At 70.1% G+C, this 112,383-nt stretch carries 110 protein-coding genes and 4 tRNA genes (2 of these 114 only partly in view); 66 read left to right on the forward strand and 48 right to left on the reverse strand.

What is annotated here, in order from left to right; genetic code table 11:
- Positions 1-245, reverse strand: the beginning of a protein-coding gene (locus tag HRF36_RS07395) for a uracil-xanthine permease family protein (protein ID WP_173208534.1). Its footprint begins 1,021 nt before the window's first position; only the first 245 of its 1,266 coding nucleotides appear in the window; it begins with the start codon at positions 243-245; its stop codon lies off the left edge, out of view.
- A gap of 41 nt (positions 246-286) precedes the next feature.
- Between HRF36_RS07395 and HRF36_RS07400 the strand changes: the two genes are divergently transcribed.
- Positions 287-2,251 carry a M13 family metallopeptidase gene (locus HRF36_RS07400; RefSeq protein ID WP_173208536.1) on the forward strand — a complete coding sequence of 655 codons (1,965 nt, stop codon included), beginning with the start codon at positions 287-289 and terminating at the stop codon, positions 2,249-2,251.
- Entirely contained in the window at positions 2,245-3,162 is a 918-nt protein-coding gene (locus HRF36_RS07405; protein WP_173208538.1) for a serine hydrolase, read from the forward strand. The genes HRF36_RS07400 and HRF36_RS07405 overlap by 7 nt, the downstream gene beginning before the upstream one ends.
- 29 nt (positions 3,163-3,191) lie before the next feature.
- Here the strand turns inward: HRF36_RS07405 and HRF36_RS07410 are convergent, their stop codons facing one another.
- Both HRF36_RS07410 and HRF36_RS07415 read right to left on the reverse strand, forming a co-directional pair.
- A complete protein-coding gene (locus HRF36_RS07410; protein WP_173208540.1) occupies positions 3,192-3,599 on the reverse strand; it encodes an NUDIX domain-containing protein in 408 nt (135 codons plus the stop codon).
- A gap of 56 nt (positions 3,600-3,655) precedes the next feature.
- The gene (locus tag HRF36_RS07415) at positions 3,656-4,942 is read right to left on the reverse strand and encodes a glutamyl-tRNA reductase (RefSeq protein WP_173208542.1); all 1,287 of its coding nucleotides are present in this window, start codon (positions 4,940-4,942) and stop codon (positions 3,656-3,658) included.
- A 153-nt stretch (positions 4,943-5,095) separates the two neighbouring features.
- On the opposite strand from HRF36_RS07415, the gene HRF36_RS07420 reads away from it, so the two are divergent.
- The 12 genes from HRF36_RS07420 (at position 5,096) to hemL (ending at position 15,950) form a co-directional block, all read left to right on the forward strand.
- Positions 5,096-6,109 carry an NADP-dependent oxidoreductase gene (locus HRF36_RS07420; protein WP_173208544.1) on the forward strand — a complete coding sequence of 338 codons (1,014 nt, stop codon included), beginning with the start codon at positions 5,096-5,098 and terminating at the stop codon, positions 6,107-6,109.
- 126 nt (positions 6,110-6,235) lie between these two features.
- The gene (hemE, locus tag HRF36_RS07425) at positions 6,236-7,303 is read left to right on the forward strand and encodes a uroporphyrinogen decarboxylase (protein ID WP_173208546.1); all 1,068 of its coding nucleotides are present in this window, start codon (positions 6,236-6,238) and stop codon (positions 7,301-7,303) included.
- Positions 7,300-8,661 carry an NAD(P)/FAD-dependent oxidoreductase gene (locus HRF36_RS07430; protein WP_371740071.1) on the forward strand — a complete coding sequence of 454 codons (1,362 nt, stop codon included), beginning with the start codon at positions 7,300-7,302 and terminating at the stop codon, positions 8,659-8,661. The genes hemE and HRF36_RS07430 overlap by 4 nt, the downstream gene beginning before the upstream one ends.
- 116 nt (positions 8,662-8,777) lie before the next feature.
- On the forward strand, positions 8,778-9,026 hold the full coding sequence (locus HRF36_RS07435) for a hypothetical protein (RefSeq protein ID WP_123519889.1): 249 nt from the start codon (positions 8,778-8,780) through the stop codon (positions 9,024-9,026).
- Complete coding sequence (locus tag HRF36_RS07440; RefSeq protein ID WP_173208548.1) at positions 9,023-9,472, forward strand: phage holin family protein; 450 nt, start codon at positions 9,023-9,025, stop codon at positions 9,470-9,472. Before HRF36_RS07435 ends, HRF36_RS07440 begins: the two co-directional genes overlap by 4 nt.
- Positions 9,473-9,517: 45 nt before the next feature.
- Entirely contained in the window at positions 9,518-9,745 is a 228-nt protein-coding gene (locus HRF36_RS07445) for a DUF3618 domain-containing protein (protein ID WP_173208550.1), read from the forward strand.
- Between the two features lie 100 nt (positions 9,746-9,845).
- The gene (hemQ, locus tag HRF36_RS07450; RefSeq protein WP_173208552.1) at positions 9,846-10,619 is read left to right on the forward strand and encodes a hydrogen peroxide-dependent heme synthase; all 774 of its coding nucleotides are present in this window, start codon (positions 9,846-9,848) and stop codon (positions 10,617-10,619) included.
- Positions 10,616-11,839 (forward strand): ferrochelatase, encoded by a 1,224-nt coding sequence (locus tag HRF36_RS07455; protein ID WP_173208554.1) that lies wholly within the window; start codon positions 10,616-10,618, stop codon positions 11,837-11,839. Before hemQ ends, HRF36_RS07455 begins: the two co-directional genes overlap by 4 nt.
- 4 nt (positions 11,840-11,843) lie before the next feature.
- Complete coding sequence (gene hemC, locus HRF36_RS07460) at positions 11,844-12,830, forward strand: hydroxymethylbilane synthase (protein WP_173208555.1); 987 nt, start codon at positions 11,844-11,846, stop codon at positions 12,828-12,830.
- Positions 12,827-13,618, forward strand: a complete 792-nt coding sequence (locus tag HRF36_RS07465) for a uroporphyrinogen-III synthase (protein ID WP_173208557.1) — start codon at positions 12,827-12,829, stop codon at positions 13,616-13,618. The genes hemC and HRF36_RS07465 overlap by 4 nt, the downstream gene beginning before the upstream one ends.
- Entirely contained in the window at positions 13,618-14,607 is a 990-nt protein-coding gene (gene hemB, locus HRF36_RS07470; protein WP_173208559.1) for a porphobilinogen synthase, read from the forward strand. Before HRF36_RS07465 ends, hemB begins: the two co-directional genes overlap by 1 nt.
- On the forward strand, positions 14,607-15,950 hold the full coding sequence (hemL, locus tag HRF36_RS07475; RefSeq protein WP_173208561.1) for a glutamate-1-semialdehyde 2,1-aminomutase: 1,344 nt from the start codon (positions 14,607-14,609) through the stop codon (positions 15,948-15,950). The genes hemB and hemL overlap by 1 nt, the downstream gene beginning before the upstream one ends.
- Before the next feature lie 10 nt (positions 15,951-15,960).
- Here hemL and HRF36_RS07480 read toward each other — a convergent pair whose 3' ends face one another.
- The 6 genes from HRF36_RS07480 to HRF36_RS07505 form a co-directional block, all read right to left on the reverse strand.
- Positions 15,961-16,776 (reverse strand): ABC transporter ATP-binding protein, encoded by an 816-nt coding sequence (locus HRF36_RS07480; protein WP_371740072.1) that lies wholly within the window; start codon positions 16,774-16,776, stop codon positions 15,961-15,963.
- Complete coding sequence (locus HRF36_RS07485; RefSeq protein ID WP_173208563.1) at positions 16,773-17,462, reverse strand: GntR family transcriptional regulator; 690 nt, start codon at positions 17,460-17,462, stop codon at positions 16,773-16,775. Before HRF36_RS07485 ends, HRF36_RS07480 begins: the two co-directional genes overlap by 4 nt.
- Before the next feature lie 150 nt (positions 17,463-17,612).
- Positions 17,613-18,593, reverse strand: a complete 981-nt coding sequence (locus HRF36_RS07490) for an MDR family oxidoreductase (RefSeq protein WP_173208565.1) — start codon at positions 18,591-18,593, stop codon at positions 17,613-17,615.
- A 24-nt stretch (positions 18,594-18,617) separates the two neighbouring features.
- Positions 18,618-20,015: an SPFH domain-containing protein gene (locus HRF36_RS07495; protein ID WP_173208567.1), complete on the reverse strand. Its 1,398-nt coding sequence runs from the start codon at positions 20,013-20,015 to the stop codon at positions 18,618-18,620.
- A gap of 11 nt (positions 20,016-20,026) precedes the next feature.
- Positions 20,027-20,536: a hypothetical protein gene (locus tag HRF36_RS07500; RefSeq protein WP_173208568.1), complete on the reverse strand. Its 510-nt coding sequence runs from the start codon at positions 20,534-20,536 to the stop codon at positions 20,027-20,029.
- A gap of 143 nt (positions 20,537-20,679) precedes the next feature.
- Positions 20,680-21,705, reverse strand: a complete 1,026-nt coding sequence (locus HRF36_RS07505; RefSeq protein ID WP_173208570.1) for a 6-phosphofructokinase — start codon at positions 21,703-21,705, stop codon at positions 20,680-20,682.
- Positions 21,706-21,848: 143 nt separating this feature from the next.
- Between HRF36_RS07505 and HRF36_RS07510 the strand changes: the two genes are divergently transcribed.
- The gene (locus HRF36_RS07510) at positions 21,849-22,520 is read left to right on the forward strand and encodes a DUF4190 domain-containing protein (protein WP_173208572.1); all 672 of its coding nucleotides are present in this window, start codon (positions 21,849-21,851) and stop codon (positions 22,518-22,520) included.
- 96 nt (positions 22,521-22,616) lie between these two features.
- On the opposite strand, the gene HRF36_RS07515 is transcribed toward HRF36_RS07510, so the two are convergent.
- Positions 22,617-23,102, reverse strand: coding sequence for a pyridoxamine 5'-phosphate oxidase family protein (locus HRF36_RS07515; protein ID WP_173208574.1), 486 nt, complete (start codon positions 23,100-23,102; stop codon positions 22,617-22,619).
- A 33-nt stretch (positions 23,103-23,135) separates the two neighbouring features.
- Positions 23,136-24,044 (reverse strand): rhodanese-related sulfurtransferase, encoded by a 909-nt coding sequence (locus HRF36_RS07520; RefSeq protein WP_173208575.1) that lies wholly within the window; start codon positions 24,042-24,044, stop codon positions 23,136-23,138.
- 96 nt (positions 24,045-24,140) lie between these two features.
- Here HRF36_RS07520 and HRF36_RS15795 point away from each other — a divergent pair, with 96 nt between their 5' ends.
- The gene (locus tag HRF36_RS15795; RefSeq protein ID WP_254281157.1) at positions 24,141-25,535 is read left to right on the forward strand and encodes a GntR family transcriptional regulator; all 1,395 of its coding nucleotides are present in this window, start codon (positions 24,141-24,143) and stop codon (positions 25,533-25,535) included.
- Here HRF36_RS15795 and HRF36_RS07535 read toward each other — a convergent pair.
- Together HRF36_RS07535 and HRF36_RS07540 are read right to left on the reverse strand one after the other, a co-directional pair.
- Positions 25,516-26,529, reverse strand: coding sequence for an LCP family protein (locus tag HRF36_RS07535; RefSeq protein WP_173208576.1), 1,014 nt, complete (start codon positions 26,527-26,529; stop codon positions 25,516-25,518). The two genes, HRF36_RS15795 and HRF36_RS07535, sit on opposite strands and share 20 nt — an antisense overlap.
- Before the next feature lie 43 nt (positions 26,530-26,572).
- Positions 26,573-27,310 (reverse strand): sugar transferase, encoded by a 738-nt coding sequence (locus HRF36_RS07540; protein WP_173208577.1) that lies wholly within the window; start codon positions 27,308-27,310, stop codon positions 26,573-26,575.
- A 68-nt stretch (positions 27,311-27,378) separates the two neighbouring features.
- Here HRF36_RS07540 and HRF36_RS07545 point away from each other — a divergent pair, with 68 nt between their 5' ends.
- The gene (locus HRF36_RS07545; protein WP_371740073.1) at positions 27,379-28,356 is read left to right on the forward strand and encodes a DNA-3-methyladenine glycosylase; all 978 of its coding nucleotides are present in this window, start codon (positions 27,379-27,381) and stop codon (positions 28,354-28,356) included.
- Between the two features lie 55 nt (positions 28,357-28,411).
- Here the strand turns inward: HRF36_RS07545 and HRF36_RS07550 are convergent, their stop codons facing one another.
- Positions 28,412-28,882, reverse strand: a complete 471-nt coding sequence (locus HRF36_RS07550) for a MarR family winged helix-turn-helix transcriptional regulator (RefSeq protein WP_173208579.1) — start codon at positions 28,880-28,882, stop codon at positions 28,412-28,414.
- 41 nt (positions 28,883-28,923) lie between these two features.
- Here HRF36_RS07550 and HRF36_RS07555 point away from each other — a divergent pair, with 41 nt between their 5' ends.
- Positions 28,924-32,529 carry a proline dehydrogenase family protein gene (locus tag HRF36_RS07555; protein ID WP_173208580.1) on the forward strand — a complete coding sequence of 1,202 codons (3,606 nt, stop codon included), beginning with the start codon at positions 28,924-28,926 and terminating at the stop codon, positions 32,527-32,529.
- A gap of 24 nt (positions 32,530-32,553) precedes the next feature.
- Here the strand turns inward: HRF36_RS07555 and HRF36_RS07560 are convergent, their stop codons facing one another.
- A complete protein-coding gene (locus tag HRF36_RS07560) occupies positions 32,554-32,991 on the reverse strand; it encodes an Lrp/AsnC family transcriptional regulator (RefSeq protein WP_043593232.1) in 438 nt (145 codons plus the stop codon).
- Between the two features lie 108 nt (positions 32,992-33,099).
- Here HRF36_RS07560 and ddaH point away from each other — a divergent pair, with 108 nt between their 5' ends.
- On the forward strand, positions 33,100-33,972 hold the full coding sequence (ddaH, locus tag HRF36_RS07565) for a dimethylargininase (RefSeq protein ID WP_371740136.1): 873 nt from the start codon (positions 33,100-33,102) through the stop codon (positions 33,970-33,972).
- A 3-nt stretch (positions 33,973-33,975) separates the two neighbouring features.
- Here the strand turns inward: ddaH and HRF36_RS07570 are convergent, their stop codons facing one another.
- From HRF36_RS07570 to HRF36_RS07585, 4 genes are all read right to left on the reverse strand, one after another.
- Positions 33,976-35,493, reverse strand: a complete 1,518-nt coding sequence (locus HRF36_RS07570; RefSeq protein WP_173208581.1) for a glycosyltransferase family 39 protein — start codon at positions 35,491-35,493, stop codon at positions 33,976-33,978.
- A gap of 49 nt (positions 35,494-35,542) precedes the next feature.
- A tRNA-Phe gene (locus HRF36_RS07575) sits at positions 35,543-35,615 on the reverse strand.
- A 36-nt stretch (positions 35,616-35,651) separates the two neighbouring features.
- A tRNA-Asp gene (locus tag HRF36_RS07580) sits at positions 35,652-35,728 on the reverse strand.
- An 83-nt stretch (positions 35,729-35,811) separates the two neighbouring features.
- Positions 35,812-35,887: transfer RNA gene (locus tag HRF36_RS07585), tRNA-Glu, on the reverse strand.
- 335 nt (positions 35,888-36,222) lie between these two features.
- Here HRF36_RS07585 and HRF36_RS07590 point away from each other — a divergent pair.
- Positions 36,223-37,509 (forward strand): M23 family metallopeptidase, encoded by a 1,287-nt coding sequence (locus HRF36_RS07590; protein WP_173208583.1) that lies wholly within the window; start codon positions 36,223-36,225, stop codon positions 37,507-37,509.
- A gap of 102 nt (positions 37,510-37,611) precedes the next feature.
- On the opposite strand, the gene ppa is transcribed toward HRF36_RS07590, so the two are convergent.
- Positions 37,612-38,103 (reverse strand): inorganic diphosphatase, encoded by a 492-nt coding sequence (gene ppa / locus HRF36_RS07595; RefSeq protein WP_123519909.1) that lies wholly within the window; start codon positions 38,101-38,103, stop codon positions 37,612-37,614.
- Between the two features lie 71 nt (positions 38,104-38,174).
- On the opposite strand from ppa, the gene tilS reads away from it, so the two are divergent.
- The 15 genes from tilS to HRF36_RS15800 all read left to right on the forward strand — a co-directional run bounded on the left by tilS (position 38,175) and on the right by HRF36_RS15800 (position 53,701).
- Positions 38,175-39,167 (forward strand): tRNA lysidine(34) synthetase TilS, encoded by a 993-nt coding sequence (tilS, locus tag HRF36_RS07600; RefSeq protein WP_173208592.1) that lies wholly within the window; start codon positions 38,175-38,177, stop codon positions 39,165-39,167.
- Between the two features lie 43 nt (positions 39,168-39,210).
- Positions 39,211-39,762, forward strand: a complete 552-nt coding sequence (gene hpt / locus HRF36_RS07605) for a hypoxanthine phosphoribosyltransferase (protein WP_173208594.1) — start codon at positions 39,211-39,213, stop codon at positions 39,760-39,762.
- Positions 39,763-39,887: 125 nt separating this feature from the next.
- The gene (ftsH, locus tag HRF36_RS07610; RefSeq protein WP_173208596.1) at positions 39,888-41,879 is read left to right on the forward strand and encodes an ATP-dependent zinc metalloprotease FtsH; all 1,992 of its coding nucleotides are present in this window, start codon (positions 39,888-39,890) and stop codon (positions 41,877-41,879) included.
- Between the two features lie 88 nt (positions 41,880-41,967).
- Positions 41,968-43,356 carry a dihydropteroate synthase gene (folP, locus tag HRF36_RS16265; protein WP_371740074.1) on the forward strand — a complete coding sequence of 463 codons (1,389 nt, stop codon included), beginning with the start codon at positions 41,968-41,970 and terminating at the stop codon, positions 43,354-43,356.
- A complete protein-coding gene (folB, locus tag HRF36_RS07620; RefSeq protein WP_371740075.1) occupies positions 43,353-43,802 on the forward strand; it encodes a dihydroneopterin aldolase in 450 nt (149 codons plus the stop codon). Before folP ends, folB begins: the two co-directional genes overlap by 4 nt.
- Positions 43,799-44,353: a 2-amino-4-hydroxy-6-hydroxymethyldihydropteridine diphosphokinase gene (gene folK / locus HRF36_RS07625; protein ID WP_173208597.1), complete on the forward strand. Its 555-nt coding sequence runs from the start codon at positions 43,799-43,801 to the stop codon at positions 44,351-44,353. Before folB ends, folK begins: the two co-directional genes overlap by 4 nt.
- Complete coding sequence (locus tag HRF36_RS07630) at positions 44,350-44,826, forward strand: DUF3180 domain-containing protein (protein ID WP_173208599.1); 477 nt, start codon at positions 44,350-44,352, stop codon at positions 44,824-44,826. Before folK ends, HRF36_RS07630 begins: the two co-directional genes overlap by 4 nt.
- Positions 44,827-44,868: 42 nt before the next feature.
- Positions 44,869-45,348 (forward strand): PH domain-containing protein, encoded by a 480-nt coding sequence (locus HRF36_RS07635; RefSeq protein WP_173208608.1) that lies wholly within the window; start codon positions 44,869-44,871, stop codon positions 45,346-45,348.
- The gene (locus HRF36_RS07640; RefSeq protein ID WP_173208617.1) at positions 45,345-47,117 is read left to right on the forward strand and encodes a PH domain-containing protein; all 1,773 of its coding nucleotides are present in this window, start codon (positions 45,345-45,347) and stop codon (positions 47,115-47,117) included. The genes HRF36_RS07635 and HRF36_RS07640 overlap by 4 nt, the downstream gene beginning before the upstream one ends.
- Positions 47,114-47,911, forward strand: a complete 798-nt coding sequence (locus tag HRF36_RS07645) for a Rossmann-like and DUF2520 domain-containing protein (protein ID WP_173208619.1) — start codon at positions 47,114-47,116, stop codon at positions 47,909-47,911. Before HRF36_RS07640 ends, HRF36_RS07645 begins: the two co-directional genes overlap by 4 nt.
- A 49-nt stretch (positions 47,912-47,960) precedes the next feature.
- The gene (lysS, locus tag HRF36_RS07650; protein ID WP_173208621.1) at positions 47,961-49,481 is read left to right on the forward strand and encodes a lysine--tRNA ligase; all 1,521 of its coding nucleotides are present in this window, start codon (positions 47,961-47,963) and stop codon (positions 49,479-49,481) included.
- Positions 49,482-49,627: 146 nt separating this feature from the next.
- Positions 49,628-49,861: a hypothetical protein gene (locus HRF36_RS07655; protein WP_173208056.1), complete on the forward strand. Its 234-nt coding sequence runs from the start codon at positions 49,628-49,630 to the stop codon at positions 49,859-49,861.
- Positions 49,862-50,250: 389 nt separating this feature from the next.
- A complete protein-coding gene (locus tag HRF36_RS07660) occupies positions 50,251-51,273 on the forward strand; it encodes a sigma-70 family RNA polymerase sigma factor (protein ID WP_173208624.1) in 1,023 nt (340 codons plus the stop codon).
- Positions 51,274-51,516: 243 nt separating this feature from the next.
- The gene (locus tag HRF36_RS07665) at positions 51,517-52,497 is read left to right on the forward strand and encodes a hypothetical protein (protein WP_173208625.1); all 981 of its coding nucleotides are present in this window, start codon (positions 51,517-51,519) and stop codon (positions 52,495-52,497) included.
- 376 nt (positions 52,498-52,873) lie between these two features.
- Entirely contained in the window at positions 52,874-53,701 is an 828-nt protein-coding gene (locus HRF36_RS15800; protein ID WP_371740077.1) for a serine protein kinase RIO, read from the forward strand.
- 80 nt (positions 53,702-53,781) lie between these two features.
- Here the strand turns inward: HRF36_RS15800 and HRF36_RS07675 are convergent, their stop codons facing one another.
- Positions 53,782-54,780 (reverse strand): NAD(+)/NADH kinase, encoded by a 999-nt coding sequence (locus HRF36_RS07675; RefSeq protein ID WP_173208629.1) that lies wholly within the window; start codon positions 54,778-54,780, stop codon positions 53,782-53,784.
- A gap of 195 nt (positions 54,781-54,975) precedes the next feature.
- Between HRF36_RS07675 and HRF36_RS07680 the strand changes: the two genes are divergently transcribed.
- Together HRF36_RS07680 and HRF36_RS07685 are read left to right on the forward strand one after the other, a co-directional pair.
- Positions 54,976-57,465: an ATP-dependent Clp protease ATP-binding subunit gene (locus HRF36_RS07680; protein WP_173208631.1), complete on the forward strand. Its 2,490-nt coding sequence runs from the start codon at positions 54,976-54,978 to the stop codon at positions 57,463-57,465.
- 191 nt (positions 57,466-57,656) lie between these two features.
- The gene (locus HRF36_RS07685; protein ID WP_173208633.1) at positions 57,657-58,226 is read left to right on the forward strand and encodes an amino-acid N-acetyltransferase; all 570 of its coding nucleotides are present in this window, start codon (positions 57,657-57,659) and stop codon (positions 58,224-58,226) included.
- 106 nt (positions 58,227-58,332) lie between these two features.
- Here the strand turns inward: HRF36_RS07685 and HRF36_RS07690 are convergent, their stop codons facing one another.
- The 4 genes from HRF36_RS07690 to HRF36_RS07705 all read right to left on the reverse strand — a co-directional run bounded on the left by HRF36_RS07690 (position 58,333) and on the right by HRF36_RS07705 (position 61,922).
- On the reverse strand, positions 58,333-58,824 hold the full coding sequence (locus HRF36_RS07690; RefSeq protein ID WP_217271084.1) for an SseB family protein: 492 nt from the start codon (positions 58,822-58,824) through the stop codon (positions 58,333-58,335).
- A gap of 13 nt (positions 58,825-58,837) precedes the next feature.
- Positions 58,838-59,518, reverse strand: a complete 681-nt coding sequence (locus tag HRF36_RS07695) for a hypothetical protein (protein ID WP_173208635.1) — start codon at positions 59,516-59,518, stop codon at positions 58,838-58,840.
- A 133-nt stretch (positions 59,519-59,651) separates the two neighbouring features.
- Positions 59,652-61,016 carry a DNA repair protein RadA gene (radA, locus tag HRF36_RS07700; protein ID WP_173208637.1) on the reverse strand — a complete coding sequence of 455 codons (1,365 nt, stop codon included), beginning with the start codon at positions 61,014-61,016 and terminating at the stop codon, positions 59,652-59,654.
- Between the two features lie 9 nt (positions 61,017-61,025).
- On the reverse strand, positions 61,026-61,922 hold the full coding sequence (locus tag HRF36_RS07705) for an SGNH/GDSL hydrolase family protein (protein ID WP_173208639.1): 897 nt from the start codon (positions 61,920-61,922) through the stop codon (positions 61,026-61,028).
- A gap of 137 nt (positions 61,923-62,059) precedes the next feature.
- On the opposite strand from HRF36_RS07705, the gene HRF36_RS07710 reads away from it, so the two are divergent.
- A tRNA-Ser gene (locus HRF36_RS07710) sits at positions 62,060-62,150 on the forward strand.
- Positions 62,151-62,333: 183 nt separating this feature from the next.
- On the forward strand, positions 62,334-62,633 hold the full coding sequence (locus HRF36_RS07715) for a hypothetical protein (protein ID WP_173208641.1): 300 nt from the start codon (positions 62,334-62,336) through the stop codon (positions 62,631-62,633).
- A gap of 256 nt (positions 62,634-62,889) precedes the next feature.
- Here the strand turns inward: HRF36_RS07715 and HRF36_RS07720 are convergent, their stop codons facing one another.
- On the reverse strand, positions 62,890-64,842 hold the full coding sequence (locus HRF36_RS07720; RefSeq protein WP_173208643.1) for a hypothetical protein: 1,953 nt from the start codon (positions 64,840-64,842) through the stop codon (positions 62,890-62,892).
- 835 nt (positions 64,843-65,677) lie between these two features.
- On the opposite strand from HRF36_RS07720, the gene HRF36_RS07725 reads away from it, so the two are divergent.
- Both HRF36_RS07725 and HRF36_RS07730 read left to right on the forward strand, forming a co-directional pair.
- On the forward strand, positions 65,678-66,865 hold the full coding sequence (locus HRF36_RS07725; protein ID WP_173208645.1) for an AAA family ATPase: 1,188 nt from the start codon (positions 65,678-65,680) through the stop codon (positions 66,863-66,865).
- A gap of 217 nt (positions 66,866-67,082) precedes the next feature.
- Complete coding sequence (locus HRF36_RS07730) at positions 67,083-69,386, forward strand: S8 family peptidase (protein WP_217271085.1); 2,304 nt, start codon at positions 67,083-67,085, stop codon at positions 69,384-69,386.
- A gap of 63 nt (positions 69,387-69,449) precedes the next feature.
- Here the strand turns inward: HRF36_RS07730 and HRF36_RS15505 are convergent, their stop codons facing one another.
- From HRF36_RS15505 to HRF36_RS07740, 3 genes are all read right to left on the reverse strand, one after another.
- Positions 69,450-69,614, reverse strand: coding sequence for a hypothetical protein (locus HRF36_RS15505; protein WP_217271086.1), 165 nt, complete (start codon positions 69,612-69,614; stop codon positions 69,450-69,452).
- Positions 69,615-69,639: 25 nt separating this feature from the next.
- Positions 69,640-70,746: an SIR2 family protein gene (locus HRF36_RS07735; protein WP_254281158.1), complete on the reverse strand. Its 1,107-nt coding sequence runs from the start codon at positions 70,744-70,746 to the stop codon at positions 69,640-69,642.
- A 389-nt stretch (positions 70,747-71,135) separates the two neighbouring features.
- The gene (locus HRF36_RS07740; protein WP_173208649.1) at positions 71,136-72,230 is read right to left on the reverse strand and encodes a CHAT domain-containing protein; all 1,095 of its coding nucleotides are present in this window, start codon (positions 72,228-72,230) and stop codon (positions 71,136-71,138) included.
- Positions 72,231-72,920: 690 nt separating this feature from the next.
- Between HRF36_RS07740 and HRF36_RS16270 the strand changes: the two genes are divergently transcribed.
- The 3 genes from HRF36_RS16270 to HRF36_RS07755 all read left to right on the forward strand — a co-directional run bounded on the left by HRF36_RS16270 (position 72,921) and on the right by HRF36_RS07755 (position 74,251).
- Complete coding sequence (locus HRF36_RS16270; protein ID WP_371740078.1) at positions 72,921-73,262, forward strand: ParA family protein; 342 nt, start codon at positions 72,921-72,923, stop codon at positions 73,260-73,262.
- 171 nt (positions 73,263-73,433) lie between these two features.
- Positions 73,434-73,985, forward strand: coding sequence for a hypothetical protein (locus HRF36_RS07750; protein ID WP_173208651.1), 552 nt, complete (start codon positions 73,434-73,436; stop codon positions 73,983-73,985).
- The gene (locus HRF36_RS07755) at positions 73,982-74,251 is read left to right on the forward strand and encodes a hypothetical protein (protein WP_173208653.1); all 270 of its coding nucleotides are present in this window, start codon (positions 73,982-73,984) and stop codon (positions 74,249-74,251) included. Before HRF36_RS07750 ends, HRF36_RS07755 begins: the two co-directional genes overlap by 4 nt.
- 423 nt (positions 74,252-74,674) lie before the next feature.
- Here HRF36_RS07755 and HRF36_RS07760 read toward each other — a convergent pair whose 3' ends face one another.
- Entirely contained in the window at positions 74,675-74,881 is a 207-nt protein-coding gene (locus tag HRF36_RS07760; protein ID WP_173208655.1) for a hypothetical protein, read from the reverse strand.
- Positions 74,882-75,433: 552 nt separating this feature from the next.
- Between HRF36_RS07760 and HRF36_RS07765 the strand changes: the two genes are divergently transcribed.
- The 3 genes from HRF36_RS07765 (at position 75,434) to HRF36_RS07775 (ending at position 76,898) form a co-directional block, all read left to right on the forward strand.
- The gene (locus HRF36_RS07765; protein ID WP_173208657.1) at positions 75,434-75,592 is read left to right on the forward strand and encodes a hypothetical protein; all 159 of its coding nucleotides are present in this window, start codon (positions 75,434-75,436) and stop codon (positions 75,590-75,592) included.
- A gap of 197 nt (positions 75,593-75,789) precedes the next feature.
- The gene (locus tag HRF36_RS07770; RefSeq protein WP_173208659.1) at positions 75,790-76,164 is read left to right on the forward strand and encodes a hypothetical protein; all 375 of its coding nucleotides are present in this window, start codon (positions 75,790-75,792) and stop codon (positions 76,162-76,164) included.
- Positions 76,165-76,187: 23 nt separating this feature from the next.
- The gene (locus HRF36_RS07775; protein ID WP_254281214.1) at positions 76,188-76,898 is read left to right on the forward strand and encodes an RES family NAD+ phosphorylase; all 711 of its coding nucleotides are present in this window, start codon (positions 76,188-76,190) and stop codon (positions 76,896-76,898) included.
- Positions 76,899-77,092: 194 nt separating this feature from the next.
- On the opposite strand, the gene HRF36_RS16275 is transcribed toward HRF36_RS07775, so the two are convergent.
- Together HRF36_RS16275 and HRF36_RS07785 are read right to left on the reverse strand one after the other, a co-directional pair.
- Positions 77,093-77,233, reverse strand: coding sequence for a TIR domain-containing protein (locus tag HRF36_RS16275; protein WP_173208663.1), 141 nt, complete (start codon positions 77,231-77,233; stop codon positions 77,093-77,095).
- Between the two features lie 119 nt (positions 77,234-77,352).
- On the reverse strand, positions 77,353-77,697 hold the full coding sequence (locus HRF36_RS07785) for a DUF2200 domain-containing protein (protein WP_173208665.1): 345 nt from the start codon (positions 77,695-77,697) through the stop codon (positions 77,353-77,355).
- Between the two features lie 71 nt (positions 77,698-77,768).
- Between HRF36_RS07785 and HRF36_RS07790 the strand changes: the two genes are divergently transcribed.
- Complete coding sequence (locus HRF36_RS07790) at positions 77,769-78,287, forward strand: MaoC family dehydratase (protein ID WP_173208667.1); 519 nt, start codon at positions 77,769-77,771, stop codon at positions 78,285-78,287.
- Between the two features lie 251 nt (positions 78,288-78,538).
- On the opposite strand, the gene HRF36_RS07795 is transcribed toward HRF36_RS07790, so the two are convergent.
- A complete protein-coding gene (locus HRF36_RS07795; RefSeq protein ID WP_173208669.1) occupies positions 78,539-79,249 on the reverse strand; it encodes an SDR family oxidoreductase in 711 nt (236 codons plus the stop codon).
- Positions 79,250-79,358: 109 nt separating this feature from the next.
- Between HRF36_RS07795 and HRF36_RS07800 the strand changes: the two genes are divergently transcribed.
- On the forward strand, positions 79,359-79,961 hold the full coding sequence (locus HRF36_RS07800; protein ID WP_173208671.1) for a TetR/AcrR family transcriptional regulator: 603 nt from the start codon (positions 79,359-79,361) through the stop codon (positions 79,959-79,961).
- A 37-nt stretch (positions 79,962-79,998) separates the two neighbouring features.
- Here HRF36_RS07800 and HRF36_RS07805 read toward each other — a convergent pair whose 3' ends face one another.
- Complete coding sequence (locus HRF36_RS07805) at positions 79,999-80,994, reverse strand: NADP-dependent oxidoreductase (protein ID WP_173208673.1); 996 nt, start codon at positions 80,992-80,994, stop codon at positions 79,999-80,001.
- Positions 80,995-81,735: 741 nt separating this feature from the next.
- Between HRF36_RS07805 and HRF36_RS07810 the strand changes: the two genes are divergently transcribed.
- Positions 81,736-81,963 carry a hypothetical protein gene (locus HRF36_RS07810; RefSeq protein ID WP_173208675.1) on the forward strand — a complete coding sequence of 76 codons (228 nt, stop codon included), beginning with the start codon at positions 81,736-81,738 and terminating at the stop codon, positions 81,961-81,963.
- Between the two features lie 60 nt (positions 81,964-82,023).
- Here HRF36_RS07810 and HRF36_RS07815 read toward each other — a convergent pair whose 3' ends face one another.
- Both HRF36_RS07815 and HRF36_RS07820 read right to left on the reverse strand, forming a co-directional pair.
- On the reverse strand, positions 82,024-82,638 hold the full coding sequence (locus HRF36_RS07815; RefSeq protein ID WP_173208677.1) for a histidine phosphatase family protein: 615 nt from the start codon (positions 82,636-82,638) through the stop codon (positions 82,024-82,026).
- A gap of 212 nt (positions 82,639-82,850) precedes the next feature.
- Positions 82,851-83,756 carry a LysR family transcriptional regulator gene (locus tag HRF36_RS07820; RefSeq protein WP_173208679.1) on the reverse strand — a complete coding sequence of 302 codons (906 nt, stop codon included), beginning with the start codon at positions 83,754-83,756 and terminating at the stop codon, positions 82,851-82,853.
- 70 nt (positions 83,757-83,826) lie between these two features.
- Here HRF36_RS07820 and HRF36_RS07825 point away from each other — a divergent pair, with 70 nt between their 5' ends.
- The gene (locus HRF36_RS07825) at positions 83,827-84,990 is read left to right on the forward strand and encodes a TDT family transporter (protein ID WP_173208680.1); all 1,164 of its coding nucleotides are present in this window, start codon (positions 83,827-83,829) and stop codon (positions 84,988-84,990) included.
- Between the two features lie 36 nt (positions 84,991-85,026).
- Here HRF36_RS07825 and HRF36_RS15515 read toward each other — a convergent pair whose 3' ends face one another.
- Positions 85,027-85,596: a GntR family transcriptional regulator gene (locus tag HRF36_RS15515; RefSeq protein ID WP_217271087.1), complete on the reverse strand. Its 570-nt coding sequence runs from the start codon at positions 85,594-85,596 to the stop codon at positions 85,027-85,029.
- Positions 85,597-85,629: 33 nt separating this feature from the next.
- Positions 85,630-86,214 (reverse strand): DUF1349 domain-containing protein, encoded by a 585-nt coding sequence (locus tag HRF36_RS07835; protein WP_173208682.1) that lies wholly within the window; start codon positions 86,212-86,214, stop codon positions 85,630-85,632.
- A 190-nt stretch (positions 86,215-86,404) separates the two neighbouring features.
- On the opposite strand from HRF36_RS07835, the gene HRF36_RS07840 reads away from it, so the two are divergent.
- On the forward strand, positions 86,405-87,451 hold the full coding sequence (locus HRF36_RS07840) for an NAD(P)-dependent alcohol dehydrogenase (protein WP_173208684.1): 1,047 nt from the start codon (positions 86,405-86,407) through the stop codon (positions 87,449-87,451).
- 303 nt (positions 87,452-87,754) lie between these two features.
- Positions 87,755-88,666, forward strand: a complete 912-nt coding sequence (locus HRF36_RS07845; protein ID WP_173208686.1) for an EamA family transporter — start codon at positions 87,755-87,757, stop codon at positions 88,664-88,666.
- 36 nt (positions 88,667-88,702) lie between these two features.
- On the opposite strand, the gene HRF36_RS07850 is transcribed toward HRF36_RS07845, so the two are convergent.
- On the reverse strand, positions 88,703-88,978 hold the full coding sequence (locus tag HRF36_RS07850; protein ID WP_173208688.1) for a hypothetical protein: 276 nt from the start codon (positions 88,976-88,978) through the stop codon (positions 88,703-88,705).
- A gap of 226 nt (positions 88,979-89,204) precedes the next feature.
- Between HRF36_RS07850 and HRF36_RS07855 the strand changes: the two genes are divergently transcribed.
- From HRF36_RS07855 to HRF36_RS07880, 6 genes are all read left to right on the forward strand, one after another.
- Positions 89,205-90,131 carry a phosphate/phosphite/phosphonate ABC transporter substrate-binding protein gene (locus HRF36_RS07855; protein WP_173208690.1) on the forward strand — a complete coding sequence of 309 codons (927 nt, stop codon included), beginning with the start codon at positions 89,205-89,207 and terminating at the stop codon, positions 90,129-90,131.
- Between the two features lie 107 nt (positions 90,132-90,238).
- Entirely contained in the window at positions 90,239-91,135 is an 897-nt protein-coding gene (gene phnC, locus HRF36_RS07860; protein ID WP_173208692.1) for a phosphonate ABC transporter ATP-binding protein, read from the forward strand.
- The gene (gene phnE, locus HRF36_RS07865; protein WP_173208694.1) at positions 91,132-92,862 is read left to right on the forward strand and encodes a phosphonate ABC transporter, permease protein PhnE; all 1,731 of its coding nucleotides are present in this window, start codon (positions 91,132-91,134) and stop codon (positions 92,860-92,862) included. Before phnC ends, phnE begins: the two co-directional genes overlap by 4 nt.
- Complete coding sequence (locus tag HRF36_RS07870; RefSeq protein WP_173208696.1) at positions 92,859-94,094, forward strand: TIGR03364 family FAD-dependent oxidoreductase; 1,236 nt, start codon at positions 92,859-92,861, stop codon at positions 94,092-94,094. Before phnE ends, HRF36_RS07870 begins: the two co-directional genes overlap by 4 nt.
- Entirely contained in the window at positions 94,091-94,852 is a 762-nt protein-coding gene (locus tag HRF36_RS07875; protein ID WP_173208698.1) for an HAD family hydrolase, read from the forward strand. Before HRF36_RS07870 ends, HRF36_RS07875 begins: the two co-directional genes overlap by 4 nt.
- The gene (locus HRF36_RS07880) at positions 94,849-96,066 is read left to right on the forward strand and encodes an alcohol dehydrogenase catalytic domain-containing protein (RefSeq protein WP_254281159.1); all 1,218 of its coding nucleotides are present in this window, start codon (positions 94,849-94,851) and stop codon (positions 96,064-96,066) included. The genes HRF36_RS07875 and HRF36_RS07880 overlap by 4 nt, the downstream gene beginning before the upstream one ends.
- Before the next feature lie 20 nt (positions 96,067-96,086).
- Here HRF36_RS07880 and HRF36_RS07885 read toward each other — a convergent pair whose 3' ends face one another.
- From HRF36_RS07885 to HRF36_RS07900, 4 genes are all read right to left on the reverse strand, one after another.
- Positions 96,087-96,836: a GntR family transcriptional regulator gene (locus tag HRF36_RS07885; RefSeq protein WP_173208700.1), complete on the reverse strand. Its 750-nt coding sequence runs from the start codon at positions 96,834-96,836 to the stop codon at positions 96,087-96,089.
- Between the two features lie 77 nt (positions 96,837-96,913).
- On the reverse strand, positions 96,914-97,657 hold the full coding sequence (locus HRF36_RS07890) for a thioredoxin domain-containing protein (RefSeq protein WP_173208702.1): 744 nt from the start codon (positions 97,655-97,657) through the stop codon (positions 96,914-96,916).
- Between the two features lie 64 nt (positions 97,658-97,721).
- On the reverse strand, positions 97,722-98,321 hold the full coding sequence (locus tag HRF36_RS07895) for a TetR/AcrR family transcriptional regulator (protein ID WP_173208704.1): 600 nt from the start codon (positions 98,319-98,321) through the stop codon (positions 97,722-97,724).
- Between the two features lie 60 nt (positions 98,322-98,381).
- Positions 98,382-99,407, reverse strand: a complete 1,026-nt coding sequence (locus HRF36_RS07900; protein WP_173208706.1) for an SDR family NAD(P)-dependent oxidoreductase — start codon at positions 99,405-99,407, stop codon at positions 98,382-98,384.
- Positions 99,408-99,581: 174 nt separating this feature from the next.
- Here HRF36_RS07900 and HRF36_RS07905 point away from each other — a divergent pair, with 174 nt between their 5' ends.
- From HRF36_RS07905 to nhaA, 6 genes are all read left to right on the forward strand, one after another.
- Positions 99,582-100,457, forward strand: coding sequence for an SDR family NAD(P)-dependent oxidoreductase (locus HRF36_RS07905; protein WP_173208708.1), 876 nt, complete (start codon positions 99,582-99,584; stop codon positions 100,455-100,457).
- 254 nt (positions 100,458-100,711) lie between these two features.
- On the forward strand, positions 100,712-101,398 hold the full coding sequence (locus tag HRF36_RS07910) for a TetR/AcrR family transcriptional regulator (RefSeq protein WP_173208709.1): 687 nt from the start codon (positions 100,712-100,714) through the stop codon (positions 101,396-101,398).
- A 111-nt stretch (positions 101,399-101,509) separates the two neighbouring features.
- The gene (locus tag HRF36_RS07915; RefSeq protein ID WP_173208711.1) at positions 101,510-104,143 is read left to right on the forward strand and encodes an MMPL family transporter; all 2,634 of its coding nucleotides are present in this window, start codon (positions 101,510-101,512) and stop codon (positions 104,141-104,143) included.
- Between the two features lie 414 nt (positions 104,144-104,557).
- Complete coding sequence (locus tag HRF36_RS07920) at positions 104,558-105,070, forward strand: FBP domain-containing protein (RefSeq protein ID WP_173208713.1); 513 nt, start codon at positions 104,558-104,560, stop codon at positions 105,068-105,070.
- 138 nt (positions 105,071-105,208) lie between these two features.
- Positions 105,209-105,382, forward strand: coding sequence for a hypothetical protein (locus HRF36_RS07925; protein WP_173208715.1), 174 nt, complete (start codon positions 105,209-105,211; stop codon positions 105,380-105,382).
- A gap of 72 nt (positions 105,383-105,454) precedes the next feature.
- Entirely contained in the window at positions 105,455-106,753 is a 1,299-nt protein-coding gene (nhaA, locus tag HRF36_RS07930) for a Na+/H+ antiporter NhaA (RefSeq protein WP_173208717.1), read from the forward strand.
- A gap of 28 nt (positions 106,754-106,781) precedes the next feature.
- Here the strand turns inward: nhaA and HRF36_RS15520 are convergent, their stop codons facing one another.
- Together HRF36_RS15520 and HRF36_RS07940 are read right to left on the reverse strand one after the other, a co-directional pair.
- Complete coding sequence (locus HRF36_RS15520) at positions 106,782-108,056, reverse strand: hypothetical protein (protein WP_217271088.1); 1,275 nt, start codon at positions 108,054-108,056, stop codon at positions 106,782-106,784.
- Positions 108,046-108,588, reverse strand: a complete 543-nt coding sequence (locus HRF36_RS07940) for a sigma-70 family RNA polymerase sigma factor (RefSeq protein ID WP_173208719.1) — start codon at positions 108,586-108,588, stop codon at positions 108,046-108,048. Before HRF36_RS07940 ends, HRF36_RS15520 begins: the two co-directional genes overlap by 11 nt.
- 137 nt (positions 108,589-108,725) lie before the next feature.
- Between HRF36_RS07940 and HRF36_RS07945 the strand changes: the two genes are divergently transcribed.
- The gene (locus tag HRF36_RS07945) at positions 108,726-109,133 is read left to right on the forward strand and encodes a low molecular weight phosphatase family protein (RefSeq protein ID WP_173208721.1); all 408 of its coding nucleotides are present in this window, start codon (positions 108,726-108,728) and stop codon (positions 109,131-109,133) included.
- Between the two features lie 132 nt (positions 109,134-109,265).
- Here the strand turns inward: HRF36_RS07945 and HRF36_RS07950 are convergent, their stop codons facing one another.
- The 3 genes in view from HRF36_RS07950 to HRF36_RS07960 are tightly spaced (at most 57 nt apart) and all read right to left on the reverse strand, a layout consistent with a single transcriptional unit that may run on beyond the window.
- Complete coding sequence (locus HRF36_RS07950) at positions 109,266-110,231, reverse strand: carbohydrate ABC transporter permease (protein ID WP_371740079.1); 966 nt, start codon at positions 110,229-110,231, stop codon at positions 109,266-109,268.
- Positions 110,228-111,187 carry a carbohydrate ABC transporter permease gene (locus HRF36_RS07955; RefSeq protein ID WP_123519463.1) on the reverse strand — a complete coding sequence of 320 codons (960 nt, stop codon included), beginning with the start codon at positions 111,185-111,187 and terminating at the stop codon, positions 110,228-110,230. Before HRF36_RS07955 ends, HRF36_RS07950 begins: the two co-directional genes overlap by 4 nt.
- A 57-nt stretch (positions 111,188-111,244) precedes the next feature.
- Positions 111,245-112,383: the 3' portion of an ABC transporter substrate-binding protein gene (locus HRF36_RS07960; protein ID WP_173208729.1), read on the reverse strand. The gene runs 214 nt beyond the window's last position; 1,139 of the gene's 1,353 nt are visible here — the last part of the coding sequence; the start codon falls outside the window, past its right edge — the gene reads right to left on this strand; it ends in the stop codon at positions 111,245-111,247.

Here is a 112,383-nt window from a genome sequence, read left to right on the forward strand (position 1 = left end):
TAGCTCGGCAATCGGTTCTTCGTGATGATCAGGAAGAGGAGCGTGCCGATGCCCGAGAACAGCAGGGTCGTGCTCGGCGGGAACCCGGTGATGATCGGCACGAGGAAGGTCGCGCCGAACATCGCGACGACGTGCTGGCCGCCCAGGCCGATGGTGCGTGGCCAGGTGAGTCGTTCTTCGGGGGCGACGATCTCGGTGGAGTCGACCGTGCGTCCGTCGCCGTGCAGCGACCAGGGAAGTGCCATGCCCAGAACTGTAGCGGCGGGGCCGCCGTAGGCTGGCGGGCATGACGAGCGACGCACTGAGCAGCGGAATCCAGACCGACGAACTCGACCCGGCGGTGCGCCCCCAGGACGACCTCTTCAGGCACGTCAACGGGACGTGGATCGACCGCACCGAGATCCCCGAGGACAAGGCGCGGTACGGCTCCTTCTACCTCCTCGCCGAAGAAGCCGAGAAGGCCGTCCGCGAGATCGTGGTCGAGTCGCAGTCCGCCGAGCCGGGCACCGAGGCCCGCAAGGTCGGCGACCTCTTCACCAGCTTCACCGACGAGGAGCGCATCGAGGCGCTCGGCGCCGCGCCCCTCGAACCGCTCCTGGCCGAGGTCGAGAAGGTGACCGACGTGACCTCGTTCACGCGCCTCCTGGGCTCGCTCGAGAAGCAGGGCATGCCGAGCTTCGTGCAGCTCTTCGTCGACAACGACCCGGGCGACCCCGAGCGCTACGTCGTGTTCGCCGAGCAGGGCGGGCTCGGCCTGCCCGACGAGTCGTACTACCGCGAAGAACGGTTCGAGTCGGTGCGGACGGCCTACCGCGCGTTCGTCGAGCAGCTGCTCGGCCTGGCCGGCCTCGAGGACGCCTCGGCCCGCGCCGACCGCGTGATCGCGCTCGAGACCGACCTCGCCTCGCACCACTGGAGCAACGTCGCCACGCGCGACAGCGAGAAGACCTACAACCTGCTGCCCTGGGCCGAGGTCGACGCGCTCGCCGAAGGGGTCGACCTGACCTCGTGGCGCGACGCCGTCGGCGGTCCGACCGGGGTCTTCGACGAGATCGTCGTGCGCGAACCCTCGTTCGTGACCGGCCTGGCCACGCTGTTGACCGACGATCGTCTCGACGCGTGGCGCGACTGGCTGCGGTGGCAGATCGTCCGCTCGACGGCCGCCTACCTGTCGACTCCCTTCGTCGAGGCGAACTTCGGCTTCTACGGTCGCACCCTGACCGGCACCCCCGTGCAGCGCGCCCGCTGGAAGCGCGGCGTCTCGCTCGTCGAGGGCGCGCTCGGCGAGGCCGTGGGCCGGATCTACGTCGAGCGACACTTCGCGCCCGCGGCCAAGACCGCGATGGACGTGCTCGTCAAGCACCTCGTCGAGGCCTACCGCCAGAGCATCTCGGGGCTCGAGTGGATGACCGACGAGACCCGTGCCCGGGCCCTCGACAAGCTCGAGAAGTTCACGCCCAAGATCGGTTTCCCCGCGACGTGGCGCGACTACTCGGCGCTGTCGATCGACCCGACGGACCTCGTCGGCAACGTGCGGGCCACGGCGGCGTTCGGCTTCGACCGGGAGCTGGGCAAGATCGGCAAGCCGCTCGATCGTGACGAGTGGTTCATGACTCCGCAGACGATCAACGCCTACTACAACCCCGGCATGAACGAGATCGTGTTCCCTGCGGCGATCCTGCAGTTCCCGTTCTTCGACGAGACCCGCGACGCCGCCGCGAACTACGGCGCGATCGGCGCCGTCATCGGCCACGAGATCGGCCACGGCTTCGACGACCAGGGCTCGAAGTACGATGGCGACGGCAAGTTGACCGACTGGTGGACCCCTGCCGACCGCGAGGCCTTCGAGAAGCTCACCTCGTCGCTGATCGCCCAGTACGACGCTCTCGCCCCGAAGCAGGTGCCCGACCACCACGTCAACGGCGCCCTGACGATCGGCGAGAACATCGGCGACCTCGGCGGGCTCTCGATCGCCTGGAAGGCCTACCTCATCTCGCTCGACGGCAGCGAACCGCCCGTGATCGACGGCCTGACCGGCGCCGAGCGGTTCTTCCTCAGTTGGGCGCAGGCCTGGCAGATCAAGCTCCGCGACGAAGAGGCCATCCGTCTGATCTCGATCGACCCGCACTCGCCGAACGAGTTCCGCTGCAACCAGATCGTGCGCAACATCGACGAGTTCTACGAGACGTTCGGCGTCACCGAGAGCGACGCGCTGTGGCTTCCCGTCGAGGAGCGCGTCACGATTTGGTAGGTCCGGGGCCCGGCCGCCGCGCCCGACGGGAGAACGCCGAGGGCGCGGACCACGAGCCGCGCCACGGCGGGGGTCGTGCGCTCGAGGCGTTCTCGTCGTCGTTCGCGGTGCTCGGCGACCTGGCGCTCGCGGGTGGCCGGGTCTCGGCCTCGGTCAGCGACCTGGACTCGGGTGACGATCTGCTGAGCGTCGACGAGCACCTGGCGTTGCCGGTCGGCCAGCTCGGGGCCGTCCTGTTGCTGATCGAGGTGTCGGCGCGCATCGAGGACGGCACCCTCGGGCCGCTCGACGAACTCGACCGTCCGGGCATCGCGGGCGACCGGGGGCCCGGCGGCATCTGGCCCTATCTGCGCCGGACGAGCCTGCCGCTGACCGATGCTGCGGTGCTCGTCGGGGCCTTCCGTGACGCGGCGGCGATCGACGCGCTCATCAGCCGGGTCGGCCTCGCGGCGGTGCGGGCCCGGGCCGAGTCGCTCGGTCTCATGAAGACGGCCCTTCTGGACGTGACGCGGGCGTCGCGCGGTCCCGACGACGCGCCCGCCCTCGCCGTCGGCACGGCTCACGAACTTCGCGGCCTCATGGTGTCGCTGGCCCGCGGTGAGATCGTCGACCGGGCCGTGTCGAACCGGGTGCTCGGCTGGTTGTCGCTGGGCGCCGACACGTCGCTCGTCGCCTCGCCGTTCGGCCTCGACCCGTTGGGGCACCGACGGCTCGACCACGACCTGCAGATCGTCCACGCGACGGGTGGTGACCCCGGGGTGCGGTCAGAGCTCGGGGTGTTGCGTGGGCCGCGCCGGAGCGTCGCGTACTGCGTGACCGTGACGTTCGACGACCTGACGTTGGCCCACCGCCTCCGCGCGCTCGAGGCCCTGCGGGCCGTCGGCACCGATGCCCTCGAGTACGTGCACTGACCGGCGGCTCGCGCCCGCCGCGTGCCGCCTCAGTCGACCAGGTCGAGTCCGCGCAGGCGCTCGAGCGTCGCGACCCCCGCCGGAGGGCACCGGTCGACGTCGGCCGAGGTGACCCAGTGCACGGCACCGACCTCGGCCGCGGGGGCCGGTTCGGGGCTCGACTCCGCGAGGTCGGCCGCGAAGACGGTCATGGCGACCTGACGGCCCTCGGGCTCGCCGTGCGCCTGCGTCACGACCGTGAACAGCTCGGCCACCGTCACGGGCTCCAGTTCGACGCCCACCTCTTCGCGCGATTCGCGGACCAGTGCCTCGGCCGCGGTCTCGCCGGGTTCGAGCTTGCCGCCCGGCAGGTACAGCACGTCGCGACCGCGCGCCGTGACCATCAGCATCCGTCGGTCACGGACCAGGGCGAGAGCACTGACGACGATGGTGTCCATCAGGCCATCTTCGGGTACGGCGGCGTCGGGTTGATCCACCGACCACCAGGGGGCGGTCAGCCCGCCGAGGCCTGACGTTCGTCGTCCACCGCTCGCAACGGCGAGGCCGAGGAGGCGCGGCGCGCCTCGGTCACACCGAACAGCGCTTCGAGGCCGTCACGGAACTCGTCGCCGCGGCCCTCGCGGGCCAGCTCGCGGGCCCGGACCGACGGCGTGTGCAGCAGGACGCCGGCGAGGTGGCGCAGGGCGGCCTCGGTCCGCTCGGACGAGTCACCACGCGATCGGGCGCGCTCGATCTCGGCGTCGAGCAGCTCGAACACGTGCTTGCGCAACGCGACGACCGAGGGGGTCAACGACTGCTCGGCGGCGACGGCCTGGAATTCGGCGGCCGCCGACGAGACGAGCGCCCGGGCGTCGTCGGCCGCGCTGAGCTGGGGCAGGGGGGCGTGCAGGCTGATGGTCTCGAGGTCGAGCAGCTCGACACCGTCGACGCTCGAGACGAGCGGGTCGACGTTGCGGGGCAGACCGAGGTCGATCACGAGGCGGCGGGCTCCCGGTCGCACGACGTCACGGGTGACGACGGGCTCGGTGGTCGACGTGCAGGTGATCAGCACGTCGCTCCAGGCGACGGCGGTGGCGAGGTCGTCGTAGGGCGTCGCGGCGTGCTTGAGGCCGAACCACTCGGCGCGGCCGGAGCCCGAGTAGACGGCGAGCTGGTCGGCGCCGCGGTCGCGGAGGGCCGCCACGGTGGTGGCCGCGTACTGGCCGGTGCCCACGATGAGGACGCGTGCCTCGGACCAGTCGGTCACTCGTGAGGAGGCGAGCTCGAGGGCGAGGCGCACGAGCGAACGACCCGCGCCTCCGACGTTCGTGCGGTTCTTGATGCCGCGCGAGGTCTGCGACGCCTTCTGGAAGAGGCGCTCGAGGTCGCGCGAGGTGGTGCCGTCGCGGCGCGCGCGTTCGAGGGAGCGACGCACCTGGCCCGAGATCTCGTCCTCGCCGACGACCACGGACTCGAGGCCCGAGCTGACGGCGAACAGGTGCTCGACGACCTCGTCACCGGTGATCACCCGGACGCTGTCGCGCAGGTCGTCGGGCTCGACACCGCTGGCGGTGCTCATCGTCTCGATCGTGGCCTCGACGGCGAGGGCGCTGCCTGCGGTGAGGGGCTCGTCGACGTCGAGGTAGGCCTCGAACCGGTTGCAGGTCGCGAGCACGACCGCGCCGCTGACGAAGTCGCTGCCGTCGACCAGGGTGCCCGCCGCCGAGGGTGCGCCGATGCTCAGCCTCTCGAGGAGGTCGAAGCTGGCGTTCTGGTGGGACGCCGTGAGGCAGATGAGCACTGAGTGATCCTAACTCTGATCGGCGTTTTCGGCTGGGCGTTGACTCGATGTCGAGCGGCCGGGAATGCCGCTCGATGGTTGCAGCTTGCAACAACGGAGCCGGCGTCCGCATTCCGGCCGTCGACCCGCACCGCATCGAACCAAGGAGACACCATGACCTCGACCACCAGCATCCAGTGGCAGCTCGTCGCCCGCCCGCACGGTGAGCCCACCCCCGACGACGTCGCCCGCGTCGAGGTGACCCTGCCCGAACTGGGCGACGGCGAGGTGCGCGTGACGAACGAGTTCCTCTCGGTCGACCCCTACATGCGAGGTCGCATGAACGACGTGAAGTCGTACGTGCCGCCCTTCGCGCTCGGCGAGACCATGACCGGCGGGGCCGTCGGCCGCGTCGTCGAGTCCCGCTCGGACGACCTGCCCGTCGGCACCGTCGTGCTGCACGAGCAGGGCTGGCGCGACGTCGCCCAGGGAGGCGCGGCCACGTTCCGTGCCGTCCAGCCCGTCGACGGCGTGCCCCTCTCGGCGTACCTGGGCGTGCTCGGCCTCACGGGCCTCACGGCGTACGTCGGTCTCACCGAGATCGCCGGCATCCGTGAGGGCGACGTCGTCTTCGTGTCGGGCGCCGCCGGGGCCGTCGGCACCATGGTCGGCCAGATCGCCCGCCTCAAGGGAGCCTCACGCGTGATCGGCAGCGCCGGATCGGCCGAGAAGGTCGAGCTGCTGACCTCGAAGTACGGCTTCGACGCCGCGTTCAACTACAAGGACGGCGACGTCTCCGAGCTGCTCGCCGAGGCCGCGCCCGACGGCATCGACCTCTACTTCGACAACGTCGGTGGTGACCACCTGTCGGCCGCCCTCGCCTCGTTCCGCACCGGCGGCCGCGCCGCACTCTGCGGTTCGATCGCGAACTACAACTCCACCGGTGCCCCGGTCGGCATCACGGGCCTGACCAACATGGTCACCCGCGGACTCACGATGAAGGGCTTCACCCTCGGTGACTACCGTCACCTCGCCCCCGCGTTCCAGGCCGAGATGGGCCCCTGGCTCTCCGCCGGCGACGTCGTGTACGACGAGACCGTCGTCGACGGGATCGACTCGGCGTTCGAGGCCTTCACCGGGCTGATGCGCGGCGACAACGTCGGGAAGATGGTCGTCGCGGTCTCCTGACCCGCGCCTCCTCGGTTCCAGGGCTTTTCGCGATCGCGAGCGGACCCGACGGGTGGCCCCGGTGTCCCGGGCCCCCGGCGGGTCGTCTCGACGCGACGTCCAGCGGGCGATGGGACAATCGATCACGTGACCCAGACCTCCGCCCTGCCCGAGCAGCACCCCCTGGCCGCCGGCCTCACGACGCGTTCACCGCTGGTCCGGGCGTTGCGGGGCGACCGACCAGAGACGCTGCCGGTGTGGTTCATGCGCCAGGCCGGTCGTTCGCTGCCCGAGTACCGCGAGCTGCGCGTCGGCACCAAGATGCTCGACGCCTGCCTCACGCCCGACCTCGCGAGCGAGATCACCCTGCAGCCGGTGCGTCGTCACGGCGTGGACGCAGGCATCTTCTTCAGCGACATCGTCGTGCCGATCAAGCTCGCCGGCGTCGCGGTCGACATCGTCCCGGGTCGCGGGCCGGTGCTCGAGACGCCGATCCGCACGGCCGCCGACGTGGCGGCCCTGCGGCCGATCGACCCGGAGGCGCTGGCCCCGATCACCGCGGGCGTCGCCCAGACCGTCGCACAGCTCGGCAGCACGCCGCTGATCGGCTTCGCGGGTGCGCCCTTCACCCTCGCCGCCTACCTCGTCGAGGGCGGGCCGTCGAAGGACCACATCCGTGCCCGCGCCCTCATGCACAGCGACCCCGAGACCTGGGACGCCCTGCTCACCTGGGCCGCCGACGTGACCGGCGCCTTCCTGCGCGCCCAGGTGCTCGCCGGGGCGAGCGCCGCCCAGCTCTTCGACTCGTGGGTCGGCTCGTTGTCGCTCACCGACTACACCGCGCACGTCGCCCGCCACTCGGCGCGAGCGCTCTCTCACGTCGCCGACCTCGACGTGCCGCGCATCCACTTCGGTGTCGGCAGCGGTGAGGTGCTGGCCGCCATGCGCGACGTCGGCACCGACGCCGTCGGGGTCGACTGGCGCATCCCGCTCGACGAGGCCTCGCGCCGGCTCGGCGGGTCGACGCCGGTGCAGGGCAACGTCGACCCCGCCCTGCTGCAGGCGCCGTGGCCCGTGCTCGAGGCCCACGTCCGCGACGTCGTCGAGCGCGGTCGGGCGGCCCCCGCGCACGTGCTCAACCTCGGCCACGGCGTCAGCCCCGACACCGACCCCGACGTGCTGACCCGCATCGTCGAGCTCGCCCACACGCTGTGACCCCGCCCGTCGTCACCCCGGGCGTCGTCGACGTCGCCGTGGTGGGCGGCGGCATGGGCGGCATCGTGCTCGCCCGCGATCTGGCCGCCGCGGGTCTGCGCGTGGTCCTGTTCGAGGCGTCCGACCGGCTCGGTGGCGAGGTCTCGCGACACGTGGTCGCCGGCATCGCGCTCGACGCCGGGGCCGAGAGCTTCGCGACCCGTGGCGGCACGGTCGCCGGTTTCGCCACCGAGCTCGGCCTCGGCGACGACATCGTCCTGCCCGACCCGCGAGGTGCCTGGCTGCACGAGGCCGACGGCAAGTCCTTCCCGATCCCGCGCACCGGGTTGCTCGGCATCCCCGGCGATCCCGCCGCCGCCGACGTGCGGGCCGTCGTCGGGGCGGACGGGGTGCGGCGTGCGCTCGCCGACGCCGAGCTACCGGCCGAGGTTGGCGCCGAAGAAACCACCCTGGGGGGTCTCGTCCGCTCGCGCATGGGCGACGCCGTCGTCGACCGACTGGTCAGCCCCATCGTCTCGGGAGTCCACTCGCTCCACCCCGACCTGCTCGCCGTCGACCGCGTCGCCCCCGGACTGCGCTCCGCGTTGCAGCGCGAGGGCAGTCTCGCCGGTGCCGTGCTCGGGCTGCGTGCCCTGGCCCCGGCCGGTTCTGCGGTGGCGGGCATCCGCGGCGGCCTCGCCCGCCTCGTCGACCCCATCGTCGCCGACCTCGAGCGGCACGGCGTCGACGTCCGGCTCGGCACGCGCGTCCGCTCGATCGACGAGACGGGCGTCGAGACCGCGAGCGGAGCGCGGGTCCGGGCGCGTCAGGTCGTGCTGGCCGTGGGCGATCACGACGCGGTGGCCCTGACGACCCGCGCCTCCTCGGTGCCGCCCGGGGTCATCACACTCGCGACGCTCGTCGTCGACCGGCCCGAACTCGATGCGGCTCCTCGGGGCACGGGAGTCCTCGTCGCCCCCGGCTCGACCGGACTGCGCGCGAAGGCCCTCACCCACGCGACCGTGAAGTGGAGCTGGCTGGCCGAGCTCACCGGGGGACGCCACGTGCTGCGACTCAGTTTCGACTCGCCCGTCGTGGATCGCGACACCCCCGACGACGCGGTTCGTGACGCGGCGCTCGCCGACGCCTCGACTCTGCTCGGCGTCGACCTCACCGAGCGCCACCTGGTCGGCTTCGGACGCGCCACCTGGGACGCCCCACGCCGGGCCGAGGCGGTGGCGGTCACCGGGCCCGTGGTCGAGGTCGTCCAGGCAGGAGGCGCGGTGGCGGGTCGCGGGCTCGCGGCGATCGTCGCCCACTCGCGACGTCAGGCGGCCACCCTCGTGGCGACGCTCTCGTCGCCGGCGCCCCGCGACTGAGCGCACGGGGTCGGTCGGCTTCGGTCCGGCGCGGGCGACGGGCAGCCCGCTCGGGCTACATTGGACGGACGTGTGCGGCACATGCCGTCGCGCGTACGACCACGAATGGAGTCCCCGTGCGAGGCAAACTGATCTTCGTCGCCGGAGCCGCTGTCGGATTCGTGCTCGGCGCCCGCGCCGGTCACGACCGGTACGAGCAGATCACCGAGAGGGCGTCCAAGGTGTGGAACAGCCGGGCCGTCCAGCGTCAGGTCGCCAAGGGCCAGGACTTCGCCGGTGCCAAGACGGCCGACGGAGTCGACGCACTCGTGACGGGCATCACCCGCGGCATCGCCAAGCTCTTCGGCGGCGGCCGCAAGAAATGACCGACTCGACCCGCAGCGACAAGGTGCGCCACAAGACGAAGTCGCGATCGCTCTTCGCCCTCGTGCAAGACGTGCCGACCCTGGTCACCGACCTCGTCAAGGGCGAGCTCGCCCTCCTCAAGTACGAGGTCATCGGCACGCTCAAGGCGTTCGGCATCGGCGCCGGGTTCCTCGTCGGCGCGCTCGTGCTCGTCTTCGCCATGCTCGGCGTCCTGCTGACCGGCATCGTCCTGTTGCTCGCCATCTGGCTGCCGGGCTGGGCCTCGGCCCTCATCGTCGCCGGCGTCCTGCTGCTCGTGGCCGCCCTGCTGGCGTTCCTCGGGTACAAGGCGATCAAGAAGGGACTGCCCGCGGTCCCCGAGAAGACCATCGCCAGCCTCAAGGCCGATCTCAGGGCCGTCAAGGGCGTGGGTTCGATCCCCGGCGCCCGCGTCGACCAGCGCTGACGCGCCTCCTTGACACCCATCCTTCCCGTTCCCGACAGGAGCACCGTGAGCGACAGCAGCGACATCCAGGCCAACATCGACCGCACGCGCGCCGAGCTCGCCGCGACCCTCAACGAGCTCGAGGACAAGCTCAACGTGCCCAAGCAACTGGGCGTGGCGGGGCACCGCGCCAAAGCCTCGTTCGACCGCGACAAGACCCCGTGGCTCGCCGCCGCCGGGGCGGCTGCGGTGGCCGTGGCGGGCGTCGTCGTCGCGGTGGTCAAGCGCCGCTGACCGTTCGCTCGGCTCGTCCCCCGGTGGGCCGGCGCGCGCGTTCGCTCGACCGAGAGCAACCTGGTTGGGTTCCCAGCGTGCCGAGAGAGAGAATGGACCCATGAGTTCCAGCGCCGACGCGGCAGCGCCCGTACTGCCGACGTCCGAATCACCCGAGGCACACGCTCGAACCGAGGCGGTCGACGCCGCGACGAGCACTCCGCCGCCCGCCGAACGCCTCGGCTACACGCTCTGGGCCGTCCTGCGCCGTGACCCCCAGAACCCCTACGCCCCCGAGCTCGACGACGTCCCGCAACTCGACGCCGTCGTCGACGCCCTGGCCGGTCTCGGCGTGACCGTGCGCGGCTTCTACGACGTCAGCGCCCTGCGTGCCGACGCCGACATCATGATCTGGCTGCACGGCGAGGTGCCCGAGGCGGTCCAGTCCGCCTACCGCCAGCTGTTGCGCACCGACGTCCTGGGTGGCCTGCTGCCGACCTGGAACGCCATGGGCATGCACCGCGAGGCCGAGTTCTCGCGCAATCACAGCCCGGCCTTCATGCGTGGCAAGGCACCCGAGACCTGGCTCACGGTGTACCCGTTCGTGCGCAGCTACGAGTGGTACCTGCTGCCCGAGGCCGAGCGTCGGCAGATGCTGGCCGACCACGGCAAGCAGGGTTCCGAGCACCGCGCGGTGCTGACCAACACGGTCGCCAGCTTCTCGCTCGGCGACTACGAGTGGATCCTCGCCCTCGAGGCACCCGAGCTCGTGCAGCTCGTCGACCTCATGCGCGATCTGCGCTACACCGAGGCCCGCCGTCACGTCCGCGAAGAGATCCCGTTCTACACGGGCCGCCGCATCCCCACCACCGACATCATCGAGGTCTTGTCGTGACCGACACCAGCCACATCTCCAACGGGCGGCTCGTCCGCAACGCCACCCCCGCCGCGTCCTCGGGCCCCGAGCACGTCTCCGAGCCGACGGACTACGACGCCATCCTGCTGGCCGGCTTCGGCGGGCCCGAGGGGCAGGACGACGTCATCCCCTTCCTGCGGAACGTCACGCGGGGACGCGGCATCCCTGAAGAGCGCCTCGAAGAGGTCGCGACCCATTACCGCCACTTCGGCGGCGTCAGCCCGATCAACGAGCACAACCGAGAGCTCAAGGCCGCCCTCGAGGCCGAGCTCGAGCGCCGGGGCATCGACCTGCCCGTGATCTGGGGCAACCGCAACTGGCAGCCCTACATGGCCGACGCCGTGCGCGAGGCCGACGAGCGCGGGTTCCGCAAGCTCATCGCCATCGCGACCAGCGCCTACTCGTCCTACAGTTCCTGCCGCCAGTACCGCGAGGACTTCGCGATGGCGCTCGACGCCACCGGGCTCGGCGACACCATGCAGATCGACAAGGTGCGGCAGTTCTTCGACCACCCCGGGTTCGTGCAGCCGTTCATCGACGGCGTGCGGGACGCCCTCGTCAAGGCTCGCGCCGAGAACGAGGGCCTCGACCTGGCCACCGAGGTGCAGGTGCTCTTCGCCACGCACTCGATCCCGTCGACCGACGCGGCCAAGAGCGGACCCGAGGCACGCGGCTTCGACGCCGACGGTGCCTACGCCGCCCAGCACAAGGCCGTGGCCGAGGTCGTCATGGCCGCCGCCGAGGGTGAGCTCGGGATCGACGCGCCCGAAGGGGGTGGCACGACCGTCCCCTGGCAGCTCGTCTACCAGTCGCGCAGCGGCCCGCCCTCGATGCCGTGGCTCGAGCCCGACATCAACGACGCCATCGACGATCTGGCCGGCGGCCCGACCCGCGCCGTCGTCATCGTGCCGCTCGGCTTCGTCAGCGACCACATGGAGGTCATGTGGGACCTCGACAACGAGGCGATGGAGACCAGCGAGAAGAACGGCTTCTGGGCCACGCGTACCCCGACGCCGGGCATCGACCCCGCCTACGTCACCGGGCTCGTCGACCTCGTGCTCGAGCGGAGGGACGGCGTGCCGGCCGAGGACCGTCCGCACGTGACCGACCTCGGCCCCTGGTACGACGTGTGTCGCCCCGGCTGCTGCGAGAACGTACGGCTCGGTTTCAAACCCGCCCTGTCCGGCCTGGTGCCCTGACCCCGTGGCGACCATCCGCATCGGCACCCGAGGCAGCGCGCTGGCCGTCGCCCAGTCGACCACCGTCGCCGACCGCATCGCGGCCGCCACGGGACACGACGTCGAACTCGTCCGCATCAAGACCGAAGGCGACCGGTCGCAGGGCACCGGCGAGTCGCTGGCGTCGCTCGGTGGCACCGGGGTCTTCGCCAGTGCCCTGCGCGAGGCGCTCCTCGCCGACGAGTGCGACGCGCTCGTGCACTCCCTGAAGGACTTGCCCACTGCCACGCACCCCGGTCTCGTCATCGGGGCGACCCCCGATCGCGCGGACGCCCGCGACGCCCTCTGCGCCCGCGACGGACTGACCCTCGAGGGGCTGCCCGAGGGCGCTCGTGTCGGCACGGGGTCACCGCGTCGTGCCGCTCAGCTGCTCTCGAGACGCCCCGACCTCGAGGTCGTCGACATCCGCGGCAACGTCGACACGCGGCTCGGCCGGGTGGGCGACGACCTCGACGCCGTGCTGCTCAGTGCGGCCGGTCTCGGGCGTCTCGGTCGGCTCGACGCCGCGACCGAACTGCTGGGGCTCGGCTTCTGGCCCAGCGCGCCGGGCCAGGGCTCGCTGGCGGTCGAGGTCCGCGAGGGCGACCACGACGAGGCGCTCGCTCGCGGGCTGGCCGCGATCGAAGACGAAGAGACCCGCCTCGTGGTCACGGCCGAGCGCGCCGTGCTCGCCGGTCTCGAGGCCGGCTGCGCCGCCCCCGTGGGTGCCAGCGCGGTCGTCGACGCCGGCTTGTTGCTTCTCAGCGCGACCGTCTACAGCTCCGACGGCAGCCGACGGCTCAGCTCGTCACACGCCGTCTCGCTCGAGGACGGCCCGCTCGTCGCCCGCCTCGCCGACGTCCACGAGGTCGCCGGTCGGGTGGTCGACGAACTGCTCGACTCGGGTGCGGCCGAGTTCGCCCCCTTGGGTGGCGGACCGTCCGGCGGCGACCCCCTGGGCAGCGCCTCGTGACGGCCGACAAGCCGCTCAAGGGAGTCCGCGTCCTCGTCCCGCGAGGCGGCAAATGGGGCGACGGGGTCGCGGCTTCACTGCGGTCGCGCGGTGCCGCGCCGGTGATCGCGCCCCTGATCAACTTCGCCCCGGCCGAGACGCCCGAACTGCTCGCCGCGGCACTCGCCCGGCTCGAGTCCGGGGTCTACGAGTGGCTCGTCGTCACGAGTGCCACGACGGTCGACGTCCTGGTCGGCAACGGCATCCGTCCACCCGCGTCCACCCGGGTCGCGGCGGTGGGCGAGACCACCGCGGCTGCCCTGAGCCTGGCGGGCATCCGCGTCGATTTCCTGCCCGAGGGCGACAACTCCGCCCGCGGCCTCGTCAAAGAATGGCCGGCCGACGAGGTCACCGGCCGGGTGCTCGTGCCCCAGTCCGACCTCGCCGAGCCGACCCTCGTGGCCGGGTTGTCGGCCCGCGGCTTCGACGCCGAGTTCGTCTCGGCCTACCGGACGGTCGGCGTGCCCGTGTCGGCCGAGGTGCACGACGGCGTCGCCGACGGATCGATCAGCGTGCTCCTCGTCACCTCGGGCAGCGTGGCTCGTCAGATCGCCGCGCAACTGGCGCCCCTGCCCGAGGCGACCCTCGTCGCGTGCATCGGCCCGCGCACCGCCTTCGACGCCCGTGCCGCGGGACTGCCCGTGCACCTGATCGCCGAGACCCGATCGGCGGCCGCCCTCGTCGAGGCCGTGGTGGACCACGCCCTCGACGGCCCGTCCGCCGGAACACCCCCCACCGAGAAGGACTGATGTCTGAGTTCCCCCGCGTGCGGCCTCGCCGCCTGCGCGCCACCCCTGCCCTGCGACGCCTGACCGCCGAGACCCGGCTGCACCCCGCCGACCTCGTCCTGCCGATGTTCGTCCGCGAGGGCATCGACGAACCGTCCCCGATCTCGTCCATGCCGGGCGTCGTGCACCACAGCCTGTCGAGCCTCCCCCGAGCGGTCGAGCAGGCGGCCGAAGCAGGCGTCGGCGGCGTCATGCTGTTCGGCGTCCCCCTCGAGAAGGACGCCGTCGGCTCGGGCGCGACCGACCCCGAGGGCATCCTCAACGTCGCCACCCGCGTGGCGGTCGACGCCGCGCAGGGTGCGCTCGTCGTGCAGACCGACCTCTGCCTCGACGAGTTCACCGACCACGGCCACTGCGGCGTGCTCGCCGCCGACGGCTCGGTCGACAACGACGCCACCCTCGTCCGCTACGACGAGATGGCGGTCGTCCAGGCCGAGGCCGGCTCGCAGCTGATCGGCATGAGCGGCATGATGGACGGTCAGATCGGCTCGGCACGCGATGCCCTCGACGAGGCCGGCTTCGGCGGCACGGCATTGCTCGCCTACGCCGCCAAGTACGCGTCGGCCTTCTACGGTCCCTTCCGGGAGGCCGTCCAGTCGACGCTCGTCGGTGACCGTCGCACGTACCAGATGGATGCGGCCAACGGCCGTGAGGGCCTCCGCGAGGTCGACCTCGACATCGCCGAGGGTGCCGACGTCGTGATGGTCAAGCCGGCCATGAGCTACCTCGACGTCCTCGCCGAGACCGCCGCGACCAGCACGGTGCCGGTCTGGGCCTACCAGATCAGCGGCGAGTACGCGATGATCCAGGCCGCCGCGGCCAACGGATGGATCGACCTCGACGCCGCGTCCTACGAGAGCGTCCTGTCGATCAAGCGCGCAGGTGCCGACGCGATCCTGACGTACTGGGCCACCGAACTGGCCACGCGCCTCCAGAAAGAGCGGTTCTGATGACCGAGCAGAGCAACGACACCTACTTCACCCGAGCCAAGCGGTCGATTCCGGGCGGTGTGAACTCACCCGTCCGGGCGTACGGTTCGGTCGGTGGGACGCCGCGCTTCCTGGTGGGTGCCAAGGGTGCCTACGTCACGGACGCCGAGGGCCGAGACTACGTCGATCTCGTCGCTTCGTGGGGGCCGGCCATCCTCGGGCACACGCACCCCGAGGTCCTCGAGGCCGTGCAGCAGGCGGCCGCGCGTGGTCTGTCGTTCGGGGCGTCGACCCCGGCCGAGACCGAGCTCGCCGAGCTGGTCCGCGAACGCGTCGCCGTCGGCGACCAGCGTCCGATCGGCAAGTTGCGCATGGTGTCCACCGGCACCGAGGCGACCATGACGGCCATCCGTCTCGCCCGCGGTTACACCGGTCGCGACCTGCTCGTGAAGTTCGCCGGGCACTACCACGGGCACTCCGACTCGCTGCTGGCCGAGGCCGGCTCGGGCGTCGCCACCCTGTCGATGCCCGGTTCGGCAGGCATCACCGCCGAGACCGCGGCCCAGACCCTCGTGCTGCCGTACAACGACCTCGACGCCGTCCGGGCGGCCTTCGACGAGCACGGCCCGCGTATCGCGGCGGTCATCGTCGAGGCGGCGGCCGCCAACATGGGTGTGCTCGCCCCGCAGCGCGGCTTCAACCGCAGCCTCTCCGAGATCACGCGACGCCACGGGTCGCTCTTGATCGTCGACGAGGTGCTCACCGGCTTCCGGGTCGGCCGCGCCGGCTGGTGGGGCCTCGAGGCGTCGCAGGTGGTGCCCGACGGCGCCGGCTGGGAGCCCGACCTGATCACCTTCGGCAAGGTCATCGGTGGGGGCATGCCGCTCGCAGCCTTGGGTGGACGTGCCGAGGTGATGGACTTCCTCGCCCCTCTGGGGCCGGTCTACCAGGCGGGCACTCTCAGCGGCAATCCCGTGGCCGTCGCCGCCGGCATCGCCACGCTGAGGCTCGCGACACCCGAGGTCTACGCCCGGCTCGACACCGTGGCCGATCAGCTGTCGGCCGGTGTCTCGGCTGCCCTGTCGGCCGAAGGGGTCGAGCACAGCGTCCAGCGAGCCGGCTCCCTCTTCTCGTTCTGCTTCACACCGACGGCTCCGAAGGACTACGACGACGTCCGGGCCCAGCAGGCCTGGCGTTACCCGCCGTTCTTCCACGCCATGCTCGACGCCGGGGTCAACCTGCCGCCGTCGGTGTTCGAGGCCTGGTTCGTCACGGCCGCCCACGACGACGACGTGGTGTCGCGCATCCTCGACGCCGTGCCGGCGGCGGCGAAGGCCGCTGCGGCCGCCGAGGCACCGCACTAGACGGCGTCGGTCAGCGGCGGCGGGCCCGGGCCGTCCAGCGACCCTCGACACGGTCGATGACGAGCGGGTGGTCGAAGGCACCCGACACGAGCTCGGAGGTCAGCACCTCGTCGGCGGTCCCGGTCGCGACGACTCCGCCGTCGCGGAGCAGCAGGGCGTGCGACGTGCTGCTCGGGAGGTCCTCGAGGTGATGGGTCACGGTCACCGAGGCCATCTCGGGGTGCACCGCCCGCAGGTCGTCGACCGTGTCGAGCAGATGCTCCCGGGCCGCGAGGTCGAGCCCGGTCGCCGGTTCGTCGAGCAGCAGCAGCGCCGGCTGTGCGACGAGGGCACGGGCGATCAGTGCCCGACCACGTTCGCCCTGTGACAGCACGCTCCATCGCGCCGACAGGCGGGACGAGAGGCCGACGTCGGCGACGAGGTCGACGACCCGCGCCTCCTGCTCGTCGGAGGGTGACCAGCGGGGCACCGGATCGCTGCTGCCCGTCAACCCCGTGAGCACGACCTCGCGAACGCTGTTGTCACCGGCCGTGCGGTGGCGCGGGTCCACGTGGCCGATGTGACGGCGCAGCGCGCTCAGCTCGACGCGACCGAGTCGGTGGCCGAGCACGTCCACCGTGCCCGCCGTCGGGTGGCCGAGCGCCCCGCACAGCGTGAGCAGGGTGGTCTTGCCGGCCCCGTTGGGCCCGATCAGCGCCCAGTGCTCACCGGCACCGACTCGCAGCGACACGTCGTGCAACACGACACGACCGCCCCGGGTCACCCGGGCATCGACCACGTCGAGCACGGGCGGCACCGGGGCGGCCGCCGGAGAAGCAGAGGTCACGCGCGGTAGATGCCCGCCTCGCGCACCTGGTCGAACAGGCCCTGCAGGCGTGCGGGCTGCTCTCGGACCGCTGCGGCAGCGGCCTCGGCGTCGTTCGCCTTCACGGCGTCACGCAAGGCCACCGAGAAGGTGTGAGCCTCGTTGTGGCCGACGATGCCGTTCGTCGACGGACGGCGGATGAGCAGCATGACGCGGGGGCCGGTGTTCGACCACAGTCGCGTGAGCGAGTCGCTGCCGGCCGCGGCCAGCAGGATCTCGTTGACCCGCAGGAGACCACCGGCGTCTTCGTCTTTCTTGGCCTTGTAGGCCTTGGCTCGTGCGTCGAGGATGCCGACGATCTCGGCACGCTGAGCCTTGTCGAGCTTGGGCACGGCCCGCTCGACGAAGAGCGACCAGACCGCGTAACCGACGTCGATGGTGTCGACGAACTCGTCGAAGGACGGGTCGACGATCCGTGTGTAGCGGTTCGCCTCGATGTCGACCAGCGCCTGGTCGGCGAGCTTGGCGATCGCCTCGCGGACGGGCGTGCGCGAGACACCGAGCCACGCGACGAGCTGATCGTCGTTGAGACGCTCGCCGAACTCGAGGGTGCCGTCGAGGATGGCCTCGAACATCTTGTCGTAGACGACGTCACGCAACAGTCGGCGGGGTGCGGGCGTCAGGTCGTGGTTCTGGGGGATCGGCATCGGGGGCCTCCGTCGTGGGTTCGGTCAGGTGCCGACGGTCGACGGTGCGGGGCACCGTGGCCGGTCGGGCTCGTCGACGCGGCCCTGAACCGCTCGCCGACATGTCGAGCATAAACCGGAAGGCTGAGTACGTATGCGCGATCCGGAGTTCTAGATTCGCGGTTCGCCGACCCGCACGACCGTCCGGCCCCGTGTCCTGCCCGCCAGAATCGCCTCTCCGGCACCCACGACGTCGGCCAAGGCCACCTCGTCGGTCAGTGAATCGAGCAGGTCGAGGTCGAGATCTCGGGCCAGCCGGCCCCAGGCGTGGCGACGAAGCTCGAGGGGTGCCTCGACCGAGTCCACGCCGGCAAGGGTCACCCCCCGCAGGATGAACGGCAACACGGTCGTCGGGAGGTCGGAGCCCTGGGCGAGCCCGCAGGCCGTCACCGTGCCGCCCCAGCGGGTCTGCGCCAGGACCGTGGCGAGGGTGTGGCTGCCCACCGAGTCGACACCACCGGCCCAGCGGGCCCGCTGCATCGGCTTGCCCTCACCGGACAACTCGCCACGGTCGATCAGGGTCGACGCTCCGAGCGAGCGCAGGTAGTCGCCCTGCTCGGCGACGCGACCCGAGGAGGCGGTGACCGAGTAGCCGAGGCGGCTCAAGAGTGCGATCGCCACGGATCCGACGCCTCCGGCCGCCCCGGTCACCACGACGTCGCCGTCCTCGGGGTCGACGTCGCGCTCGAGCCGGAGGACGCTGAGCATGGCCGTGAAACCCGCTGTGCCGACGGCGGCGGCGCGCCGCCCGTCGATGCCCGGGGGAAGCACCACGGCGTTGGCCGGATCGACCACGACACGCTCGGCGAAGCCACCTTGCCTCGTCTCGCCGTGGCCGGCACCGGTGACGATCACCTCGTCACCGGGTGCGAAGCGAGGCGACCCCGAGGACGCCACGACGCCGACCAGGTCGATGCCGGGCACGAGCGGGTCGACCCGGGCCACCCCGGCATCACCGCGCAGGGCGAGCCCGTCCTTGTAGTTGACGCCGGACCAGGTGACGTCGACGACCACGTCACCTGGCCCACCGACCGGCTCGTCGATCTCTCTCAGCTCGGCGGCTCTGCCCTTCTCGACCACGATCGCACGCATGCGACCGAGGCTACGCGGGGTCGGTCAGGCGCGATCGCCGGGGCCGGACGCCCCGGCCTTGCCCCCGAGGAAACCACCCAGTGCGCTGACGAGGTCGAGGCCCGTCGTCGCCTTCACGACGTCCTGCAGCTGCGTCATGTTGTTGGCGACGGACTTCGTCAGCTCGTTGGCGCCGTCGGTCGAGACCACGGTCAGGGCATCGATGTTGCCCATCGGGGCCGCCATCTCGCGGGCGATCTCGGGCAGGCGCGAGATGACCTGCGACGCGAGCGCCGCCTGGCCGAACTTGCCCTGCGCTTCGGCCAGGGCGTCGACCGCCTCGGCCTCGGCGAGACCCTTGGCCTTGATCGCCGCGGCCTCGGCCCGGCCGGCGGCCTCGACCGCCGCGGCCTCGTTCTCGGCCGCGTTGCGGGCGGCGTCGGCGAGCTGGGTGCGGCGGAACGCCTCGGCCTCGACGGCGGCGTTCGCTGCGTCGCGCTCGGCCTCGGCGTTCTGCACGGACGCGTAGGCCGCGGCTTCGGCGGGCTGACGCACCTCGATGTTGAGTCGCTCCTGGTTGACCTTGGCCTGCTCGGCCACCGCGATGCTCTCTTGCTCGGCGACGAGTTTGTCTTGCATGGCCCGGGCGAGCTCACCGGCGGCTGCGGCCTCGGCCTGCGCCCGGTCTGTCTCGGCCTTGATCTGCGCCTGGCGCACGTCGAGCTGCAGCTGGCGTTCGGCCGTCTGCTGGGTGTTGCCGATGCGCGCGAGGGCGGCGATGCGCTCTGCCTCGGCCTCGGCGACGTCGGCGTTCTGCTTGGCGACGGCGGCCTCGGCACGGCCACGGTCGGCGAGGTAGGTGCTGCCAGGGGTCTCGATCTCGCGGATGTTCATCGTCTCGATCTGCAGACCGAGCTCGGCGAGCTCACCCTTCGTCTCGTTCACGGCGTCGGCCGCGAGGCGCGAGAAGTTCTTGACGAGGTCGTCGACCGGCTGGCCGCCGATGAGACCGCGGATCGAGCCCTCGAGCGACTGCTGCACGATGACGGGGAGCTGCTGCTGCTGCAGCAGGTAGCGCTGGGCGGCGCGACGCACACCGTCCTCGGTGCCCGTCACCTTGAAGTTGACGGTCGCCTTCACGGCCGTGCGGATGTAGTTGGCGTCGATCGCCTGCACCTCGACCGGGGTCTGGTACTGCTCGAGCGAGAGCTTGAAGCCCTCTTGGAAGATCGGCCAGACGAACGTCCGTCCGCCGATGATGACCTTCTGCGGGCTCGAGATACCCCCGCCCTCGGAACGTTCGGCGCCACGGCCGACCACGATCAGTGCCTCGTTCGGCGGGACGCGACGGACGCGGCTGGCGACGAACGACAACAGGGCGAGCACGATGACGACGGCGACGACGATGGCGACGACGCTGACGTTGGAGGAGATGAAGTCCACGGAGCTTCCTTTCAGTTGGTCTGGGAATCACGCGAGGCGTGCGCGTCGCCGGCGTCGAGTGCCTCGATCTGCACGCGCGGGCCGTTCTCGGCCACGACGCGGATGCGGACACCGCGTTCGATGCGTGCGGCGCTGGTCGCGAGTCGCCGCTCGAGTTCGCGGACGTCGTCGAGTCGCACCTCGCCGCCGCTCGGGCCGGTGGCCTCGGTCGTGACGCCGACGAACCCGACGGGCGACCAGTGGCCGCCGCTCTCGCGACGCGTCACGCGGCGGACGACGAGCTGGATCAGCACGAGCGCGACGAGGGCCATGCCGACGGCGACGGCGTACGTCCAGCCCGGCGCGAGGTCGGTCTGCGAGGTGACGATCCCGGCGAGCCCGAAGATGGCCAACGCGGCACCCAGGGCGACACCCGAGACGAGGCCGTCGCCGACGTCGAAGACGTCGAGCAGGTCGCCCACGACGATGCTGACGAGAAGGAGCAGGAGTCCGATCGCCCCCACCACGATGAACGTGATCATGTGTCGAGCCTGTCAGAGTCCGGCGGGATGCACATCGCCTGTGCGACGGAGCCGGGGGTGCCGACGGGGCGGCGACGCCTGGGGAGGAACCGTCGACCGAGACACGGTCCGCTCACGACGGCGGGTGCGCCCGCGGCCCCTTGTCACCCGAAGAGGATCGCGGCTTCGTCGTACCGGTGCTGCGGAACGACCTTGAGGCTGTCGAGGGCCTCCTCGAACGACACGTGCACGATCTCGGTGCCGCGCAGGGCGACCATGCGCCCCCAGCGTCCCTCGACCACCGCGTCGCTCGCCGCCATGCCGAGACGCGTCGCGAGCACGCGGTCGTACGAGGTGGGCGTTCCACCGCGCTGGATGTGGCCGAGGGTCGTGGCGCGGGTCTCGATGCCCGTGCGCTCCTCGATGACGGGGGCGAGGCGCTCGCCGATGCCGCCGAGTCGGGGTCGGCCGAAGGCGTCCAGGCCGCGTTCCGAGTGGACGTCGCTCTCGTGGTCGGGCACGAACCCCTCGGCGACGACCACCAACGGTGCGCGCCCCCTGTCGTAGGCCGATTGCACCCACTCGACGATCTGGTCCATGCTCGTGGCCTGCTCGGGGATGAGGATCGCGTGGGCACCCGCGGCCATGCCCGAGTGCAAAGCGATCCAGCCCACGTGGCGACCCATGACCTCGGCGACCATGCAGCGGCTGTGCGAGTCGCCCGTCGTGCGCAGGCGGTCCATCGCGTCGGTGGCGATCTGCACGGCGGTGTCGAAGCCGAAGGTGTAGTCGGTCGCCCCGAGGTCGTTGTCGACGGTCTTGGGCACGCCGACGATCTTGAGCCCCGCGTCGGTGAGCCGCTTCGCCGCGGCCAGGGTGCCCTCGCCGCCGATGGCGATCATCGCGTCGATGCCGAAGCGTTCCATGTTGTCGGCGATGCGGTCGACGCCGCCGTCGCCCTCGAACGGGTTCGTCCGGCTCGTTCCGAGGATCGTTCCGCCCTGCTTGGCGATGCCCTGGATCTCTTTCCGCGTGAGCGGCATCACGTCGCCGTCGACGACGCCTCGCCACCCGTCACGGAATCCGACGAACTCCTGCCCGTGGATCTGCGTGCCCTTCAGCACTGCTCCGCGGATGACCGCGTTGAGGCCGGGGCAGTCGCCGCCGCTGGTGAGGATTCCGATTCGCATCGAGGGGCTCCATCGCATCGAAGGGCCCGATCGACGGGCCGAGGTCGAGACCCATCATGGACCACGAGGAGGCGCGGCACCTGTCCGCGACGCCGGTCGGCACCCGGCCCGGTCGCGCAGGCGGCCGTACTACCCTCGCCTGCATGAGCAACGAGCAGCCGGGGCGCCCGCCGTCGCCGTGGGCACGCTTCGCCCGGCCCGCGCCGACCGAGCCCGACCGGGGCGAGTTCCCGTTCGGCCCGCCCCGGCCGGTGCGCCCCAAGGCGGTCCCGGCCGACCACGGCTGGCCCCTCGATCCGTCCGGTGCCTCGCAGCGGCCGGTCGCCGAGCGGCCGTTCTTCCCGCAGGCATCCGAGCAGCAGGCCTCCGCGCCCACCTGGAACACCGACGGTCGTCAGGTCTGGGCGCCGACGCCCGAGTCCGTCCCCGGCTCAGACGGGGCCACGACCGAGGCCCACACCGAGAACGCGGGACTCGGCTCGTACTTCTTCCCCGCCGACGACGACTGGTCGTCCCGTCCCGCACGCACGGATGACGAGGGACGCGGCCTCGCGATCGCGTCGGTCGTCTTCGGTCTCTTCTTCGCGCCGCTGGGACTGGTCTTCGGCATCGTCGCCGCCCGGCGCGCGCGTACTGCGGGCCGACCGGCCACGCTCGCCCTGACCGGCATCGTCGTCGCGTCGATCGTCATCGTCCTGAGCCTCGTGTACGCGATCTCGGCGCTGGACTACTTCTCACAGTTGGCGACGACCTGTGCCCAACTCGGTCCGGGCGACTACGTGAACGGCGACGGACAGACCGTCAGCTGCGGGTGATCCCGGCGACAGACGTCGCCAGCGGAGGCGGGTCGCCCGGGACGCGTGTCGCCGGGGCGCGGGTCGCCGTTCACGACCCGCGCCGCGCCTCCTCGGTCAGAGCGAGACGGTGCCGGTGTCGGCGACGTTCTTCGGGTGCCCGCCCGTCACGGCGGCCTTGGCGTACTTGAAGAGGGTGACGGCCTTGGGCTCGTTGCTGACCCAGTACTCGGCCGTGTCGACGTCGACCTCGAGCAGGGCGACGCTGGGGTCGTCGCGGCCCTGGTCGAACCAGGCCTCGGCGCCGGTCGTCCACAGCTCGTCGATCAGCGCGGCGTCCTTGACCACCGACGCCGTCCCGGCGAGCGACAGGTAGCCCTTGCCGGTCTCGACGGCGACGTTCACCTGCGGGTGCGCCTTGACGTCGTCCACCTTGGGGGAGGGGTCGCGGGTGAAGAAGTACACCTTGCCGTCGAAGTCGCGGTCGACGAGAGCGAGGGGGCGGCTCACCAGGTGGCCGTGGCTGCTCTGGGTGGTGAGGATGCCGATGCGGCCCGCGTCGAGGACCTCGCCGATCTTGCTGCTGTCGTTGGTCTCAGTCATGCCGGGGACCCTACGCCGCAGGCTCGACCACGGTCACAGCGCCGGGGGTCCGCCGACGGTCACAGGGCCGGAGGCGCGGTGCCGGTCGCAGGTCACGTCGCCTCGTGCGCCGCAGCCCTCGCAGGCGACCAGTTGCTCTCGGCACTGCACCTCGACGCAGTTCTGCATGCGACTGGTCGCGGTGCCGCAGGTCTCGCAGTGGCCGATCACGGCCGCGTGGTCACTGAACTCGACCGAGCCGCGTCCGTCGAAGACGTAGAGCGAACCGTCCCACAGGCCGTCGTCGCCGAAGCGCTCGCCGTACCGCACGACACCCCCGTCGAGTTGATAGACCCGCGAGAAGCCGCGTGCCGTCATGAGGGAGGAGAGCACCTCGCAGCGCACACCACCCGTGCAGTAGGTGACGACGGGCTCGTCCTTGAGGTGGTCGTAGCGGCCGCTGTCGAGTTCGGCCACGAAGTCGCGGGTGGTCGCCACGTCGGGCACCACGGCGTCTCGGAACCGGCCTATCCGTGACTCGTACTCGTTGCGCCCGTCGAAGAAGGTGACCTGCTCGCGATCGACGAGCTCGTGCAGTTCGTCGGGGGACAGGCGCTCGCCCGTGCCCACGACTCCGGACTCGTCGACCTCGAGCTCGTCGGGTGCGCCGAACGTCACGATCTCGTCGCGCACCTTGACCGACAACCGGGGGAAGTCGCTGCCGGTGCCTTCGCTCCACTTGACGTCGAGCTGGGCCAGCGCGGGGTGCTGCCGTGTCTTCTTGAGCCACCGTTTGACGTCGGGCAGGTCGCCACCGAGCGTGCCGTTGACGCCCTGCGTCGAGACGAGCACGCGGCCCGTCAGGTCGAGCGATTCGGCCAGGTCGCGCTGCCAGAGGCGGATGGCCTCGGGATCGGCCAGGGGCGTGAACACGTAGAAGAGCACGATCTTCGGGGTGGCCATCCACGGAGTCTAGTTTCTCGGTCCACTGCTCGACGCACAGGGCATGAATGCCTTATGCTTTCGACCAGAATATCGCACATCAACAGAGAGGCGCCGATGCCCGTCCCGTCCCCCACCCGCCCGGCCATCCCTCGTCGCCTGCACAAGGACGCCGTGTTCGACCACCTCGCCGCGGCCATCCTCGACGGCACCCTGCGGCCGGGCGAACGCCTCCGTGATGCCGACTGCGAGGCGTGGTTGGGTGTCTCGCGGACGCCGATCCGGGTCGCCATCGCGAAGCTCGAACACATCGGCCTCGTCGACTCGACGGCGGGTCGAGCGATCCGCGTGGTCGTCCCACGTCGCGGGCTCGCCGTCGACCTGCTCGAGGCCGCGTGCGCACTGCTCTGCGCGGTGGTCCCGTCGAGACTCGCCGGGCAAGACGAGGGCGAGCGTGCCGAGATCGATCGGCGACTCGGAGTCCTGGCCGATGCCTGCGCGGCGGCACCGCGGTCGTCCCGACCACCTGTCGACGAGATGGTCGAGGCCGGACGAGCGGTGTGGGCGATGCTGATCGCACCCGCACCGGACGGTCTCGCCGTCCGGTGCGCCGAGCGTCTGGCGCTGCCCTTGCGGCATCACCTGCGCGACGTCTCGACGGACGATCTCGGCATCCTCGCGGACCTGATCGACGAGGTCCGTCGCCGCATGGCCACCGAGCGCCGTAGTGAGGGGCGAGCTGTCGAGGACGTGCTGGCACGGGGTCTCCGGCGTCTGGGGGCCGGTGGCCCCGTCGGGGCCGGGTCGGCCGTCGCCGCCGATCGCGGGCCCCTCCCTGGCCGCCCGGGCTCGGCCCCCGGGGCACGGTCCGGTGTCGAGTCCCCTCTCGGCCGTCGACGTCTGAGCGACGACGTCCACGACCTCGTGCTCACGGCCGTCCTGGACGGCACCCTGGCCCCCGACGAGCGCCTCGTCGACGACGAGCTCATCGCGTGGCTCGGGGTGTCGCGCACACCGATCCGCTCCGCGCTCGAGCGGCTCGACGAGGCCGGGCTCGTCGAGCTGGCGCCGAACCGGTACACCCGGGTGGCGCGCCCTCGATCGGGCGATGTCGTCGCCGCCCGCGACCTGTACGCGTCCCTCGTGTCGTGGTCGGCCAACCGGGTCGGGTCGCCGATCGGTGAGCGGAGCGACGAGCTCGCGTCGATGCTCACCCGTCTCGACCCGGTCATGCGACGCGCCGAGGGGCACCGGACGACCATGACGACCCTCTCGTGCGTCCACCCGGTGGTGCGGTGGCTCGCATCCGCCGAGGCGTCGCCGTCGCTCGCCCGCGAACTCGACCTGCTCGAGCCCCGACTCGCCCACGGCCTCGTCGCCTGCGGCTTCACTCTGCCGGCCGGGGCCTGGAGCTCGTTCTCGTCCACCGTCACCGCGATCCGGGTCGCTGGTGGGGGAGTCGGGCCGGCCGTCGCCGACTTGGTCCGCTCGCTCAGCGACCCTGCCGGCTGATCGCCGTGAGGTCGTCGTCGGCGAAAGCGCGACGGACCTCGGCCAGGGAGGCCTCGTCGACCGTGACGATCGACTGCCCGTCGGGTGAGGTGGCCGTTCCCGTGACCGGCATCGTGAACGACGTCACGTCGGCCGGGCGGAGATGGCGCAGCGAGACGGCCAAGCCGATCATGTCGCCGGTGGTCCACGAGTCGTCGACGCCGACGTGGCCGGCCGCCTCCTGGACGACAGCGGCCACCCGGGCTGGATCGGTCAGCGACTGGGTGCTCAGCAGGCGATCCGCGATGCCTGCCACGAGGGCCTGCTGGTTGCGCATCCGCTGGAAGTCTCCGTCAGCGAAGGCGTGACGCTCGCGGACGTAGTCGAGGGCGCTCGGCCCGTCGAGCGTGAGCGGCCCCTCGGCGAAGACGCGTCCGTTCCGGGTGAAGGCCACCTCGTTCTCGACCCTCACGGCCCCGAGGGTCGCCACGATGGACTGCACCCCGGAGAAGTCGACGACGGCGACGTGATCGACACGGGCTCCTGTCAGCCCCTCGATCGTCCGTGCCTCGAGGGCGGCGCCGCCCCAGGCGAGAGCCGCGTTGACCTTCGCCGGCCCGTGACCGGGCACGTCGACCCACGTGTCGCGGGGGATCGACATGAGGTCGACCGAGCGACGGTCGGCGGCCACGTGGGCGACCATGATCGTGTCGGCGCGCTGGGGCCCCGCGTCGGTGAGTTCGTCGACGTCGAGCGGTCGGCGGGAGTCCGATCCGAGCAGCAGGAGGTTGACCGAACCGTCGGCCGGCGCGGCGGGCCGGCCCGCGTAGTCCGGCAGTTCGCCGAGGTCGTCCATCGCGGTCTCTGCGGACCGGATCGTCGACCAGGCGAAGGCCGCGACGACGACGACGACACCGACCAGCACGAGCCCGGTCGACGCCATCAGGGCCCGCACGATGACGCGACGGCGGTGCCTGGCGCTGCGGAGCTGTCGACGTGGCTGGGTGTCGGTCATCGGGGCTCCGGATCGTGTTCGAGGTCGGGCATAGGGCAGGGGCTCAGTAGGCGCCGGACGGCTTGAGGACCGCGCCGATCGTCTTGACGAGCAAGCGACCGTCGGTCGTCGGGGTCCACGCGTGGACGTAGTCGAGGTCGAGGTCGAGCCCGGCGTCCCAGTCGAGGTCGGAGCGTCCGCCGACCTGCCACGGGCCGGTCAATCCCGGCAGCACCCGCAACCTCTCTCGGGCGCGGCTGCAGTACTGCGCGACCTCGCCCGGGAGGGCCGGGCGAGGACCGACCAGGCTCATCTCGCCTCGCAGCACGTTGACCAGCTGGGGCAGTTCGTCGAGCGAGTGCTTGCGGAGGAAGCGACCGGTCCGGGTCACCCGGGGGTCGGCGCGGAGCTTGAAGAGCGGCCCGTCGGCGTCGTTCGCCTCAGGGAGGAGCGTGTCTCCCCTGCCGTCTTCGCGCATGGAGCGGAACTTGAGCATCTCGAAGGTGCGCCCGTGGAGGCCACAGCGCACCTGGCGGTAGAGGACCGGGCCTCGGCTGTCGAGCCGGACGGCGATGGTGACGAGGGCCAGGATCGGAGCCAGCACGGTCAGGGCGGCGAGGGCCCCGACGACGTCGATCGCGCGCTTCGTCCGACGGGCGGAGGGGCGTCGGACCGGTGGAGTCGCCGGGGCGACGCCCGGTTCGTGGGCATCGCCCCGGTGGCGGCGGTCGGGCCTGACGGGTACGGAGGGGGTGTTTCTCGAGGGCGCGGAGGCGGAGACAGGTCTCGTCGTGATCGTCATCGGGGTGCTGAGCGTCTTTCGTCTGGTCCACGGCCGGAGGAGCGTGATGCGCAAAATATCACACAGACATGAACAATGACAAAAGGACTGTCGGCGGCACCGTCTACCATCGCGACATGGACCAGGTCGAGCACGTCGGCACCGTCTACTCGTCGACGCAGCCCGTCGACGTCCGAGCCACCCTGAGGCCCTTGAGCCGCGGCTCAGGCGATCCCTCGTTCCGTGTCGACGGCGATCGCACGTGGCTCGCTCTGCGGACCCCGGCGGGTGAGGCGACGCTCTGTGTGTCGGCGAGCCGCGCCTCCTCGTCCGTCCGCGCGGATGCCTGGGGCCCGGGGGCCGCCTGGTCGGTCGACCACGTGCCCGAACTGCTCGGCCGCGGCGACGACTGGTCCGGGCTCGACGTCACGGCGAACGCGTTCCTCGCCGACGCCCGTCGGCGTCAGCCGGGGTTGCGGCTCACGCGCACCAACCTCGTGCTGCAGGCCGTCGTCCCGGCGATCCTCGAGCAGAAGGTGACGAGCGTCGAGGCCTGGCGTGCCTGGCGGCAGCTCGTGCGCCGTCACGGTACGCCGGCCCCTGGCCCGTCACCCGAGGGGCTCGTCGTTCCGCCCGACGCCCTGGGCTGGCGTCGCGTGCCGAGCTGGGAGTGGCACCGGGCGGGCGTGGGGCCGCAGCGGTCCGCGACCGTCATGAGGGTCTGTGCCGTGGCACCCGCCCTCGAGCGCACCCTGTCGGTCGGTCGTGGCGGCGACGAGGTGGCGCGGCGCCTGCGCTCGATCGCCGGTGTGGGTGTCTGGACCGCGGCCGAGACGACCCAGCGGGCGCACGGCGACCCCGACAGCCCCAGTGTCGGCGACTACCACCTGCCCGCCGTCGTCGGGTGGGCGCTCATCGGCCGACCCGTCGACGACGACGGCATGCTCGAGTTGCTCGAGCCGTGGCGTGGCCACCGCGAACACGTCATGCGACTCATCACCGGCAGCGGTTTCTCGAAGCCGAGGTTCGGCCCTCGCATGACGATCCAGGACCACCGCTTCCACTGACGCGTGCTGCGACCGTGCCCTCGACGCCGGACCCGGAGCGACGCGGCGGCTCGGGTCAGCCCCGGGCGTCGGGTGACGCGTCCGTGCCGATCGCCTCGAGGACGCGGCCCGAGAACGCCTGGACGACCTGGGCGTCCGTGCCGAGGACGTCGGCGAAGTACCTCTTGATCGCGGCGGTGTGCCCCCGGGTCGCGGCGAGCATGGCCCGACGGCCGTCCGGGGTCAACTCGACCCAGGTGCCGCGCGCGTCGGACGCGCACTCGGTGCGACGGACCAGCCCGCGGCGCTCCATGCGCGTGACCTGGTGACTGACCCGGCTCTTCTCCCAGCCGATCTGCTCGGCGATGTCACGGACGCGCGAGCGTCGGTCGCTGCTGCGACCCAAGCCGACGAGGATCTCGTACTCCGGGGCGGAGACGCCCGAATCGCTCTGCAGGTGGAGTTCGAGGGCGCGGTCGAGTCGTCGTCTCATGGCGTAGAAGGAGTCCCAGACGACCCACTCCTCGTCGGTGAGTTCGTCGGCCATTCGCCCAGTGTAGGGACGGTGGCGCGGCATATCCTCGACCCATGTCCGATGTGCACGCCGACGAAGTCACGCAGCAGACCATCGAGACAGCCCGCCGCTGGTGGGACGCCGCTCGTGCCGTCCCGGTGCAGGGTCCGGCCGCTCGGCTGGCCGAGGTGCTGCGCGACCCCCGAGGGCTCGAGTTCGCCCGCGACTTCGCCGATCGCGTCGTCCGTCCCGAAGACGACCGGGCGGCGGCGTCCGCGCTCGACTCCCTCAGCCGACGCACGCCCGCCCTGCTGCCCTGGCACCTCCGGGCGGCGATCTCGTTCGGTGGGGGATTCGGCCCCATCGCCCCCAAGCCGATCATGCCCGTCGCCAGGCGGACCCTGCGCCACATGGTCGGGCACCTGCTCGTGGACGCCCCGCCCGAGAAGCTCGGTCAGACCCTCGCCGGGCTCCGCGGCGACGGCGTCCGGCTCGACCTGACCGCCTGGGGGCCGGTGGTGTCGGGTCCGACCCAGGCCGAGCGGCGAGTCGCCGCGGTCCGGGCACTGATCGAGCGGCCCGACGTCGAGCGCGTCACGACCACGGTGCGCGAACTCGTCGGCCCGACCTCGCCGTGGGCCTTCGACGAGACGAGCGACCTTGCCGTGTCGCGGCTCGAGCCCCTGTTCGAGCTCGCCGCGTCGACGGGCACCCTCGTCACCCTGGGCGTCGACCGGCACGCCGACGTCGACCTCACGATCGACGTCTTCACGCGGCTGCTCGACCGACCCGGGCTCGAGTCGGTCACGGCGGGCATGGTCATCCAGTCGTACGTCCCCGAGGCGCTCGACTCGCTGCGGCTGCTCACCGACTGGGCCCGGGCCCGGGTCGACCGGGGTGGGGCGCCGATCTCGGTCAGGCTGGTGAAGGGTGGGTCGCGTCGTGCCGAGGTCGTCGACGCTCGCCTCCACGACTGGCCCGTCGTCACGTTCGAGGCGAAGCACGAGACCGACGCCAGCCACCTCCGGCTGGTCGACTTCGCGCTGCGGCCCGAGAACGCCGCTGTCGTCCGGGTCGGACTCGCGGGGCACGACGTCTTCGACCTGGCCCGTGCCGTCACCGTCGCCCGTCGACACGCCACCGACCACCTCCTCGACGTCGAGATGTGGCTGGGATCGGCGCCCGGTCTGGCCGAGGCCGTCCGCTCCGATCTGGGGTCCCTCGTCCTCCAGGTGCCGGTGATCCACCCCGGCGAGTTCGACTCCGCCGTGCGACACCTGGTGGGCCGACTCGACGCGCTCGCCGACCCCGAGGGATTCCTCTCGAGCACCCTCGACGTCGACCACGAGGCGGCATTCGCCCGAGAGGCACGTCGACACGACCGCGCCGTCGCGACCGTGAACGAGCTGTCCTCCCTCCCTCGACGTCGGCAGGACCGATCGGGCCCGCTCGACGAAGGCCCCGACCACGTCGTCGACTTCGTGGCCGAGGGCGACACCGATCCGTCTCTCGACGGCAACAGGAGGTGGGCCCGAGGAGTCCTCGGACGCGCCCGCCGGTCGGTCGCCGGCGTCGAGACCGCGGACGCGGCCCCCTCCCTCGCAGCCGGTGCCCTCGAGGACGGTGCCCTCGAGACGATCATGACCCGCGCCTCCGCTGCCGGGGCGGCCTGGGCCGGCCGAGATCCCGAGACCCGTGCCGAACTGCTCGACCTCGCGGGCCGCGAGCTCGCCCTCCGGCGGTCGCGACTCGTCGAGGTGTCGATCAGCGAGTCCGGCTCGACCCTGTCCGAGGCCGACCACGAGGTCGGTGCGGCCGTCGACTCGGCGCATCGATCGGCGGTCCTCACCCGTGCCCTCGCGTCCGTCGACACGGCCGTGCACCGACCGCCGCGACTGACGGTCGTCGTGCCCGACCTCGTGACGCCCGCCGCGAGCACGGTCGAGTCCGTGCTCGCGGCGTTCGGAGCGGGCAGTGCCGTCGTCGTCCAGCTGCCGCGACGCCGGCGGCGGACGGTCGCCGTCGTCGCCGAAGCGCTCTGGGCCGTCGGCGTGCCCGACTCGCTCCTGGCCCTGGTCGCCGCCGACGAGCCCGACGACGAACTGTCCCTGCTGACGCACCCGGCGGTCGACCGGGTCGTCGCGCACCGGCCGATCGAGGCAGCTGTCAGCCTTCGCAGCGCCCGCACCGACCTCGACCTCGCCGTCCGGACCCCGGGGGTCACCTCGCTCGTCGTCACCCCCTCGGCCGATCTCGAGCTCGCGGCCGCCGACGTCGTGGCGAGCGTCGTCGATCACGCCGGCCGAGGTCACGGTGCTCTCGACCTCGTGCTGGCCGTCGGCTCCGTCGGTCACGGTGAGACGTTCCGCCGCCTGCTGCGCGAAGCCTTCGAAGCGGTCGTCGTCGGTCCCGCCGACGCCGTGGCCACCGTGATGGGTCCGCTCGACGCGCCTCCGACCGGGTCCGAGCTCGAGGTCCTCACCGTGCTCGGCCCCGGTGAGTCCTGGCTGGTCGAACCACGCCCCCTCGACGAGACCGGAACCCTCTGCTCGCCGGGCGTGCGCGATGGGGTCGACCCCGAGGGCGCCTTCGCCTCCCGCCCGCACAGGGTTCCCGTCGTCGGCTTCGTCGTCGTCGAGACACTCGCCGAGGCCGTCGCGGTACAGAACGCCGAGAGCGGTGGCGACGTGGCGGGGTTGCACTCGCTCGACGTCGACGAGATCGACGAGTGGCTTCATGCCGTTCGGGCCGGAGACCTCGTCGTCGGCGGGCCGACGACGGGCGCGCGGGTGCGCCGCAGACCCACCGGCGGGTGGGGACGACGGGCGATCGGCCGTGGTCTGAAGCCCGGTGGGCCCAATGCACTGATCGGGCAGGGGGCCTGGCATCACCGGGCGCACGACCCGCGTCCCTCCCTGCGCCTGCACGACGTGTCCGAGGGGGTCACCCGTCTGGTCGACGCGGCGCGACCGACGCTCTCGTTCGAGCAGTTCGACTCGCTGCGCACCGCGGTCGAGAGCGATCAGCGCGCCTGGCAGTCCGAGTTCGGTCTGGCGCGGGACGTCACCGGCCTGGTCGTCGAGCGCAACGTCCTGCGGTACCGCCCGCACCCCGTCACGGTGCGGCTCTCGTCGGGGGCCGACCGGGCGGCGCTCGTCCGACTCGTCGCCGCCGGCGCGCGGGCCGGGTCGACCCTGATCATCAGCTCGGCCGTTCCGCTGCCGGCCGGTCTCGTGCACCTGCTGCGCGCCTCCTCGTCCCCGGTGCGCGTGCGCGACATCGTCGTCGAGAGCGACGAGGCCTTCGTCGCCCGGGCTGCCGCGGGGGCGCTGCAGCGAGACAGGACCGAGGCGAACGGTCCGGACGTGCTCGACCTGCTCGCCGAGGCGGCCGGCGGCGAGCGGGCGCGCGACGAGGACGAGCAGGTGGACGACTCGAGGCCCGCCCCGTCGCCCGAGGCGGTGCGCGCCTACCGCGGCCTGCGCATCCGACTCGTCGGCGGTGACCCCGCGGCCTTGGCCCGGGCGGTGCAGGGCAGTCCCGACGTGACGATCGTCGCCGGCGAGGTGACCGAAGAGGGGCGGATCGAACTGTTGACGTTCGTGCGAGAGCAGTCGGTCTCGCTGACGGCCCACCGATACGGTCGCCTCGACCCCGCGCTGGCCGACCTGCGGCTCTGACCGCGACGGTCTGACGGCCGGCCCTCAGGCCGAGCGGCGGCTGATCAGCTTGGACAGCACGATAGCGCTGCGGGTGTGGTCGACGTTCGGGGCGTTGCGCACGCGTTCGAGCGCCTCTTCGAGTGACGGGATGTCGCGGCTGCGCATGTGAACGATGGCATCGGCGCTGCCGGTCACCGTTCCGGCATCGACGACCTCGGGCACCGTGCCGAGGATGCGTTGCAGCTCTTGGGGCGAGACGGTGCCGCGGCAGAACAATTCGACGTACGCCTCGGTGCCGAGCCCGTCGACGGCGGGATCGACTTGAACGGTGAACCCCTTGATGACCCCGTCGGCGACGAGGCGGTCGACGCGACGTTTCACCGCCGAGGCACTGAGGCCGACCGAGGCGCCTATGTCGCCGTACCCGGCGCGAGCGTTCTGACGCAAGAGGTCGATGATGCCGTAGTCGAGATTGTCCACCGAGCCATCGTACGCTAGAATTCTGCACCATAGCTGACAAATACGCAAGAAAATTGCGTGAGAGCTCGGCCTCGTGCGCGCCTGCGATGTGACACTGATCCGGTGAGCCTGACGATCGAACCCACCGACCTGCCCGACGCGACCGCCCGACGGGACTCCACCCGCGTGGCGAGCCACCGCACCATCTTGATGTGCCGGCCCGAGCACTTCACCGTCAGCTACAAGATCAACCCGTGGATGGACCCCACCCGGCCGACCGACACCACGGTGGCGCTGGCCCAGTGGCAGACCCTGTACGACACCTACGTCGGCCTCGGTTTCGACGTCGAGCTTATCGAGCCCGAAGCGGGCCTGCCGGACATGGTCTACGCGGCCAACGGCGGCTTCGTCCTCGACGGCATCGCGTACGGTGCGCGATTCACCTACCCGGAGCGCCAGGACGAGGGGCCGGCCTACATGCGCTGGTTCGCCTCGGCCGGCTTCAAGGTCGCCGAGCCCGCCGAGACCAACGAGGGTGAGGGCGACTTCCTGCTGGTCGGTGACGTCATCCTCGCCGGGACGGGCTTCCGCAGCGACTCGAGTTCACACGAAGAGATCGGCCGCGTCTTCGGGCGCGAGGTCGTCAGCCTCACCCTCGTCAACCCGAGTTTCTACCACCTCGACACCGCCATCGCCGTGCTCGACCCCGAGCCCGTGGACGGTCGTCACACCATCGCGTACCTCGAGAGCGCCTTCGACGACGCCTCGCTCGCGATCCTGCGGCAGCGCTTCCCCGACGCGATCCTCGTCAGCGAGGAGGATGCGGCCATCCTCGGCCTCAACTCGTACTCGGACGGGTACAACGTCGTCATCGCCGCCCGGGCGACCGGCTTCGAACGACAGCTGCGCGAGCGCGGTTACAACCCGATCGGCGTCGACCTCTCCGAGCTGCTGCTCGGCGGCGGCGGCGTCAAGTGCTGCACCCTCGAGCTGCGTCGCTGAGCGTCAGTCCGACGGTCGCGCGAAGAGGTAGACGACGCTGCGTCCGGTGCGGTGCTCCTGCCGGATCTCGTACCCCTGGTCGCGCAACTGGCGCAGGTCGGCCGCGCTGAGCACGTCGACCGAGAGCCGGGCGATCCACAGGCGGTCGACCGACGACAACCGGTCGGCCAGCTCGTCGGCGTCGTCCTCGTCGTCGAGCCGCAGGGTGACGTCCGAGTACGAGCCCGACGGCAGCCCTGAGCGCACGTATGCGATGTCGTCGAGCTCGGCGAAGCGCTCCGGGTAGGCGTAGATCGCCTGACGGGGGCGCGTCGAGACCGTGCCGGTGGCGTCGAGCAAAAACGCGTCGCCCGGACGGGCCTGGCTCTCGATGTAGCTCGACAGCTGCGCGAGGTCGCTGCCACCCCCCTTGCCGGTGGGCAGCCGCTGCAGCACGTAGGTCGGGACAGAGCCCGCGACCAACAGGGCGACGAGGGCGATGCTGATCCACCGCCTCCGGAAGCCGGTGACGGCCACGGCCAGCAGCAGGCACATGCCGGGAGCCGAGAAGGTCACCAGTCTCGACGTGTACACCGGCGACAGCACGAGTCCCAGCACGAGCAGCAGCCCTGCCGGCACCGCGACCCAGAGCGCGCCGAGCAACACGACGCTGCCGGGCGTCCGCGACCGGTCGCGCAGGCGCGTCCCGAGCAAAATGAGCAGGATCGCCGAGATGACGGCGAAGGCGAGGCCCGTCACGAACCACGGTTCGACCAGGACCGTCCACCAGGTGACGTCGGCCCCCGTCGACGGATCGGCCACCCCGAGGAGGCGCGATCGCTCGGCGAGGACGGTCCCGATGACCGGCGCGGTCGCGAACAACGCGGCCCCGGTCGAGACGGACCAGCCGAGGAGGCGGTGGCGGGCGCCACGACGTCGGCGCTGTGCCGGCGCCAGCAGCAGGAACACGCCGTGGACGACGATGATCAGGCCGAGAGGGACGTAGGTCGCGATCGACCCGGCGAGGACCGCGCCGTACCCGATCCACCAGCGCCGGCGGTGACGTCGGGACGCCACGAGCAGCAGGACGGTCACCCAGACGGCCAGCGCGGCCGAGAGCGCGTAGGGGCGGGCCTCGGCGGCCTCGAGCGTGAAGCGGGGCAGCACCGCGTAGAGCGCGGCGGCGAGCAGGGCCGTGCGGCGCGTCGTCAGCATGCGCGTGAGGACGAGCACCCCGGCGGCCCCGGCTCCGACGAACACGGCGGAGGGGAGCCTCGTGACCACCTCGGCCTCGCCGAAGGCGCCCACCCAGACGCGCATGAGCAGGTAGTAGACCGTGTGCACCGCGTCGCGCTGATCGACGAAGGCCAGCAACTGGCCGAGGGGCAGTCGTGCCACCTGCAAGGTGGTCGCCTCGTCGCTCCAGTACGAGGGCACCCAGCTGAAGGCCGCCCCGAGCAGCAGCGCCGCGAGTCCGGCGACGAGTGGGTCGAGCCAGCGGCTACGGAGGGGGACGACGGCGGGGTCGTGACCGATGCTCACGCGGCCACGCCGTTAAACGAGTCAGGCCCCGCCTGAGCGGGGCCTTCTGTGGCTGGACACGGCATCGATCCGTGGACCTTTCGATTTTCAGTCGAACGCTCTACCAACTGAGCTACCCAGCCGTGAGGGCCCGAAGCCCCCAGGCGATGAACTCGCCTTGGCGACCCTGACCGGACTTGAACCGGCGACCTCCGCCGTGACAGGGCGGCGCGCTAACCAACTGCGCTACAGGGCCAAACTTGCTGCTGTGACACAGCGTACTCGATGTTCTGTTGTGATTGGTGCAGTTGATGCCTCGGTACGGTCTTGCTGTGGTGCTGGTGACCCCAACGGGATTCGAACCCGTGCTGCCGCCGTGAAAGGGCGGTGTCCTAGGCCACTAAACGATGGGGCCGTGTCCGAGGACGTCATAGCAACCGATCACAGAGCATACGGATGATCGCGGGCAAAAGCAAAACGGGGGCGACGCGGATCGCTGCGCGCGCCTCCTCGTCCCCCGTTCTGGTCACGCGACTCGTCCGCCACTCCGTCGCGATTGCCCGACGTTCGTCGGCGCGGAGGCTAGTTTCAAGTCGTTCTTGAGAGTTCGGGCCCGCCCCCCGGGTCGGCCCGCCCGTCGACTCCGCTTCGCGGCGCTGTACGGGACCGCCTGCCGGGGTTACCGTGTCCCACACGGCGACCACCGGCCCTGCGGACTCGACGCCGTCACGACGAAATCGGACCCATTCGATGACCACCACCCACCGACCCGGTCGAACCCGCCGGGCGAGCCTCACGTCGGGTCCCCTCGCGCCGTCGTCGCGGCTCGCCCGCGTGGTCGTCTCGATCGCCGCCGCGTCCCTGCTGCTCACCGCGGGTGTCATCGGGCTGCCCGCCTCGTCGGCCACCGCCGCGTCCTACCCCTCGTGGGAGGACGTCCAGAAGGCTCGGGGGGACGAGACCGCGAAGCAGGCCGAGATCACCAACCTCGAAGGCATCCTCACCCAGATGCAGGCGGACCTCGACGCCAAGAACGCCGAGGCCGAGAAACGCGGTGACGAGCTGCAGAAGGCCCAGACCGCGTACGACGACGCCCAGTACAAGACGGCCCAGCTGCAGTCGCAGGCCGACTCGGCCGACAAAGTGGCCGCCGCCAGCGAAGAGCGCGCAGGCCAGCTCGCCGCGCAGCTCGGTCGCTCCGGTGGCACCAACGGCGTCAGCGGCAGCCTGATCGCCGATCCTGGTGAGGCGGGGCAGCTGCTCTACAAGCTCGGCGCGATGACCAAGCTCACCGAACAGGCCGACGGCATCTACGCGCAGGCCACCCAGGACCGCAACACCGCCCAGGGTCTCAGCGACCAGGCCGCGGTCGCCGAGGCGGCACTGGCCGAGTTGGCCGACAAGGCCCAGCAGGCCCTGGCCGACGCGAACGACGCCGCCCAGGCCGCGAGCGACGCCCTGGCCGCGCAGCAGGACAACCAGGCGCGACTCCAGGCTCAGCTCGAGACCCTCAAGACCAACGTCGACCACACCGAGGCCGAGTACCAGAAGGGCGTCGAGGAGTCCCGCGCCGCCGCGGCCGCAGCGGCGGCGGCGACCAACGGCACGGCCCTCGGGGTCGTGTCGCCCCAGGGGTGGACGCGCCCCGCCGGCGGCAACATCTCGAGTGGCTTCGGCATGCGGGTCAACCCGGTGACGCACGCGTACATCCTGCACGCGGGCACCGACCTCGCCGCGGGGTGCAACTCGCCGATCTACGCCGCGACCGCGGGCGTCGTGACCTACGCCGGCTGGTACGGCGGCTACGGCAACTTCGTGCTGGTCGACCACGGCAACGGCGTCACCACCGGGTACGGCCACCAGCCGAACGGCGGCATCATGGTCAGCGTCGGGCAGGCGGTCGGCACCGGACAGCAGATCGGGCACGTCGGTTCGACCGGCAACTCGACCGGCTGCCACCTGCACTTCGAGACCCGCGTCGGCGGCGTCGCGCACAACCCGCAGCCGTTCATGGCCGACCGTGGCATCCGCCTCTAGGCGACCGCGGACGACGACGGAAGCGGCCTGACGGCACCCGGACCGACGAAGGGCCCGACACCATGCGGTGTCGGGCCCTTCGTGCCGTCGGGGTGAGCGAGGTCAGTGACCCTCGTCCGCCAGCTTCTTGATGCCGGCCTCGACGATGGCCTCGGCCTCGGCGGCGTCACCCCAGCCCTCGGTCTTGACCCACTTGCCGGGCTCGAGGTCTTTGTAGTGCTCGAAGAAGTGCTCGATCTCTTTGCGGAGGTACTCGGGGACGTCGGTCACGTCCTGGATGTGCTGCCAGCGCGGGTCCTTCGCCGGGACGGCGATGACCTTGGCGTCGCTGCCGCCGTCGTCGGTCATGTTGAAGACGCCGACCGGTCGCACCTTGACGCCCACACCCGGGAACAGCGGGTAGTCGAGCAGCACCAGCACGTCGACGGGGTCGCCGTCGAGGCCCAGCGTGTTCTCGAAGAAGCCGTAGTCGGTCGGGTAGACGAACCCGGTGAACAGGACGCGGTCGAGGTAGACGCGACCGGTCTCGTGGTCGACCTCGTACTTGTTGCGGCTGCCTTTGGGGATCTCGATCACGGCGTCGTACGCGGCCATGGGTGTGCTCCTTGCGATGCGTCGTTGGGGGGTCCGACCCGACGGGTCGGCGGTGTCGCTAACGTTACAAGATGCCCGACAGACCCCGCCTGACCCCCGCGACGGCCGACGTCCGACGTGCCGTGCGCGCCTCCTTGTCCGGTCACGCCGAGGGCGACCTGGTGCTCGTCGCCCTGAGCGGTGGGCCCGACTCGCTCGCGCTCGCGGCGGGCGTCGCCTTCGAGGCGCCGCGAGCCGGCCTCCGCGCGGGAGCGATCGTCGTCGACCACGATCTGCAAGGGGACTCGCGAACCGTCGCCGCCCGCGCGGCCGAGCAGGCGAGCGGCCTCGGGCTCGACCCGGTCGTCGTCGAGCGGGTGTCGGTCGGTACCGAGGGCGGGCCCGAGGCCGCCGCCCGCACCGCGCGCTACGCCGCGCTGTCGGCCACCGCCGCCCGGCACGGCGCGCGCACCGTGCTGCTCGGCCACACCCGCGACGACCAGGCCGAGACGGTGCTGCTCGGCCTCACCCGGGGCAGCGGTGCCACGAGCCTGAGCGGCATGGAGGCGCGCTCGGGCCTCTACGCTCGCCCCCTGCTGGCCGTCGGTCGCTCGACCACGGCGGCGGCGTGCGCCGACGCCGGCCTCGAGGCCTGGGCCGATCCGCACAACGACGACCCGACCTTCACGCGGGTGCGGCTGCGGCAGACCGTCCTGCCGATGCTCGAGCGCGAACTGGGGCCGGGCATCACCGAGGCGCTCGCGCGCACGGCCGACGCCCTCCGCGAGGACTCGGCGGCCCTCGACCACTTCGCCGACGAGCTCGCCGAAGAACTGGCCGACCACGCCGAGGCCGGCATCTCGCTCGACGTGCGCGGGCTCGCCGCCAACCCGGCGGCCCTGCGCCAACGGCTCATCCGACTCGCGGTGCAGAGCGAGTTCGGCGTCTCGCTCAGTCGGGTCCAGACCCTCGAGGTCGCCCGCCTGGTGACCGACTGGCACGGGCAGGGGGCGGTGTCGCTGCCGGGCATTACAGTGGAACGCACCGGAGGCGCGCTGCACTTCTCGGCGACCGGCGCCTCCTGAGATCCCCCTCGGCACCCCACGACCCCAGGAGCACGACACCACCATGGAACTCAGCGACATCGAGGGCGACCTGACCAGCGTGCTCTACACCGAAGAGCAGATCCACGCCAAGATCGCCGAGGTCGCGCGGCAGGTCGAGACCGATTACGCGGGTCGCGAGCCGCTGCTGGTGGGCGTGCTCAAGGGCGCCGTCATGGTCATGGCCGACTTCTCGCGCGAGCTCAAGCTGGCCTCGGCGATGGACTGGATGGCCGTCTCGTCCTACGGCTCGGGCACCAAGTCCTCGGGCGTCGTGCGCATCCTCAAAGACCTCGACAGCGACCTGCACGGCCGCGACGTCATCATCGTCGAGGACATCATCGACTCGGGCCTGACGCTTTCGTGGTTGCTCGAGAACCTCCAGAAGCGCGGCGCGGCCTCGGTCGAGATCTTCGCCCTGTTCCGCAAGCCCGCCGCCGCCAAGGTGGCCGTCGACGTCAAGTACGTCGGCTTCGAGATCCCCAACGACTTCGTCATCGGCTACGGCCTCGACTACGACGAGAAGTACCGCAACCTGCGCGGTGTCGGGGTGCTGGCCCCGCACGTCTACAGCTAGCGTTCCGGCCCACGGCAGGGCGGATCAAGCCCTCGGCGAACACCCATCCAGGGCATAGCAGGCCCGAGGTACCCTTTTGCTCACGTTCTTCCTGCAGAAAGGTGTCGGGCGTCGCCCGTACTGACATGGACTTCAAGAAACTCTTCCGCGGTCCGATCATCTACATCGTGATCGCGGTCATCGGCATCGGCATCGGGTGGAGCCTCATCAGCGGGGCGGGTACCACCCAGATCTCGACCCAGAAGGGCCTCGAGGCGATCCAGGCCGACCAGGTCAAGTCGGCGACGATCTTCAGCAACGAGCAGCGCGTCGACCTCGTCCTCAAGGACGGCGACAAGGCCGAGCAGTTCTACTACGCGACGCCGCGTGGCTCCGAGGTCGTCTCGGCCATCAACGACGCGAACCTCGAGAACTTCGACGACACCGTCACGCAGACCAGCTGGTTCATGTCGCTGCTCAGCATCCTGTTGCCGTTCTTGATCATCGGCGTCATCTTCTGGTTCCTGCTCTCGTCCATGCAGGGTGGCGGCAGCAAGGTCATGCAGTTCGGCAAGTCCAAGGCCAAGCTGGCGTCCAAAGAGACGCCGCAGGTCATGTTCACCGACGTGGCCGGCGCCGACGAGGCGATCGAAGAACTCGAAGAGATCAAAGAGTTCTTGAAAGAGCCGGCCAAGTTCCAGGCCGTGGGTGCGCGCATCCCGAAGGGCGTCCTGCTCTACGGCCCTCCCGGTACCGGCAAGACCCTGCTCGCCCGGGCCGTTGCCGGTGAGGCCGGAGTCCCCTTCTTCTCGATCTCGGGCTCGGACTTCGTCGAGATGTTCGTCGGTGTCGGCGCCAGCCGCGTCCGCGACCTCTTCGAACAGGCCAAGCAGAACAGCCCCGCCATCATCTTCGTCGACGAGATCGACGCCGTCGGTCGTCACCGTGGTGCCGGCATCGGTGGTGGCAACGACGAGCGCGAGCAGACTCTCAACCAGCTGCTGGTCGAGATGGACGGCTTCGACGTCAAGACCAACGTCATCCTGATCGCGGCAACGAACCGTCCCGACGTGCTCGACCCGGCCCTGCTGCGTCCCGGTCGCTTCGACCGCCAGATTGGCGTCGACGCTCCCGGTCTCGACGGCCGCAAGCAGATCCTCGAGGTGCACGGCAAGGGCAAGCCCCTCGCCGCGTCGGTCAACCTCGAGGTGCTGGCCCGCAAGACCCCAGGGTTCACCGGTGCCGACCTCGCCAACGTGCTGAACGAGGCCGCCCTGCTGACGGCTCGCTCGAACGCCCAGTTGATCGACAACCGCGCCCTCGACGAGGCGGTGGACCGCGTCATGGCCGGCCCCCAGCGCCGAAGCCGCATCATGAACGACCACGAGAAGCTGATCACCGCCTACCACGAGGGTGGCCACGCCCTCGCGGCGGCGGCGATGCGCCACACCGACCCGGTGACCAAGATCACGATCCTGCCCCGCGGGCGTGCCCTCGGGTACACGATGGTGCTCCCTCTCGAAGACAAGTACTCGGTCACGCGCAACGAGCTGCTCGACCAGCTCACCTACGCGATGGGTGGCCGCGTCGCCGAAGAGCTCGTCTTCCACGACCCCACCACGGGTGCTTCGAACGACATCGAGAAGGCCACGGCCACGGCCCGCAAGATGGTCACCGAGTACGGCATGAGCAACAAGGTCGGCTCGGTCAAGCTCGGCCAGGCCTCTGGCGAGATGATGATGGGCCGCGACGGCAGTTCGCGCGACTACTCCGAGAACATCGCCGAGACCGTCGACGCCGAGGTGCGCGTCCTGCTCGAGCAGGCGCACGACGAGGCGTGGGAGGTCATCAACGACAACCGCGACGTGCTCGACTTCCTCGCTCGCGAGCTGCTCGAGAAAGAGACCCTCGACCACGACGAGCTCGCCGAGATCTTCAAGGACGTCAAGAAGCTGCCCGAACGCCCGCAGTGGCTCTCGAGCGACAAGCGTCCGGTGTCCGACCGTCCGGCGATCCCCATGCCGACGAAGTCGCCCGTGGACGCCGAGGCCGTCGACGGCGGCGTCGACTCCGAGCCGACCTCCAAGCCGGCTCGCACGCGCCCGCCCCGCACGACGCCGGGCATCGCCACGGCCTGACGCCCGACCGGCCCGACCGGCTGCGCCGAGGCGCAGCCGGTCGCTAGCCTGGCAGCTCGTCCCGAGCACCGATCGGAGGTACCGCTTCGTGACCGACCAGTCCAGCGGCACCCCCGCCGCACCCCGCGACGACCGACGTCCGGCCGCGGCGCGCCGAGAGGGTGGCGGTGCGCCGTCGAAACGCCCTCGCGGTCGCGAGCGCTATCCGGCCGACGTCGTGGTCGACGCCCCACCGGCCTCCGCCCGGGCGGCCGGCGACGACCCCGCCGCGGGTCCGATCACGCGAGGACGCCTCGTCCTGGCGCAGAACGAGACCGCGGCTGTCCGTCCGCCGGCCCAGTTGCCGCCCGTCACGCACACGCCGGCCACGACCCCGGCGACCGTCGACGTACCCGTGTCCCGCTCGGGCCGTCGGTTGGTGGCCGGCGGCCGGTTCGAGGGGCCGCTGCACGAGCGGTCGTTCGACGACCTCGGCCCCGCGGTCGAGGCACGGCCACGACCCGAGGGGCAGCGCAGCGGTTCGCACGCCGCCCCGGTGGTGCGTGACCGGGGCGCGACCGGCCCGGGGTCGCATGCCGCGCCTCCTGAACGGGTTCTCCGACGATCACGCGACCGTTCCAGCGCCCGTCGGCCGGGTCCGGCCGTGATGGGCGTCCTCAACGTCACGCCCGACTCGTTCAGCGACGGGGGCCGCCATCTCGACCTCGACGCCGCCCTGGCCCACGCCCGCGCCCTCGTCGCGCAGGGGGCCGACGTCGTCGACGTCGGCGGCGAGTCGACCCGGCCCGGTGCCGCGCGTGTCGAGCCCTCGGACGAGCTGGGCCGCGTGCTGCCGGTCGTGCGCGAACTCGCGGCCGAGGGCATCCGCGTCAGCATCGACACGATGAACGCCTCGACCGCCTCCGCCGCGCTCGAGGCCGGTGCCGAGATCGTCAACGACGTGTCGGGCGGTCTCGCCGACGTCGACATGGCCCGGGTCGCCGCCGAGAGCGGTCGCACCTTCGTGGTCATGCACTGGCGTGGTCGGCTGGACGGCTCCGGTCACACGCCCGCCTCCTCGCGAGACTACGACGGTGACGTCGTCGGCACCGTCGTCGACGAGCTCGCCCGGCGGGTGGACGACCTCGTGGCCCGTGGTGTGGACGCGTCGACGATCGTGCTCGACCCCGGGCTCGGTTTCTCCAAGGACGCCACCCAGAACTGGCAGCTGCTCGGCCACCTCGACGCGCTCGGCCGGCTCGGCCTGCCCGTGCTCGTCGCCGCGTCGCGCAAGCGGTTCCTCGCGGACCTCCTGCCCGAGGGCGCACCACCCGTCGACCGCGACCCCGCGACCGCCGTCGTCAGCGTGCTCGCCGCGCAGGCCGACGTCTGGGGCGTGCGCGTCCACGACGTCGCCGGCACCCGGCTCGCCCTCGACGTGCTGCAGGCGTGGACCGAGGCCGCAGTGGCTCCCCGCCGCCCGGCGAGGCACGCGTGAGCGGCGGCGCGAGCAGGCCCGAGGGTCGGCCCGGCTCCGAGCACGAGTCGGTCGGCGAGCCCGTGCCGGCCCTCCGTGCCCGCGGCCTCGACGTGCTGCGCCTCAGCGGCGTGCGGGCCACCGGCCACCACGGCGTCTTCGACCACGAGCGCCGTGACGGCCAGGAGTTCGTCGTCGACGTCGTCGTGCACCTCGACACCGCGCCCGCGGCCACCGGCGACGACCTCGGCGAGACGGTGCACTACGGCGTGCTGGCCGAAGAGATCGTGGCCGCCGTCGAGCGAGACCCGGTCGACCTGATCGAGACCCTCGCCGAACGCCTCGCCGCCGTCGTGCTCGCCCATCGCGCGGCCGTCGCGACCGAGGTCACCGTGCACAAGCCCGGGGCTCCCATCACGGTCCCGTTCGGCGACGTGTCGATCACGATCAGCCGGGAGCGCGCATGACGGGCCCTCGCGTCCGACGGGCGGTGATCGCCCTCGGTTCGAACCTCGGTGATCGTGACGGCCTGCTGCGCGAGGCCGTCCGGGCCGTCGACGCGACGCCCGGCATCACGGTGGTCGCCGCATCCGCCCCTGTGTCGTCGACGGCCGTCACCCTCGACGGTCCCGACCCGAGCAAGCCGACCTACCTCAACGCCGTGCTGCTCGCCGACGTCACGCTCGGGAACGACGCCCTGCTCGACGCGCTGCAGGCGATCGAGGCCACGCACGGGCGAACCCGCGACGTCCGCTGGGGAGACCGGACGCTCGACCTCGACGTCATCGCCCTAGACGACGAGCAGATCGAGACCGAGCGCCTGCAGGTGCCGCACCCCCGTGCGGCCGGTCGCGCGTTCGTGCTCGAGCCCTGGATGCAGCTGGACCCGGAGGCGCGGCTCGCCGGAGCAGGGCGGGTCGCCGACCTCGTGTCCCGCCTCGCCGAGCGGACCCGGCCCGTGCCGGGCGCGACCTCGCTGCTCGACCCCGCCCCCGAATCCAGCCCAGGAGCCCCGTGAAGCACACCCGCCCCTCCACCCTGGTCGGCCTGATCATCGTGGCCGTGGCCGCCGGCTTCGTCCTCGACTCGGTGCTGGTGGCCATGCGTCAACCGTCGATCGTGCTGCCCGCGGCACTCGGTCTCGTGCTGCTCGGCATCGGCGGCGTCGTCGTGTCGATGGCGGTTCCCGTGCGCCGCGTCGCGACCGGGTCGAGCAAAGAGCGGGTCGACCCCTACTACGCCACGCGCGTGCTGCTGCTGGCCAAGGCGAGCAGCCTGGCCGGTGCCCTGTTCGGCGGCTTCGCCGGAGGAGTGCTGCTGTTCGTCCTGTCCCGCGGCGTGGGGGTCGCTGTAGGCTCGCTCGTGCCCGCGATCGTCGCCGTCGTCGGCGGTGCGGGGCTGCTCGTGGCCGGCATCGTCGCCGAGCGCATGTGCACCGTCCCGCCCGCCGACGACGAGAACGGTCAGGGTCCGGGCACGCAGGCGGTCTGACCGCCCGTGGCCCGACCGCCGCCGACCGGAAGAGACGACGACATGGACCGACTCGACATCCCCGACGCCGAGTGGACACGCGTCTCGCCCAAGTACGTCTGGCCCGAGCTGGTCGGCTACCTCGTCACCGGCCTGATCGTGGCCGGCGCCACCGTCCCCCTCTGGCTGATCGGCGAGTGGTGGGCCTACGCGATCACCGCCGTCGTGGTGGCCGTCACCGTCGTGGTCGCCGCCCTGACCCCGCGTCGCGTCCGGGCGATCGGCTACCAGCTGCGCGAGGACGACCTGCTGCTGCGCAAGGGCATCCTGTACCTGCGAGTGGTGGCCGTGCCCTACGGGCGCATGCAGCTGATCGACATCAACCGCGGACCGGTCGTGCGGGCGCTCGGTCTCAGCGACCTCAAGTTCGTCACCGCGGCCGCGGCCTCGGCCGTGACGATTCCGGGCGTCCCCGCCGACGAGGCCGAGCGGTTGCGCGACCGCCTCGTCGAGCTGGCCGAATCACGGCGGGCCGGTCTGTGAGCAACCCCCGCACCGAGACGGACGGGGGCGGGGGCCGACCCGCGCCTCCTGACGTCGCCGCCCTCACCGACGGCGAGTGGCACCGCCTGCACCCGGCCACCCCGCTGCTCAAAGGCGGCATCGCGCTGGCCGCCGTGCTCGTGATCCTCTTCAACAACGCGCGCGAGTACGTCGTCGAGCTGTTCGTGCCGGGCGGTCGGCGGGGCGACGAGGGCGACCCGTTCGGCTACGTCGTCGACCAGGGCTGGCTGGGCCTGCTGCTGCTGGCCGTGCTCGTGGTCATCGCGCTGTTCGTCGGCGGCTTCTGGTTGTCGTGGCGCATGCACACCTTCCGGGTCGGCGACGACGTGGTCGAGGTGCGCAGCGGCATCGTGTTCCGCACCAACCGGCGGGCGCGGCTCGACCGCATCCAGGGCATCAACATCCAGCGTCCTCTGCTCGCCCGCGTCTTCGGTGCCGCCAAGCTCGAGGTCAACCAGGCCGGGCAGGACGCCAACGTCACGCTCGCCTACCTGCGCTCGGCGTCGGCCGACGACCTCCGCCGAGAGATCCTGCGCCGCGCGGGCGGGGCGCAGCAGCGGCCCGCGCCGGCCGCGTCCGACGCCGGCTCGCCGACCGCCGCCGCCGACGACGCGTCCGTGACCTCGGCGCAGCACGACGAGCACGCGGCGCACCGGCAGGGCTTCGGCGGTCTCATCGAGCACCGTGCGAACGAGTTCCTCGCGCCAGAGCTCGACCCCGACGAGGCACCACCGCAGTCGGTCGTGGCCCTCTCGCCGGGCCGCCTGATCGGGTCGACCATCCTGAGTGGTTACACGCTGTTCCTCGTGGCCGTCGTCGTCGCGATCGCGATCAGCGTCATCACGACGGGCGAGTGGTTCCTGCTCTTCGCGCTGCTGCCGGCCGTGCTCGGCTCGGGCGGGTTCTACGTCAACCGCATCACCAAGTCGCTGCGGTACACGATCGCCGGCACACGCGACGGGGTCCGCATCGGGTACGGCCTGTTCTCGACCTCGAACGAGACGCTCCCGCCCGGGCGCATCCACTCGGTCAAGGTCAGCCAACCGTTGCTCTGGCGGCCGTTCGGCTGGTGGGACGTCAAGATCAACCGCGCCTCGCGCTCGAGCACCAAGGGTGCCGCGGGCCAGGAGAACACGACGATCCTGCCGGTCGGCGACGAGGACGACGTCCGCCGCGTCCTCGAACTCGTCCTGCCCGAACTGGTCGGCACGGCCGCCGTGGGCGTCGCCGCCGAGGAGGCGCGGGCCGGGTCGAGCGAGTCGGCGGGCGCCCCCGAGACGGTGGCCTCCGCGACGGACGTGGCCGCGCCTCCTGCCCTTCGGGACGCCGTCGAGGCGACGACCGAGCACACCCTCACGCTCGTCGAGGGAGGGCTGCGGTCGAGCGGCACCGACGGCGGCTTCACCGTGTCGCCCCGTCGGGCCGCCGTGTTGCGCTGGTTCTCGTGGCGGCGCAACGGGTTCCGCTCGGCGCCGGGTGCGCTGCTGTTGCGCAAGGGCGCGATCTGGCGGCAGCTCGTCATCGTGCCGTTGCCCCGGGTGCAGAGCGTCGGTCTCGTGCAGGGGCCGCTGCGGCGTCGCCTGCGTCTCGCGACCGTGCACCTGCACACCGTCCAGGGGCCGATCGTGGCCGAGATCGGTGCCCTCGACCAGGACGACGCCCTCGGCTTCTTCACGACCGCCGGGCGGGAGGCGGTCGTCGCCGCGCGCGCCGACCGTACCCACCGCTGGAGCGAGGAGGCCTCGTGAGCGACCCGTACGGCCCGCCCGGGAACGAGCGCGGTCCGGACCGCCGCAGCGGTCGGCTGGGCGTGGGCATCGTCGGCGCCGGCCGGGTCGGGCCCGTCCTCGGCGCCGCGCTCGCCGCCGCGGGCCACGCGATCGTCGGCATCTCGGCCGTGTCCGAGCGCAGCCGGGACCGGGCCGAGGCGATCCTGCCGGGCGTGCCCGTGCTGACCGTGCCCCAGATCGTCGAACGCAGCGAGCTCGTGCTGCTCGCCGTCCCCGACGACCAGCTCGCCGACCTCGTCGAGGGTCTGGCCGCGACCGGCACCTGGCAGCTCGGCCAGCTCGTCGTTCACACCTCGCCCCGGCACGGGCTCGAGGTGCTGCGGCCCGCCCTCTCGTCGGGGGCGATCCCGTTGGCGATCCACCCGGCACTCGCCTTCACGGGCACGACGATCGACCTCGTGCGGCTGCGCGACGCCTGGTGCGCCGTCACGGCACCGACCCCCGTGCAGCCGATCGGGCAGGCGCTCGTCGTCGAGATGGGCGCCGAGCCGGTCATCGTGGCCGAGGTCGATCGGCCCCGCTACGCCGAGGCGATCGCGACGGCCACCGAGTTCTCGGCCGCCATCGTCGCGCAGTCGGTCGGCCTGCTGACCGAGCTGGGCCTGCCCGAGCCCGGTCGACTGCTCGCGCCGCTCATGCGCTCGGCGATGGACGCCGCCCTGGGCGAGGCCGGCGGCTCGACCGGCCCCGGTACCATCGACATGGCCTCGTTCGACGACGGCCCCACCGCGTTCGGTGACCCGCGCGCCTGACCCGGCCCGCGCCTCCCACCCCCTCCACCACCCCAGGAGCACCTGACACATGACCGCCGCGCCCGACCCGACCACCACGACCGACGACGAGGCGGCCACCGCCGCACGCGAGGCGTCGGAGCAGAAGCAGGTGCGGCTCGACAAGCGCACCCGTCTGCTCGAGGCCGGCGTCGAGGCGTACCCGGTCGGCGTGCCGATTACCGACACCATCGGTGCGGTCCGCGCCCGGTACGCCGAGCTCGAGACCGACAGCCGATCGGGTGACGTCGTCGGGCTCGCCGGTCGTGTCGTGCACGCGCGCAACACGGGCAAGCTCTGCTTCGCCGCCCTGCAGGCCGGCGACGGCAGCCGCATCCAGGCCATGGTCTCGCTCGCCGAGGTGGGCGAGCAGCGCCTCGCCGACTGGAAAGAACTGGTCGACCTGGGCGACCACGTCTTCGTGTCGGGCGAGGTCATCTCGTCGCGTCGCGGCGAGCTGTCGGTCATGGTCAGCGACTGGTCGATCGCCGCCAAGGCGATCCTGCCGCTGCCGAACCTGCACTCCGAGCTCAGCGAAGAGACGCGCGTCCGTCAGCGCTACCTCGACCTGATCGTGCGCGACCAGGCCCGCGCCACCGTCCGGGCCCGGGCCGCCGCGGTCTCGTCGCTGCGTCGCACCTTCGACTCGTACGAGTACCTCGAGGTCGAGACGCCCATGCTGCAGACGATGCACGGCGGCGCGGCGGCCCGGCCGTTCCAGACCCACAGCAATGCCTTCGACACCGAGCTGTACCTGCGCATCGCGCCCGAGCTGTTCCTCAAGCGAGCCGTCGTCGGCGGCATCGACCGCGTCTTCGAGATCAACCGCAACTTCCGCAACGAGGGCGCCGACTCGACGCACTCGCCCGAGTTCGCGATGGTCGAGGCGTACCAGGCCTACGGCGACTACGACCAGATGGCCCGCCTGACCCAAGAACTCGTGCAGAACGCCGCCATGGCCGTCTCCGGCTCGCATCTCGTCACGCTCGCCGACGGCAGCGAGTACGACCTCGGCGGCGAGTGGGCCCGCGTGCCGATGTACGAATCGCTCAGCGAGGCATCGGGCGTCGACATCACTCCGTCGACCACGGTGGCCGACCTGCAGGCGCTGGCCGCCACGGTCGACCTGGTCGTGCCGCACGAGACCCACGGCAAGCTCGTCGAAGAGCTCTGGGAGCACTTCGTCAAACCGTCGCTCGACCGGCCGACCTTCGTCGTCGACTTCCCGGTGGACACGAGCCCGCTCGTCCGTCAGCACCGCTCGAAGCCCGGCGTGGTCGAGAAGTGGGACCTCTACGTCCGCGGTTTCGAACTCGCCACCGCGTACTCCGAACTGGTCGACCCGGTCATCCAACGCGAACGCTTCGTCGAGCAGGCCGCGCTGTCGGCCCGAGGCGACGCCGAGGCCATGCGCCTGGACGACGACTTCCTCACGGCGCTCGAGTACGGCATGCCGCCGAGCGGTGGCATGGGCATGGGCATCGACCGTCTGCTCATGGCCATCACGGGTCTCGGCATCCGCGAGACGATCCTCTTCCCGCTCGTCAAGTAGTGCTCGCCACCTAGGGCTCGCCCGCGAGAATCGACCGTGAGTCTCGAGAGCAGGAGGCGCGGTGCCGGTCGGGCACCGCGCCTCCGTCGTCTCGTCGTCGAGAGGTGCACGTGGTTTTCCCGGGCGGGGCGACGTACCCTGGTGCGGTGCCTGAGTCCCTCGCCGGAGCCATCGTCTTCTCCGTGACGCCCACCATCGTGGTGGGCCTCATCTTCTGGTTCATCGTCCGGGCACTGCTGCGCTCCGACCGCACCGAGCGTGCCGTCTACGCCAAGGTCGAGGCCGAAGAGCGCGCGAAGGCCGAGGCGGAAGAGCGCGCTGAATCACGCGACCTCGCCGCAGCCGACCGCGCGGACCGCGCAGGTCGCGGCGCGGTCTAGCTCCGCTTCTCGATTCGTCAGGGGAGTCGCCCGCCTCTCGTGGTAGTCACCGAGGTGGGCGGTGTCGGGTCACGGCACCGCGCCTCCTGGGTTCGTGTGACGTTGACGGTGCCACGGCAGATCTGCGGCCGAGTTTCCGGTGAACGAGCTGAGAATGTGTACCCCCGCCGTGCTAGCGGCCGCCTATACCCGTTTCGGGCTGCTGTCAAACGTCGTTCGTCTTCGTACCCCGTCGGTGTCGAAACTCTGGATGTGCGCTCCGAGAAGACCCGCGAGGGCCTGCGCCGACTGTCGGCGGCCGTGTGGCGCACGCCAGACTTTAGGTACGCCGACGAGCTTCACGAACTAATCGACGCGACACAGGTCAGTACTCGAGCAGGGAGAGAACGATGACGACCACTTCCGTCACCACACGCAACACCACCACAGCGACCGACGACACCGAGGTCGAAGTCCTGTCACAGGTCCGAGGGGCCTCCACCGACCAGGTCGGCGACTACCTCCGCCACATCGGTCGCATGCCGCTGCTCGACGCAGCCGAAGAGACCGAGATCGCCCGCCGCATCGAGGTCGGCCTGTTCGCCGGCGAGAAGCTCAAAGAGCTCCAGGCGGCCGACGCGGTCAAGAAGAACCGCACCAAGGCCCACGCCGAGACGATGCGCGACCTGCGCTGGCTGCAGCACGACGGCGAGCGTGCGAAGGACCGCATGATCACCGCGAACCTTCGTCTCGTCGTCAGCATCGCGAAGCGGTACACGCAGCGCGGCCTTCCCTTCATGGACGTCATCCAAGAGGGCAACCTCGGTCTCGTCCGTGCCGTCGAGAAGTTCGACTACACCCAGGGCTACAAGTTCTCGACCTACGCCACCTGGTGGATTCGTCAGGCCATCGCCCGTGGCCTGGCCGACAAGGCCCGTGCCATCCGCATCCCGGTGCACACGGTCGAGCGTATCAACCGCATCTCGCGCGCCGAGCGGGACCTCACCGTCGACCTGGGCCGCGCGCCCACCGTCGACGAGGTGGCCGAAGAGGTCGCCATGGAGGTCGCCGACCTCATCGAGCTGAAGTCGCGTTCGCACGAGCCGGTGTCGATCCACACCGTCGTCGGTGACGCAGAGGACAGCGAGCTGGGCGACTTCATCGAAGACGAAGAGACCCCGTCGCCCACGCAGGCCACCGAGAGCACGCTGCTCAACCGCGACATGCACGCCCTCGTGGCGACGTTGCCCGAAGACGAGGCACGTGTGATCCGCATGCGCTTCGGCCTCGACGACGACCAGCCCATGACCCTCGACGAGATCTCGAAGCGCGTCCACTCGTCGCGTCAGGCGGTCTCGCGCGTGGAGAGCCGTGCGCGCCTCCGCATGTTCGCGAAGGCCGTCAGCCAGGACCTCCAGCTCTACCTGCAGTAGTCCGAACGCATCACGCAAGGGCCGCCGCCTGGGTCACCCCGGGCGACGGCCCTTCGTCGTGCCTGGGGGTCGCAGGCCAGCCCTGTCGAGTGGGCAGAAGCTGCTTTTCGGCGGGCACCCAGCAGCATCTTCGGCCCATTCGGGCGGCGGGTCGTCTGGTCCCCAGGGCCGATGTGCTCGCAGTTGTCCCGAGGCGACGACACGAGGAGGCGCGGGAGAAGTCCCAGGGATCAGTCTCGACGGGTGCCGCGCATCGTCGTCCCCCGTCCGCTTGCCGATGGCCCTTTCGCCGTCGCCGAGGCTCACCGGGCAGGTCTCGGCGTCGGACGACTCCGAGGCTCCGACCTTGAGGCGCCGCACCGTGGCGTCCGGCGCCTCGTCGACCCGGGTCGTGACCCGCACGGTTCCACGCCCGACCTGATGCAGTCGGCCCGGTCGCTGCGTCCGGTGATGCTGGAGGACTGGCGTTTCTCCCACGTGACGGCCCTCGGTCTCTGGGGTCTCCCCGTCCCGTGGCGGGTCCGAGACGCCAGAGAGCCCCTGCACGTCACCTCGACCGGCGGACGGGGCCCACGACGGCCCGGTGTCGTGGCGCACCGGGCCCGGTCGGCTCCGGACGTCGAGGTCACGACCGACGTCGGTGTGGCACGGCCCGAGCCGGGTCGTCTGCGGCTGCTGGTCGACGGTCTGCCGGTGGACGATCCCGTCACGGCGTGGGTGGAGAGCGGGTCCTTGCTGACGGTCGACGACCTCGTCCGTGCCGGAGACGCGATCGTGGGCTCCTGGTCCGAGCACGGCATGGCACGCGAGCGCACCCTCGACGAGCTCGAACGTGCGGTGCGATCTGCCCGGGGTCGACGGGGTGTCAGCCGTGTCCGCGAGGCCTCGGCGCTGGTGCGACCCGGGGTCGAGTCGCCGAAGGAGACCGAGCTCCGCCTCCTGCTGACCCGGGCGGGGCTTCCCGAACCCGAGGTCAACGTCCGGACGTACGACGGCAGTGGGCGCTACCTCGGCAAACCCGACCTGCGGTACCCGTGGTGCAAGGTGGCCGTCGAGTACGAGGGCGACGAACACCGTCGTGACCCCTGGCGATTCCGCACCGACATCCTGCGGCGAGAACGATTCGCCGACGCCGGCTGGAGGACCATCCGCTCCACCGACGACGACCTGCACGGGCGTCGCGCCGACGAACTCGTCGCCCGTGTCCGCCGATGTCTCGCGTGAAGCGATCGAGTGGGCACGAGATGCTCCTCCGGGCCGACGTACGAGCATGTTGTGCCCACTCGTGCGTCCGCGCGGCCCGAACCCGCCATCGACAGGGGAGGCGCGGGGCGGTACCGTGAGCAGACCAGGGTCACGAGGTGGCCGGGCCACGAGATACATGTGGACACGAGACACTCGGGGCCGCGAGGGACACGCGCGCACGAGGCGCGACACGAGAGGGGTGAAGAGCATGACTGCCGTCAACGCACATCACGCGTACCCCACTCACCCCGAGACCCTCCGCCCGTAGCGACAGCCGCGCGACCGTCGTCGTGCCCGCCGGGCAGGTCTCACGCCTCCCCTGGAGCATCGCTTGACCTTCTCCGACGATTTCGTCGTGCCCACCTTCTCCACCGTCGACCCCGACGTCGACGCCGACCAGCGCTGGTCCACCTGGCCGGCCGCCACCCCCACCGAACGCGGGCCCCGGCCCTGGCCCGCCTGGGTCGTCACCTCGGCCGCCGCGATCGACACCGAGCTCGGCGTCGTCAAGACCGGCAAGGAGGCCGACGTCCACCTCGTCGACCGGGCCGTGCCGACGGACGTCGTGCTCGGCGCCGGTGACGGAGCCCGCGCCTCCTTGCTGGCCGCCAAGCGGTACCGCGGACCCGAGCAGAGCGACTTCCACCGTTCGTCCGAGTACCGCGAGGGCCGACGTGTGCGCAACACCCGCGACGGTCGGGCGATGGCCCGAGGCACGCAGCACGGCCGTCGGGTGCAGGCGGGGCTCTGGGCCGCGGCCGAGTTCGACGCCCTCTGCCGCATGCACGCACTCGGGGTCGCCGTGCCCTACCCGGTGCAGATCAGCGGCACCGAGATCCTGATGGAGTTCGTCGGACACGGGGTCGAAGCCGCCCCGCGCCTGGCCCAGGTCAAGGACGACGGTGCGACGCTGTGGCCCTTGTTCGAGCAGGTGCACGAGATCGTGCTCGGCTTCGCGCGGGCCGGCTTCGCGCACGGCGACCTCTCGCCGTACAACCTGCTGGTCCACGACGGGCGGGTGGTCGCCATCGACGTGCCCCAGCTGGTCGACGTCGCGAGCAACCCGGCCGGTGTCGACCTGCTCGAACGCGACTGCCGCAACGTCTGCGCCTGGTTCGCCCGGCGCGGGTTCGTGCGTGACCCCGAGCAGGTCTTCGCCGAGGCGCTCGGCGAGGTCTACTAGCCGGGGCCGGGCGACGGCGGCAGAGCGCAGGAGGCGCGGTGCGCGTCCACCGCACACCGCGCCTCCTCGAGGTGGTCGCGTCAGTGCGCGGGGCTGATGCCGGTGACGGCGGCGTCGTCGTCGTGCACGACCCCGGCGATGCCGCCGGCACGTTCGGCGCGCTCGCGGAACCGCGCCCGGACGTCGGTCGGGACGAGCTCGAGCAGCTGGTCCTCGCGCAGCGGCAGATCGAGCAGGCTGAGCTTGAGCCGACCCTTGCGCCCGTGCCGGTCGGCGTCGAGCCGGATGACCTGCCCGGCGTCGCGCCGCAGCACGAGACGGATGACGCAGCCCTCGCTGACGTCGGCGACCACGCGGCCGTCGACCTCGAGCGCCGCCGAATGGGTGCCGTCGCCGATCTCGAACCTCAGCCGTTCGCGCGGGCCCAGCACCACCGAGCGGTCGATGCCCGACATCGGCGCCACCGGGGTGACCACGACGGCGGCGATCGCGGGCGACAGGATGGGACCGCCCGCGGCGTAGTTGTAGGCGGTCGATCCGGCCGGGGTCGCCGCCACGATCGCGTCGGCCTTGTAGTAGCCGTAGGGGGTCTCGTCGAGCACGAGGTCGGCGGAGACCACGCCTTCGCCCGGGCGCCGGGCCACCGAGGCGTCGTTGAAGGCCAGGTAGGTGTTCTCGAAGCCGGTGGTCGAGTGCGTGACCTCGAGCGCGTGGTGCGCCTCGAGCGAGAACTGCTTCTGCCCGACGCGGTCGAGGGCTTCGGGCAGGTCATGGGGCTCGACCTCGACGAGGAATCCCACGTTGCCGTAGTTGACGCCGAGCACGGGCACGGGGCGCTCGGCCACGAGACGCATGGCGCCCAGCATCGTGCCGTCGCCGCCGAGGGCCACCACGACCGTGACGCGCTCGCGGAAGGTGCGCTCGTCGACCAGATCGACGCCCTCGCCGACCCGAGCGGCGTCGGAGGTCATGGCGACCAGATGGGCCTGTGATCGGGCCGTCCAGCTGCGGATGATCTCGACGCTGTCGAGAACCGACTTCGTGGGGTGCGGAACGAGGCCGACCGTGAACTTGCCCATGGACGCGAGGCTAGCCGCCGCACCTGTCAACGCGCGCCGTCAGCCCGCTTGCGCACTGCTCTATGCCCCCAGCGAACAGGGGCAGATTAAGCCGCGGGGCCTGGTTACTCTCTCTGTAAACCGGTGCCGTACCCTGCGGGCGCCAGATGCACATTCGGTGGCGACAACCACCCCGCCACCTAGGGAGCAAAGAAGATGTTCGAGAGATTCACCGACCGTGCCCGTCGCGTCGTCGTCCTCGCCCAAGAAGAGGCGAAGATGCTCAACCACAACTACATCGGCACCGAGCACATCCTGCTCGGTCTCATCCACGAGGGCGAAGGCGTCGCCGCCAAGGCCCTCGAGTCGCTGGGCATCTCGCTCGACGCGGTGCGCGAGCAGGTGCAAGACATCATCGGCCAGGGCCAGCAGCAGCCGACCGGCCACATCCCCTTCACGCCTCGGGCGAAGAAGGTCCTCGAGCTGAGCCTGCGCGAGGCGCTGCAGCTCGGCCACAACTACATCGGCACCGAGCACATCCTGCTCGGCCTCATCCGCGAGGGTGAAGGAGTCGCCGCCCAGGTGCTCGTGAAGCTCGGCGCAGACCTCAACCGGGTGCGTCAGCAGGTCATCCAGCTCCTCTCCGGCTACCAGGGGAAAGAGGCGGTGGCCGTGGGCGGCGAGCAGACCCAGGGTGCGCAGGGCGGCAGCCAGGTGCTCGACCAGTTCGGTCGCAACCTGACGCAGGCCGCGCGCGACAACAAGCTCGACCCGGTCATCGGGCGCGAGAAAGAGATGGAGCGGGTCATGCAGATCCTCTCCCGTCGCTCGAAGAACAACCCCGTGCTGATCGGTGAGCCCGGCGTCGGCAAGACCGCCGTGGTCGAGGGCCTGGCCCAGGCGATCGTCAAGGGCGAGGTGCCCGAGACGCTGAAGGACAAGCAGCTCTACTCGCTCGACCTCGGTTCGCTCATCGCCGGCAGCCGCTACCGCGGTGACTTCGAGGAGCGCCTGAAGAAGGTCACCAAAGAGATCCGCACGCGGGGCGACATCATCGTCTTCATCGACGAGATCCACACGCTCGTGGGTGCGGGTGCCGCCGAAGGTGCCATCGACGCCGCGTCGATCCTCAAGCCGCTGCTCGCCCGCGGTGAGCTGCAGACCATCGGTGCGACCACGCTCGACGAGTACCGCAAGCACTTCGAGAAGGACGCCGCCCTCGAGCGTCGCTTCCAGCCCGTACAGGTCAACGAGCCGTCGTTGCCCCACGCGATCAACATCCTCAAGGGGCTGCGCGACAAGTACGAGGCCTTCCACAAGGTGTCCATCACCGACGGCGCCATCGTCGCGGCGGCGAACCTCGCCGACCGCTACGTCAGCGACCGCTTCCTGCCCGACAAGGCCATCGACCTGATCGACGAGGCCGGCGCCCGCCTGCGTCTGTCGATCCTGTCCGCGCCGCCCGAGCTGCGCGAGTTCGACGAGCGCATCGCCGGAGTCCGCGGTCAGAAAGAGGGCGCGATCGAGGACCAGGACTTCGAGAAGGCCGCCTCGCTGCGCGACGAAGAGAAGAAGCTGCTCGGTGAGCGGCTCCGTCTCGAGAAGCAGTGGCGTTCGGGCGAGGCCGGAGCCGGCGGAACCGTCGACGAGGGCATCATCGCCGAGGTGCTGGCCCAGGCCACGGGCATCCCGGTCTTCAAGCTCACCGAAGAAGAGACCTCGCGTCTCGTCTTCATGGAGAAGGCGCTGCACCAGCGCGTCATCGGTCAGGAGCAGGCCATCGCGGCCCTCTCGAAGACCATCCGACGCACGCGTGCGGGTCTGAAGGACCCCAAGCGCCCCTCGGGCTCGTTCATCTTCGCCGGGCCCACGGGCGTCGGCAAGACCGAGCTGGCGAAGGCGCTCGCCGAGTTCCTCTTCGACGACGAGGGCGCCCTGATCTCGCTCGACATGTCCGAGTACGGCGAGAAGCACACCGTCTCTCGCCTGTTCGGTGCCCCTCCCGGGTTCGTCGGCTTCGAAGAGGGCGGGCAGCTGACCGAGAAGGTCCGCCGCAAGCCGTTCTCCGTTGTGCTGTTCGACGAGATCGAGAAGGCCCACCCCGACATCTTCAACTCGCTGTTGCAGGTGCTCGAAGAGGGTCGCCTCACCGACGGTCAGGGTCGCGTCGTCGACTTCAAGAACACGGTCATCATCATGACGACCAACCTCGGGACGAAAGACATCACGGGCGGCCCCGTGGGCTTCCAGATCGAGGGCGACACGGCCACGTCGTACGACCGCATGCGCTCGAAGGTCACCGAAGAGCTCAAGAAGCACTTCAAGCCCGAGTTCCTGAACCGTGTCGACGAGACCATCGTGTTCCCGCAGCTCAACCAGGCCGAACTGCTGCAGATCGTCGACCTGTTCGTCAAGCGCCTGTCCGACCGTCTGCTCGATCGCGACATGACGGCCGTCCTCTCGCAGTCCGCGAAAGAGAGGCTCATCGAGATCGGGTTCGACCCGTCGCTCGGTGCCCGGCCGCTGCGTCGTGCGATCCAGCACGAGGTCGAGGACCGTCTGTCCGAGCGCATCCTGCAGGGTGAGCTCAACGCGGGCGACCACGTCCAGGTCGACTTCGTCGACGGAGAGTTCACGTTCGCCACCTCGCGTCAGCCGGGTCGCGAAGAGGTCCTCGTGGGCGACGCCCCCGAGCTCGAGAGCTAGGCGCGACACCAGCACGACAGCGACACCGGCACGACGGTCATACCGAAGGAGGCGCGAGTCGCCTTCGACGCCAGGGGCGGTCTCTCACGAGAGAGGCCGCCCTTCGGCGTACCCGGGGACGGGTCGCGAACGCGTCGCTAGGCTGGGCGACGGCCCGCGCCTCCTCGGGTCGTCGTCTTCGAGGGAGTCCCATGTCAGACGCGGCAGACGCGCCCATCGGTGCCGGCGGGCTCGGCGGTGCCGACCGGCACGGCATCACGGTGCGCAACGCCGTCGTCAGCGACGTGCCCCACATCCAGCGGCTGTGCGAGCCGTTCGTGCAGAAGCGCATCCTGCTCGGCAAAGACCTCGTGACGCTGTACGGCGACGTCCAGGAGTTCCAGATCGCGGTCGGGCCCGACGGGGTGCCGATCGGCTGCGGTGCGCTGCACGTCATGTGGGACGACCTGGCCGAGGTGCGGACGCTCGCCCTCGACGCCGCGTGGATTCGCAAGGGCGTCGGCCACCGCCTCCTCGAGTCGCTCGAAGGGGCGGCCCGCCGGCTCGAGATCGGCCGGCTGTTCTGCCTGACGTTCGAGGTCGACTTCTTCGAGAAGCACGGATACCTCAACGTCGGCGACGACGGGCTCGTGCCGCCGGACGTCTACGGCGAGCTCGTCCGCTCGACCGACGAAGGTGTCGCCGAGTTCCTCGACCTGGCCCGGGTCAAGCCCAACACGCTGGGCAACTCGCGCATGCTCAAGGCGCTGCCCGCGCTCTAGTCGCCCTAGCCCTAGGTGTCCGTGGCCGGTCGAGTGGTCCCGAATCGTCCCTCACCCCAGGAGGCGCGGGTCGAGTGGTCCCGAATCGTCCTTCCCCGGGCTGGGGCTAGCGGAGGGCCTTGAGGAGGTCTTCGGGGGCTGCGGCCATGGTGTGCGGGCCGGCGATGTCGAAGAAGACCTGCTCGATGACGTCGAGGTGGGCCTCGAGGAACACCCGCAGCGAGAGCGCGTCGTAGAGCATGACCTGACGGTCGGGGTCGTCGGGGACCATTGCGGCGTAGGCCTCGGCCGACGAGAAGAGCAGCAGGATTCGCTTGTCGGTGTTCTCGCGACCGAAGACGCGCACCTGGTCGCCCTCGTCGGGGAGGGCTCCGTCGTCGGGGCCGCCGGTGGACGGGGCGGCGTCGGTCGTGTCGGCCGGCAGCACGAGCTTCGGGACGACGACGACGTCGTGCCGCAGGGCGAACGCGACGGCGGCGGCGTCCTGGGCGGCGAGGGCGAGTTCGAGCGACTCGGACCGGAAGGTGCCGTTGCGGTCGGCCGGGTCGACGGGCTCGCGGGGGCCGACGGGCTCGGAGGAGGGGGTGGCTGCGTTCACGGGTGGGTCACTGTCAGTTCAGGATCATCTGGGCGGTGTCGGCGGAGGTGATGTCGCCGACCGAGACGGCGAGACGGTAGGTCGCTCCGCCACCGGTGACGGGCGTGCGCGAGGTGGACTCGCAGGTGTCGGCGGACGAGCGGGTGCGGTCCCAGGCGATCGGGGGAGTGCTGAGGGTCTGGCCCGCGGTGAGCGTGACGACCTGGTTGGTGCCGTTCACCTGGCAGTCCTTCGACGACCAGTACTGCTCTTCGCCACTCGAGATGACGAGGGTCTGCTGGGCCGAACCCAGGTCGATCGAGCAGTCGGCCCGACCCGAGTTGGTGATCGACATCGAGATCTGCGGCAACTCGGTGGCGGCGTAGGTCGTCTTGTCGGTGACGGGCTCGAGCTCGATGTCGCGGGTCGAGCAGGTCGCGGCGTCGGAGGCGCCCTCGGTCGAGGTGTCGGCCGGGTCGGCCGTGGCGTCGGCCGCGGGAGCGGTTTCGGTGGCGGCCGACTCGCTCGGAGCGGGATCGGCCGCGGGCGCGGAGGTCGTCGCGGCGGCACCGGGTTCGGCTGAGCCCGAGCCGGGACGGACGACGATCAACACGATGATGACCACGACCGCGATCAGACCGAGCGCGAGCACCGCGCGACGACGCCAGTAGACCGAGGGCGGTTGTGGCCCGACCGGGTTCTTGAACGTCGACATGCGCACAGGTTAAGGGCCGGTCAGGGCGTTGGCCGGGACCGTCGCGGCGTGTGGGCTGAGAATCCGCGTGGAGCGGGGTGCAGGCGTCGGGCCGGGGCGGTGGCGGGACGTGCCCCGGTGTGGGACGTGCGGTTCAGAAGGCGCGGTCGAGCTCGCGGTCGCGTTCGGAGCCCGCGGCACTGAACGCCCGGCGGAGAGCTTCGCGCAGGTTGCCCGATTCGGCGTCGACGAGCTGGGTGAAGCCGAGGCGCCGTGCTTCTGACGCGCGCTGCTTGGGCGAGGAGACGGGGCGGATCTCGCCGGCGAGGCTGATCTCGCCGACGGCGGCCATGGTCTGGGGGAAGGGCTTCTCTCGGCTGGCGCTGGCCAGGGCGAGTGCGATGGCGAGGTCGGCACCGGGTTCGGTGATCTTGATGCCGCCGACGGTGCTGACGTAGACGTCGGCGTCGCCGAGGCGGATGCCTGCTCGACGTTCGAGAACGGCGAGCAGCATGGCGACGCGCGACGAGTCGACACCGTTGACGACGCGACGGGGTTGGGGCGTCGAGCTGGCGACGATGAGCGCCTGGACCTCGACCGGCAGGGCCCGGCGGCCCTCCATCGCGACGGTGATGCAGGTGCCGCTGACCGGGGTGCCGTTGCGGGACATGAAGAGGCCGCTGGGGTCGGCGACCTCGGCGATGCCGTCGCCGGTCATCTCGAAGCAGCCGACCTCGTCGGTGGGACCGAATCGGTTCTTGTGGGCGCGGATGAAGCGGAGGGCGGTCTGGCGGTCGCCTTCGAACTGGCAGACGACGTCGACGAGGTGTTCGAGCAGACGGGGACCGGCGATGGTGCCGTCTTTCGTGACGTGGCCGACGAGCAGGACGGGCAGGTTGCGGTCTTTGCTGACCCGGATCAGGGTCGAGGCGACCTCGCGCACCTGCGAGGTGCCGCCGGCGATGCCGTCGATGCTCGAGGACGAGACGGTCTGCACCGAGTCGACGATGACGAGTTGCGGGTCGACCTGGTCGATCTGGCCGAGGATGACCGCGAGGTCGACCTCGGCGGCGAGGAAGAGGTTGTCGTGCATGGCACCGGTGCGTTGGGCCCGGAGGCGGACCTGCGAGGCGCTCTCTTCGGCGGTGACGTAGAGGACGCGGGCACCCGTGGCGGCGGCACGCGAGGCCACCTCGAGCAGCAGGGTCGACTTGCCGACACCGGGTTCGCCACTCAACAGGATGGCGGCGCCGGGCACGATGCCGCCGCCGAGGACGCGGTCGAACTCGGCGATACCGCTCGGCCAGTACGCGACGCTGTTGGCCTCGACCTGCGTGATGGGTCGGGCGATGCGGTCGCCTTCGACGCGGACCGAGGCGGTGCCGCGGGCGCTGACCAGTGCCGAGGTGACGTCGACGACGGTGCCCCACCGCTGGCACTCGCCGCACCGGCCGGCCCATTTCAGGCTCGTCCAGCCGCACTCGGTGCAGCGGAACGGGGGAGTGGTGGGGCGGGCCATGCTGTCAGCCTAGGAGGCGCCCCCGACATCGGAGGAGGCCTGCGTCGGGGACGTGGCCGCGCCTCCTGGGGTCGCCGCCGCGTCGGTCGCCTGGGCGGCCGTATGGGCTGCGACGGCCTCGGCCTCGCGGGCTTCGTGGGCGGTGGCGGCCTCGTCGGCGGCGATGCGGGCCAGGCGGGCGGCGATGGCGGGTTCGAAGGCCGAGGCCCAGACGCGGTAGCCGCGGTCGTTGGGATGGAAGAGGTCGCCGGCCGAGTTGCGGTAGGTGCGGAAGAAGCCCTGGCTGCGGGTGGTCTCGTAGAGCGGGGCGAGGGTGAGGCCGAACTCGCCGGCGACGCGGCGGACGATGGCGTTGGCCTCGACGAGCTTCTTCTCGCGGTCGGGAATCCACATGGCGGGAAGGTCGCCGACGATGGCGTGCGAGGGCAGGGCGCCGTAGATGACGCGGAGGTTCTTCTCGAACGACTCGGGGTTGAACTGGATGATGTCGTTCGCGCCGATGGCCACGGTGACGACATCGGGTTCGTACTTCTCGAACTTCGGCAACTGGTCTTTGCGGCAGAGCCAGGTGGTCGAGCCGCTGACGCTGAGGTTGACGACCCGCAGCGAGGTGTGGCTCTGGCGGCGCATGTACGCGGAGAGGCGGCCGACGTAGCTGCGGGCCGGGCTCGAGGCGCCGATGCCCTGCGCGGCGGAGTCGCCCATCGCGACGTAGAGCAGCTTGCCCTTGCGGTCGAAGCGGTCGCGCCACCAGGCGGAGTGGACGGGCAACAGCGCGTTGAGGTCGGCGGCGGCGGCGTTGCGCCGCTGCATGAACCGGTTGACACCGGCGCCCGCGGCGGCCGTGGTGGCGAGGGTGACGCCGACGCCCGAGAGGAAGGCGGTGACGGTGTGGCGTGAGGGCATGGGCCGAGGCTACGCCGGGCTCCGATGCCCGTGCCGACCATCACGGCAGCCTGTGCACGACCCCGAGGAGGCGCGGTGCGGTGGACGAGCCGTCACCCGGTTTCGTCCCTGCCGCCGGATGTACTAAACTCGTCCTCGGTACCGTGTCCGAGCGGCCGAAGGATCATGTCTCGAAAACATGTGTGGGGGTTAACTCCACCGTGGGTTCAAATCCCACCGGTACCGCCAGAGGGTTGTTTGCGCATCATCCGAAATTCGTTTGCGGAACTCAGCCCGAGAAGAAAGCCCCCGAGTAGTTCGGGGGCTTTCTTCCGTTTCTGGGCCTAGACGCCCTTGCCGGCGAGGGGTTTGGGACCTCTAGACCGCTTCCTCTGTGCCATTGGGCGCGCAGTCGGCTTAAACGGGTGGCACTTGGACACGGTCGACCTGAGCATGAAAGACGGCAGGCCCTTCGGGTACGTCACCTTCGTAGAAGCAGGGGCCGGCCGTGAAGCTCAGGTAGCCGTTCGTTGGGATCATGTGCACGACCAGCTCCAGTGCTTCGCAACGGACCGGAACATCGGCAAAGAGCGAGGCGAACTCGAGCGGGACGTTCGTCATCGAGTTGGCGCGCTGGTGGCTGCCTACGCCCAGCTGGGCCTGTCGATCGCAACTAGTTACGTTGCCGCCGAGGCATTGCGGACCGCGGCCAATCTGGCGCCCCATCGCTAGCTGCTCTCAGCCCCCGGGTACGGGGAGAGCGTGGTATCGCAGTCCGGACCGCAGCGCCCCCGCTCGCAGGAGAGCCGAATTGCGGTCAGACTCTTTGAAGCCAACACAAAGGGGCGCGACTGCCCATGGCGTCGTCAAGTACGCCTCGGTGAAGGAGCGAGCCGGGGGCTTGGCCCAGCAGAGCGACTGGGGCTCCGAGTCGACGAGCGTGGCCCGGCGCGGCATTAGAGAGGGCGGTGCCACGGTTTGGGGCCGTTCAGCGGCGGATCTTGTCCGTCGAACTTGACGGAAGGTGTTCGCCTATGTGGCCGATGTAGATGCATCCGTCGTTAGAGACCTGGTCGTAATAGTGGATTCGAAGCTTTTGCTGCGCTGACCAGCTATGCGGCTTGAAGTGAGACCACATATGCACGTGCCCAGTAGGGTCGACCTCCTTCGGCACGGGAAGGAGGCGATGATCGCCGAATCGCGCGCGGGTGTCGCTTGTTTCGTCTCGGGCGTGCTTGTTCGGTGGGACGTGGAACCGGTCAGCAGGACCGGATTCGCAGAACGCGTGCACGCTGCTGTCCCACACCCCATCGAGGCGCGACGCCCGGTAGGCAGCCATAGTGCCCAACGCGTCCCAGGCCGCGCGGAGCCCGGCTTGGTCGAGGTCGAGCGCTTTCACCGCTTTTACAGTCCGTAGGTTCCCGGTGATGACGATTTGGTGAGTGGCGAGTCTGGGATCGGTGAGGAGGGCGTCCCAGTCGGCGGGGCTTGAGCCGAGCGGGTTCGCCGGTCCGTTGTCGTCCACCCAGCTGTACGCGTTCGCTGGGTCATGCTCGATCACCTTGCTGCGTAGGAATGCGGCCTCCCGGTTCTTTGCCGCGAACTGCACGTCAAGGCGATCCCGTTCTCGGGTGACCGCAGCAGCATCGGATCGTTCGCCCTCCAACGTGTCCTCCAGCAACTCGACCTTGCCGCGGAGTTCGTCGTTGTCCGAGAGCAAGCGCTGAACCGATTCTGCGTCCGGCACGGTTCGTGTCGCGGCATCAAGTAGTTCGAGCAACGTCGACTCGAGGAGATCCGGCAGGCCGAGGAAGTCTTGCAGCTCCATCAGCTGGCGGAGAGCCTCTGCTCGCGCGGAATTTGCGGTCGCTACCTCGGTGCGGAGCGCGACGATGACATCCGCCGAGAGGTCTTCCGCCGCTACTGGCGCTACCGCGGGAACGGATAGGCCAATCGTATCGACCATGGTGGGCTTCAACGCCGGTCGCGCAGCCTGTCGGGCTGCGACGCGTTCGCTTAGCGGCACGGCATTTGGTTCGACCGCGGAACGGAGCCGCTGCGCGGCGGTGCGGTCGAAGGCCCTGTTCCACTCTCGAACCGTCGGGGGCAGTGGCTTCTGGTACTGACGAACGAACCGCTCGACGGTCCGTTCGATGTCGGCATCCAGTCCGGCGAGGGTCCGCGTCGTCAGCCAGCGCGCCGCGGCTTCAGTGGCGGGGTCGTCTAGATCCACGTCCGGTGGGTAAGTCCGTAGCGTCCCAGCCCCCACGGCACGCCGACCGTGCAGAGCGCGAAACTGCTCAGCGGAGATTGGATCGAGCGAGACCACATGTGCGATGCCCGCGCATCGTCGAGTCCACCGGCGCACACCCTGCATCCACTGTTCGAATTCGATCCCGTCGATGGGTGCGGCGACAAGAACCGGGAGACGACGAGTCGGGTCATCAATCAGTTCCTGAAGCTCCTTGAGCCCGGCGTTCGATACGTGCCGCACACCGGTGCGGACGGGACCAACATCTGAGAGATCAACGACGTCGAGGATCATGTCCGCGACCTTCGGTTTCGCTGCCCGTCGCCGGTCAGAGGAAGCCGTCCGGACGCTGACCCATCCTCCACTCGGGCCGTCCACAGCGACGATGGTCACAACAAACGTTGTCCCCCGATTTGTGTTCCACGCGCGGACCCGGACCCCGTCCTCGCGTCCTGCGCGACGGTGCAAGACTTCGACTCGGCGTGTTGGGGGTGAGCCGACTGCTTCGCCTTCGACACCCGGGTCGATTTCGACCCCGAGCTTGTCTCTACTCCACGCGGCCACCTCGTCGAGCACGCGGCGCAACCAGTTGCTACTGCCCTGGGTGGTCCAGTACGCCTGATAGTCGTGATCCGCAGGTGCGGCAGTCTCCGTTTGGCTGACGTCCGTGCGCTCATCCGTGGTCGTCACTGACCCACCCTTCGCTTAGTGAGAGAAGCTTACCTAGGGAAGGTGTCGTCATGCGTTAGCTCCCTTTCGATTCTCGGCATCGATCCCAGCACGGTCCGCTGATGGTTACGGCCATACCGGCCCTATGCGGGCACGTCGGCCATGTCCGGCATCGACGTCCTACCTCGCCACCGGTTGTGCACTACTCGCTAACCGTTTCCGCCCCCGGGGTACAAAGCTGGTTCAGGCCGTTGACTCGGCATCGTCGGACCAGGTAGACGGATGCTTCACCTTCCGGCTCAGCGGCAGGGGGATGCATCACGGGAACTTTTCGTCTCTGCCAGCGGCTCATGACGTCAAACGCGTCGCTGACATCGCGGTCGCCGCAAGGTGCTGCCTCCAAGTCCACAAGTGGACGCCCGCTGTGCCCACTTCTGGGGCGACAGGCGGGGCGGGGGCATCCACCCCGACCTCCACATTTACGCTCGGGCGGCTTTAGCCGCCCCGCTCACCCGGTGGCGGCCAGCTTCTGCCGGCGCCTCCACTTCGCGGGGTCGTTCGCCTGCTCGCAGAGGGGGTTGGAGGAGGGCCGAATAGCGACCGCCGTGGTCGATCCAAGGCTGCTCGTCAGGCCTGGTGAGTTCGCAACTAACGCGCTATGTCGTTCCGGGCGAGCCCTTGGTTCCACATCGCATTGCGCACCTGCTTGATCGTGTCTGAGTGGACGCGACAGGCTCATTCTCGACGTTTGGGCAAGCCCAAATGAGACCCAAGTGGGTGTGTGGCTGTCTCTCGTTGTGTGCAGCGTGTCCCTCAGCTCGTCAGAAATGTCTGATCGGGGTCTTAGTATGTCCGTATGGAGCACTTCTCGATCGTCAAGGCCATCGGCCGCGCCGCGCTGGCGGCGGATAACCGGGAGGTCGTTGCTCATCAGCTGGTTCGCCTCGAGGCCGCGCTTCGCAGTTCTGGTGACGGCGACGCTGATGCCCTTCAGAAGATGATTTCTGCCGCTTCCCGCCCTCGCCGAGCTGCGCCAAGCCGCGTTGCTCGAAGCGCAGTCTCCGCGTTGGAACGTATGGCGGTGGGTGTGCCGGTGCCGGTTGATCCAGAGAGCGCGGCCCCGCTTGCGACGGTTGTGTTCCCTGAGCAGAACACTGCGAGTCGACCTATCTTCAACGACGTCGTGACGGAGATGGTGCAGTCACTGACCAAGGAATGGGATCATCAGGAGCAATTACTGCAGGCTGGCCTGCATCCGTCATTGACCGCGTTGGCCTACGGCCCGCCCGGGACAGGAAAGACATCGCTCGCGCTTTGGCTCGCCAAGGAGCTAAATTTGCCGGCAGTTGTTGCCCGTCTTGACGGTCTTATCAGCTCTCTGCTCGGGACAACAGCGCGCAACCTCGGCTCGTTGTTTGAGTTCGCAAACAGGTACGAGTGCGTCCTCATTCTCGACGAGTTCGACGCCATAGCGAAGCTTCGAGACGACCCCAACGAAGTTGGGGAGATCAAACGAGTTGTGAACGCGCTCCTACAGAACATGGATGGTCGCGCCGCGATCGGCATCACTCTGGGATTGACCAACCACGAAGCGCTCCTTGATCCAGCAGTTTGGCGTCGGTTCGAGGTGCAGGTGCCGATCCCCGTACCTGCCGTTCCCGAACGAATTGCCATTGTCGCCGCAGCTTTGGGCGACACCCCCGGCATCGAGGCGGAAGCGAAGCTCATCGTCTGGATGACCGATGGCTTTTCAGGGGCGGAGGTGACCACGGTGTGCAAGAAATGGCGGAAGCGCCAAATTGTGGACGGTCTAGCCCGCACCGACGCAGTGCAATTGATCATGCAGGTCACGGCTTCCACTGCGGCGCGTTTTGGTGCAGCGGATCGTCCTGAGTGGCCGAACCGAGAAGCTCTCATCGCCGATCTAGTCCTGAGTGACACTCTTCACTTCTCCCAGGGTGAACTGGCACATTTGTTCGGCATCAGCACCAAGACCGTAAGCCGCCTAGTGAATAAAATTCAGAGCGAGGATGGCAATGCCTAACCAGCCAGTCCAGATCGTCACAAACCCGCAGCGGCTGACGCAACGGCGCGACAAACCGTCCCCAAATTCCGCCGGTACCGATTTTTTCGCAGGCAATGACGCTGGATTTGCTCGCCATCAGGTGCGGTTGACGACGCAACTCGCCAGCATCATTAGCGCACTAAAAGTGCCTACGTACATGAATGATTACAATGGCTTGGGTTTTGTAATCGTCAAGATGAGTTCCCAAGCCATCGCGAAAACACACCGGCCGCAGATACGCCTGTTCAAGAAGAATGCAGTTCCTCATGTGGCCACGCGGGGCATTGGAGAACCAATCTTCGCCTGTACCCCGGAGACGCTTCGTGGAGTCCTTGAGCGGCTCCGTCAAGCTGAACTCAGCGTCGGTACCAAAACGCTAAAAACTGGAGAGATCGTCGCGAACCCGACGAGAGCCCGGTGCGAAGCGTCTGCAATCGCGAGCATTGAGCTGTGGTCTGTCGCAGACAAGCGTGCCTTCGATGCTGAGGATGGGGTTGCGTGGCTGAGTCGGTCCGGGTCGGGTGGCAGATACCACGTGGAGCTCTTCCCATTTGGTGGGGTGTCAGCACCGGCATCTCTGACATCTGCTGGCCAGAGCGCAGCGCGAGCGCTCGAGAACGACCTCACCAACGTCTCCGTTGACATAAATGCGCAAGCGGCTCGCGGGGTGGGCGGCCCGCTTGCTCTATCTGTGGCTGTGCTTGAACCAGGCGTCCCCGGGCGTACTGAACTCGGAATCACACTCGAGGAAGTCGGAACCGCGCTTCGAAGCCGCGGGAACCCAGCCCCCAACGTCGACGTCGACGAACATGCGCGTGTTCTCAACGCTCTCGAACGCAACCCGCTCGTACGCTCCATCGCGCTCCCGCCGCTCCCCTCAGCCACGCAGGGAGAGGCTGCAGCCACCGGCGCCCTGGCATTGCCCGTCCTCCCGGGCCCCGACGAACAGACCCTGCCAATCATCGGTGTACTGGATGGGGGCGTTGGGCCCGTGCTCGACCCTTGGGTTGTCGACCGCTGGACGGTGATAAGTCCATCGGACACGGACGCGGAGCATGGCACGTTCATCAGTGGCCTCCTGATCGCGGCAGGACCGCTTAACCCGTCGCTTTTGGATTCATCACGTCCGGCCTGCCGGATACTGGACCTTAAGGTGCTGCCAGCGGACCCTGGAGGCACTGGTGTCAACTTTGGCCGCTACTACCCCGGTGGAGCCGCGGAGTTTCTCGACGAAATTGAAGACGCTGTCCGAGATGCCAGGAAACGGTATGACGTCCGAATATTCAACTTAAGCGTAAATTTTGACGGGCCCGGCGACGACGCGCGTTACGGCTTCACGGCGCAGCGTTTGGACGAGATAGCGCGACAGCACGACGTCATATTTGTGATATCCGGCGGTAACCTTGTGCCTAGTGATCAACGTGCCGAGTGGGGTACGAATCCTGACCGTAACCTTGCTGCGCTGGTTCGGGAGACGAGGACGACGGTCTCGGAACCCGCTGAGAGTTTGTTTAACCTGTCAGTAAGTGCGTTGAACCCACCTGGAATTGGTGGACAGGTGCCCTATGCCCTCACTAGGTACAGTCGAAGAGGGCCGGGGTTGCGCGGAGCTACAAAACCAGATCTTGCGCATATCGGCGGTAGCGGCACGTACGACAGCGTCGCTGGTTACGGCCTGGTCTCAGTCGATGAGGCCGGAGCGGAAGTCACGGACTGCGGGACCAGCTTCGCGGCGCCCCTTGTCGCGCGCGAGCTCGCTGACCTCGACGTCGCCATTCAGGGGGATGTGCCCCGTGAGGTGCTCCTGGCTCTCCTAATCCACGAGGCGAGAATGCCGAAGCAACTTCAGAAGGGGTCAATCGGTGCAGTCGCAACCCAGCTTGCAGGTTTCGGCGTGCCCAGCCAGACGCACCACACTCTGGAGCGTCCCGACTCGGAAATCGTAATGGTCTTTAACAGCACTGTGCTGCCACGCGAGGAGCACAGTTTGGACTTCTCCTGGCCGGCTGCCCTAACCACAAACGGTAAGTGCCGCGGGTATGCCCGGCTGACTCTGGTTGCGCGGCCGGTTCTTGCCTACGAGCACGGGGACGAACGCATTCGCGTCAACATCGACGCTAAGCTCATGCAGCAAAATGAGGATGGCGGGTTCAACAATGTGCTGAAGCCTGTCCACAACCCCAACGCCATGGCCAACCCAAAGACCGAACGCGAGCGGCTGCGAGAGAATCACAAGTGGCAGGTCGTGAAGAGCTTCGAGACGGCCAACATGCGTGGACGTGGCAGCAGCTCGACGTGGCGGTTCTTTGTTGAGTACCTGACCCGCGCGGAAGAGCCGCTCCCGATTAAGGGCGTCGAGTTCGCCGCGGTCCTCACGATTTCCGACCCCAAGGGCGTCGCACCGGTTTTTCAGCAGATGCGGCAACAACTAAACGCACGAGGGGTGCAGACCACTGACATTCGGGTCGGAATTCGCAACCGAGTTAGCACGCGCTTCTGACGTGCGGGACCCGGAGAGATGCGTCGGAACGACTGTCGGCTCGGCGGCCCCGTGGCCCGAACCTCACTTCTTCTTGGACTGATCGTTCTCGGGGGAAGGCGCCGTCTTCTTGGCCTGAGCGCTCGCGCTGCTCCGCGTCACATACTTGCCGGTCGTCGGGTTTACTCGGATGCCGCTGACGCGGTATGCCCCGTTCCCTAGGCTCTGAAGTGAGTAGCCGTTTGCCATGTCTGCCTCCTACCTAATTTGGAGTCTACGTCCTGGACACGGATCCGGTAGATGCAACGAGCCGTTCGCCCCAGTCGACCGCGATGTCAAGTGTCGTGTCCATCCACATTGCCGTCGACTGGAAGTAGGTCTCGGCGCTTCCAGGCAAGCCAACGCTTAGAACGGCTGACGCGATTCCCGGAAGACCGTCGAGTTCCACGCGAATTGGGGTGGCAAAGACGGTACCCCAGCGACTCGTCGTTCCCTCTTGCAGGTCCTGAAACACCGTCGCTTCGGCGCCGAGCGCACGGCCCGCGATCCACTGGCTGTCGTGACCGCTAGGCACGTGGCGCACATCGTCGATGGAGCGGAAGCAGCGATCTTGAGCTGCGTAACGAGCAACGTTGCCTTGCCCGTCTGCGATCCATAGCGTTGCGTTCAGGCGGTCGACGTTAAACGCCGTGCAGAGCGAGGTGGCGTCCGAAAGCAGCTGATCTGAGTACGCCTGCTGCAGGTCCTGAAATGAATCGACATGCGCCTGCCACAGAGTGGCAGCTCGCTCCTGCGGTGCGCGGTAGCCGGGTGCATGTAGATGCCGCAACTCTCGAATGATCTGCGCGGCATCCGAGTGGTCTTCGAGGATCACGGGAGTAAGACCCGCTGCGCTCCACTGATCAGCCAACGCCTCCTTGATCTGGTCGAACTCCGGCCTTGTGACGTGAAACGATTCCCTGGCCAGAAGTACCAACGCGTTCGATGCGTCGGGAGCGGCCAGGGCCACGTGTAGCCAACGCCGGACGTCGGGGTCGCGGTAGGACGTTCCTGCGATCACGATGGCCCCTTTCTTGGCGCACGCGATAAGCAGGCGTTGCTGCCACGAATCCGGGTCTCCTAGCAGCTCGTTAAAGTCGGAAAGGGTAAGCACGACATCTTGGCTCTCGCGCACTGATGCAACGCCGTGGAGGTGATGCACCGGAATCGTTCCAGCAGGCCGCTGGTCGTCGATTCGGGGCTCAGCAGTGACCGCATCGCCAGCTTCGTCGATTGCATCCTCGATAAGCGTGTCGAAATTCAGGGTGATGACCGTGGACTCTCCCAAATCCCCGGCCAATGCGTGGCTTGCTGCCGCAATGTGCAGAGGTGACGGGGACAAGTCATTGAGATTCGAATAGAGCGCTGCTCGAACGTATTGGTCCCAACGCTTCCCGAGCCGCCGGCGTGCCGCTTCCGCTACGAGCAAAGGGTCTTGTCGATTAACCAGCAACCACGCGGCGTCCTCATCGGGAACTGACCCAGAGGCACGAAGGAGCCGGACTGCCAGCTCCTCCCACCCGGGCAAGCCTGACGCTGCTGATGCGCCAGCTCCGAGCAATAGCGTGACGTGTTGGTCACTTCCGGAGTCACGAAAGGAGCCCATCGTTGCAGCGGTCAAGTCGGGCGCGCTCACAGCATCATGCTGTCACACGAGCCACGCTCACGGTTTCCGACGGTGGCGAGCCTCACGCTTTGTGATTGAGCGCCCACGCCTTGAGCGCCCACGCCTTAAGCGTCCGGGGGTAGCTCGGGCAGTACGAGGCGGGTCTCGTAAGGGTTGTAGCCCTCAGCGGCATGCAGCTGTGGAAGATCATGATCAGGCAGCCCCATCATCTCTAGAGCTGTCTTTGCGAGATCGTGCGAGGAGCCGATGGACTGTCCGTCCGCGATGGACGCGTAGAAGCGTGCCGCGTAGTTGATGGCGTCAGAATTCCCTATTGAGTCGGAATGACCAATAGCGAAGGCCGCGATGCTTTCTGTCACACGGTAAGCCTGTGCAGCGGTCCTGCACGCATTGAGGACGACGAGAAGCGGAGTTTCGTCGACAGCTTGTAGAGCACGCCCCAGTAGCCGGCCGGACATCGTATGACCGTCATTGTGGGCGTCGACATCTTCTTCGAAGACAATGACGTCCTCGTTGCCGTGGCCGGAGAAGTGCACGACGTGAGGGGTGCCCTGCGTAAGACCGTTCAGAAGGTCTGCGCTCGTCGCAGCAGGCCTGACGTCGAGTCGAACCTGGTCGCGACCAGACGCGAACCGAACTGCATCCTGAATTTGCTTCTGCTCGCGTCCGACGCGCCGGTCATCTCGGCCTGACGAGGTGAGGATAAGGATGCGGAGGCGCTCTTTCTTCGGCTGTCGAAGGTCGGCTATTGCCCTCTCGTGCACGTCGAAGCGCATCGCCATCTCGTCGCGCAGACGGCCCGTCTCGGCCCTGACTGTCGTCACTTGCTGAGCTCGTTGCCTTTCTAGGGCAGTGTCGGTCTGCTGACGCTTTCGTTCCGACGCCCTTAGTTCCGAGGCTTCGGCGGCTGACATCTGCCTTTGAAGAGCTACTTCTTCGGCTAGGTACTTGCTCGCCTTGGTCTGCCAAGCGGCGGCGTCCTTGCCGGCGGTGTTGGCGTCCTGCTCGTACCTGTTTGCGTCCCGCGATCGGGACTTGCGCGTCGACTCGCTGCTTGTCTTGGATGCAGCAGTCCGAGCCTTTGTCGCATCCGCCCGCTTGGCGTTCTCTTTCGTTCGTGCCGCCGAGGCCTTCTTCTCCGCATCGGCCTTCTGCGCGCGCTTCCGATCCAGTTGAGACCGAATCGTCGAGCTGCTCATGGTGCGAGGCTAAGGGAACGCCCCGACTCTTGGGCGCAGAAGAGTTCGAAAAGTCCCGCGGTGCGGTGACCTACGGTTCGTCTCCCGCCGTACGCGCATGGGGTGTTCATGCTTGAGGATCAACCACGAGGCAGAAGCGAGGCTCCCCGCCTCGGTCAAGCAACCAACAATTTGGCAGCAGTGAGGCCTGGGGCTCCAGAACGTTTGCCGGGTTGCGGGCGCCGCCGCGGCAAGGGGAAGCCCGACACGCCCCGAGGGCTGCGGGGGCTGGCAGGGGAAATCGCTCTGACATTCGGGGGAAACCCAGCTTCGGTCTGGGGTCCGAGGCCCCAGTCTGCAACGATCGAGGGGATCTGCAAACAGCCCGCCAGACAAAGAGCCTCGAGGACCCCGTGATTACAGGGTTCCCGGGGCTCTTTTCTTTGTCGACAGGGCCCAGCGGTGACACAGCGGTAACAGGGACGCGGTGAGCTCCAGTGAGTAACCAGCACCTCCGCATCACGAGGGGTGTCCAGCTGCCCCATCCTGCGGTCAAGACAGAACGTCAAAATCTCGTCGTCGACCTTGACCCCCGGGCACATTAGACAGCTCTATCGACGCCGACCTCGGTGACGATGACCAGGCCCAACTCGCGGACGCCCTCAGCTCCCGTCTCCCCGAGACACTGCGGGACGTCATGGTGCCGGGCCTGTGGCCTGGCCTCGAATTCGTGCCGACCGCGGGCGTCGCCCTCGGTGCCAGACGCGACGAGCTCGTGATCGCCGACGCAGGCCGCGAGAGCTGCCTCCACGAGGCCTGCGAGCCGTCGCCGGTAACTACGACCTGATCCTGATCGACTGCGCCCCGAGCCTCGACCAGCTCAGCAGTAACAGCCTGACGGCCGCCGACCGGGTTGTGGTCGTCGCTCACCCTCATGGAGACGTTTGGCGCGTAGTTCTGCTGAAAGGATCTCGACTCCACAGGGGCCTCGCCAGCCTGCATCGTGCACGGCGCCACGAATGCGCATACGGGAAGCGCGTTGGCGTTCGGTAGGCGGTAGTTCACTGGGGCAGGGTGTGGTCGATTCGTTCGCGCGCATTCCATCGCGTGGGGGAAATTCCTGAGGATTACGTCAATTAGTTGGCATCGCTCGGCGAGGGCGTTCTAGCGTTTTTCCAGACCGATCAGTACACCAACGGAATTCGACCGAGAGGACGCAGACCAATGACCTGTACCCGAAAGTTCTCCACCACATTCCTCGCCGGCACCCTGGGCATCGCGCTCGCCTTCGGTGGGGCGACTGCCGCGCAGGCTGCACCGACTCAGACCTCGTCGGCGCAGACCGTGTCGGCGACCCAGCAAGAAGCCGCCCCCGCCCCCACCGAAGCACAGTTGGCCGAGATGGAGGAGGCGCTCTCGATCATCGAACGCATCCCCGATTCGGTGCTCCGAGCCGGAGACGCGGCCACGCAGCAGTGGCTCGCCGAGAACACCCCGGCCCCGAACGCAGGCGGGGGAGAGGTCACCCTCCAGGCGAACGTCCTCGGTTGCGCCGGTGCGATCGCCACCGTCATTGCTTCGACCGCCTTCCCGGCGGCGAAGATCCTCAAAGCCAAGGCGCTCATCAAGCAGCTGGGCGGTGTCACCGAGGCGGCCAAAATCATGTGGGGCGCGAGCTTCTCGTACGAGAAGGTCAAGGCGTTGGGCGGCGCCGCTGCCGCGCTCGCCGGTGAGCTCATCGGCATCACGCAGATCAAGGAGCAGTGCTTCTCATGACGAACTGGCTCCGCGCCCTCGCCCCGCTCGTCCTGACGGCGATCGCCCTGGTCGTCTTCTTCACGGCCGATCGCACCGTCGGGATGCTGTTGATCGTTGCCGCCCTCGCCTCGGCGTTCCTCGCGGGCAAGAGCGTCGTCGGCCGCCCGTCCCGGAGTCTCGACCGCGACGTCGACTCCGCCGAGGTCCGCGCCTACCGCGAAGCCCACCCGGACAGCACCATCAGCGATGCCGTCAGCGCCGTCGGGGGCACCGCCCGCCCCTGATCATCGACACGGACACGACGAGCCGCACCCGAGGAGGGTGCGGCTCGTCGTGGTTACGGTGCTCGTGGCACCGACTGCGGGGGCGCTGGTCACGTGACCTGTGCCTCCTGCCCTACGCCTCGGCGTCGGAGACGACGATCCGTTTGGCTCCAAAGACGGCGAAATTGCTCCGCAGGACAACACCGAGAGTTTGTCTGCCCCGGCATGTCTGGCCGCCGGTCTCCATAGCCGGGCCCTGAACGCCCGCACTCTCGGACGAATACGACATCGGTCGATGTCCTCACTTCCCCGCTTGCTGATGCCATCGCCTAGGCCGCAGGGTTGGGTTATACCTCGATAGATTTTCGTTAGAGGTACCCTTATCGGCCGCTAGTAGACAGAGTTCTCCTGCATGAAGGTGGGAAACGTGTTTTTTCCGGTGCTCTAGCGGGTGCGGCGAGCTTCGCGCAGGAGCGCGACTCGCATCGTCAGCCCTTCGCCGCAAAGGGCCACGAGGACGTCAATGACGGCCTCCGACCACAGGGCGAGGAGCTTCGTCGTGTGCTCGTTGGTGAACAGTGCGACGAGGATGACGACCCAGAAGGGAGCGCCGGAGAAGAACACGATGGCCGCGGCAGAAGCGTTGGACATGTTTTCCTCCTTCGGAAGTGGCCTTGCGGCCGGGCCCTCGCCGATCGCGAGGGAGCTTGTGATGTGCATGCCGAGGCCATGCGCGGCACGCCCTGGTTAGAGGCGAAGGGGACCGGGCGCGCGGTCGCTGCTCAACTGGGGGCAAAAAAAGCCAGGCCCGTGAGGGTCTGGCTGGTGGCTTACGAATGGCGCAGGGCTTCATCGTCGCACGCGGCAATGCTCTAACGACGAAACGGCGCTGGAGGGCCGTTAGACATAGTGCTGTCGCAGTGAGCGCACTCTAGCGTGGGCAGAGCTTCGCTATGTGGAACCAGGGTACCTCGTGGGCAGAGTTCACGCGAGCCCTTCGATTCTCGAGGCAGAGCTGTCACCCTTGCGGAAGACCCACCCAAAGATGACGAAAAGCCAGTCCGAGGGACTGGCTTGCTGCGCGGGCCTGTCCCGCACGCACTCACGCTACCTCGGCAGAGCGCCACATTTGCATCGTTGCCGCGGCGAGGCCCTGTCGGTCCCCCGCCGTAGCTCTCCGGCCCGTGGGGGTCCAGTCGTCGAATGAAAACGCAAGCCGCAGACCTCGACCCCGCCGGGTACGAAGGCGAGGCCGAGACGGTCGACGTGGGCGGCACCCCGCGGTGCTGCACCCGCGGACGCGGTCACACCGACGACGAGCACCGCGCCGTGTTCGGCCAGCTCGGAGACGGACCCGCCTAAGGGAATGGCGATCGCTCGGATCTGATCCCGGAGGTGCAGCCAACATTTGTTTCGGAGTGGGAACAGGGTCGCGAATTGGCCGGCAGTTTGTTGGCACTTACTCAGAGGGGCTGCGCGTGCGCCACGGATGACGGAAGGTTGTTGTGAGTCTGTGATTTGAGATGGGATTGCAGGTGTCCTCGGACTAGGGTTAAGGCATGGCAACGATCGAGCTCAAGGCATACACCGCTTCCGTTCGGACGGATATGCCCGAACTCGTGGGTGCGCTTCGCGATGTGCTCGGGGCGCAGCTCGTGGCCTACATCGCCGGCGTCAAAGAAACCCGCGCGGTCCGTCAGTGGGCAGAGAATGACGGTCGGCGCCCGCAGCCCAAGCAGGAGCAGCGTCTCCGCCTCGCCTACCGGGTGGCAGCTCTGCTGCTTGATCAAGACGCCCCTCGGGTGGTGCAGGCCTGGTTCCAAGGAATGAACCCGCAACTCGACGACATCGCACCAGCACGTTTCATCCGCGAGACAGACGGCGACGACGCGAAAGTCCTAGCCGCCGCGCAGAGCTTCGCCGCGAACGGATGATCGATCCGAACTCCCTGCAGCACATGTCCGCGCCGTCGCCGGTGTGGCGTGTGGGGCGCCGGCCGAACCCCTGGGACTGGGCGCCCTGGCGATACGCCTCAGCGGACACCGGGACCTTCCCCGGTCGCTGGGACTCACCCGCCCCGCACACCTACCGAACGACCTACGCCGCCACCGAACCCCAAGGTGCCCTCCTCGAGGTCCTCGCCCGTTTCCGACCGGACGCCTCTCTCGTGGCCGCCATGACGGAGATCGTCGTCGACGAAGCCGATCGAGCCCTCTATTCCACGCAACAAGCTGGCATCGTCCCGACTGAGTGGTTCGCCGCACGGTTGCTCACCCGGGCGTCTCTCGCCGGAAGCTACCTCGATATCGCCCACTCCGAGACCATCGCGGGCTTCTGGGGTGAATTCGCCCACTCGGCGATCGCTGAGTACGGCCTCGCGGACTTCGATGGTTCCGCGCTCCAGAACGCCAATGTGCGCCCACTGACCCAGGCCATCAGCGCCCGGGTGTACCGAATGACCAACGACGACGACGTCCCGTCGTTCGACGGCATCCGATTCCTGTCCCGATTCGGCGCCGACCAGGAGCTCTGGACCGTCTTCGAGCAACCCGACGACACTTCCACCAGCAAGCTACTGAGCGAGATCCAGACCATGGCCATCTCCGAGGGCGATCACGCAGTGGCACAAGCCATGCAGACGCTCGGGCTCACGCCCGACGAGGACTGAGCGCGAACGCCGCCGGAAGCGGCACTGTGACCACTAGCCCTGCTTCCTGCCTGGCCCGCGCGAAGTCGGACTGGCCGCCGGGGGAGCAGGCAAAACAAGGTGCGTTATGGGTCACATCGTTCTTACGAGCGCACGATTGCTGACCAATCCACGTTGAGGCCTGCAGTGCTAATTTCTGAGGCAGGCTTACCTTTTCAACCGCCAGCAGGGTCCAGTGGGACATAGACAAGCCCATTCAGGTCGCTAGGCAATTCAACATTCGACTCGTAGAGCAATGTGACTCGCTTGCGGCCCAGGAGCCCCAAGAGGTCAAGCCGAAGCGGGCCTGAAAGCATCTGCGGCGTCTCGCCGACCTCGGAGCCTCTCGACGTCGTCCTTGATCAGCGGCGAGCGGCCTGCAAATCGGCCGAACCGGAGCTCGCACGGCGGGAGGCAGCTCGCCGACTGGTCGGCGTCACCCCTCCCGCAGCACCTTCGCCATCGGACGGCCGCGCGCGACCTCGTCCACGAGCTTGTCGAGGCGGCGGATGTTCGCCGTCAGCTCATCGTCGAGGGCCTCGATGCGGACGCCACAGATGACCCCTGTCACGAGCGCGCCCCGGGGGTTGAGGTCGGCTGCCGCGAAGAAGTCGCGGAACGTGGTGCCGTCGGCGACGTGCTGGTCGATCTCGTCCTGACTGTAACCGGTCAGCCAGGTCACGACCTGGTCGACCTCGGCCTGCGTGTGGCCCTTCCGCTCGACCTTGGCCACGTACAGGGGATAGACCTTGGCGAACGGCATGTCGTCCAGGCGGCTCATGCCGGAATCGTACGCCGGCGGGCCGTCCGGCACCGCGCCTCCTGGGGTCTCGGCCGACCTAGGGTGAAGGCGTGCCCTACGAACCGGACGGGACCGCAGCCGCGGCCGACGACACGTCGCCCTTCGCGCATCGGCTCGCCGACCGCTTCCTCGACGACTACGTGCCCGGCCTCACGCTGGAGCACGGCTCGTACCGCGTCACGGCGGACGAGATCGTCGACTTCGGCCGCCGGTTCGATCCGCACGACATGCACGTCGACGCCGACCGGGCCGCGGCGACGCCCCTCGGCGGGCTCGTGGCCAGCGGCTGGCACACCACCGCCATGATGATGCGCCTGATGGTGGCGTCCTACCTCAACCAGCGCGCCAGCGTCGCGTCGCCGGGCGTCGACGAGTTGCGCTGGTCGGCTCCCGTCCACCCCGGCGACGTGCTCCGCGCCCGATTCACCGTCGTCGACGCCCGCCCCTCGGCCTCCCGTCCCGATCGGGGAGTGGTGCGCACCCGCATCGAACTCCTCGACCAGCACGACCGGGCCGTGATGACGCAGGTCATGACCAACCTGATCCTGTCCCGCCCCGTGGCCGGCTGACCAAGGCCGGTCCGCGACGGAGTCCAGGTCACCCCGCCCGGGTCTCCGGACGCTCGACGACGATGAGAAGAGCCGCGTCCCGCAGCGCCGCGACCTCGCGATGGAGGCCATCGGCGGTCACGTGGCGGCCGGAGGCACCGCCGACGGGCCGTTCCTTGTGGTGATCGAGCGCGCCTGCTGCAGCTGACGCGACGGTGCGAAGGAGGCGAGGTGCCGGTCGGGCCGGCACCGCGCCTCCTGAACGTCACCGGTCAGCGCGCGGCGAGCTGCGGGTAGAGGGCCTCGAGCGGAGCCGACAGGCCCGCCTTCACCTGGCGCGAGGTCTCGTCGGCAAGGACCTCGTGCTCGCCGGCCTCAAGGGCGTCGAGCACGTCGGCGACCAGGGTCGCCGGGTCGGTCTTCGCGTCCGTGACGCCCGCGGCCATGGCGGTGTCGACGTAGCCCACGTGCACGCCGACGACCTGCACGCCCGCGGGCTGCAGCTCGAGGCGCAGGGAGTTCGTGGCCGACCACAGCGCGGCCTTCGTCGCCGAGTAGATGCCGGCGACGGCGTACCAGGAGAGGGCGGAGTGGATGTCGATGATCGCGGTGCCGCCGCCGTGGGCCGAGAGGAGGGGTGCGTAGGCCCGGGCGAGGAAGAGCGGCCCGAGGAAGTTGGTCTCGACGTTGGCGCGGATCTCGTCGTCGGTGTGGCTGAGGATGCCGGGCGTGGGGGTGCTCGCACCGGCGTTGTTGATCAGCACGGTGACGTCGGGCGCCGCCTCGACGACGGCGGCGATCGAGGCGGGGTCGGTCACGTCGAGGGTGAGGGGCACGACGCGATCGTCGTCCCAGGTGCGCGGGGTGCGGGCCGTGGCGTAGACCTTCGCGGCGCCGCGGGCCAGGGCGGCTTCGACGAAGCGGGTGCCGATGCCCCCGTTCGCTCCGGTGACGAGGACGACGGAGCCGGTGATGTCGGTCATGGGTGTTCCTTCCAATGATGCTGCGAAGATGAGGCGGCTCGCGATCGGGCCACCCCTTGCTGACTCATGTCATAATTGAGTTCAGTCAGTTTCTATTCCAGGAGGTCCCGTGTCTTCGGCAGCCCCGTCCCTCGGTCGTCGCGAGCGGAACAAGCAGGAGAAGCTCGAGCGCATCACGCGCGCGGCATCCGACCTGTTCACCCGGCACGGGGTCGACGAGGTCACGACGCAGCAGATCGCCGAGGCAGCCGACGTCGGCGCCGGCACGCTCTTCCTCTACGCCAAGACCAAGGGTGAACTGCTGCTGCTCGCCCAGAACGCGAACTACGCCCGTTCGCTCGACCAGGGTGTGCGCGACGCCGACCGGGCGCCCGGCGTGATCGACGCGGTGGTCGCCCTGCTCACGCCGATCGTCGAGTGCAACCGGGCCCAGGTCGAGAACGGCCGCACCTACCTCCGCGAGATGGTGTTCGGCGACCCGGCCGAGCCGCACCACGCCGAGGCGCTCTCGATCGTGGAACGCACCGAGCGGGCGCTCGCCGGCGTCATCGCCTCTCGCACCGAGAGGGACGAGGCCGAGGCGGCGCGCCTGGCGCACGTCGTGTCAGCGGTCCAGTTCGTCGCGATGGCGTCGGTGGCGGACGAGTCCGTCACCGTGGCGACGATCGTCGCCGACATCCGGACGCAGCTCGAGCTCGTGCTGCCGCGCTGACGGGCGCGACCCGGGGTGTTGGGTCGCCCGGAGCTGGCTACGGGAGGGTGACGACGGCCTTGCCGCGGATGCGGGCCTTGCCGAGCTCGTCGAGCGCGGTCGCCGTCTCGGCGAACGGGTGCGTCGCACCGACGACCGGGCGGATGGCCCCGGCGTCGACGAGCGCGGCGATCTCGCGCAGCTGAACGCCGTCGGCGCGCATCAGCAGGAACTCGTAATGGACCCCGAGTTTCTTCGCTTGGGCGCGAACCTTACGACTGAGGCCGGCAATCGCCAGGCGCACGACCGGATTCAGGCCCGCAGCCTTCGCGAAGGCGGGGGTGGGCGGACCCTGGATGCCGATGGCCAGGCCGCCGGGGCGGAGCACTCGGAGCGACTTCGCCAAGTTGTCGCCGCCGAGACCGTCGAGCACGAGGTCGTAGCCGGACAGTGCCTCCTCGAAGTCCTGGGTGCGGTAGTCGACGACGACGTCCGCCCCGAGTCCGCGGAGGAACTCGGCGTTCGCCGAGGAGGCGGTGGTCGCGACGTGCGCGCCGAGGTGCTTCGCGAGTTGGATCGCGATCGTGCCGACGCCTCCGGCGCCCGCGTGGACGAGCACCTTCTGGCCGGGCTGCAGGTTGCCGCGCTCGACGAGGGCTTGCCAGGCCGTCAGGGCGACGAGGGGCAGCGACGCGGCCTCGACGATGCTGATCGACGTCGGGGCGAGAGCGACGTCGGCTTCGTCGACGGCGATCCGCTCGGCGAAGGTGCCGATCCGGTGGTCGCGGGGGCGAGCGAAGACCTCGTCGCCGGGCTTCAGACTGCGGACCGAGCCGCCGACCTCGATGACGGTCCCGGCGACGTCGTGGCCGAGGACGAGAGGCGCCTTGTACGGGAGGATCAGCTTGAACTCGCCCTCGCGGATCTTGGCGTCGAGGTGGTTCAGGCCGGCGGCGGCGACCTGGACGAGCACGTCGTGATCGCCGACCGTGGGCTCGGGCGCGAGGATCTCGTGCAGCGGCTGCTTGTAGGCGTCGAAGGCGAAGGCTCGCATCGTGGTTCTCCTGGGGTTCTTCCTGGCGTGATCTGATCTGACTCAATAATGAGCACACTCAGTAACAAAGTCAAGAGTCGTCGGCTCGGAGATCACGTGGCCGCAGGTGCGTTCAGGTGCTCTCGTCCACGAGCCCAGGGGCCTCGACGCCTGATGCCCGACGTCGAGCTCGGCCACCGCCAGATCGTCCACGTCGGGGGCCCTGACGGTTGGCGAGCGTCCGAGAACCGCGAGCGTGCCACCCGCTCGGCGTTGCGGGTCGCGGGCCTGGACGCCGAGTTCGTCGCTCGGGTGACTGGACCGCTCACTCGCGCTGGGCTGCAGCCCAGCCCGTCCTCGCCAGTCGAGCTATCGGGGTCCTGACATGGCGCAGGCCGATCACCGGAAGATCCCCTCGCTCGTCGTCTCCGGCGCCGTCGGCCGCCGCTGCGATGGCCGGGGTCTCGGTGGTCCTGTGAAGCGCGCCGGCGGCGCGCCGGCGGGCACCTGTCGTCTCAGGACGAGGTGCCCGCCGTGCCGTAGTCCCCCCAGGGGTGGCCTGTCCGCGGTCATCGGGTCACCTCGGACGGGCACGCACTGCGACGTGCGTCAGCAGGGTCCGGGCTGACAATTCGTCAAGTTAGTGGGCGCCGGTCGCGTTGTTCAGATCCCTTCCGCGCCGTCGTTCCCGCCACGGTCGCGATCGCGCCACTCCCTCACACGACGGGTGCGCCCGCGATGACGTCGACGTAGCGTCGGACCATGGACGACGCGACGAACCAGAACTCCGAGAGCTCCACCGCCACGAAGGTCAACGGTGATTTCTCGCTGGCCGTCGTGTTCGGCGTGGTCGGGTTCACGTTCCTGATGACGCTCGACACTCCATGGGCCTCGCTGCCCATGCTCGCCGTCGCGGGCTTCTACCTGGTAAAGGCCCTCCGCGCCGTGTACCGAGAGCGGAAGGCGCCGACGGAGGCACCCGACGCCTGAGGTGTCCCTCCTGCTTGAGCTGCACCAGCTGACGCCTGTCGCCCCTCCCGCACACCGGCCTCATGCAGGCAGGAGGTTCTCGCCGTCCCACGAGGTCGCCGTCCAGCCCGCCTCCACAGAGCCTTCGAGGACGACGATCCCTGTGTTGCTGACGCCGTGGGTCCGACTGAACGCGGCGTCGACGTTGTCGGCGACGAACGCTGCCCACACGCAGATGGCCGCTTCGTGGGCCACCACGACCACCGTGGCCCCGGGCGGCGTCGTCGCGGTAGACGACGCGACGGCGTCGCCGAACCGAGCCATGAACTCCGTCCCGTTCTCGCCTCCCGGGATGCGCGCCTCCTCGTCTGTCCACCAGCGCTGCATGGTGCCGACGTAGCTGGACCGGGCCTCGGAATAAGGCCGTCCCTCGAGGTCACCGGCCTCGATCTCGTGCAGGCCCTGCACCGGCACATGGGGCACGCCGAGCGACGCGGCAAGCGTCTCGGCCGTCTGGAGCGCCCTGAGGGCACGGGACGAGTGCACGACCGTCACCTGCTCGGCCGCGAGCGTGCCCGACAGTGCGCGCGCCTGCTCGACCCCCGTGGCGGACAGGGGCGGCCCCGGCAGGCGAGAGCCGATCACCTGGGCGGTGTTGTCGGCGGTCTCGCCGTGTCGGATGAGGAGGAGGCGCATCGGTCAGCCGATCGTCCGGCCGCCGCCGGTGACGCAGGCGACTCTGCCGGTGAAGCGAGGGGTCGTGGTGCTCATGAGGTGCCTTTCGGGGACAGGCCCGATTGTGACACGGCGAGGGCCAGCGCCACGGCGACCGGGGGAGCCCCGGCGCGAGCAGCGCCGACCAGCATCCAGGTCGGACCCCCGTCGTGCGGGCCCTCTGCGCTTCGTACTCAGCGCGTCTCTCTCGCCACGCGCAAGAAGGTCGACACCCCTCGGCGCACCTGGTCGGACCAGACCGCATGCAGGAAACGGACGAGGGGCGGGCCGGTCAGTTCGACGCGGACGAGGGTCCCCGCGGCGAGGTCCGTCTCGACCGTTCGCAGGCTCATCGCGGCCGGCGCCATTCCGGCGCGAGCAGTCGACCGGACGATCGCCGTGGTCTCGAGCACGGCTGCGGGAGTGCCGAGTGCCAGCCCGGACCTCTCGAGCCACGCCTCGACCGTCGCCCGTGTTCCGGACCCCGGCTCCCGCAGGAGCAACGCCGCGTCGGCCAGGTCCTCGGCGCTGATGCTCGGCCGCGTCGCCCACGGGTGGTCGGGGGCGACGACGACGACCAGTTCGTCCTCGGTGATCACGGTCGACGAGAGCCCGGACGGGGCGGAGGGGGTCTCCACGAAACCGACGTCGGCGTCACCGGAGCGGACCAGCGCGATGACGGCGGCCGAGTTGTCGGCCAGCAGACGCACCGACGAGTCGGGTGCGCGGCGCCGGAATTCTCGCAACCAGGACGGGGCGAACAGCTCGGCGATGGTCTGCGAGGCCGCCACCACGATCGAGTCGGGCGCGTCGCCCAGCGCAGCGACGCCTTCTTCGAATCGTCGAGATGCCTCGAGGACCGGCCGCCCCAGGTCGAGGAGGAGTCGACCGGTGTCGGTCATCGCTGATCCCTCGGTGGAACGGCGCACGAGAGGCTGGCCCACGGCGCGTTCCGCGGCTCGCACGCGCCCGGACACGGCCTGCTGGGTCACTCCGAGGGCCGAGGCTGCGCGTGAGATCGAACCGGTCTCGGCGACCCGCTCGAGGACTTCGAGGGTGTCGAGGTCGAGTGTTCGATCCGTCAGGCGTTTGGGCGTCACAAGAAGACATTGTGCCCCTCACAAGCCGATCGACGTAGCCGTGACGGTCCGGAACGGAGACGCTTGTCGCATGAGCATCGCCGACACCGCCTCCGCATCGACGCCGACCGGGCCTACCGGAACGCCTCGGAAGCGAATCCTCCAAGAGCTCGAGCGACCCGGCCACATCGTGTCGAACCTGACACCGAACTGGTTCGCCTCCGTCATGGGGACGGGCGTCGTCGCCGTCGCCGCTGCATCGCTCCCATTGCAGTTCCCCGGGCTTCGCACCGGCGCGACGGTCGTCTGGTCGATCTCCGCGGCTCTCCTGGTCGCACTCACGGTCGCCACCGGACTGCACTGGTTGCGCTACCGCAGCACGGCGATGACGCATCACCGACACCCGGTGATGGCCCACTTCTACGGTGCGCCGCCGATGGCGTTCCTCACCGTCGGTGCCGGTGCCCTCTTGCTGGGCAAGGATTGGATCGGGCTGCCCGCCGCCGTCGCCGTCGACTGGACGCTCTGGACGATCGGAACCCTCGGCGGGCTCATCACGGCCGTCCTCGTGCCGTCCCTCGCCTTCAGCCGACACGAGAACGGGCCCGCCGCCGCGTTCGGGGGCTGGCTGATGCCGGTCGTGCCGCCCATGGTCTCGGCCTCGACGGGTGCCCTGCTGCTGCCCTACACACCCGCAGGGCAGGCTCGCGAGACGCTGCTGTGGGCTTGCTACGGTCTCTTCGGCCTCAGCCTGGTCATGTCACTCGTCGTCATCACGCTGATCTGGAATCGACTCATGCAGCATCAGGTCGGCCCTGCCGCGTTCGTGCCGACCCTCTGGATCGTTCTCGGCCCCATCGGCCAGTCGATCACGGCGGTGAACCTCCTCGCGTCGAACGCTCCGACCGCCGTCGACGCCGGTACCGCGCATGCCCTCCTCGTCGTCGCGCTCGTCTACGGGTTCGCGATGCTCGGATTCGGCCTCGCCTGGACGGCCATCGCCCTCACCATCACCGTCCGCACGGCACGTCGGCACCTCCCGTTCAGCCTGACCTGGTGGTCGTTCACCTTTCCGCTCGGCACCTGCGTCACCGGTCTGAACGGTCTCGCGCTGCACTCCGGCCTTGATGCGGTGGGGTACCTCGCGGTCCTCTACTTCGCCGGTCTCGTCACGGCCTGGATCGTCGTCGCCACGAGGACCTTCCACGCCTCGGTCATCCGAGGAACCCTGCTGGTACCCCCGGCGGTCCACTGAGGGACGTCGAGAGGGCCCGCCTTCGGTGCCCGGCCGCTACCCGCGGTTGAGGGCCTGGGCATGCCGGATGATGTTGTCCCAGTTGATGACGGCGTCCGGGTGTTGCAGGTGGAACTGAGCTTGCGATCGAACGCGTCGCTCCGCCTCGGTGATGAGCGGGTTCTCGATCTGGGCCGCGAGGGCGCCGAAGGCGTCGTCGAACGACATCTTGGCCCCGCGATCCTGATCGAGGAGGCGCGGCAGGAGGTCGGCCACGTGCTCGCGTGCATCGCGGAGCGCGTCGGCGGGGACGCGGTCGAGGTGTTCCAGGACGAAGGCGCGGATCATCTGCATGTACTCCGCCGCGCGCCGATAGACGTCAGGTGATCGGTCCGGGACGCGGGTGTAGCGATTGGGTTCCATCTCGATCAGGCCGTCCACCGCGAGCATGGCGAGAGCTTCGCGGATGGGAGTGCGAGACACCTGCAGCCAGGTGGTCAGGTCCGCGTCGTTGATCTTCTCGCCGGGTTCGAGCTGGCCCTTGAGGATCTCTTCCCGAATCGTGGAGTACACGCGATCGCGGATGAGTTGGCGGGGACGCTCGCTGGTCGGCTGGGGAACAGGCATGCATGAAACATATGGCAGGCCGTGGGTCAGGTGTCAATGCTCGGGGTGCAAGCTCTCGTCCGCAGGGGTGGTCGTCCACGAGGTGAAGTGCACGGTGAGGTCGGCACGCGACGGGGCGCAGCAGAACGGACCGGCGCTCACCACGGCATCCGGGGCGAGCGGGGCCACACGGACCAGACGCCACGGCTCGGCGTCGACGCGCGCTCGCACGGTAAGCGCGTCGCCCGACCGGCTGGCGCGGATCGTCACGGTCCGGCCGGTCCAGTCCACGGGGGAGAGCGACCAGTCCGACTCGCCCCGGGTCACCACGGCCCCGAGGCTCTGCTCGCCGTCGCTGAGTTCCACGCCGGCCTTGACCCAGGTCGTGGGGCCGACCGAGACGAAGATCCCGGCCTGGTCGAACTGGGCCGAGAAGTCGAGGACGAACGACACCTCCATCGCCGTGCCCTGGGCGAAGGGCGCGACCAGGGCGTGCTCGGTGTCGTGGACGAACCCGTACGACGTGATGCGCCAGGCGTCGCTGCCCTCGGCCGCCGTGACGCGCATGCCGTCGTCGGAGACGAGGACCGCGGCCGGCTCGGTGGTCCAGGTGCCGGTGGCCCAGGCGATGTCGGTCATGGGGTCCCTGTGCGATTGGACGTGCATCTGTCAAGGTCGTGCAAATCGTACATCCGCTCCTCGGGGGGTCCTGTCCGGGCCTCCCACGATCGGCACGGGAGCGTAGCGTCGAGGTGAGGGGCGATCGTCGTCGAGCGCCGTGTTCCGGCCCGCCTCTCGCCCCCGAACCGAACCCACCCCCAGGAGACCCATGCGCACCGTCAACGCCTACGCCGCACCGTCCGCCACCGAGCCCCTCGTCAAGACGACCATCGAGCGCCGCGACGTCGGCCCCAAGGACGTCATGATCGACATCGCCTACGCCGGCATCTGCCACAGCGACATCCACACCGTCCGTGGCGAGTGGGGCGAGATCCAGTACCCGCAGGTCGTCGGTCACGAGATCGTCGGCACCGTGGCCGAGGTCGGCTCCGAGGTCACCAAGCACAAGGTCGGCGACCGCGTCGGGGTCGGCTGCATGGTCAACTCCTGCGGCGAGTGCGAGTACTGCAAGCGTGGAGACGAGCAGTACTGCGCCAAGGGCAACACCGGCACCTACACGAGCGTCGACCCAGCCGACGGCACCGTCACCCAGGGCGGCTACTCGCAGGCAGTCGTCGTCACCGAGGACTTCGTGCTGCGCGTGCCCGAGTCGCTCGACTACGACAAGGTCGCACCGCTGCTCTGCGCCGGCATCACGCTCTACTCGCCGCTGCACCACTGGGGCGTCACCGAGGGCACCAAGGTCGCCATCGTCGGCATGGGCGGCCTCGGCCACATGGGCGTGAAGATCGCCGCCGCGCTCGGAGCCGACGTCACCGTGCTCTCGCAGACCACGTCGAAGAAGGACGACTCGCTGCGCTTCGGCGCCAAGGCCCACTACGCGACCAGCGAGGAGCAGACCTTCACCGACCTGGCGAACTCGTTCGACCTGATCATCAACACCGTCTCGGCGAAGATCGACATGGGCGCCTACCTCGGCCTGTTGGCCGTCGACGGCACGCTCGTCAACGTCGGAGCGCCCTCCGAGCCCCTCGAGGTGCCCGCGTTCGCGCTGATCCCCGCCCGCCGAAGCTGGGCCGGCTCGGCCATCGGCGGCATCCGCGAGACCCAGGAGATGCTCGACTTCTGCGCCGAGCACGGCATCGTGCCCGAGACCGAGCTGATCGACGCCGACCAGATCAACGAGGCCTACGACCGCGTCCTGAAGTCCGACGTGCGCTACCGCTTCGTGATCGACGCGGCGACCTTCGCCTGATCCGAGCCCGCTCCGAGGCGGCCTGCCGGCCGCGATCGGCCATGCACCCGGTTTCGGACCGTGCACCCAGAAGTTTTCGGGTGCGTGGTCCGGAACCGGGTGTTTCGTCACCGACGTCAGTTAACCCACCGGACACCCGCCACCCCTACGCTGACCACGACAGCGCCTAGGGTTCCGGGGTCTCACGATCCGACTGGTCCGAGCGGCGCCACGGTCGGGCGCCATCGCCGGGCCGTCATCTGAACGGACAAAAGCCTGGAGGACCCGTTCGGCGCGCCCCGCGCCGAGCCGATGGGTCCTCGCATGTCCACCACCGCCCTCCTGCTCGTCCTCGCCGCCGCCGTCTGTCACGCCGGCTGGAACATCGTCGCCCACGGCGTGAGCCGCCTCGGCACCCCCTTCCTCTGGTGGGGAGCCGTCGCCAGCGCCGTGCTCTGGCTGCCGGTCGTCCCGTTCACGGGCGGCCTCGGTGAGAGCGCCGGCGGTCTCGCGGTCGGGGCGGGGGTCTCGGCCGTGCTGCACGTCGTCTACATGACGGTGCTGCAGCGCGGCTACGCGGTCGGCAACCTGTCGACCGTCTACGCGACGGCGCGCGGCAGCGGCCCCGCCGTCAGTGCCGGCCTCGCCGTCCTGCTGCTCGGCGAGCAGCTCCCGGTCACGGCCGTCGTCGGCATCGCCGTGGTGGTCGTGGGCGTCGTGGCGACCGGGCTCATCGACCGCAGCCCGAGCACGTCACCGGCGTCGCGCCTCCTGGGCTCTTCTGAGCCGAGCGCACCGGCAAGGGCGCGCCCGCGCCTCGATCCCGGCATCGCCTGGGGCCTGCTCACCGGCCTCGCCATCGCGAGCTACACGATCTGGGACGCTCATGCCCTGCGCACCTGGGGCCTCTCGCCCGTGTCGTTCATGGTCGGCGTGACGCTCGTCGAGATCGTCTTCTACAGCGCGTCGCTCGGCCGACGGCGGGACGAGCTCGTCGCCGTCGCCCGCCGGCACTGGCCGCGGGTGCTGGCCTTCGGTGTGCTGTCGCCTCTGTCGTACATCCTCGTGTTGACGGCGATCCAGACCGCGCCGGTCGCCCTCGTCGCTCCCGCCCGCGAGACGAGCGTGGTCATGGTCGCCGTGTTCGGCGCCCTCGTGCTGCGCGAGGGGTCGCTCGTCCGGCGGCTGACGGCCTCGACGGTCGTGCTCGGCGGCATCGCCCTGCTCGCCCTCTGACGCGCGCGTCGGGCAGTGCAGGAGGCGCGGGTCGGCCTACAGGAACCCGGTCACCGCGACGGCGACCGCGGCGAGCAGCGCGACGGCGGCGAGCACCTTCGACGAGCCCATGACGAGTCGGCGCCTCGGCCCGCCGTCGTACGGCTCGTCGTCGGCGTCGCGCAGTTCGGGCGGCAGCTCGGCCTCGTGTCGTCGGGCCTCCTCGACCTCGCGATCGCGGGCGACGAGCAGCTCGAGTTCGCGGTGGGCATCGTCCGACCAGGTCGCGAGGTCGTCGCCGGGAGAGTCGGGGGTGCCGTCGTCGGGTCGCATGCGGAGGCCTTCGTCGCGGGGGGCAGGGCGGGGTGGTCGTCCGAGGGTAGACCGCCCCACCTGGACCCGCCATGACCGGACGCGCACCACGGCTAGCTCGCGATCACCTGGCCCAGGTTAGGCAGACAAGAGGTGAACTCTCGTTGAACGGGCCCGAAGATAGGTTCCTATGTTGCTCCGAGGCGTGTCACCATCGTCACGTCCTGCTCCCACCCGAAAGGCCGTCATGACCCTCCGCCGTCCCCGCGCCGCGACCGCCCTCGTCGGCGCCGCCCTGCTCGCCGTCACGCTCTCCGCCTGCGCGACCCCCGCCTCCTCGGCCACCGGCTCGTCCGACGCGGCCGGCGGTTACGCGGTCGACGACAGCACCCTCGTCTTCGGCGTCGTGCCCGACTCGGTCGACACCGAGACCAACTACCAGCCGCTGATGGACTACCTCTCGAAAGAGACCGGCAAGACGGTCGAGTATCACGAGTCGACCGACTACGCGGCCCTGATCGAGGCGAGCATCGCCGGCCAGATCGACGTCGCCTCGTTCTCGGGCTTCACCTACGTCACCGCCACCAACAACGGTGCCGAACTGACGCCGATCTCGTCGATCACGACGGCCGAGGGCCAGGAGCCCGGCTACTACTCGCAGGCCATCGTGCCGAAGGGCAGCGACATCACGTCGATCGCGGACATGAAGGGCAAGAAGATCTGCTTCGTCGACCCGTCGTCGACCTCGGGTTACCTGTTCCCGAGCTATGCGCTGCTCGAGGCCGGCATCGACCCCGAGAAGGACATCACCCCGGTCTTCGCCGGCAAGCACGACGTCAGCGTGCAGAAGGTCGGCGAGGGCACCGAGTGCGATGCGGGCTTCGCGGAGGACAGCGAGGTCGCCAAGAGTGACGCCGTCGACGTCATCGACCAGCAGATGGTGCCCGGTGCCCCGATCGTCGAGTCGAACTCGCTGCCCGACGACGTCAAGACCCAGCTGAAGGACGTCCTCTCGAACGTCACCGCCGACGACATGGTCGCCGCGGGCATCGAGGGCGCCGACAGTGAGGGCTTCCGTGCCGTGTTCTTCCAGACCACGCCCGTCGACGACGCGTACTACGACCAGATCCGCGACATCTGCGAGAAGACGAACGCCTCGCAGTGCACGGCCTGACCCGCACGACGTAGCCGATCCACACCCCAGGAACTCGCTCAGACCCTCGCGCACGCGTGGGGGTCTCGGCGACTTCCTGGGGTCTGACCGAACCAACCGGAGACAGCATGACGCAGCACACCGCCCCGACCGAGACCGTCGTCTCGCTCGCCGGCATCACCAAGCGCTTCGGCGACACCGTCGCGCTCGACGACGCCTCTCTCGACGTCCGGCGCGGCGAGGTGGTCGTGCTGCTGGGCCTGTCGGGCTCGGGCAAGTCCACCCTCCTGCGGCACGTCGACGGCCTGGACCGGCCGACCGATGGCCGTGTCACGGTGCTCGGCCGCGAGGTCACCGGCCTCACCGGGCGAGCCCTGCGGCAGCTGCGCAGCGAGGTCGGGTTCATCTTCCAGCAGTTCGAGCTCGTGCCGTCGCTGACCGTGCTCGAGAACGTGCTGACCGGATCGCTCGCGAGCCTCCGCGGACCCCGGCTCGGGCTCTGGTCGTACGGTCGCTCGGCCAAGGTCGAGGCGCTGGCACGGCTCGAACGCGTCGGCCTGCTCGACCGGGCCTACCAGCGTGCCGACACCCTCTCGGGCGGTCAACAGCAGCGCGTCGCGATCGCCCGCGCCCTCATGCAGCGACCTCAGGTGCTGCTCGCCGACGAGCCGGTCGCCTCGCTCGATCCCGAGTCGAGCGACCAGGTGATGGCACTCATCCGCGAGATCGCCGCCGACGAGGGGCTCACCGTGATCTGCAGCCTGCACCAGGTCGACCTCGCCCTCTCATGGGCCGACCGCATCGTCGGTCTGCGCCACGGTCGCGTCGTGCTCGACACCGAGACCGAGGGCCTGTCGAAGGCCCAGGTGATGGAGATCTACGGCCGAGTCGCCACGAGCACCGACCAGTTCGAGGCCATCGAGCTCGAGTTGAGTGCTGCGGGCGTCCTGGGCGCCGGCGGCGCCGCAGACGCCCGGGGCACCGCAGGAGGCGCGGCGTCCGTCACCGGGGACACCGTCCGATGACCGCCGTCACCGAGCGCCCGCGCACGACCGGGGCGTCCTCCGCTCCTGTCACCGCGCCTCCCCGCCGCAGGGTCTCGCCTGAGCGCGTCGCGGCCGGTCTCACCCTCGTCGCCCTGTTGATCGCGAGCCTCGTGGCCCTGCGCAGCGTCGACGTCGATCCCGCGCGGATGCTGCAGAGCTGGGCGAACGCCGAACGGTTCTTCGGCCGGGTCGGGGCGATCGAGTTCCCTCCGCTCGGTGAGCTGCTGCAGCTCACCGCCCTCACGCTCGGCCTCGTGATCTGCGGCACCCTGCTCGCCGCCGTCCTGTCGGTGCCGATCGCCGTGCTCGCGGCCGCGAACACCGCCCCCGGCCCCGGGTGGCGCGCGGCCGCCCGCTTCGTGACCGTGCTCGCGCGGGCCGTGCCCGACGTCGTTCTCGCCATGGTGTTCGTGCTGCTCTTCTCGCTCGGCACGCTGCCCGGCATCCTGGCCATCGGCCTGCACTCGGTCGGCATGATCTCGAAGCTCTTCGCCGACGCGATCGAGCAGATCGACGAGGGGCCGCGCACCGCCGTCCGCGCCGCCGGAGGCAGCCGACTTCAACAGTTCACCGCCGGGGTGCTGCCCCAGGTGCTGCCCTCGTGGGTGGCGACCGTGCTGCACCGCAACGACATCAACCTCCGTGGCAGCGTGATCCTCGGCTATGTCGGGGTCGTCGGTCTCGGCAGGGAGATGTCGTTCGCCTTCAAGTCGCTCGACTACGGGCTCGGCCTCGGCTACGCCCTCGTCATCTTCGTGCTCTGCGTCGTCATGGAGGTCGTCTCGAGCAGCGTCCGGGCCGCCATGCTCGGCATCACGCCGACCGGCCGTGGTCTCGGCGACCGCGTCGTCCGACGGGCCACCAGGAGGCGCGGGGCCGGTCACCCCGCCCCGTCGCGGCCTGCGCCCACGACCGTCGAGTCCGCGCTCCGGCGCCCCTGGGACCGCGCCCGTCGACGCGACGTCTCGTGGGGGTGGCTCGCCGTCGCCGTGGTCGTCGCGAGCATCGCCGTGTGCGACGTCGCCTGGTCCGACCTCGTCACCGTCTGGGCGAAGGTGCCCGCGGTCGCGACGCAGTTCTGGCCGCCGTCGTTCGGCAGTTACGAGGCCTCGACGATGGTGGCTGCCATGGGCGAGACGATCGCCATCGCGCTCGCCGCGACCGTGCTGACCCTCGTCGCCTCGATCGTGGTCGGGTCGCTCGCGGCCCGTAACGTCGCCCCGAGCCGAGGGGTGCGCAGCGGCATGCGCCTGCTGCTCGTCGGCATCCGGGGGGTGCCCGAAGTGATCCTCGCCATCGTGCTGATCGTCGTGACCGGGCTCGGTACGCAGGCCGGCACCCTCGCCCTGGCACTCGGCGGTGTCGGGCTGCTCGGCAAGCTGCTCGCCGACTCGTTCGAGGAGGTCTCGCCGGGCCCCGAGCGCGCTCTCTCGGCCACCGGGGCGAGTCGCGTGCAGGTGTACGCCGGAGCGACCCTGCCGCAGGGCACCCGTGCCGTGATCGGCCACACCTTCTACATGCTCGACACCAACCTGCGGGCCGCGACCCTGCTCGGCATCGTCGGGGCCGGGGGAGTCGGCTACTACCTGCTCAACGCGAGCCAGGGCTCGAACTACGGGACTGTCACGGCGATCGTGCTGATGATCCTCGTCGCGGTCCTGACCGTCGAGGGGCTCGCCATCTGGATGAGGAGGGTCTTCCGATGACCGCGACTCACGACACGGCCCGACACGCGGCGGCACCGCACGACGTGGTCGTGGTCGGCTCGGGCATCGTCGGCCTCGGTGCCGCCCTCGCCGCCCTGGACCGGGGGCTCACGGTGCTGGTCGTCGACCGCTCCCCGGTGATCGGCGGTTCGACGGTTCGAAACTTCGGCCACCTCTGCCTCACCCCGCAGAGCGGCGAGGCCCGCCGCCATGCTCTCGCCGCTCGCCAGCTGTGGCTGCGACTGGCCCGCGACGCCGGCTTCTGGCTGTCGGAGCGGGGCACACTCGTCGCCGCCCGGCACGTCGACGAGCTCGATCTGCTCGACGAGCTGGCCCTCACCCGGACCGACCGTGTGCTGGGCGACCGGCCCGAGATCGAACGGCTCGACGCGGCCGAGCTGTCCTGCCTGGCCCCGGTCGCTCCCGGTGTGGCCGTCGGCGGTGCCCTGCTCCCGTACGACCTGCAAGTCGACCCGAGAGCGGCGGCCGACGCGATCCGCCGGCACCTCGAGACGCGAGGGGTGCACTTCCTGGCCCGCACCTCCGTGGGGTCGGTCTCGTCGGGACGCGTCGAGACGAGCCGCGGGCCGATCGACGCCGGGACGGTCGTCGTCGCGACCAACCACGACCTCGATCAGCTCTTGCCCGACCTCGCCGACCGGCATGCCCTCGAGAGATGTGGCCTCGACATGCTGCGGGTGCGGGTGGACCTCGCCCGGCCGCTCGTCGCCCCACTGTTGACCGGTTGGTCGCTGATCCGCTACAGCGCCTTCGCCGGCACCGGTGCGGCGGAGGCGGTGCGGTCCCGCCTGCACACCGAGCGCCCCGACCTGGCAGCGATGGATCTCAACCAGATGTACACGCAGCTGCCCGACGGCTCGGTGATCGTCGGGGACAGCCACCGGAAGGGCGCCGCGATCGCGCCGTTCCAGGACGAGCGGATCGCCGACGCCTTCCTCGACGAGTTCCGCGTGCTGTTCCGCGCCGAACCGGTCGTCACCGAGCGGTGGCAGGGCGTCTACGCCTCGGGCCGAGACGAGTTCGTCGTCGACGAGGTCGCCCCCGGCGTGCTCGTCACGGTCGTCTCGACCGGCATCGGCATGACCACCGGGCTCGGGCTGGCCGAACACGTCGTCGGGGCGCACCTCGACGGCGGGCGCGACCGGGCGCTCGACCCCGGAGTCCACACCTCGACCGCCACCTCGCCCCTCACAGAGAGCCTCACCGCATGAGCACCACGCCCGCCACTACCCCGCCCGCCAGTGCCGTCTCGGAGGCCGCGACTCCGATCGAGCTCGTCGTGCTCGACATGGCCGGCACGACCGTCGTCGACGACGGCGTGGTCGAACAGGCCTTCTCCCGTGTCGCCGACCGGGTCGACCTCGGCCCGACGCTGAGCCGAGACGAGGCGCTGAACTACGTCCTCGACACGATGGGCCGCTCGAAGATCGACGTGTTCCGTCACCTCACGGGCGGCGATGAGTCGCTCGCGCAGCGAGCCGCCGGGGAGTTCGAGGTGGCCTACGGCGAACTGGTCGACGAGCTCGGGGTCGACCCCATCGAGGGCGCGAGCGACGTGATCGACGCCCTCCGCGCCTCGGGGACGTCGGTCGTGCTGACCACGGGCTTCTCGCCCGTCACGCGTGACCGCCTGCTCGATGCCCTCGGCTGGACGGTCGACGCCGCCCTCTCGCCGGTCGACGCCGGTCGCGGCCGCCCCGCACCCGATCTCGTGCTGACCGCGCTGCTGCGCACCCGCGCGTCGTCGGTCGCCGCCGTCGCGGTCGTCGGCGACACCGTCAGCGACGTCCTCTCGGGGCGCTCCGCCGGGGCGGGCCTCGTCGTGGGCGTCACCACGGGCGCACACACCCGCGAGCAGCTGCTCGCCGCGGGGGCCGACGTCGTGCTCGACAGCGTCCGCGACCTCGTCGCGCTGCCGGCCTTCGCCGAGGTCGTGAGCACCGGTGCGTCGACGACCGCGGTCGCATGACGACCGCCCTGCCGCGGAGCGCATCGCTGCCGCCGACGAGGGTGCTGCCGCGGCCGACGGACCAGGAGGCGCGGGCCGCGTCCCCGACGGACGTCACCTCCTCGGCCACCCTCCCCCTCGACCCGGCCCCGACCGCGATGGTGTGGCTCGAACCCGGCCGTCCGCACGAGGCCGTCGCGGTGCCCTCGATCGTGCTCGCTCCCGGCGACGCCCTCGTCGAGGTCGAACTGACGACGATCTGCGGCTCGGACGTGCACACCGCCAGGGGCGACCGGACCGCGCCCGCGCCGCTCGTGCTCGGTCACGAGCAGGTCGGTCGCGTGGTCGCCCTCGGACCGGGGGCGATCGCCGTGGACGGGACGCCGCTCGCCGTCGGGCAGCGCGTCGTCTGGTCGTTGACCGTCTCGTGCGATCGGTGCGCGACCTGCCGACGCGACCTGCCGCAGAAGTGCGAGTCGGTGCGGAAGTACGGCCACGAGCGGCTCGCCGCGGGGTGGGAACTGAGCGGCGGCTTCGCCACGCACGTGCACGTGCGGTCGGGCACGGCGATCGTCCCGGTCGAGGCCGACCTGCCCGCCGAGCTGCTGGCCCCGGTGTCGTGCGGCACGTCGACCGCCGTGGCCGCGCTCGACGCCGCCTCGGCGATCGTGCCCCTCGACGGAACCGTCGTGCTCGTGACGGGGGCCGGACTGATCGGCCTCACGGCGACCGCGCTGGCCACCGACGCCGGGGCCCGGGTGGTCGTCGTCGACCCGGACCCCGCCCGACGACGACTGGCCGTCCGCTTCGGCGCGGTCTCCACCGCCGATCCGTCGGCCGCACCCGGCTCGGGCGACGACCTCACCACCGCGTTCTCGACCGCGGGCGGCGCACCCCTGGTCGCCGTCGAGGCCTCGGGGTCGCCGCACGCGGTGGCCTCGGCGCTCGCCGCCCTGGGCGTCGGCGGTGTGGCCGTGCTGGTCGGCAGCGTGTTCCCCGCCCCGGCGGTGCCGTTCGACGCCGAGAGCATCGTGCGACGTCTCGTGACCGTCCGCGGCGTGCACAACTACGCCCCGCGGCACCTCGTCGAGGCCGCCCGCTTCGTCGAACGGAGGTCCGCTGTCTGGCCGCTCGACGCGCTCGTGGGCGAGGTCGTCGCCCTGCGCGACCTCGACGCCGGGATCGCGGCCGCCGGGGCGGGTGGGTCGGTGCGGGTGGGCGTCCGACCGGGCTGACGGGGGCGGTGGAGCGCTGCTCAGGGGCCGATCGCGCGGATGAAGTGATCGCCCTCGCGGGCCCGGCCCGACGCCGAGACGGTGAAGCGGACGATGTCGCTGCGGTACCGGTCGTCCGAGGCTTCGAAGGTGCGGCCGTCGGCGCCTCGCGTGATGCGGTGCAACCGCAGGATCGGCGTGCCCTGCTCGACCCCGAGCAGCTCGGCGTCGAGCTCGTCGGCCGCGACCGCGTCGATCTCGTGGTCGATGTCGGCGTAGCCGAAGCCTCGGGAATCCAGGTACTCCGTGATCGACACCGTGTCGAGGTCGACGTCGAACAGCACACGGCCGACCTCTTCGATGAAGGTCAGGCGCTCGAGCATGGTCGGGCGACCGTCGACGAGCCGCAGCCGGACGACGTCGACCACGAGGGCGCCCGTCTCGATTCCGAGCGACCGGGCCTTGTCGTCGTCGGCGCGGCGCAGCGACACCTCTTGCGTGCGGGCGCCGGGCTCGCCCCCGACGTCGCGCACCCACTTGGTGAAGGGGATCGACACGTCGACCGGGTGATGCGCCTTGCGTGCGACGACCCGCGCCGGGCGTCCGCGCCGGGTCTCGACCAGGCCCTCGGAACGCAGGGCGGCGAGGGCGTTGCGGATCGGCCCGCGAGAGGTACGCCACTGCTCGGCCAGTTCGCCCTCGCTCGGCACGTCGTCGCCGACCGCTAGGTCGCCGCTCAGGATGCGCCGCCGAAGGTCGTCGGCGATCTGCTCGTAGAGGGTCGAAGGCACGTGCGGATCTTACCGAGCGGTCCGCACGTCGGGCAGATCACCGGGTCGGGCCGGGTCGGCTCCCGGTCAGCTCCCGGTCAGCTCGTCTGGTCGCGATAGAAGTTCGAGAATGCTTCGGTCTCGTCGCTGTCGCCCTCGAAGACGGTGCCGTCGACCACCACGGTCGGGACGTGCTCGATGGCCGGGATGTCGGTCGTCGCCGACAGGGGCCCCGTTACGGCCGCCTGGGTCCACCGATCGACCCAGGCGCGGTAGGAGGCGGTCCGAGGGGTGGTGAGGTCGAGCGTGACGTCGAGGGACGAGGCGATACGGGTCAGCTGCTCGTCGTCGAGCCCCGGGGTGTTCTCGTCGGGTTGCTGGTCGAACAGCGACTGGACGAATCGCGGAGTCTCGTCAGGGTGCTCGGCCGCCATCTCGACGAGGGCCGCGGCAGCGCGGGTGGAGTACCGGGTGCCCTGCGAGAGCCGGTTCAACAGGGCCAGGGGATGCACGCGAACGGTCGTCAGGCCGGCGGCCGCGTCGTCGAACAGCAGCTGACCCGAGCCCTGCTCGAACAGGCGGCAGTACGGGCACAGCGGATCGACGAAGAGGTCGACCACCTTCTCGCCCGACCCGATCTGCAGGTACCCGTCGTCGAAGTGCGCCCCGCCGACCGTTCCGGTGAGGTCTGCGGGGGCAGCCTCGGACGGCGTCGGCGAGGCGGACCGTGTGGCGGGTGCGGGCACCGCCGCACCTGCTGAGCAGCCGGTCAGCACGAGCGAGACGGCGACGAACGCGACGGCGGTCGCGAGGCGCGTGGGGCGGAGGGGGCGGAGGGGCATGACGACACCTGCTGATCTTCGACGTGGACGGGATGCGTCCGACCAGAATGCCACATGCTTCGTGTCAGGCGGGCCGGGCCCCGACGCCGTCGAACAGCAGGTCCACGGTGGTCTCGAGCGCGGCGGGCCCGGGGTCGCGGCGGGTCACGACGTGCAGCAGCACCGTGCCGATCAGTGACTCGACCAGGGCGTCGAGGGGCGCGTCGTCCCGGATCTGCCCCACGCGCCTCCCGGATTCGAGGCGCTCGAGCAGCGCCGCCCGCGTCACCGAGGTGACGCGCTCGTCGTACTGAGCGGCGACGGCGGCGTCCTCGGCCGTCGCGGCGATCGTCGCGCGGATCAGCCCGCCCGCCTCGGCCGAGGCGAACGTGGCGAAGGAGGCGCGGAGCCAGTCGCCGACGTCCCGGCGCACGTCGCCCGTGTCGGCCATCTCGTGGTGCGGCAGCAGATGGCCCGAGAGCATGCCCTCGGCGACGAGTGCGGCCTTCGCGGGGTACCAGCGGTAGATCGTCGCCTTGCCGACCCCCGCCGCCGCCGCGATGCGGTCGAGCGAGAGCTTGTCGTAGCCGCGCTCGGCCAACTCGTCGCGGGTCGCGTCGAGGATCGCCAGGCGGGCGGCCTCGCTGCGGGTGCGGCCGGGGCGGGCGGGGCGTGCGGCGGTCATCGGTCCATCTTCGTGCACGCCCCACCCGCCCGGCCCGCCGGGACCCGCTGCGACCGGCTCCTACTGGACCGACCAGCCGCCGTCGCTCGCCAGGATCGCGCCGTTGACGTTCACCGCGTCGTCGCTCAGCAAGAACGTGATCGACGCCGCCAGTTCTTCGGCGGTCGCGATCGTCGGGATGGCCGCCTGGAACGGCCGCAGCCGGGCCGAGCCCGCCTCGGACACGTTCGCCGGGAACGGGATGCCCGTCGCGACGCCACCGGGCGCCACCGCGTTGACCCGGATGCCCTCCTTCGCGTACATGAAGGCCGCCGATTTCGTCAGCCCGACCACGCCGTGCTTCGACACCGTGTACGCGTTGCCCGACGCGTTGCCGCGCAGCCCCGCCTCGGAGGCGACGTTGACGACCGAGCCGCGACCGGCCCCGAGCATGACCGGGATCACCGCGCGCGACAGCTTGAACCCTCCGGTCAGGTTGATGCCGATCACGCGGTCCCACATCGCGTCGCTCGTCTCGTGCAGCGGCGAGAAGTCGTCGTTGATGCCGGCGATGTTGGCCAGGCCGTCGATGCGGTCGCCCGCGGCCACGACGACGGCGTCGATGTCGTCCTGCTTCGTGATGTCACCCGCCACGGTGACCACGTCGGCGTCGGGCAGGGAGGCGGCCAGCGCCTCCAGCTTGTCGGCGAAGAGGTCGACCGCGACGACGCGACCGCCCTCGCGGGCGACCCGGGAGGCGGTGGCGCGGCCGATACCGGACGCGGCGCCCGTGACGATCACGGTCTTCCCGGCGAAACGGCCGGGGGTGACGGTCTCGCGCCACGGGCCCGATCCGTCGTCGACGTCGTCGGGCACGACGCCGCCGTTGACCTGCAGCACCAGGCCGTCGACGAGCTCTTGCGGCAGCTGCCCCTGGCTCATCGCCACCAGTTGCTGCAGCGGGAGGCCGCGGACCGGGGCCAGCGTGCTCTCGTCGAACGCGCCTCCTCGCCCGAGTGCTGCGCGCATCGCCGGGCCGCCCTCGGGGTGGTCGAGCCAGGTGCCGATGGTGCTGGAGCCGGTCAGGGGGGCGGTGGCGTCGGGCATGTCGTCTCTTCTCTGAGGAGGGTCCGGTGGTCGGGACGCGAGGACGGCCCGAATCGAAACAAGTTGTCTCGTAATTGCACGGTACCGTCTGCTGACCTTCACGTTGCTGAACGCCTGCCGAGAGAACGCCGACCGCCGACCCACCCCCGGCGCATCCCGCCTAGCGTCCCCTGCATGACCGTCACCCTGCCTCCCGCCGCCCGCCTCGACGACCGGACCGTGGTCGTCACCGGAGCCAGCTCGGGCATCGGCCGCGCCGCCGTCCGCGAACTCGCCCGCCTCGGAGCCACCGTGGCCGTGGTCGGTCGCAATCCCGACCGCACCCGCACGGTCGCGCACGAGATCGGTGGCCGCGCCTACCTCGCCGACTTCTCCGACCTGTCGAGCGTGCGCGACCTCGCCGAGCAGCTGCTCGCCGAGAACCCGCGCATCCACGTGCTCGCCAACAACGCGGGGGCCACGGTCCCCGAGCGCGCGCTCACGGTCGACGGCCACGAGACGACGTTCCAGGGCAACCACCTCGCTCCCTTCCTGTTGACCGCCTTGCTGACGCCGCGCCTCCTCGAGACGGCGAAGGAGGCGCCGGCCGGGTCGGTCCGCATCGTCCAGACCGCGAGTGCGGGCAACCTCTTCGGCAAGGTCGACCTGGACGACCTCGACAACGCGCGGGGTGCGTGGGCCGGGGGCTTCCGGGCCTACGGCACCTCGAAGCTGCTCAACGTGCTGTTCACGCGCGAGCTCGCCCGACGCCTGCCCCGCGCCGGCGGCGGGGTCGACGCGTTCGCGTTCCACCCCGGGTTCGTCGCCTCGGGCTTCGGCGGCGACGGCGCGTTCATGACGGCCGCCAAGCGCCTGGCGGTGTCGACCGAGGACGGTGCCGAGCCGCTCATCCGCCTGGCCGGCGCCGCGACCGTGCCCGCCCCGAGCGGCAACTACTTCGACCGCCTGAAAGCCCCCGGCCGCGTCGCCCGGCAGGCGAACGACGCCGACCTCGCCCGTCGCCTGTGGGACGAGAGCGCGCGCCTCGTCGACCTCGACGAGACCATCTAGCGCGGACCGCGCCCGCGCCCGCGCCCGCACCCGCACCCGCCCACGACCTCGCCTCTGGCTCGTCGAGTGGTCGCAAAACGTCCTTCGGCGGTGATCGAAGGACGCTTCGAGACCACTCGACCGCCCGGGGCGACGGGGACGAGGAGGCGCGGGGCGGGTGGGGTACGACAGGTAGCCTCGCAGCCTCTCAAGTCCCAGCGACTGCCCAGCCGATCTGGGTGCACCGAGTGCGTCGCTGCACTTAGTGTAGGCAGGTGACCGTCAAGAGCCTGGTGCCCGATCGCCGTGCCGCCCTCAAGGCGAAGCACCGCCAGGCGATCGTCGACGCCGCCGACGCTCTCATCGCCGAGCGTGGCGCACCCCGGTTCAGCGTCGACGAACTGGCCGAGCGGGCCGACGTCTCGCGACGCACGGTCTTCAACCACTTCTCGTCGCTCGACGAGGTCGTCATGACGGCCTGCACCCGCGTGCTCACCGGCGCCGTCGACGAGTTCCGGGCCGCGACGGCCGCGACGCCCGTCGGTGACGGCAGCCGCGCCTCCTTGTTCGCCGAGGTCATCCAGGCCATGCAGGGCATCGACCTGCCGTCCGTCGTCTCGTACCTCTGGGGCGTCCTCGGCGACGACGGCGGCGACCCGCGGTCGCACAGCCTCATCCAGGACGTCTTCACCCGCGTCACCGAGCAGCTCTCGATCGAGATGGCCGAGCGCAGCCCCGCCACCGACCCGCTCGAGGCCGAGGTGCTGGTCAGCTCGCTGATGAACGGCATCGCCGTCGTCGCCCGTCACTGGATCATGCGCACCGGCGCCGTGGTCGACCAGGGCACCCGCGCGGTCTGGGCCGACCTGCTCGAGCGCATGGTGACGAGCATCCGCACCGGCTACGGGCCCCCGGCGACGGCCGCCACGGCCCCGGCGGAACCCGACCCGGCCACCCCCTGACCCGTCGGTCGGCCTGCCCGGCCGACCCGTACCTCCTTCTCGACGACGCGACGTGAGGCCCACCCCCGCACCCCGCATCACCCCGCACCACCCCTGGAGGAACAGACACACATGGCATCCCTGCTCTATCGACTCGGCCGGTTCTCGGCCCGGCGGGCCTGGCTCGTCATCGTGGCCTGGCTGGTCGTGCTCGGCCTCGCCGGCGGCGCCTTCGCGCTGTTCGGCGGCACGCTGACCACGGCCGTCAGTATCCCCGGGACGGCGACCCAGAAGGTCAGCGACGAACTCGCCGAGAAGTTCCCGCAGGCGAGCGGAGGCACCGGCACGGTCGTCTTCACGACCACCGACGACTCGGCCTTCACCGACCAGCAGAAGTCCGACATCGCGGCCCTGCTGACCGACGCGAAGAAGCTGGACGACGTCAAGGGCACCACCGACCCCTTCGCGACCCAGCAGCAGATCGACGACCAGGCGCAGAAGATCACGGACGGCCGCGCGCAGATCACGGCCGGCGAGGCCCAGATCATCTCGGGCCAGGCGCAGATCGACGCCGCCCAGGCCCAGATCACCGCCGGCCAGCAGCAGCTCGACGCCGCCAAGGCCCAGGCGCAGGCCGCCGGTGGGGCCGCCCTGGCTGCCGCGACCCCGCAGCTCGAGGCGCAGCAGGCCCAGCTCGACGCGGGCGCGCAGCAGATCGCCACGCAGCAGTCCACCCTCGACGCGGGCAAGGCCGAGCTCGAGACGCAGAGTGCGACCCTCGAGCAGGGCGCGAAGCTGCTCGAACTGACCGACGGCATCCGTCAGGTGTCGACCGACGGCTCCACGGCCGTGGCCAGCATCCAGTTCGACAAGGCGCTCAACCTCGTCACCAGCGAGAACAAAGAGGCCGTCGTCGACGCCATGAACGACGCCGAGATCGACGGCGTCGCGGTCGAGGTGTCGAATGACATCGCGGCCAGCATCCCCGAGATCCTCGGCCCGGGCGAGGTGGCCGGTGTGGTCATCGCCGCCATCGTGCTGTTCGTCATGCTCGGCACCCTGATCGGTGCCGGCCTGCCCCTGATCAACGCCCTGATCGGTGTCGGCGTCGGCGTGCTCGCCTCGCTGTCGCTCTCGGGGGCCGTCGAGATGCTGTCGGTCACCCCGGTGCTCGGCGTCATGCTCGGCCTCGCGGTCGGCATCGACTACTCGCTGTTCATCCTCAACCGGCACCGGACCCAGCTGAAAGAAGGGGTGCCGCTGCACGAGTCGATCGGCCTGGCCAACGGCACGTCGGGCAACGCGGTCGTCTTCGCCGGCTCGACCGTGCTGATCGCCCTGCTCGCGCTGAACCTGACCGGCATCCCGTTCCTCGGCCTGATGGGCACCGTCGGCGCGGTCTGCGTGTTCGTCGCCATCCTCATCGCCATCACGCTGACCCCCGCGCTGCTGCGTCTCGTCGGCCTGCGCATCCTGACGAAGAAGGCGCGGAAGAACGTCGGCAACACCGGTGCCGTCCGGGTGCCGACCAAGCCGATGAGCACCGTGCGTGCCGTGCTGACCCTCGTGGCCGGCGTGGCCGTGCTGCTGATCATCGCGATCCCGGCGCTCTCGATGCGCCTCGGGCTGCCCGCCGGGTCGTCCGAGCCGGTCGACTCGAGCGCCTACAAGGCCTACAAGCTGGTCGACGAGAAGTTCGGCGCGGGCGTCAACGGGCCCCTGGTCGTCGTGGCCGACCTGCCGACCGCGATCTCGGACGACGACCTGGTCTCCGAGCAGGTGCGCATCGGCACGATCCTGAAGGACCAGGACGACGTCGCCGCGGTCGCCCCCATCGGCGCCTCGGACGACGACACCCTGCTGGCGTTCCAGGTGGTACCCAAGGGCGGGCCGACCGCCGAGTCCACCGAGCAGCTCGTGCGCGACCTGCGCGGCCTCGACATCGACGACGTCTCGTCGCTCGGTGTGGCCGGCAACGCGTCGGGCAACATCGACGTCAGCGAGAAGCTGGCCGGTGCCCTGCCGCTCTACCTGCTCGTCGTGGTCGGGTTGTCGTTGATCATCCTGATCTTCGTGTTCCGGTCGATCCTCGTGCCGATCACCGCCACCATCGGGTTCGTGCTGTCGCTGTTCGCCGCGTTCGGCGGTGTCACCGCGGTGTTCCAGTGGGGTTGGCTCGGCCCGGTCTTCGGCGTGCACGACCCGGGGCCCATCCTGAGCTTCTTGCCGATCCTGATGGTCGGCGTGCTGTTCGGGCTCGCGATGGACTACCAGCTGTTCCTGGTCAGCGGCATGCGCGAGGCCTACGCCCACGGCTCGCCGGCCCGCCTGGCGGTGCAGCGCGGCGTCCACGCCGGTCGCACGGTGGTCACGGCCGCGGCGCTGATCATGACCGCGGTCTTCTCGGGCTTCGTGTTCTCGAACTCGGTGATGATCCAGTCGATCGGACTCGGCCTGGCACTGGGTGTGCTCGTGGACGCTTTCGTCGTGCGCCTGCTGCTGATCCCGGCCGTGATGCACCTGCTCGGCGACGCCGCGTGGTGGCTGCCGAAGTGGCTCGACCGCATCCTGCCCGACGTCGACGTCGAGGGCGCGTCCCTCGAGCGGTCGCGGCCGCATGCCTCGGCCGGTGACGCCGCGGGCGCGGGTTCGCACGCAGGCGCGGGCTCGGGTGACGGGCCCGTCTCGCACGTCGACCCGACCGTCCCCGTCGACGCCGTCCCCGACGGCAGCGACCCCGACCACCACGGGCGCCACGCGGGCTGACCCCGCACGTCGCACCGCCGACTGAACGTCGCACCGCCGAATTCGGCGGTGCGACGTTCATTTCGTGGTGCCTCGGGGCCGGCCCCGGCCCGAGGAGGCGCGGGTGCCGTTGCCGAGGGCGGCTCACCGACATAGGGTGGCCCGGTGATCATCTCGTCCGCACCTGCGACGCCCACCGGGCGTGAGGGGGTCGTCGGCGCCGCGTGCGCCGGCTGCAGGTAGTCGGGTCTCCGCAGCGGATCGGCCGTCCGGGCCGGTCCGTTCACCGCCGTGCCGCGCGGGCTTCAGCCCCGGCACGGTCCCACGAGAACACCCGGGTCGACCGACGCCTCGACGTCGGGCACCAGGGCGGTCGCCGATCGCCCGGGCCCGCCGACGTCGCCGCTGCCCCGGGCCCGACGACCGGAGAACCACATGATCCCCCTGACCGAGAAGACCGTCCGCGCCTCGTTCGTCAACGCGAGCCGCAAGGAGGCGTCCGACCTCACCCTGCCGCCCGACTTCGCCGACCTCGACTGGAGCGAGCTCGAGTACCTCGGCTGGCGCGACCCCAAGCTCGCCCGCCGGGCCTACGTGGTCGTGCCCACGATCGACGAGGACGGCGAGCCGGGCCCCGCGGTCGCCGGCGTGGTGCTGCGTCAAGCCGAGGCGTCGCCCCGCCTGCGGGCGCAGTGCACCTGGTGCCAGGACGTCCGACTGCCGGCCGACGTGCTGTTCTACGCGGCGAAGCGTGCGGGGGCGGCCGGACGCAACGGCGACACCGTGGGCACGCTCGTCTGCGGCGAGTTCGAGTGCTCGGCCAACGTGCACGTCGCCCCGCCCGAGGCCTACCTCGGGTTCGACGTCGAGGCGGCCCGGCAGGAGCGCATCGCGAGCCTGCGCCTGCGGGCCGCGGGCTTCGTCGAGAACGTGCGCCGCGCCTCCTGATCGCCCTGTCGCACCATCGATGGGACGTCGCACCGCCGAAGTGGGCGGTGCGACGTCTCATCGGTGGTGCGTCGCGCCCGCAGAGCGCAGGAGGCGCGGGTCGGCCCGCTCACGGACCCCGGCGGTATCCTGGTGGGCATGTCGTCACCCGCCTGCCTGCCCCGTGCCTCGCGCCGGGTGCGTCGTGCGCAGCAGGCGTTCCCGAAGCGGCTCGTGCTGACGAAGCGCACCTGCGGCACGAACGGCTGGATGAGCCTGTGGGGCAGCAACGCCCACGGTGAGATCGCCGGGTGTCCGCCGCCCGTGGCGTAGCACCGCTCCTCGTCGTCGACGGGCCGAGCGGACGCGCCGCCCGCTCACCCCCGCTCTCGAAGGACGACGACCATGACCGACCCCACCCCGGCCGACCCGACGACCACGGCCACGCCTCCGGCTCCCGGCCACGCGCCCCACGCCGACGGGCGGGCCGCGCGCCTCTCGCGCTTCCTCAGTCGAGACACGACCGGCGGATTGCTGCTGCTCGCCGCGACCGTGCTCGCACTCGTGCTGGCGAACAGCCCGGCCGGCACGTTCTACTCGGCCGTGCGCGACGTCTCGTTCGGGCCCGAAGCCCTGCACCTGAACCTCAGCGTCGGCAGCTGGGCGGCCGACGGCCTGCTGGCGATCTTCTTCTTCGTGGTCGGCCTCGAGCTCAAGCAGGAGTTCGTCGCCGGCTCGCTGCGCGATCCCCGCGTGGCCGTGCTGCCCGTCGCGGCGGCGGTCGGCGGCGTCGCCCTGCCCGCGCTGATCTTCACCGTGATCAACCTCGGCGCCGGGCCCGACGCCCTCCAGGGCTGGGCCATCCCGGCCGCGACCGACATCGCGTTCGCCGTCGCGGTGATCGCCGTGGTGGGCAAGCGCCTGCCGCCGACCCTGCGCACGTTCCTGCTGACCCTCGCGGTGGTCGACGACCTGATCGCGATCACGATCATCGCCGTCTTCTACACGGCGGGCATCGCCTTCGTCCCGTTGCTGCTGGCGCTGCTGCCGTTGGCCGCGTTCGCCGTGCTCGTCCGACGCGGGGTGCGGGCGTGGTGGCTGCTGATCCCGCTGGGTGTCGTCGCCTGGGCGTTGGTTCACGCCTCGGGGGTGCACGCCACGATCGCGGGGGTGCTGCTCGGCCTGCTCGTGCCCGCGGTGGCGACGGCACGGGCCGGCGTCACGCACGTGGGCGCCGACGGCCGCGAGGTGCGGCACCCGCTGACCCACCACTTCGCCGAGCGCTGGAGTCCGGTCTCGTCGGGCGTCGCCGTGCCGATCTTCGCGTTCTTCTCGGCCGGCGTCACCGTGGGCGGCTTCGGAGGGTTGGTCGAGTCGTTGAGCGACAGCGTCGCGATCGGCATCGTCGTGGCGCTCGTGCTCGGCAAGTCGATCGGCATCACGGGGGCGTCGCTGCTCGTGACCCGTCTGCCGGGCATCCGGCTCGACCCGGGCCTGCGGTGGGGCGACGTCGTGGGATTGTCGTTCGTGGCCGGCATCGGGTTCACGGTGTCGTTGCTCGTGGGTGAGCTCGCCTACGGCGCCGACAGCGCACAGGACGACGTCGTCAAGGTCGGTGTCCTGGTCGGCTCGCTCCTCTCGGCCCTCATCGGCGGCACCGTTCTCGCCGTGCGCGGGCGGGCCCGGGCCCGCCTCGGCGGCTGACGGGCCGCCGTCCGCCCAGACCTTCCTGTCAGCTCGCGGGGCGCGTCGCGACGACCGCCTCGGCCGCCGCGACGAGTGTCGACTGCATCTCGGGCGTGGCACCGCTCGCATAGCCGATCTGGAGCCACGATCCGTCGCTCACGAGGTCGACGTAGCACGAGCTCCCCTCGCCGCTGACGCAGACGAGGGTCGCGGCGTCCGCTCCGGCGACGGACACGGGCCGGCTGTCGTCGCTCGGCTCATAGGCCCACTCGCCGCCCGGGACGATCGTCACCCGGAACTCACCGAAGGTGCCCTGCGGGAACGGCACCTGGGGAGGCGCCATCCACCGACAGTCGAGTGACGAGTCCTTCGTGTCCGAGATGCCGTCGACGGGAGTCGAGGAGACGTGTTCGTCCGGGCCGACGAGCGCAGGCGATCCGAGGATCGTCGGGATCGCCGCGCCCTGCAGCGACGCGCAGGTCGCGTCGGCCCAGACGGTCGCGGGCGGTTGCCAGGCGGCGGCGGGGGCGAGCCCTCCGAGGGTCGAGGACAGGCTCTGCACCGCACCGGTGACGTCCGCCCGTGCCCTCGACGAGTCCCAGTCGCCGGTCGTCTGGTCGAACGAACCGGACGTGTCGTCGAGGTACGACAGCGAGATCCACCACGAGCCCGTCACGACGGAGGCGCGACACGACACCATCCCGTCCTCGCCGCACGAGATCGACGACGACCGTCCCACACCCAGTCCGGACTCACCGGCGGCCCGTCGCTCGGCGGTCCACCGGGAGCCGGTCGTCACGTCGTCCGACACCCGGACGGTGACGTTCGCGAACGAACCGGCCGTCGAGGTCCAGACGCACGAGAGGACGCCCTGCTGTGCCAGGCCGGCCTGAGCGGTGCGCGCGTAGTTCGACGGCAACAGTTCGGGGGCGAAGACGGGGTCGGGCACGAACGAGGTCAGGTCGACGCCGCTCGTCAGCGTCGCGCAGTCGATCGGGGCGGACGGCTCCGGTGCCACCACGGGCGCCACCGTCGGCGTCGGCGTCGGACGCGGTGTCGCCGTCGGCGTGACGGATGGTGTCGGGGTGGGCGTGCCGGTCGGCGTCGCGGGGGCCGAGGCCTGGAACGGCGAGGGCAGCATGCCGAGCGCGAGGGCTCCCGAACCACCACCGATCGCCAGCAGCGCGGCCAAACCCAGGCCGAGGCCGAGGGTGCGGTTGCGCTTGCGGCGGGGGGACTCCGTGGTGCGCTCGAGGACGTTCTGCTTCATCGTGACGAGCATGCGGGCCAGCTCGTCTCCGGCGGGGGGCTCAGAGTTCATCGTTCATCACCGCCTTCTTCTTCAGTCGCGTTCGGGTGCGCGACACGCGTTGGGTGACGGCGCCGATGCTCAGGCCGACCCGGGCGGCGGCCTCGCCGTAGGGACGCCCCTCGATCAGACAGAGCTCGACGATCTGCCGGTCGACCGGGCCGAGGGCGTCGATCTCGTCGCGGACCCACCGCAGCCGGTCGCGCGCCTCCTCGCCGTCGTCCGGGGCGATCAGGTCGTCGGGCAGTTCGTCGGCCGCTGCGCGGGCCTGCTTGCGGCGCAGGTTCGCGGCGTGGTTGCGGCAGACGACCAGGAGCCAGGGCAGCAGCGAGTCGTCGGGCAGGTCGATCTGGTCCACCTTCTTCCAGAGGGTGACGAAGGTGTCCTGCACGATCTCCTCGACGTCCATGCGGGTCGCCGCCAACGCCCACGCGTACCGCGTCACCGTCGCCGCGTGCCGGTCGAACAAGGCCGACAGCGCCCGTTGGTCACCCCCGACCGTGCGTCTGACGAGCTCGTCGTCGCCCTTCGTGTCGTGATCCACGTCCACCCCCTCACTAGAGAAGTGTCCCCGATCCGACGAACCTGACACGCGGTCTCCGACGGATCGGCGCCCGCCCCTCCCCGCGCCTCCGTCTGCCGCGTTCCCGCAGCTCCGGCCGAGCCGGGTACGGTGTCCGCATGAGCCCGGCCCGCGCCTCCGTCCTGTTCGTCTGCCGGAAGAACGGCGGCAAGTCCCAGATGGCCGCGGCCCTGATGCGCGACCTGGCCGGCGAGGCGGTCGCGGTCGCGTCGGCGGGCACCGAGCCCGGCACCCACCTCAATGCCCAGTCGGTCGAGTCGCTCGCCGAGCTCGGCATCGACCTCGGCGACGAGCACCCCAAGGCACTCACCGAGCAGATGGTGCGCGACGCCGACGTGCTCGTCGTCCTCGGGCAGGAGGCGCGGGTCGACGAGGTCCCCGGCACCCGCGTCGAGACGTGGATCACCGACGAGCCCTCCGAGCGCGGCATCGAGGGCATGGAGCGCATGCGCCTCGTCCGGGACGACATCCGCGCCCGCGTCGCCGAGCTCCGCGAGCGCCTCTGACGGTCGCACGTGAACGGAGGCGGTGGTGACCTCTCAACGTCACCACCGCCTCCCGGGCCGCCGCTGCCACGGCCACGGCCCACCCGCACCGACCCCCACCGTGAACCGGGGGTCGAGCGGGAGTCGAGCTGCCTAGCCCTTGACGCCGCCGGCGCTGAGGCCGGACTGCCAGAAGCGCTGCAAGAAGAGGAACGCCACGACCAGCGGCAGGATCGACACGAACGACCCGGTCAGCACGGTCGAGAACAGCACCTGGGCCCCGCCGCCTCCCGTGGCCGCCTGCTGCCACTGCGCCAGGCCGACCGTCGCGGGGAAGAGCGACGGGTCGTTCAGCATGATCAGCGGCAGGAAGTAGTTGTTCCAGGTCGACACCAGCGCGAAGAGCAGCACCGTGACGATGCCCGGCGCGAGCAGCCGCGACGCGATCGTCAGGAAGATCCGCAGTTCGCCGGCCCCGTCGATGCGGGCTGCCTCGAGCAGGCTGTCGTCGACCGCCTCGCTCGCGTAGACGCGCATCAGGTAGACGCCGAACGGGCTGACCAGCGACGGCAGGATGATCGCCCACGGGGTGTCGACGAGGTTGGCCGCGCTGAACAGCAGGTAGGTCGGGATCGCCAGCGCCGTCAACGGCACCATGACCGCCCCGAGGATCAGCCCGAAGACGAACGACCTGCCCTTGAACACGTACTTCGCCAGCGAGTAGCCGCACATCGTCGCGAGCAGCGCCGCACCCACCGAGCTGACCACGGCGTAGAGCACCGTGTTGCCCATCCACTGCACGAAGATGCCGTCCTGGAACGTGAACAGCTGGGCCAGGTTGTCGCCCAACGCGAAGGTGCGGCCGAAGGCGAGGCCGAACGTCGAGAAGATGTCGCCGTTGCTCTTCGTCGCCTGGATCGCCAGCCAGACCAGGGGCAGCAGGAAGTACGCCAGGGTGATCCAGAGGATGACGGTGAGGATCGGCGTCTTGCGCTTCGAGCGCTCGACGCGACGGCGCGGACGGCGGCGACCCGCGCCTCCCGAGCTCTCGAGCCGACGGGCGGGGCGGTCGACGGACGTGGCCCCGGCGGTGTCGACGGGTGCGGGTGCGATCGTCACGACAGTCGTTCCTTGCGTGAGGTGGCGAGCTGCACCACGTAGCTGATGATCATGATGAGGAATCCGAGCAGGAACGCGATGGCCGCGGCGTAGTTGACGTCCTGGTTCTTGAACGCGACGTTGTACGCGTAGAGGTTCGGGGTGAAGTCCGAACCGATCGCGTTCGGCGCGATGCTGTAGAGCAGGTTCGGCTCGTTGAAGAGCTGGAACGACCCGATCACCGAGAAGATCACGGTCAGCAGGATCGCCGAGCGGATCGCCGGGATCTTGATGCTCCACGCCACCCGCCAGGGTCCCGCACCGTCGATCTCGGCGGCCTCGTACATCTCGGTCGGCACGCTGCGCAGCGCGGCGTACAGCACGATCATGTTGTAGCCGATGAACTCCCAGCTGACGATGTTCATGGTGCTGCCGAGCACGTTCTGCGGCGACAGCAGGTCGGGCGGGGTGAGCCCGAGACCGCTGATCACCTGGGCGATGAGGCCGGACTCGCGTCCGTAGAGGTAGCCCCACATCAGCGTCGCGACGACGCCGGGCACGGCGTAGGGCACGAAGATCGCGAGGCGCACGAACTTGCTGCCGGCCACGCGTCCGGTGTCGAGGGCGAGGGCGACGAACAGGGCGATCACGAGCATGATCGGCACCTGGACGAAGAGGAACAGGGCGACGCGGCCGAGGCCGGCCCAGAAGCTCGGGTCGTTCAGCGCACGGCTGTAGTTGGCGAGGCCCGAGAAGACCTGCCCGCCGACGAGCTGTGACGTGAAGGTGCTGAGGTAACCCGCGTAGCCGAGCGGCACGAGGAACATCGCCGCGAAGACGAGCAGGAACGGGATCGCCAACGCCCAGGCCGCGACGAGCTGCGGTCGGTGCAGCGAGCTCGTGCGCCGCGGGGTGGCGGGCTGACGGGACGAGGAGGCGCGGGTCGCGTCTCGACGAGGGGTGACGGAGGTGGACATGGGGCTCCTTGCCGGGCCGAGGGGTGCCGCCCGCGGGCGGGCGGCACCCCGTGAGCGCTACTTGACGGTGAAGCCCTGCTGCTTCGCGTAGGTCGTGACGTCGTCCTGCCAGGCCGTCAGGGCGGTCGTGAGGTCGGAGTGGTCGGCGATCGCCTTGCCGAGCGTGTCGTTGAAGCTCGAGTAGACGTAGTCCATGAACGGCAGCCACTGGAAGTCGGTGCTGACCGTGTCCGAGACGCCCGCGAAGAGCTCGTTGACCTTCTGGCCGCCGTAGAAGTCCGAGGCGGTGTCGGTGAAGTCGCTGCTCGACAGGGTGTCGGTCGTCGTCGGGAACAGGAACTGCTTGTTCGCGAAGGCGAGGGTCGACTCGGGGTCGCTGTTCAGGAACTTGCTGAACTCGGCCGCGGCGATCGGGTTCTGCGTACCCGTGATGACGGCGTCGCTCGATCCGCCCCAGTTGCCCGAGACGTCCTCGCCGGCCTTCCACTGCGGGATCTTCGCGGCGGTCCACTTGCCGCTGGTGTTCGCGGCCGTGCCCTGCAGGAACACCGGGCCCCAGGCGGCGGTCTGCCAGCTGGCGTACTTGCCCGACGAGAAGCCCTGGTACCAGGCGTCGTTGAAGTCGGCGTCGGTCGAGACGAGGTCCTTGTCGATCAGGTCCTGCCAGAAGCTCACGACCTTCTGCGTCTCGGTCGAGTCGAGGTCGATGCCGACGGTCTTGTCACCGTCGTACGAGAACGGCTTGGCGCCGGCCTGCCAGAACAGCCCGACGATCTGGCCGGGGTCGTTGCCGGGCAGGTTCGAGATGTACGAGCCCGTCTTGTCCTTGATCGTCTGCGCGTCCGTGGCGAAGTCGGCCCAGGTCTCGGGCGCCTGCGTCAGCCCCGCCTGTGCGTAGATGTCCGAGCGGTACAGGTTGCCGAGGGGGCCCGAGTCCTGCGGCACCGACCAGACGCCGGTGTCGTCCGCGACCTGGTTCCAGACCCACGGGACGTACTTCGATTCGAGGTCCGCGCCTCCGTAGGGGGTCAGATCGACGAGGCTGCCGGTCTGACGGAACGACGGGATGTACTGGTACTCGATCTGGGCGACGTCGGGTGCGCCCTTGCCGGCCTTGAGCGCCGTCCGCAGCTTCGGGTACTGCGCGGTGCCGGTGCCCACGTTGACGACGTCGACCTTGATCTTCGGGTACTTGG

This window comes from Frigoribacterium sp. VKM Ac-2836, from assembly GCF_013248995.1.
Taxonomy (GTDB): domain Bacteria; phylum Actinomycetota; class Actinomycetes; order Actinomycetales; family Microbacteriaceae; genus Frigoribacterium.

Bases quoted from the DNA above. Each gene is read 5' to 3' on its own strand.
- HRF36_RS07400 (WP_173208536.1), top strand. From the start codon at position 287: ATGACGAGCGACGCACTGAGCAGCGGAATCCAGACCGACGAACTCGAC.
- HRF36_RS07410 (WP_173208540.1), bottom strand. From the start codon at position 3,599: ATGGACACCATCGTCGTCAGTGCTCTCGCCCTGGTCCGTGACCGACGG.
- HRF36_RS07420 (WP_173208544.1), top strand. From the start codon at position 5,096: ATGACCTCGACCACCAGCATCCAGTGGCAGCTCGTCGCCCGCCCGCAC.
- HRF36_RS07440 (WP_173208548.1), top strand. From the start codon at position 9,023: ATGACCGACTCGACCCGCAGCGACAAGGTGCGCCACAAGACGAAGTCG.
- hemQ (WP_173208552.1), top strand. From the start codon at position 9,846: ATGAGTTCCAGCGCCGACGCGGCAGCGCCCGTACTGCCGACGTCCGAA.
- hemB (WP_173208559.1), top strand. From the start codon at position 13,618: ATGTCTGAGTTCCCCCGCGTGCGGCCTCGCCGCCTGCGCGCCACCCCT.
- hemL (WP_173208561.1), top strand. From the start codon at position 14,607: ATGACCGAGCAGAGCAACGACACCTACTTCACCCGAGCCAAGCGGTCG.
- HRF36_RS07485 (WP_173208563.1), bottom strand. From the start codon at position 17,462: ATGCCGATCCCCCAGAACCACGACCTGACGCCCGCACCCCGCCGACTG.
- HRF36_RS07490 (WP_173208565.1), bottom strand. From the start codon at position 18,593: ATGCGTGCGATCGTGGTCGAGAAGGGCAGAGCCGCCGAGCTGAGAGAG.
- HRF36_RS07500 (WP_173208568.1), bottom strand. From the start codon at position 20,536: ATGATCACGTTCATCGTGGTGGGGGCGATCGGACTCCTGCTCCTTCTC.
- HRF36_RS07505 (WP_173208570.1), bottom strand. From the start codon at position 21,705: ATGCGAATCGGAATCCTCACCAGCGGCGGCGACTGCCCCGGCCTCAAC.
- HRF36_RS07510 (WP_173208572.1), top strand. From the start codon at position 21,849: ATGAGCAACGAGCAGCCGGGGCGCCCGCCGTCGCCGTGGGCACGCTTC.
- HRF36_RS07515 (WP_173208574.1), bottom strand. From the start codon at position 23,102: ATGACTGAGACCAACGACAGCAGCAAGATCGGCGAGGTCCTCGACGCG.
- HRF36_RS07520 (WP_173208575.1), bottom strand. From the start codon at position 24,044: ATGGCCACCCCGAAGATCGTGCTCTTCTACGTGTTCACGCCCCTGGCC.
- HRF36_RS15795 (WP_254281157.1), top strand. From the start codon at position 24,141: ATGCCCGTCCCGTCCCCCACCCGCCCGGCCATCCCTCGTCGCCTGCAC.
- HRF36_RS07535 (WP_173208576.1), bottom strand. From the start codon at position 26,529: ATGACCGACACCCAGCCACGTCGACAGCTCCGCAGCGCCAGGCACCGC.
- HRF36_RS07540 (WP_173208577.1), bottom strand. From the start codon at position 27,310: ATGACGATCACGACGAGACCTGTCTCCGCCTCCGCGCCCTCGAGAAAC.
- HRF36_RS07545 (WP_371740073.1), top strand. From the start codon at position 27,379: ATGAACAATGACAAAAGGACTGTCGGCGGCACCGTCTACCATCGCGAC.
- HRF36_RS07550 (WP_173208579.1), bottom strand. From the start codon at position 28,882: ATGGCCGACGAACTCACCGACGAGGAGTGGGTCGTCTGGGACTCCTTC.
- HRF36_RS07555 (WP_173208580.1), top strand. From the start codon at position 28,924: ATGTCCGATGTGCACGCCGACGAAGTCACGCAGCAGACCATCGAGACA.
- HRF36_RS07590 (WP_173208583.1), top strand. From the start codon at position 36,223: ATGACCACCACCCACCGACCCGGTCGAACCCGCCGGGCGAGCCTCACG.
- ppa (WP_123519909.1), bottom strand. From the start codon at position 38,103: ATGGCCGCGTACGACGCCGTGATCGAGATCCCCAAAGGCAGCCGCAAC.
- tilS (WP_173208592.1), top strand. From the start codon at position 38,175: ATGCCCGACAGACCCCGCCTGACCCCCGCGACGGCCGACGTCCGACGT.
- hpt (WP_173208594.1), top strand. From the start codon at position 39,211: ATGGAACTCAGCGACATCGAGGGCGACCTGACCAGCGTGCTCTACACC.
- ftsH (WP_173208596.1), top strand. From the start codon at position 39,888: ATGGACTTCAAGAAACTCTTCCGCGGTCCGATCATCTACATCGTGATC.
- folK (WP_173208597.1), top strand. From the start codon at position 43,799: ATGACGGGCCCTCGCGTCCGACGGGCGGTGATCGCCCTCGGTTCGAAC.
- HRF36_RS07635 (WP_173208608.1), top strand. From the start codon at position 44,869: ATGGACCGACTCGACATCCCCGACGCCGAGTGGACACGCGTCTCGCCC.
- lysS (WP_173208621.1), top strand. From the start codon at position 47,961: ATGACCGCCGCGCCCGACCCGACCACCACGACCGACGACGAGGCGGCC.
- HRF36_RS07660 (WP_173208624.1), top strand. From the start codon at position 50,251: ATGACGACCACTTCCGTCACCACACGCAACACCACCACAGCGACCGAC.
- HRF36_RS07675 (WP_173208629.1), bottom strand. From the start codon at position 54,780: ATGGGCAAGTTCACGGTCGGCCTCGTTCCGCACCCCACGAAGTCGGTT.
- HRF36_RS07680 (WP_173208631.1), top strand. From the start codon at position 54,976: ATGTTCGAGAGATTCACCGACCGTGCCCGTCGCGTCGTCGTCCTCGCC.
- HRF36_RS07685 (WP_173208633.1), top strand. From the start codon at position 57,657: ATGTCAGACGCGGCAGACGCGCCCATCGGTGCCGGCGGGCTCGGCGGT.
- HRF36_RS07695 (WP_173208635.1), bottom strand. From the start codon at position 59,518: ATGTCGACGTTCAAGAACCCGGTCGGGCCACAACCGCCCTCGGTCTAC.
- radA (WP_173208637.1), bottom strand. From the start codon at position 61,016: ATGGCCCGCCCCACCACTCCCCCGTTCCGCTGCACCGAGTGCGGCTGG.
- HRF36_RS07705 (WP_173208639.1), bottom strand. From the start codon at position 61,922: ATGCCCTCACGCCACACCGTCACCGCCTTCCTCTCGGGCGTCGGCGTC.
- HRF36_RS07725 (WP_173208645.1), top strand. From the start codon at position 65,678: ATGGAGCACTTCTCGATCGTCAAGGCCATCGGCCGCGCCGCGCTGGCG.
- HRF36_RS07730 (WP_217271085.1), top strand. From the start codon at position 67,083: ATGAGTTCCCAAGCCATCGCGAAAACACACCGGCCGCAGATACGCCTG.
- HRF36_RS15505 (WP_217271086.1), bottom strand. From the start codon at position 69,614: ATGGCAAACGGCTACTCACTTCAGAGCCTAGGGAACGGGGCATACCGC.
- HRF36_RS07740 (WP_173208649.1), bottom strand. From the start codon at position 72,230: ATGAGCAGCTCGACGATTCGGTCTCAACTGGATCGGAAGCGCGCGCAG.
- HRF36_RS07750 (WP_173208651.1), top strand. From the start codon at position 73,434: ATGACCTGTACCCGAAAGTTCTCCACCACATTCCTCGCCGGCACCCTG.
- HRF36_RS07755 (WP_173208653.1), top strand. From the start codon at position 73,982: ATGACGAACTGGCTCCGCGCCCTCGCCCCGCTCGTCCTGACGGCGATC.
- HRF36_RS07760 (WP_173208655.1), bottom strand. From the start codon at position 74,881: ATGTCCAACGCTTCTGCCGCGGCCATCGTGTTCTTCTCCGGCGCTCCC.
- HRF36_RS07765 (WP_173208657.1), top strand. From the start codon at position 75,434: ATGAAAACGCAAGCCGCAGACCTCGACCCCGCCGGGTACGAAGGCGAG.
- HRF36_RS07770 (WP_173208659.1), top strand. From the start codon at position 75,790: ATGGCAACGATCGAGCTCAAGGCATACACCGCTTCCGTTCGGACGGAT.
- HRF36_RS07775 (WP_254281214.1), top strand. From the start codon at position 76,188: ATGTCCGCGCCGTCGCCGGTGTGGCGTGTGGGGCGCCGGCCGAACCCC.
- HRF36_RS16275 (WP_173208663.1), bottom strand. From the start codon at position 77,233: ATGCTTTCAGGCCCGCTTCGGCTTGACCTCTTGGGGCTCCTGGGCCGC.
- HRF36_RS07785 (WP_173208665.1), bottom strand. From the start codon at position 77,697: ATGAGCCGCCTGGACGACATGCCGTTCGCCAAGGTCTATCCCCTGTAC.
- HRF36_RS07795 (WP_173208669.1), bottom strand. From the start codon at position 79,249: ATGACCGACATCACCGGCTCCGTCGTCCTCGTCACCGGAGCGAACGGG.
- HRF36_RS07805 (WP_173208673.1), bottom strand. From the start codon at position 80,994: ATGCGAGCCTTCGCCTTCGACGCCTACAAGCAGCCGCTGCACGAGATC.
- HRF36_RS07810 (WP_173208675.1), top strand. From the start codon at position 81,736: ATGGACGACGCGACGAACCAGAACTCCGAGAGCTCCACCGCCACGAAG.
- HRF36_RS07815 (WP_173208677.1), bottom strand. From the start codon at position 82,638: ATGCGCCTCCTCCTCATCCGACACGGCGAGACCGCCGACAACACCGCC.
- HRF36_RS07825 (WP_173208680.1), top strand. From the start codon at position 83,827: ATGAGCATCGCCGACACCGCCTCCGCATCGACGCCGACCGGGCCTACC.
- HRF36_RS15515 (WP_217271087.1), bottom strand. From the start codon at position 85,596: ATGCCTGTTCCCCAGCCGACCAGCGAGCGTCCCCGCCAACTCATCCGC.
- HRF36_RS07835 (WP_173208682.1), bottom strand. From the start codon at position 86,214: ATGACCGACATCGCCTGGGCCACCGGCACCTGGACCACCGAGCCGGCC.
- HRF36_RS07840 (WP_173208684.1), top strand. From the start codon at position 86,405: ATGCGCACCGTCAACGCCTACGCCGCACCGTCCGCCACCGAGCCCCTC.
- HRF36_RS07845 (WP_173208686.1), top strand. From the start codon at position 87,755: ATGTCCACCACCGCCCTCCTGCTCGTCCTCGCCGCCGCCGTCTGTCAC.
- HRF36_RS07850 (WP_173208688.1), bottom strand. From the start codon at position 88,978: ATGCGACCCGACGACGGCACCCCCGACTCTCCCGGCGACGACCTCGCG.
- HRF36_RS07855 (WP_173208690.1), top strand. From the start codon at position 89,205: ATGACCCTCCGCCGTCCCCGCGCCGCGACCGCCCTCGTCGGCGCCGCC.
- phnC (WP_173208692.1), top strand. From the start codon at position 90,239: ATGACGCAGCACACCGCCCCGACCGAGACCGTCGTCTCGCTCGCCGGC.
- phnE (WP_173208694.1), top strand. From the start codon at position 91,132: ATGACCGCCGTCACCGAGCGCCCGCGCACGACCGGGGCGTCCTCCGCT.
- HRF36_RS07870 (WP_173208696.1), top strand. From the start codon at position 92,859: ATGACCGCGACTCACGACACGGCCCGACACGCGGCGGCACCGCACGAC.
- HRF36_RS07875 (WP_173208698.1), top strand. From the start codon at position 94,091: ATGAGCACCACGCCCGCCACTACCCCGCCCGCCAGTGCCGTCTCGGAG.
- HRF36_RS07880 (WP_254281159.1), top strand. From the start codon at position 94,849: ATGACGACCGCCCTGCCGCGGAGCGCATCGCTGCCGCCGACGAGGGTG.
- HRF36_RS07890 (WP_173208702.1), bottom strand. From the start codon at position 97,657: ATGCCCCTCCGCCCCCTCCGCCCCACGCGCCTCGCGACCGCCGTCGCG.
- HRF36_RS07895 (WP_173208704.1), bottom strand. From the start codon at position 98,321: ATGACCGCCGCACGCCCCGCCCGCCCCGGCCGCACCCGCAGCGAGGCC.
- HRF36_RS07900 (WP_173208706.1), bottom strand. From the start codon at position 99,407: ATGCCCGACGCCACCGCCCCCCTGACCGGCTCCAGCACCATCGGCACC.
- HRF36_RS07905 (WP_173208708.1), top strand. From the start codon at position 99,582: ATGACCGTCACCCTGCCTCCCGCCGCCCGCCTCGACGACCGGACCGTG.
- HRF36_RS07915 (WP_173208711.1), top strand. From the start codon at position 101,510: ATGGCATCCCTGCTCTATCGACTCGGCCGGTTCTCGGCCCGGCGGGCC.
- HRF36_RS07920 (WP_173208713.1), top strand. From the start codon at position 104,558: ATGATCCCCCTGACCGAGAAGACCGTCCGCGCCTCGTTCGTCAACGCG.
- HRF36_RS07925 (WP_173208715.1), top strand. From the start codon at position 105,209: ATGTCGTCACCCGCCTGCCTGCCCCGTGCCTCGCGCCGGGTGCGTCGT.
- nhaA (WP_173208717.1), top strand. From the start codon at position 105,455: ATGACCGACCCCACCCCGGCCGACCCGACGACCACGGCCACGCCTCCG.
- HRF36_RS15520 (WP_217271088.1), bottom strand. From the start codon at position 108,056: ATGAACTCTGAGCCCCCCGCCGGAGACGAGCTGGCCCGCATGCTCGTC.
- HRF36_RS07945 (WP_173208721.1), top strand. From the start codon at position 108,726: ATGAGCCCGGCCCGCGCCTCCGTCCTGTTCGTCTGCCGGAAGAACGGC.
- HRF36_RS07955 (WP_123519463.1), bottom strand. From the start codon at position 111,187: ATGTCCACCTCCGTCACCCCTCGTCGAGACGCGACCCGCGCCTCCTCG.